The following is a 114,007-nucleotide window of genomic DNA, read 5'->3' as shown; positions in this document are numbered from 1 at the left end:
GCGGAGACCGAGCTGTGGCTGGCCGGCCGCGGCCCCCTCGACGCCGCCCGCGAACTCCTCGCGGCCGCCCGCGGCACGGACCCCGGCGCCCCCCTGCGCCGGCTCCGCTGCCAGCAGGCGCTGTCCCTGGTCGGCACCGAGGCGGAGCCCGCGCTGCGGGAGGTCCTCGACGACCCCGAGTTGGGCGGCCTCGCCCGGGTCTGGCTGACCGAGCACGGCGCGCGGGACGTGCCGGCGCCACCGCAGGAGATGGTCTTCTGGCTGACCATCGACACCGTGGCCGCGCAGCTCGCGGCGGAGGGCAACTCCGACGAACTGCGCGCACTGGTGGAGGGGCTGGCCCAGCAGCACAGCGGGTTCTTCGACACGGCCTGGCGGGTCGGCCACCCGGCCACGCCGGACGTCCTGGAGGCGATGGGGCGGCTGCACCCCGACAAGAAGGTCGCCAAGGAAGCGCGGAAGGCGGCGTTCAAGGCGCGGTCGCAGCACGGGGGCTGACGCCGGGCGACCGGGGCGGGTGGGTGAAGCCGCCCGGCGCCGGCGGGGTGCCCGCGCACTCCCGGCTTCTCCCGCACTCCCGGCTTCGCTCGCGCGGGAGGGACCCCATGAGCGGAGGCGGCGCCCGACCGTGCCCGCGGTTGTGCGGGCTGCCCAGCGGGCGCCGCGCACCGTTCAACTCCCGTTCAGGCGCGGGCGCCACCGTGACGCCGAACGAGGTCCGCCACCCTCCACGGCACGTCCACCGTCACAGGAGACACCATGTCGCTCACCCGCAGGGACTTCGCCGGCCGATCCGCGCTCACCGGCGCCGGGATCGCGCTGGCGGGCAGCGTCGGCGCCCTCGCCACCGCCCCGAACGCCCTCGCGTCCACGGACACCGAGAGCGCGGGGGAGGGGCACGGCAGAGGCCATGGACACGGACACGGACACGACCACGGCGGGGTCGGCTACGGCCCCCTGATCCCCGACCCGGACGGCATCCTCGCCCTGCCCGCCGGCTTCCGCTACGAGATCATTACCTACTGCGGCCGGACCAGGCTGGAGTCGGGCGAGTACACCCCGTCCAACCACGACGGCACCGCCGCCTTCGACGGCCCGCGCGGCACCACCCTCCTCGTCAACAACCACGAGATCGGCGGCCACCGCGACGACTCGCCGCACCCCGTCCCCCTCACCGAGGGCCTCGTCTACGACCCGGCCGCGGCCGGCGGCTGCACGGTCGTCGAGGTCCGCCGCGGCGGCCACGTCGCCGAGTGGGTCGGCATCGCCGGCACCGCCACCAACTGCGCGGGCGGCAGCACACCCTGGGGCACCTGGCTGACCTGCGAGGAGACCGAGGACAAGGCCGGCGAGGAGGGGATGACCAAGGACCACGGCTACGTCTTCGAGGTCGACCCCGAGGACCGCCGCGCCAACCGGGACCCCAAGCCGATCAAGGCGCTCGGCCGCTACGCCCACGAGGCCGTCGTCATCGACCCCAAGCGCGGTCACGCCTACCTCACCGAGGACGCCTCCGGCCCCAACGGCCTCCTCTACCGCTGGGCACCGCCGGAGGGCTTCCGGCACGGTCGCGGCCGGCTGCGCACCCTCGCCGACGACGCCGGGACCCTCCAGGCCGCCAAGTGCTTCGACTCCGGCGGCAAGTTCGTCGACGACCTCTCCCGCGCGACGAGGACCGGCACGGTCTACGGCGTCGACTGGGTCGACGTCCCCGACCGCGACGCCCGGGGCACCTCCGTGCGCAAGCAGTTCACCGACGGCCAGGTCACCCGGGCCCGCAAGCTGGAGGGCATGTGGTGGGCCGACGGCGGCGCCTACGTCGTCTCCTCCTTCGCCCGTGACGAGAGCCCCGGCCGCCCGCACGACGGCCAGGTCTGGTTCTACGACCCGGCTCGCCGCACCTTCACCCTCAAGGTCCTCCTCGGCGTCAACCCCGACCCGTCGGCGGACGGCGCCTTCGACGGCCCCGACAACATCACCGTCTCCCCGTACGGCGGCCTGGTCATCGCCGAGGACGGCGACGGCGTTCAGCACCTGTTCGGCGCCACCGACAGCGGGCGCACCTACCCCATCGCCCGCAACGAACTGAACGTCGGCAGCGAGGACGACCCGGAGTACAGCGAATTCACCGGAGTCACCTTCTCGCCCGACGGGAAGACCCTCTACGCCAACATCCAGGACCCCGGCATCATGCTCGCGATCACCGGGCCCTGGAAGCGGCAGAAGCGCCGGTGATTAATTCGCTCGCCCGAGCGACGGCCGCCCTTTTAGAGTGATGAACGTCCAGGTGCGAAGGCAGGACCTACTTCCACTCTCAATGGGGCGGCCACGGGTTCGAGTCCCGTCACCGGCACAACGCGCCGGTGTAGCTCAGGGGATAGAGCACCTTGTCGGTTCCGCCGACCTGAACTCTGGACACCTAGAACTTCACGCACCTCCCGGTGCGCGGGCTGCGGCTACTTCGTTGTGATCGAATCAGACGCCACGGCCGACTTGAACTCGGGAGGCGCGGCAACTGGTGGGTGCCCGGTGCGCAGGCAGCGGATACTTCCTTTGATCGGACGGTTGCGGGTTCGAATCCCGTCATCGACTTCGGGTCGGTGTAGCTCAAACGGCAGAGCATCCGAATGTTCCCGTCGCCGATCCCGACCTCGGGCACCCTCCTTCCGCCGCGCCCTCCCGCCGAGAGGAATTCGGGGGAATTCACCATGGCGCGTTTCAACACCAAGGCCGCGAAGGCGCAGCCCACCTCGCGCGTGACGTCGACGGGCCGCGTACTGCGCACCTTCGAGGGCGGCCGGGGCCACGAGCGCGACGCGCGCTCCGAGCTCTTCCTCCTCGCGGTCGCCAACTTCGTGTCCCAGCAGACCTTCTACGAGTCCGGTGCCGCCCGCGACGACCGGTTCGCCACGCTCGTGCGCGAACTCGCCGTCTCCGCCCCGGCCTGGACGGCCGGCCTGCTCGGCTGGCTGCGCGGCGAGGGCAACCTGCGCACCGCATCGATCGTCGGCGCCGCCGAGTACGTCAAGGCCCGCCTCGCCCACGGGGTCACCGACGGGCCGTCGAACCGGCAGGTCGTCGCCTCCGTCCTCCAGCGCCCCGACGAGCCCGGCGAGCTGCTCGCGTACTGGACGTCGACGTACGGACGTGCCGTGCCCAAGCCGGTCAAGCGGGGGATCGCCGACGCCGTACGGCGGCTCTACCACGGCAAGTCGCTGCTGAAGTACGACACCGCCTCCAAGGGCTACCGCTTCGGCGACATCCTCAACCTGGTGCACGCGGCGCCGGACCCGGACAAGCCGTGGCAGGGCGAGCTGTTCCAGTACGCGCTGGACCGCCGCCACAACCCGGACACCGCGGTGCCGCCCGCCTCGAACCGTGTCCTCACGGCGCACCGCGAGCTGATGGCGCTGCCCGTCGAGGAGCGGCGAGCGGTCGTCACGGCGCCCGACGGTGCCGAGCGGCTGAGGACGGCGGGCGTCACGTGGGAGATGCTGGCCGGTTGGCTCCAGGGGCCGATGGACAAGGCGGCCTGGGAGGCCGTGGTCCCGTCCATGGGTGTCATGGCGCTGCTGCGAAACCTCCGCAACTTCGACGAGGCCGGGGTCTCGGACGAGGTCGCGGCCCGGGTGGCGGCGCGCATCAGCGACCCGGCCGAGGTGGCGCGCTCGCGGCAGTTCCCCTTCCGCTACCTCGCCGCGTACCGGCACGCGCCGTCGCTGCGCTGGTCGTACCCGCTGGAGCAGGCGCTCGGGCACTCGCTGGCCAACGTTCCCGCACTGCCCGGCCGGACGCTCGTCCTCGTGGACCGCTCCGGCTCGATGTTCTACTCGCGGATGTCGGACCGCTCGGAACTCACCCGGGCCGACGCGGCGGCGGTCTTCGGTACGGCGTTCGCGCTGCGGGCGGCCGACGCGGACCTCGTCGAGTTCGGTACGTCGAGCAACCGCGTGAAGTACCACAAGGGCGAGTCGGTCCTGAAGGTCCTGGAGCGCTTCGGCGACCTCGGCGGCACCGACACGACCGACGCGGTCCGCCGGCACTACAAGGAGCACGACCGGGTGCTGATCGTCACCGACGAGCAGTACGCGTACAACCGGCACGGCGACCCGACCGAGCAGGTCCCGGCACACGTTCCGGTCTACACCTGGAACCTGGCCGGGTACCGGGCGGGCCACGGCCCGTCGGGCAAGGCCAACCGGCACACCTTCGGCGGCCTGTCGGACGCGGCGTTCCGGATGGTTCCGCTGCTCGAAGCCGCCCGGGACGCCGACTGGCCCTGGGCGGCCTGAGCCCGGCCGCACGGGTGCGCGGTAGGGTTCGGCGGAAGACCCCGGTGTACAGGGAGTAGTGGGATGGCGCAGGTCAGGGCCATGCGCGCGGATGCCCGCCGCAACCGTGAGCGGCTGCTGGAGGTCGCGGCGGCGGCCTTCGCCGAGCACGGTGAGGGCGCCTCCCTGGACGACATCGCCAAGCGCGCGGGGGTCGGCGTCGGCACCCTGTACCGGCACTTTCCGACTCGGCAGGCGTTGCTGGAGGCCGCTTACCTGGACCGGATCGAGGCGATCGCGGCGCGGGCGGACGTCGTCGCGGCCGAGCGGGCGCCGGGCGAGGCGCTGCGGGAGTGGCTGGACGAACTGGGCGTCGGAATGATCCAGGTCCGCGGAATGAGGGCGTTGCTCGGCACCGCCGTCACGGCCGGCGGCTCGACGGTGGACACGGCGTGCGGCGACTGCCTGCGCGGCGCGGCCGGCCGGCTGGTGCGGGCGGCGCAGGAGGCGGGGACGCTGCGGCGGGACGTGGAGCCGATCGAGGTGCTGCGGCTGGTGCACGGGGTGGCCACGGCGGCCGGGGCGGGCGACCGGGAGGGCGGGGAGCCGGCGTCCGTCCGCCGGTATCTGTCGCTGGTGTGGGACGGACTGCGGGCGTAGACCACGGGTGGGGCGCTCCGCGTGCGGAACGCCCCACTCCGGTTGCCTACAGCGCCTTCGCCGCCGGCTTCACCATGCCCCGGACCGTGCGGGACTTGACGAACTCGCCCATGGCGGTCATCTCCCACTCGCCGGAGTACTGGCGGATCAGCTTCGCCATCATCACGCCGGTCTGCGGCTCGGCGCTGGTGAGGTCGAAGCGGACCAGTTCCTCGCCGGACGCGGCGTCGATGAGGCGGCAGTAGGCCTTGGCGACCTCCGTGAACTTCTGCCCGGAGAAGGAGTTCACCGTGAAGACCAGGCCGCTGACCTCCTGCGGGAGCCGGCCCAGGTCGACGGTGATCACCTCGTCGTCGCCGCCGCCCTCGCCGGTGAGGTTGTCGCCGGAGTGCTTGATGGCGCCGCCCACGATGGACAGCTTGCCGAAGTAGCAGCTGTCGATGTGGTTGCGCTGCGGGCCGTAGGCGATGACCGACGCGTCGAGGTCGATGTCCTTGCCCCGGTACGCCGGCTCCCAGCCGAGGCCCATCTTGACCTGCGAGAGCACCGGGCGGCCGCCCTTGACCAGGGAGACGGTCTGGTTCTTCTGGAGGCTGACCCGGCCCTTGTCGAGGTTGATCTTGCCGGTGCCCGGCGCCGGGGCCGGCGGGGCGGCCGGTGCGGCGGGGGGAGCGGAGGGCATCGTCGGCGCGGCGGCGGGCGGGGGCGGGGACGTGGCCGCGTGCGAGCGCGCCGGGGGCGCCGGTTGTGCGGGCGCGGCGGGCTGGGCCGGGGCGGCCGGCTCCTCCACCGTGACGCCGAAGTCGGTGGCGATGCCGGCCAGCCCGTTCGCGTAGCCCTGGCCGACCGCGCGGGCCTTCCAGGCGCCGTTGCGCAGGTAGACCTCCACGATGACCAGGGCGGTCTCGGTGCCGAGCTGCGGGGGCGTGAAGGTGGCGAGGACGGAGTTGTCGTCCGCGTTGCGGATGGTGGCGGTGGGCTCGATGCCCTGGAAGGACTGGCCGGCGGCGTCCGGGCTGGCGGTCACGACGATCTTCTCGATGCCCGGCGGGACGGCGGCGGTGTCCACCACGATCGCGTCCGGGGCGGTGCCGCCGCCGGAGCGGTACGTGACGCCCTGGCCGGTGGGCTGGTTGTAGAAGATGAAGTCGTCGTCGGAGCGCACCTTGCCGTCGGCGGTGAGCAGCAGGCCCGATACGTCGAGCCGCACGGGCGCGGCGACGTCCACCGTCACGCGGGCGGCGGAGAGGGGGATGTTCGAGCCGGGGGTCATAGCTGTCATGCCGAGTGAACGAGCGAGGGCGTTTTACCGTTCCCTTACCCGAGGGCCAATCGGGTCAGCGGCGGGGCCGGGGGTTGTTCCGAGGGTTGTTGCGGGGGTGGTTGCGGGCCGTGCGTTCGTTTCCGTGTTTGTAGTTGCCCGTCCAGCGGGCCATGACCAGCTGGGGGTCGTCTGCCGTGACTTCCTGGAGGAAGCGGGCGGCTCGGGAGCCGTTGAGGGTGGTGGCGGGGTGGTTGTGGTGGGTGATGTGGACGGTGCCGGTCGATGTGGCGGTGTAGGCGAAGCCGTTCGGTTTGGGCATGCGGGGATCGTAGGAGGGGGGTGGGCGGGGCGCCCAGTGGTTTCCGCCCCCGCCGCCCCTTCCCGTTCCCGTCCCTGGGGGCTGCGCCCCCAGACCCCCGCTTTCGGCCTGGACGGCCTCGTCCTCAAGCGCCGGACGGGCTGGGAGTGCCGGCCGGGGTGGAAAGGTTCTACGGCACCACCACGATCTTCCTGCCCACCCCCGCCGCGAACTGCTCCAGCGCCTCCGGATAGCGGCTCAGCTCGATGCGGTCGCTGATGAAGACGTCCGGGTCCAGGACGCCGCCCGCGAACAGCTCCGCCGCGCGTTCGTAGCTGTGCAGGACCGCCATCGAACCGGTGATCGTGATCTCCTGGTTGTAGATCCGGTACGGGTCGATCTGCACCCGGGTCGCGTAGTCGGCGACGCCGAACTGGAGGAAGGTGCCGGCCTTGGCGACGCGGTCCAGGCCGTCCTGGATGGCCGCCGCGTTGCCGGTCGCGTCGATGACCAGGTCCCAGCCTTGCGGGCGGTCCAGCTCGTCGGGGGTCGCGGCGGAGGCCGAGACGCCGAGGCCGCGCGCGGTCTCCAGGCGGGCCGGGTTGAGGTCCACCACGTCCACGCTCGCCGCGCCGGTCCGCTTGGCCAGCTCCAGCATCATCAGGCCCATCGTGCCGGAGCCGTAGATCAGGACGTGGGCGCCGAGGCGGGACTGGAGGACGTCGTAGCCGCGGACGGCGCAGGAGAGCGGCTCGATCAGGGCGGCGTCCTGGGTGCGGACGTGCTCCGGGAGCTTCACGCAGTTCGCGACCGGTGCCACCGCGTACTGTGCCGCGCCGCCCGCCGTGGTGACGCCGATGGCCGCCCAGCGTTCGCAGAGGTTGTTGTGGCCGGTGCGGCAGTAGCGGCACTCGTAGCAGTAGAGGGAGGGGTCGACCGCGACCTGGTCGCCGACGGAGACCTCGGTGACCTGCGCGCCGACGCCGACCACCGCGCCGGCGAACTCGTGGCCCGGCACGATCGGGAGCTTGGGCGCGAACTCGCCCTGGAGGATGTGCAGGTCGGTGCCGCACAGGCCGCAGGCGGCGACCTCGACGACGACCTCGCGCGGCCCTGGCGTCGGGTCGGGGACCTCGGTGACGACGGCGCGGCCCACGGACTCGATGACGGCGGCCTTCATTTCACGGCTCCCAACGACAGGCCCTGGACCAGTTTGTCCTGGGCGGCGAACCCCGCGGCGAGCACCGGCAGGGAGATGACGAGCGACGCGGCGCACACCTTGGCCAGGAAGAGGCCCTGGCTGGTGATGAAGCCGGTCAGGAAGACGGGGGCGGTCTCGGCGACCACGCCCGTCAGTACCCGGGCGAAGAGCAGTTCGTTCCAGCTGAAGATGAAGCAGATGAGGGAGGTCGCGGCGATGCCGGGCAGGGCGATCGGGGCGACCACACGGGCCAGGATCGTCGGCAGTCTCGCGCCGTCCACGCGGGCCGCCTCGATGATCGCGACCGGGACCTCGGCCAGGAAGGACTGCATCATCCAGACCGCGATCGGCAGGTTCATCGAGGTGTAGAGGATGACCAGCAGCCAGATGTTGTCGAGCATGTCCGTGTTCTTGGCGAACAGGTAGATCGGCAGCAGGCCCGCCACCACCGGAAGCATCTTGGTGGAGAGGAAGAAGAAGAGGACGTCCGTCCACTTCTTGACCGGGCGGATGGAGAGCGCGTAAGCGGCGGGCAGGGCCAGGAGCAGGACCAGGAGGGTCGAGGCGACCGACGCGACCGCCGAGTTGATCAGCGCGGGCCAGGGGCTCGCGCCGCCGTCCGCGCCGAAGAACTCGCGGTAGCCGTCCAGGGTGAGGGCGGCCGCGAAGGACGGCGGGTTGGTGGCGGCGTCCTCCTCCGAGTGGAAGGAGGTCAGGGCCATCCAGGCGATGGGCAGGAAGAAGACGACGCCGGCCAGCCAGGCGACCAGGCCCAGGCCGGCGCCCGCCTTGCGGCGGGACCGTACGGGCTTGTCGGTGGTGGTGCCGGTGGCGGCGGGGCGTACGGCGGTGGTGGCGCTCATGCGCGGCCGACCTCCTCGCGGAACAGGGACGACACCACGCGCAGCGCGAAGGTGGCGATGATGATGGAGCCGATGACGACCAGGACGCCCGCGGCCGAGGCGAGGCCGTTCTCGTGGGCCTGGTAGAAGCTCTGGTAGACGGTGTAGGGCAGGTTGGCCGTGCCCAGACCGCCGGACGTGATGGTGAAGACCGCGTCGAAGTTCTGGACGATATAGATCGAGCCGAGCAGGGCGCCGAGTTCCAGGTAGCGGCGCAGGTGAGGGAGGGTGAGGTGGACGAAGATCTGCCAGTCGCTCGCGCCGTCGACCCGGGCGGCCTCGATCTGCTGCTGGTCCCGGCTCTGGAGGCCGGCGAGCAGGATGAGCATCATGAACGGCGTCCACTGCCACACCAGCGCGGCCTGCACCGCGAGCAGCGGGGTGTTGGAGATCCAGTCGGGCTGCGGGCCGCCCACGTAGTGCAGCAGGCCGTTGAGCAGGCCGTACTCCGGGTTGTAGAGGACGTGCTTCCAGAGCAGGGCCGCCGCGACCGGGACGATGAGGAACGGCGCGATCAGCAGGGTGCGGACCACGCCCCGGCCCTTGAATCTCCGGTCGAGCAGGAGGGCGAGGGCCAGGCCCAGGACCAGGCTGGCCAGGACCACCCCCACCGTCAGCAGGATCGTCGTCCACACCGACTTGCGCAGTGCCGGGTCGGACAGCACGTCGCCGTAGTTGCCGAAGCCGGTGAAGGAGCGGGCGTCGGGGTAGAGGGCGTTCCAGTCGAAGAAGGAGATCACCAGGGTCGCCACGAAGGGCAGCTGGGTGACCACGATCATGAAGATGAGGGCGGGGAGGAGAGGGGCCCGGGTGGCCCAGGCCTTGAGCCGGGGCGACGGCGGGCGGACGGGGGCGGGTACGCGGTCGGGTGCGGCGGAGGGGGCCGTTGTCGTGGCACTCATCGTCCCTCGTACTCCTCGGAGATCTGCTCGGCGAGCTGCTGGGACTTCTTCAGGGCCTCCTCGACGGACTGGCGTCCGGCGATGGCCGCGCTGATCTCCTGGGAGACCTTGGTACCGAGGTCGGTGAACTCGGGGATGCCGACGAACTGGATGCCGGGTGCCGGGCGCGGCTGGACGCCCGGGTCGTTCGGTTTGGCGCCCTCGATGGCCTCCCGGGTCATCTCCTGGAAGGCGGCGGCCTCCTTGACGTAGTCCGGGTTCTCGTACGTCGAGGCGCGCTTGCCGGCCGGGACGTTGGACCAGCCGATCTCGTCGCCGACCAGCTGCTCGTACTCCTTGCTGGACGCCCAGGAGACGAACTCCCAGGCCTTGTCGGTGTTGCGGGACGCCTTCTGGATGCCCCAGGCCCAGGTGTAGAGCCAGCCGGAGGAGTCGGTCTTCTCCACGGGGGCGGGCGCGTAGCCGATCTTGCCCTTGACGGGGGAGTTCGCCGACTCCAGGGAGCCGGCCGCGGAGGTGGCGTCGTACCACATGGCGACATTGCCCTGGGTCATGTTGTTCAGGCACTCGGCGAAGCCGGACTGGGCGGCGCCGGACTGGCCGTGCTCGCGGACCAGGTCGACGTAGAACTTCGTCGCCTTCTCCCACTCGGGGGAGTCGAGCCGGGCGTTCCAGTCCTCGTCGAACCAGGTGCCGCCGAAGGTGTTCACGACCGTCGTCAACGGCGCCATCAGCTCGCCCCAGCCGGGCAGGCCGCGCAGACAGATGCCCTTCATGTCCGGCTCGGCGCCGTCGAGTTCGGCGGCGAGGTCCGCCACCTGGGTCCAGGTGGGGTGCTCGGGCATGGTCAGGCCCTCCTGCTCGAACACGTCCTTGCGGTACATCAGGAAGGACGACTCGCCGTAGAAGGGCTGCCCGTAGAGCTTGCCGTCGTCGCCGGTGAGGGACTCGCGCATCGGCTTCAGGATGTCCTGCTGGTCGAACTCCGGGTCTTCGGCGACGTAGGAGTTCATCTCGTGCAGCCAGTCGTTGCGGGCGTAGATCGGTATCTCGTAGTTGGAGAGGGTGGCGACGTCGTACTGGCCGGCCTGGTTGGCGAAGTCCTGGCTGATCTTGTCGCGGACGTCGTTCTCCGGCAGGACGGTGAAGTTCACCTTGATGCCGGTGTCCTTCGTGAAGTGGTCGGCGGTGAGCTTCTGCAACTCGACCATCTGCGGGTTGTTGACCATCAGAACGTTGATGGAGTTGCCGCCGGACCCGGCGCCGCCCGCCCCGACCCAGCAGCCGGAGAGCAGCGGGGCGAGCAGCGTCCCTGCGGCGGCCATGGCGAGCGTGGCTCGCGGCAGCCTCCGTCGGCTCTGGGTTCGCATGGATCGCTCCTGAACATATGGGGAGGTATGGGGCAGCGGAGGGTGCGGGGGTGCCCTCCGGGGGCGTGAGTCGGTTCGTCGGACTTGTCAGACGCGGATGATCTGCGGGCCGAGCAGTGAGTAGCGGTGGGCCTCGGCCGTGGGCAGCAGGGTGCTGGTGACGATCGCCTCCAGGGCGCCGACCTCCGCGAACCGGCAGAAGCTGACCGCCCCGAACTTGGTGTGCGTGCCCGCGAAGACGGTGCGGCGGGCGGCCCGGACGGCCTGGGCCTTGACCTCGCTGACGGCCGGGTCGGGGGTGGTGAGGCCGTGCTCGCGGGAGATGCCGTTGGCGCCGATGTACGCGAGGTCGATGACGAAGCCGGCCAGCATCTTCGTCGTCCAGTGGTCGACGGTGGCCAGCGTGCCCGAGCGGACCCGGCCGCCGAGCAGCAGGACGGAGGTGTCCGAGGACTCGGCGAGCGCGCCGGCGACCGGCAGGGAGGCGGTTACCACGGTCAGCGGGCGGTCCCGGGGCAGCGCCTCGGCGATGAGCTGGGGGGTGAAGCCCTCGTCGACGAAGACCGTCTCGGCGTCGCCGAGCAGTTCGGCCGCCGCGGCGGCGACCCGGCGCTTCTCGGGCACGTGGCTGGTGGCGCGGAAGGCGAGCGTGGTCTCGAACCCGGCGCTCTCCACCGGGTAGGCGCCGCCGTGGGTGCGGCGGACCAGGCCGTGGTCCTCCAGGGCGCGCAGGTCCCGGCGGACGGTCTCCTTGGCGACGCCCAGGTCGGCGGCGAGCGCGGTGACGTCTACGGAGCCGGTGGCGCGGGCGATCCGCACGATCTCCCGCTGGCGTTCCTCCGCCGTCCTCGTGCCCATGCCGAACACCTGCCTCACCGCCTCGTCGCCGTGACCTTGCCCGTTCGGGCCCGTCGGACCCATGGGGGAAGTTGTACAGCGGCCGTGCGGCACTGACCAGGCCTGTCGCGGAGCCGATGCTGCCCGTTTGTGCCCGTTCCGGTCGTCGGGTGCCCGTCTCGGACCAGGAAGGCAGCGGTGCGGGGAGTGGGAACGGGCAGTGCGGGTGCCCGCATGCCGGGGCGGGCGGGCCCGTTCGGTGCCCGTCCGCCCCGATGGCCGACCGGTTCCGGTCAGTACGGCCAGATCGGGGGGTCGGTCACGAAGTGACCGCCCAGGCGCGCGTGCGCCGGATCGTCCGGGTCCAGCTCGCCCTGTTCGGCGATCAGCTTCGCGGCGTACGGCTCGGAGTCGTCGCGCGGTTCGTAGCCGAGCGCCCGCGCGGAGGTGAGGTCCCACCACAGGCGGGTGTTGGCGGAGGAGCCGTGGACGACGGTGTGCCCGACGTTCTCGGCGGTCAGGGCGGCGTCGAAGAGCCGGGCGCCGTCGGCGGGGCTCATCCACACCGAGAGCATGCGCACGCTGGTCGGCTCGGGGAAGCAGGAGCCGATGCGGACGGAGACCGTCTCCACACCGTGCTTGTCCCAGTAGAGCTGGGCGAGGTCCTCGCCGAAGCACTTGGACAGGCCGTAGAAGGTGTCGGGGCGGCGCGGCGTGTCGATCGGGATGAGCGGGTCGTCGCCCCGGGGGCGCGGGGTGTAGCCGACCGCGTGGTTGGAGGAGGCGAAGACGACGCGCTTGACGCCTTCCTCGCGGGCGGCCTCGTAGAGGTTGTACGTCCCCTCGATGTTGGCCTTCAGGATCTTCTCGAAGGGGGCTTCCAGGGAGATGCCCGCGAGGTGGATGATCGCGTCGACACCCCGGACCGCCTCGCGCACCGCCGCCCGGTCGGCCAGGTCGGCGACGACCGCCTCCGGCTCGCCCTCGATCGGGCGCAGGTCGAGCAGGCGCAACGCGTAGCCGTGGGCGGGCAGCAGCTCCCGCATCAGGGTGCCGAGGCCGCCGGCGGCGCCGGTGAGCAGGACGGTGCGGGGAGCGGGCATCCTTCGGGACTCCTGGGTTTCCTGAAGCGGCGACAGTTGTACGAATCCATGCCTGGAGTTCATATGCGTGGACACGGTAAGGAGCGGGTGGTCGCGCGTCAAGGGGGCGCCTGCTTGACGGTGTTCACGGGGCGGCTTAGCGTGGTCGCGTTCAGAAATATAGACACAGATCATGGATATGGAATCGGGAGCGCCCGTGACCTCAGCCCCTCTCGCCGCCCGGCTCACCGTCCCCAGCGGGCCGCTGTTCTTCCCCGTCACCGCTTACGGCCCCGACGGCGGACTCGACCTCGACGTCTACCGCACGCACGTGCGCCGCGGGGTGGACGCCGGCGCCGCCGCCGTCTTCGCCTGCTGCGGCACCGGCGAGTTCCACGCGCTGACGCCGGAGGAGTTCGAGGCCTGCGTACGGGCGGCCGTCGAGGAGGCCGCGGGACGTGTCCCCGTCCTCGCCGGCGCGGGCTACGGCACCGCCCTCGCCGTGCGCTACGCCCGCCTCGCCGAGGAGGCCGGTGCCGACGGCCTGCTCGCCATGCCGCCGTACCTGGTCGTCGCCGGGCAGGAAGGGCTGCTGCGGCACTACCGGGAGCTGGCCGCCGCGACCGCCCTGCCGGTCGTCGTCTACCAGCGCGACAACGCCGTGTTCACTCCGGAAACGGTGGTCCAACTGGCCCGCACGGACGGGATCGTCGGCCTCAAGGACGGCCTCGGCGACCTCGACCTCATGCAGCGGACCGTCAGCGCCGTGCGCACCGAGGCCCCGGACGACGACTTCCTCTACTTCAACGGGCTGCCGACCGCCGAGCAGACCCAGCTCGCCTACCGGGCGCTCGGCGTCACCCTCTACTCGTCCGCCGTGTTCTGCTTCGCCCCGGAGATCGCCCTCGCCTTCCACCGGGCGCTCCACGAGGACGACGACGCCACCGTGCACCGTCTGCTGGACGGCTTCTACCGGCCGTTCGTCGAACTGCGCGCCAAGGGCCGCGGGTACGCCGTCGCCCTGGTCAAGGCGGGCGTACGGCTGCGCGGCCTGGACGTGGGGGAGGTGCGGACGCCGTTGCAGGAGCCGGCCGAGGAGCACGTGAAGCAGCTCGCCCTGCTGATCGAGCGGGGCCAGGCGCTGCTGGACGCGGAGGGTGACAAGTGAGGGCGTCGGCGTTCGTCTACCCCTGGGACGTCAACGGGGACCCGGCGGCGGCGGAGTGCGTCGCGGACCTCGGCGTGGAGCAGGTGACGCTCGCCGCCGCCTACCACTCCACCCGTGCCCTGACCCCCCGCCACCCGCGCCACCGCGTCGTCACCGCCGAACACGCCGCCGTCCTCTACCCACCGGACACCGCCCGCTGGGAGGGCCGCGAGCTGCGCCCGTACGAGGCCGGCGACTGGGCGCCAGGCGACGCGTACGGCGAGGCCGCCGCCGCGCTCGCGGACGCGGGCCTGGAGGTGCACACCTGGGTCGTCCTCGCCCACAACTCCCGCCTCGGCGCGGAGCATCCGGACACCTCTGTGGTCAACGCCTACGGTGACCGCTACCCCTGGGCGCCCTGCATCGCGCAGCCCGCCACCCGCGCGTACCTCACCGACCTGGCCGCCGAGGCGGCGACGCGTCCCGGCGCACGCGGCACCGAACTGGAGTCGCTCGGCTGGTACGGGCTCGCCCACCTGCACGCCCACGACAAGACCGGCGGGGTCGGCCTCGGGGACGCCGGGCAGTACCTCATGTCCCTGTGCTTCTGCCCGCACTGCCGGGAGGGCTACGGCGTACAGGGCCTCGAACCCGACATCCTGGCCGCCGCCGTGCGCGCCGCGCTGGAGCCGGTGTGGCGGGGGGCGGCGCCGTCGGACGGGGGCTGGGCGGGTGTGGAGAAACTGCTCGGCGAGGGGTACGCGAACGCCACGCGCGCCTGGCGGGACGAGCGGGCCCGCACCCTCCAGGAGGCGGCGGTCGCGGCCGTGCGCGCCGCCGCGCCCGACGGCTTCCGGGTCCTGCTGCACGCCGACCCGGTGTCGTACCACTGCGGCGCCAACGCCGGTGTCGACCCCGCCCACATCCTCTCCGTCGCGGACGGCGTGGTCGTGCCCTGCACGGGTGGCGCGGGCCTGCTGACGCCGTTCGCCGAGCGGGGCCGCGACGGGGCCGTCCTCGCGGCCAACCTCACCGTCGTCTCCGGGATGGGCGGCCGCCCCGACACGCTTGCCGCGGACGCGGCACTGGCGGGGGAACTGGGCGCGACGGAGCTGCGGCTGTACCACGCGGGGCTGGCGTCGGACGGGGATCTGGAGGCGGTGCGGGAGGGGTTGCGGGTGGGGTGAGTGGGGGGCGCGGGTCGTGTTTCGGGTGCGGGTCGGTGGGGGCCGGTCGCGCAGTTCCCCGCGCCCCTTTCAGGGGCGCAGTGCCGTCGCCGTCGCTGCCAGGACCACGCCCAGGGCCGGCATCGTCAGACGCAGGTCGACCGTCTCGACCAGCACGGCGCCCACGGCCAGCCCGAGCACGTTCGGGGCGAAGACCAGGGAGCCCGCCGTCGCGGTCACCCTGCCCAGCAGCGCGCCCGGCGTCTCCTGCTGGACGGCGGTCAGGGACGCGATCAGCACCGCGGGCAGTCCCGCGCCGATCGCCGCGCTCGACGCCAGGGCCACGGCGTCGTACGGTGCCGCCCGCACCGCCACCGCCACCGCCAGCAGGGCGATCCCGGCCGCCGCGAACCGTCGACCGCCCAGCCGTCGCAGGGCCGGCCCCGCCAGCAGCCCGACCACCACCGACCCGGCGCCCTGGACGGCGTACAGCGCACCCGCGTACGCGGGGGAGTGCCCGAGGACGTCGACGACGGCGTAGGTCGCGGCGCCGTTCGCGCCCGCGCACAGCATCGTCACCCCGCCCGCGAGGACGAGCGGGCGCAGCCGAGGGTGCCGCCACAGGTACCGGGCGCCCTCGGCCGTCTGCCGCCGCCAGCTCACCGTGGGCCGTACCGGCTTCGCCTCCCGCCCGCGCAGAGCCGCGTACAGCCCCGCGGCCAGCACGAACGTCGCCGCGTCCAGCAACGCCACGCTCGCGCCGCCGTACGCCGCGTACAGGCCCGCCCCGGCTGCCGGCGCCACGAGCTTCATGCCCTCGTTCGCGGTCATGCGCAGCCCGTTGAAGTCGCCGAGCAGGCGGGTGTCGACGGCGGAGGCGACGAGCGCCGACTCGGCCGCGTCGTGCACGACGCCCGCCGCGCCGTACACGAACAGCACGGCGAACAGCAGCCACAGGGCGTCCGGCGAGTCGACCGCGAAGAGGGTGAGCAGGAGGGCGGCCATCAGCAGGCTCGTGCCGATCAGCAGAGGCGCCCGGCGCGTGCGGTCGGCGAGCGTGCCCAGCGCCGGGCCCATCAGCGCAGGCGCCCACATCGCGAGCATGGACAGCGCCGCGAGGCCGTCCGAGCCGGTGAGGTCCTTCACCCAGACGCCGGCCGCCAGCCACAGCGCCGAGGTGCCGAAACCGGACACCACCACCCCGGCGAGATACAGGCCCGCGTTGCGGTCGCGCAGGACCCGGGCCACCGGCCATGCCCTGCGCGTCGTCTTTCTCGTGTGCGTCTTCCGTGCCGTCATGCCTGGTCATCATCGGTCTGAGGGGCGGGCGGCGGCATCGGGCAGATGCCCTAGGCGCGGGCGTGGCCGCCGATGAGTTTCGCGGCCGTGATCGGTCTACCTCCTGACAGAGCCGACCGCCCGTTCCCGAGGAGCAGCCGATGACCGCCGACCCCACCACCCCCGACCTCGGACCGCAGGCGCGGACCCTGGCCCGCCTCGCCGAGGGCGTGAGCGACGCGCGGCTCGCCGACCCGACGCCCTGCCCGGACCTGGCCGTCCGCAACCTGCTCGGCCACCTCACCGGCCTGGCCGTCGCCTTCCGCGACGCCGCGCGCAAGGAGCTGGGCGCCACCACCGACACCAGCCCCGAGGCGGCCGTGCCCGACATCGGCCCCGGCTGGCGCGAGGAGCTGCCGAAGGTGCTCGGCGAACTCGCCGAGGCCTGGCGCGACCCGGCCGCCTGGACCGGCATGACCCGGGCCGGTGGCATCGACCTGCCCGGCGAGGTGGCCGGCGCCGTCGTCGCCGACGAGCTCGTGATCCACGGCTGGGACCTGGCCCGCGCCACCGGCCAGGAGTACGACCCCGATCCGGCAGCCCTCCAGGCGGCGTACGACCTCCTCGAGGCCTCCGCCGAGGAGGCCGACCGGGACGCCGGCATGTTCGGCCCCGTCGTCGCCGTCCCCGCCGACGCGCCGCTGCTCGACCGGGCGGTGGGCCTGAGCGGACGCGACCCGCGCTGGACGCCGCTCGCCCGGTAGCGGCACAGAACCTCCCGGTAACGGCACCAGAACCTCAACTTCCTTTGTCAGAAGCATTGACGCCGCCCCGCGCCCCTCTTACCTTCAACGCGTCGTACTCCGTACGTCATATATGAGACGCGATACGCGATATCCCGAGAGGCGCGCATGACCTCTGTGCCCACGCCGATCCCCTCCCGCACGCAGTACGTGCTGGAAGAGATCAAACGCCGCATCCTCACCGGCCGGCTCACCCCCGGCCAGGCCCTGGTCGAGACCGACCTCGCCGCACAGTTCGGGGTGTCCAAGACACCGGTGCGCGAGGCGCTCAAGACGCTGGCCGGTACCGGACTGGTGGTGATGAACCAGTACAAGGGCGTCACGGTGCGCATGGTGGACGCGGACATGGCGCGCGAGGTCTACGACGTGCGGCTGCTCCTGGAACCCGAGGCGCTCAAGCGCGCCGTGCGCCGCGGAGCCTCCCTGAATGCCGCCAGCGACGCGCTGACCCGGGCCGACCGGGCCACGGACACCGCCGAACGGTCGCTGGCCAACCGGGAGTTCCACCGCGCCCTGTACGTGCCGTGCGGCAACCCGCTGCTCGGCCGGATGCTCGACGAGGTCCGCGACCAGGCGGCCCTCGTCTCCGCCGTCGCCTGGGCCGCCGACCCCTCCTGGGAACGGGAGGCCGGCGAGCACCAGGAGATCCTGCGCCTAGCCCTCGCCGGTGACGCGGACGGCGCGGCACGCGCCCTGCACGCGCACATCGCGTCCTTCGTCGAGCGGGCCTTCCCCGAAGCGGAAGACCAGGCCCAGGAAGAGGACGGTCAGGCATGACAGCGACGTTCGAGACCCAGCGGGCGGCCCTGGCCGACGTGGTGGCGATCCCGGTGACCCCGTTCGCCGAGGACGGCTCCGTCTACCCCGCCACCTACCGGGCCCTGCTGCGTCGTCTTCTCGACGGTGGCATCACGACCCTCACCCCCAACGGCAACACCGGCGAGTTCTACGCCCTCTCCCCGGCCGAGCGCAGCCTCGTCACCGAGCTGACGGTCGAGGAGGCCGGCGACCGCGCGGCGATCCTCGTCGGCGTCGGCCACGACGTGCCGACCGCCGTCGCCTCCGCCCGGCACGCCCGCGACCTCGGCGCCGCCATGGTCATGGTCCACCAGCCCGTCCACCCCTACGTCTCCCAGGGCGGCTGGGTCGACTACCACCGCGCCATCGCCGAGGCCGTGCCCGAGCTGGGCGTCGTGCCCTACCTGCGCAACCCGCAGCTGCCCGGCGCCCGCCTCGCCCAGCTCGCCGACGCCTGCCCCAACGTCATCGGCGTCAAGTACGCCGTCCCGGACGCCGTCCGCTTCGCCGCCTTCGCCCGCGACGCCGGCCTCGACCGCTTCGTGTGGGTCGCCGGGCTGGCCGAGCCGTACGCGCCCTCGTACTTCTCCGCGGGCGCCACCGGCTTCACCTCGGGGCTGGTCAACGTCGCCCCGGCCGTCTCGCTGAACATGATCGAAGCGCTTCGAGCCGGCGACTACCCGGCCGCCATGAAGGTCTGGGAGCAGATCCGCCGCTTCGAGGAGCTGCGCGCCGCCAACGGCTCCGCCAACAACGTCACCGTGGTCAAGGAGGCCCTCGCCTCGCTGGACCTGTGCCGCCGGGAGGTCCGCCCGCCGAGCAAGCCGCTGCCCGAGGACGAGCGCGCCGAGGTCGCCGCCATCGCCGCGGGGTGGTCGATATGACAGCCCCGAACGGCCGGAAGTCTCCCGAGCAGCTCCGCAGCCACCAGTGGTACGGCAGCGGCGTCTCGTCGGGCCTGCGCTCCTTCAGCCACCGCGCCCGCACCCGCCAGCTCGGCTACCTGCCCGAGGAACACCTCGGCAAGCCCGTCATCGCCATCCTCAACACCTGGTCCGACATCAACCCCTGCCACGTCCATCTGCGCGACCGCGCGCAGGCCGTCAAGCGGGGCGTCTGGCAGGCGGGTGGCTTCCCTCTCGAATTCCCGGTCTCCACGCTCAGCGAGACCTTCCAGAAGCCGACCCCCATGCTCTACCGCAACCTCCTCGCCATGGAGACCGAGGAGCTGCTGCGCTCCTACCCGGTGGACGGCGCCGTGCTGATGGGCGGCTGCGACAAATCCACCCCCGCCCTGCTCATGGGCGCCGCCAGCGTCGACCTGCCCGCGGTCTTCGTGCCCGCCGGGCCCATGCTCCCCGGCCACTGGCGCGGCGAGACCCTCGGCTCCGGCACCGACATGTGGAAGTACTGGGACGACAAGCGGGCCGGCCTCATCGGCGACTGCGAGATGCAGGAGCTGGAGAGCGGCCTGGCCCGGTCGCCCGGCCACTGCATGACGATGGGCACCGCCTCCACACTGACCGCCGCCGCCGAGGCCCTCGGTGTCACCGTCCCGGGCGCCTCCAGCATCCCGGCCGTCGACTCCGGCCACGACCGGATGGCCGCCGCGGCCGGACTGCGCATCGTCGAACTGGTCCACCGGGACCGCAGGCTGAGCGACATCCTCACCGCCGACGCCTTCGAGGACGCCGTCACCACCGTGCTCGGCCTCGGCGGCTCCACCAACGCCGTGATCCACCTGATCGCCATGGCGGGCCGCGCGGGCGTCACCCTCACCCTCGACGACTTCGACCGCGTCGCCCGCACCGTCCCGGTCCTGGCCAACGTCCGCCCAGGCGGCCAGAAATACCTGATGGAGGACTTCCACTTCGCCGGCGGCCTGCCCGGCTTCCTCTCCCGCATCCCCGACCTGCTCCACCTGGACCGGCCCACCGTCGCGCACGACACGATGCGCGAGCAGCTCGCGGGCGCCCGGGTGCACCACGACGACGTCATCCGGCCCCGCGACAACCCGGTCGCGGCCGAGGGCGGGGTCGCCGTCCTGCGCGGCAACCTCTGCCCCGACGGCGCCGTCATCAAGCACATCGCCGCCGAGCCTCACCTGCTCAAGCACACCGGCCCCGCGGTCGTCTTCGACGACTACAAGACGATGCAGCGCACCATCAACGACCCGTCCCTCGGCATCACCGCCGACAGCGTGCTGGTGCTGCGGGGCTCCGGACCCAAGGGCGGACCGGGCATGCCCGAGTACGGCATGCTGCCCATCCCCGACCACCTGCTCAAGCAAGGCGTGCGCGACATGGTCCGGATCTCCGACGCCCGCATGAGCGGCACGAGTTACGGCGCGTGCGTGCTGCACGTGGCCCCCGAGTCGTACGTCGGCGGACCGCTCGCCCTCGTGCGCACCGGCGACTCGATCACCCTCGACGTCGAGGGCCGCTCCCTCCGGCTCGACGTGGACGACGAGGAGCTGGAACGCCGCAGGGCCGCCTGGACGCCGCCGCCCGCCCGCTACGAACGCGGCTACGGCGCCCTCTACAACGAACAGATCACCCAGGCCGACACCGGCTGCGACTTCGAGTTCCTGGCCCGCCCGGGCAAGGTGCAGGACCCGTACGCCGGCTGAACCCCGTACGACCCGAACACCTCCGCACACCCCTGCACGCGGAGAAAGCGCTTCCTGCACTTCCTCCACGACCCGAGAACGAGCGACCGCACGACCCACGCACGACGTACCAGAACGGAGAACTGTCATGGCCCAAGCCGCAGCCGTGGCGAAACCGCCCGCGCCACCCCGGCGGCGCCGTGCCTCCGCCACACCGCGCAGGCTCCCCTACCTGCTGATCGCACCGGCCGCCCTGCTGATGCTGGGCTTCATCGCCTACCCGGTCATCAGCGTCTTCTACTACAGCCTGCAGGAGTACAACCCCACCAAGCCGTGGCGGAACGGCTTCGCGGGCTTCGACAACTTCACCAGGATCTTCACCGAGGACCCGATCTTCTGGGACACCCTCGTCTTCAGTGCCAAGTGGGTCTTCGTCGAGGTCGGACTCCAACTGCTCTTCGGCCTGGCACTGGCGCTCATCGTCAACCAGACCTTCGTCGGCCGGGGCATCGGGCGCGCCCTGGTCTTCTCCCCCTGGGCCGTCTCCGGCGTGCTGACCTCCGCGATCTGGGTGCTGCTCTACAACTCCCAGACCGGCATCACCCGCTATCTCGCCGACCTGGGCATCGGCGACTACGGCACCAGCTGGCTGTCGGACACCTCGACCGTGTTCTCGGCCGCCGTCGTCGCCGACCTGTGGCGCGGCGTGCCCTTCTTCGCGATCCTCATCCTCGCCGACCTCCAGTCCGTCTCGAAGGACCTGTACGAGGCCGCCGAGGTCGACGGGGCGAGCCGGTTCAAGCAGTTCTGGCACATCACGCTGCCGCACCTCAAGGACGCCATCATCCTGTCCACGCTGCTGCGCGCCGTGTGGGAGTTCAACAACGTGGACCTGCTCTACACCCTGACCGGCGGCGGACCAGCGGGAGTCACCACGACCCTGCCCCTGTACATCGCCAACACCAGCGTCGACGCCCACGACTTCGGCTACGCGTCGGCCCTCACCACGGTCGCGTTCGTGATCCTGCTCTTCTGCTCGATCGTCTACCTGCGGCTGAGCAAGTTCGGAGGCGAGAACAAGTGATCACCAAGGAGGCCACCGCGCCCGCCCCCGCGCCCGCGCGGGCCGACCACGAGCCGCCGCGGCAGGCGAAGAAGCGCCGCCCGGCCTGGGACGAGGTCCCCCGCTGGCAGATCTACCTGCCGCTCGGCGTCTACCTCGTCTTCACCCTGATCCCGTTCTACTGGATCCTCCTCTTCGCGCTCCGCCCGGCAGGCTCCACCTCGCTCGTGCCCTGGCCGATGACCTTCGACCACTTCGAGAAGGTCTGGACTGACCGGTCCTTCGGCACCTTCTTCGAGAACAGCGTGTACGTCGGCCTCGCGACGCTGGTGATGACCACGCTGGTCGCCCTGGCCGGCGGCTACGCCCTCGCCCGGTTCGACTTCAAGGTCAAGCGGGTCTTCATGCTGGCCCTGCTCTGCTCCCAGTTCGTGCCCGGCGCGCTGCTGCTGGTGCCGCTGTTCGAGATCTTCGCCGAACTGCAGATGATCAACTCACTCGGCAGCGTCATCATCGCCGAGACGGTCTTCCAGCTGCCGCTGTCGATGATCCTGATCAGCAACTTCATCAAGAACGTGCCGTACTCCCTGGAAGAGGCCGCCTGGGTCGACGGCTGCGGGCGGATGCGGGCCTTCCTGGTCGTCGTCCTGCCGCTGCTGCGGCCGGGCCTGATCGCCGTCGGCTCCTTCGCCTTCGTGCACTCCTGGAACCACTTCCTGTTCGCCCTGATGTTCCTCAACAACCAGGACAAGCAGACCATCCCGGTCGGCCTCAACACCCTGATGAGCGCGGACAGCGTCGACCTCGGCGCCCTCGCCGCCGGCGGCATCATCGCCGCCGTGCCCGTCGTCCTCGTCTTCGCCTTCATCCAGAAGTGGCTGATCACCGGCTTCAGCGCGGGGGCGGTGAAGGGGTGAGCGCCGTTCCCGTAGTCCTCGCCGGCGCCCGCGGCCACGGCCGCTGGCACATCGCCAACATCCGCCGTCTGGAGCGGGCCGGACTGGTCCGGCTGGCCGGCGTCTGCGAACTGACCCCGCTGACCGAGGAGGAGGCCGGCGGGGAACTGCCCGAGCAGTCCGCCGACTTCGGCGCCCTGCTCGACTCCACCGCCGCCCGGATCGCCGTGATCTGCACGCCGATCCCCACCCACACCGACCTCGCGCTGACCGCCGCCCGCCGTGGCGTCCACCTGCTGCTGGAGAAGCCCCCGGCGCCGTCGTACGCCGACTTCCGCCGCATGGCCGACGGGGTCGCCGAGGCCGGTGTGGCCTGCCAGGTCGGGTTCCAGTCGCTGGGCTCGCACGCCGTGCCGGCGATCCGCGCGCTGATCGCCGAGGGTGCGATCGGGGAGGTCGTCGGCATCGGCGGGGCCGGCGCGTGGGTGCGCGACGAGGCCTACTTCCGCCGGGCGGCCTGGGCGGGCCGGCGGCGGCTGGACGGCGCCGACGTCATCGACGGCGTGCTGACCAACCCGCTCGCGCACGCCGTCGCCACCGCCCTCGCCCTCGGCGGCAGCACCCGCGCCGAGGACGTCACCGGCATCGAGACCGAGCTGAGCCACGCCAACGACATCGAGGCCGACGACACCTCCTGCGTACGGATCGGCACCACGGGCGGCCACCGCGTCACCGTCGCCGCGACCCTGTGCGCGGAGCGGGCGGACGAGCCGTACGTGCTGGTGCACGGCAGCAGCGGCCGCGTCACCTTCTGGTACAAGCAGGACCGCGTCCTGCTCCAGCGCGGCGGCCACGGCCCCGAGGAGTACGAGTACGGCCGCACCGACCTGCTGGAGAACCTCGTCGAACACCTGAAAACGGGTGCCGAACTGCTGGTGCCGCCCGAGGAGACCGGCGCCTTCATGCGGGTCGTCGAGGCGATCCGCCGGGCCCCCGACCCCGACCGGCTGCCCGACGCCGCCTGGCGCCGCGTCCCCGGCGAGGCCCGCCGCGTGGTCCCCGGCATCGACGGACTGGTGGCCGCCGCCGCCGACACCCTCTCCCTCTACTCCGAACTGGGCGCCCCCTGGGCGCCGTGCACCGAGCACCCACTGAGCGAGGTGAGCACCCGATGACCGGCCACGACTCCCTGGTCCTGCGCGTGGCGGGCCGCCCCGTCGGCCGCTACGTCACCCGGCCCGAACTGCCCGCCCGGCTCTCCCCGCGTCCCTACCTGCACCCCGTCACCACCCTGGCCGGCACGGCCGTGACCGAGTTCGGCCCCGCCGACCACCTCCATCACCTCGGCGTCGGTGTCGCCGTTCCCGACGTCGAGGGGCACAACTTCTGGGGCGGGCGCACCTACGTACGCGACCAGGGGCCGACCGAGCTGGACAACCACGGCGCCCAGCGGCACACCGCCTTCCAGCTCCGCGACCCCGACGGCTTCGTCGAGGAACTGCGCTGGGTCGCCGCCGGCACCGAGCTGCTGCGCGAGCGCCGCACCGTCGCCGCCACCGGACTCACCGCCACCGCCTGGGCGCTGGACTTCACCTTCTCCCTCACCAACCTCACCCCGGACACCCTCACCATCGGCAGCCCCGCCACCAACGGGCGCCCCGGCGCGGCCTACGGCGGCTTCTTCTGGCGCGCCCGCAAGGAGGCCACCGCTCCCCGGGTCTTCACCGCCGACCGCGAGGGCGAGCCGGAGGTCCACGGCAGCCGCGCCGACTGGCTCGCCCTGACCGGCGACACCTGGTCGCTGGTCTTCGCCGGGGCCACGGAGCGGACTCGCCGCGACCCGTGGTTCGTGCGCACCGAGGAGTACCCGGGCGTCGGCTCGTCCCTCGCGTACGACGAACGGCCGGCGATCGCTCCCGGCGACACCCTCGTCCGCCGGATCGTCACCGTCGTCGCCGACGGCCGCCTCGGCCCCGACGACGCCGCAGCCCTCGTACGGAAGGCGGTGAGCCCGTGAACCCCGAGACTCCCGTGCCGCCCAAGACCCCGGACACGTACACCAACCCCGTCCTGAACGCCGACTGGTCCGACCCGGACGTCGTCCGCGTCGGCGACGACTTCTACCTCACCGCCTCCAGCTTCGGCCGCGTCCCCGGCCTGCCCCTCCTGCACTCCAGGGACCTGGTCAACTGGACGCTGGTCGGGCACGCCCTGCCCCGCCTGGAACCGGCGGAGGCCTTCGCGACGCCCCGCCACGACTGCGGCGTCTGGGCCCCGTCCCTGCGCCACCACGCCGACCGCTTCTGGATCTTCTGGGGCGACCCCGACCACGGGATCTTCCAGGTCAACGCCCCCGAGATCCGCGGCCCGTGGACCGCGCCGCACCTGGTGAAGGCGGGCAGGGGCCTGATCGACCCGTGCCCGCTGTGGGACGACGAGACGGGTGAGGCGTACCTCGTGCACGCCTGGGCCCGCTCCCGCTCCGGGATCAAGAACCGTCTCACCGGCCACCGCATGCGCCCCGACGCCACCGGACTCCTCGACGAGGGCAAGGTGATCGTCGACGCGGACCGCATCCCCGGCTGGTTCACCCTGGAGGGCCCCAAGCTCTACAAGCACGACGGCCGGTTCTGGATCCTGGCGCCCGCCGGGGGAGTGGAGACCGGCTGGCAGGGCGCCTTCCGCTCCCGCGACTTCTTCGGCCCGTACGAGGAGAAGGTCGTCCTCGAACAGCGGGACACCGACGTCAACGGCCCCCACCAGGGCGGCTGGGTGCGCACCGGGGCCGGCGAGGACTGGTTCCTGCACTTCCAGCAGCGCGGGGCGTACGGCAGGGTGGTCCACCTCCAGCCGATGACCTGGGCGGAGGGGGGCTGGCCGGTGATGGGCGACGACGGCGCCCCGGTCACCGAGCACCCCCGGCCCGCCCTGCCCCCGCAGCCGCCGGCCGCGCCCGCGACCGACGACGACTTCCCCGGCGGACGGTTCGGCCGCCAGTGGTCCTGGACCGCCAACCCCCGCGACGGCTGGGCCACCCAGCACGCCGGGGACGGGCTGCGGCCGGCCTGCGTCCGCTCGGCCGACGCACACGACCTGCGCAGGCTGCCGAACGTGCTCACCCAGCGGCTGCCCGGCGTCCCCTCGGTCGTCGAGGTCGACCTGCGCCTGGACGCCGAGGAGCCGGGCGCGCGGGCCGGGCTGGCGGTGCTCGGCGACGCCTACCGCTGGATCGGGCTCCAGCGGGACGCGGACGGGACCGTGCACCTGGTGCACCGGTTCGCCGAGACGGTCGCGGAGGCCGAGCGGGACGCCGACCGTCCGCGCCCCGCCCCCGAGGGACGGGTCCGGCTGCGGATCGAGACCGTGCCCGGCGCCCGCTGCCGCTTCTCCTACGACCTGGGCGACGGCTACCGCCCCACCGGCCAGGAGTTCGCCGCCACCCCTTGGCGCTGGGTCGGCGCCCTGCTCGGCCTGTTCGCGCTCGCACCCGCCGGCGAGGGACACGCCGGCACCGCCACCTTCACCCGGTTCCGGATCGGACGCCGGTAACCACCGACCTCATCATCCGTACGCCTGTTGGGAGAGCCGCAATGACGCACCTCCGTAACAAGCGCTTGCCGGGCACGGGCACCGGCAGGGCGTTGGCCGCCGTACTCGGCCTGGTCGCCGCCCTGGCCCTGGGCACGGTCGGGGAGGCGCAGGCGGCCGCCCCGGGCCGGGAGACGGGGACCTCTCGTCACTCCGACCGGCCGCACGGCTTCGCCTCCCTCGCCGGCGGCACCACCGGTGGCGCGGGCGGCGAGGTCGTCACCGTCACCGACCAGGCCGCGCTGGCGAAGTACGCGGCGGCGAAGGAGCCGTACGTCATCCGGGTGGCGGGCTCGATCGCGGTCGCGCCCTTCGGCTCGGACATCGTGGTCGCCTCCGACAAGACGATCATCGGGGTCGGCGACACCGGCGAGATCGTCCACGGCGAACTCCACCTGAACCCGGGCACGCACAACGTCGTCATCCGCAACCTGACCATCCGCGACAGCTACGTCGAGGGCGACTGGGACGGCAAGACCACCGACTTCGACGCGATCCAGATGGACTCCGTCCACCACGTCTGGATCGACCACAACCGCCTCACACACATGGGCGACGGACTGCTCGACATCCGCAAGGACAGCGAGTACATCACCGTCTCCTACAACCGGTTCGAGAACCACAACAAGGCGCTCGGCATCGGCTGGACGGACAACGTCCGCACCCAGATCACCATCGACCACAACTGGTTCACCGGCACCAAGCAGCGCAACCCGTCCGCCGACAACTGCGCCTACGCGCACCTGTACAACAACTACCTCTCCGCCCAGGTGGCCGACGGCGACCCGCAGTGGACGTACGGGAACTGGGCGCGCGGCGCGACCCGGATGGTCATCGAGAACAGCTACTACGACGGCGTCCAGCACCCCTACCAGGCGGACGCCACCGCGGAACTGGTGCAGCGCGGATCGATCCTGAAGGACACGACCGGCCGGCACGACGCGTGGGGCGACGCCTTCGAACCCGGCGACTTCTACGCGTACCGGCTGGACCCGGCGGCCGCCGTCCCCGCGCTGGTCAAGCGCTTCTCCGGGCCGCAGAAGCACCTCGGCACCCACGCACACACCCACTGACCCCCCCCACGTGTCCAGCACGTCCGAAAGAAGAGAGCCGACCAATGAAGATCAGCAATCGCAGCAGCAGAGGCACACGCGCGGGCCGGACCTCCGCCGCCGTGGCCCTGGGGGCCGTACTCGCGCTGACCGCCACCGCCTGCGGTGACGACGGCAGCGGGGCGGGCGGCGACAAGGGCGCCGAGGGCAGCGGCACGGGGACGATCACCTTCTGGGACAACAACGGCGGTATCCGTACAGCCGTCTGGAAGGAGATCATCGCCGACTTCGAGAAGGCGAACCCGGACATCGACGTCGAGTACGTCGGGATCGCCGCCACCGAGTACCAGTCGAAGGTCGACACCGCCATCCAGGGCGGCGGTCTGCCGGACGTCGGCGGTGTCGGCGCGGCGATGCTCGCCGGCTTCTCCGCCCAGGGCGCCCTCGAACCGCTGGACGACCGGCTCGCCAAGTCCTCCCTGAGCGGCAAGCTCAACAAGGACATGGTCGAGTCCCTGAAGGCGGCCGGCGGCGGCGACGGCACGCTGTTCTCGGTGCCGACCTCCGCCAACAACGGCGTCCTCTACTACCGCACCGACCTGTTCGACAAGGCCGGGCTGGACGCGCCGACGACGTGGGACAAGTTCTACGAGGCCGCCGAGAAGCTGACCGACGAGGACAAGAACGAGTTCGGTTACACCATCCGCGGTGGTTCGGGATCGATCGCCCAGGCGCTCGACGCGATGTACGGGCAGTCCGGCATCACCTCGTTCTGGACCGAGGACAAGAAGACGACGACCGTCAACGACCCGAAGAACGTCGAGGCGCTGGAGAAGTACGCGGCCCTCTACAAGAAGGTCACGCCGGCCGCCGACGTCAACAACGACTTCGCCAAGATGACCGCCCAGTGGGACACCGGCACGATCGGCATGCTCAACCACAACCTGGGCTCCTACCAGGACCACGTGAAGGCACTCGGCGTCGAGAAGTTCCGCGGCATCCCGCAGCCGGTCGGCGCCTCCGGCAAGCGGGTCCAGGTCTCCAATCCGGTCGACGGGCTCGGCATCTTCAAGAGCTCCAAGAACAAGGAGGCCGCCTGGAAGTTCATCGAGTTCGCCACGTCGCACGAGCAGAACTCGCGGTTCAACGAGTCGGCGGGGCAGGTGCCGTCGAACACGGAGGCCGCGAAGGACGCGTGGATCCAGAAGGCGGAGCCGACGAAGCTGGCGGCTCAGGCGCTGAATGATGGGTCTACGACCATTGTTCAGCTGCCGTACTACCTGCCGGACTGGAACACGCTGTCCAAGTCGGAGAGTGAGCCGGGGTTCCAGAAGGTGCTGCTGGGTGAGATGAGTGCGAAGGACTTTTTGGACGACCTGGCCGAGAAGCTGAATGAGGCGCAGGCCGAGTGGACTGAGCAGATGGGTTAGTCGGTTGCGGGTTTCGCCGTGGGACGGCCCGTGGTTTGCGGGCCGCGGGCCGTCCGTGGCTGGTCGCGCAGTTCCCCGCGCCCCTGGGCCAATTTTTCCGCCCCTCCTTGAAAGGTGCACCGGTGTGTCTCTGAGCCGAAGACAAGTCACTTCTGCGGCGTTGGCCGCCATTCCCCTCACCCTTGCCGCCGCCGGCACCGCACAAGCCGGCGGGCACCGCCCCCGGACGCTCTACATCGCCGGTGATTCCACCGCCGCGCAGAAGTATGCCGACGCCGCGCCCGAGACCGGGTGGGGGATGGCGTTGCCCTTCTTCCTCCGCAAGGACCTCCGGGTCGCCAACCACGCCGTGAACGGGCGGAGTTCCAAGAGCTTCGTCGACGAGGGACGGCTCGACGCCGTGCTCGGCGCGATCCGCCCCGGCGACTTCCTGCTCGTCCAGTTCGCGCACAACGACGAGAAGGCGGCGGACCCCGCCCGCTACACCGAGCCCTGGACGACGTACCAGGACCATCTGCGGCTGTACGTCGAGGGGGCGCGGGCCCGTGGGGCGCGGCCGGTGCTGGCCACGCCCGTCGAGCGGCGGCGGTTCGACGCGCGGGGGAACGCCGTGCCCAGCCACGGGGAGTATCCGGCGGCGATGCGGGCGCTCGCCCGGGAGGAGGGCGTGGCGCTGCTCGACGTCCAGGCGCTGTCGCTCGCGCTGTGGCAGCGGCTCGGTGCCGAGGGGACCAAGGCGTACTTCAACTGGACCGCCGCCGAGCAGGACAACACCCACTTCAACCCGCCCGGCGCGATCGCGGTCGCCCGGCTCGTCGCGCGGGAACTGCTGCGCACGCGGGTGCTGGCGCACCGGGACGTGCGCCGGCTGGACGAGGAGATTCCCGAGTCCTGGATCGAGTGGCCCGCGCCGGCCACCGCGTAGTACCTCGACACTTCCGGAAAAGGAGAGCCGCACCATGAGCACATCGAGATGGCATGAGCATGCCACAAAGAGAACCGCCGCGCTCGTCGGCTGCACCGCCCTCGTCCTGAGCCTGACCGCCGCCACCGCGCAGGCCCGCCCCGGTCACCACCACCCCCGCGACACCGCCCGGCAGACCCTGCCCGCGAACGACGGCTGGGCCTCCCACGGCACCGGTACCACCGGCGGCGCGGACGCCGACCGGAACCGCGTCTTCACCGTCTCCACCTGGGACGAGTTCAAGGCCGCCCTCGCGGTGGAGGGCACCGCCCCGCGGATCGTCAAGGTGAAGGGCACGATCGACGCCGTGTCCGAGGGGTGCGAGGCCTTCGCCGCGCCGGGCTACGACTTCGACGCGTACCTGGAGAAGTACTCACCGGGGAGGTGGGGGCTGGAGACCGACCTGAGCGACGAGCCCGACGACAGCCCCGAGGGGCTGCGCCGTGCCTCCGCCGCACAGCAGGACCGGTCCATCAAGGCGAGCGTTCCCGCCAACACCACCATCGTCGGCGTCGGCCGCGACGCCGGACTCACGGGCGCCAGCCTCCAGATCAAGGGCGTGGACAACGTCATCGTCCGCAACCTGACCTTCGAGAGCCCCGTGGACTGCTTCCCGCAGTGGGACCCCACCGACGGGGACAAGGGCAACTGGAACTCCGAGTACGACAGCGCCGTCGTGTACGGCTCGACGCACGTCTGGCTGGACCACAACACCTTCACCGACGGCGAGCACCCCGACAGCGCGGCGCCCACCTACTTCGGCATGCTGTACCAGCAGCACGACGGCCAACTCGACATCGTGAAGGGCGCCGACTACGTCACCGCCTCCTGGAACGTCTTCACCGAGCACGACAAGACGATCCTGATCGGCAACAGCGACAGCGAGTCGACGGCCGCCCTCGACCGCGGTCACCTGAAGACGACCTTCCACCACAACCTGTTCAAGGACCTCGTGGAGCGCGCGCCCCGGGTGCGGTTCGGCCAGGTCGACGTCTACAACAACCACTTCGTGGCCGGCGAGGACTACTCCTACAGCTTCGGCGTCGGCAAGGAGTCCCAGCTCGTCGCCGAGCACAACGCCTTCACCCTGCCGGACGGCGTCAGCCCCGCGAAGGTCCTCAAGAAGTGGAGCGAGGCGCCGGTCACCGCCGCGCACAACCGGGTCAACGGCCGCTCCGTCGACCTGATCGCCGTGCACAACGCCCAGATCCCGGACGAGACCCTCCAGTCGGGCGCGGGCTGGACGCCCACCCTGCGCACCAAGGTCCTCCCGGCCTGGGCCGTCCCCTTCGTCGTCGGCCACGGCGCGGGCGCCGGCCGCCTGCGCTGACGCCCGTCCACGAACCGGGCCGGGGCGCCCGCACCGCCCCGGCCCTCCCCGCCCGCGTCCCGAAGGAGAGCACCCGCATGCACCGACCCGTCCCGTCCCGCCGAGGTTTCCTCCTGACGACCGCCGGCGCGGGCGCCGCCCTCGGCCTCGCGGCCGGTCCGGCCGTCGCCGGCGGCCCCCGTCGCCCGCACCTCTTCGGCCGGTACGGCTCCCCGGCCGACCGCCGCACCCCGAAGACCCTGTACGTCGACCCGCACGGCCGCGGCGACTTCACCTCCGTCCAGGCCGCCGTGACCGCGGCCGAGGGCGGCGGCTGGACGCTGGTCCTCGCCCCCGGCACCTACCGCGAGACGGTGTCCGTGGCCGCCGACCGCACCGACGCGACCTGGATCGGCGCCTCCCACGACCCCCGTGACGTCGTCATCGTCTACGACAACGCGGCCGGCACCCCGAAACCGGACGGCTCCGGCAACTACGGCACCAGCGGGTCGGCCACCACCACCGTGCGGGCCGACGGCTTCACCGCCCACCGGATCACCTTCGCCAACGACTGGCTGCGCGCCGACCACCCCGACTTCAGCGGCACCCAGGCCGTCGCCATCAAGGTCCAGGGCGACCGCAGCGCCTTCCACCACTGCCGCTTCCTCGGCCACCAGGACACCCTCTACGCCGACACCCGCGACCTCGGCCACTTCGCCCGCCAGTACTTCGCCCACTGCTACGTCGAAGGCGACGTCGACTTCGTCTTCGGCCGGGCCACGGCCGTGTACGAGGGCTGCCACTTCCGCACTCTGCTCCGCACCGACCTGTCCGGCGCCCCGTACGGCTTCGTCTTCGCGCCGTCCACCGCGGGCGCCAACCCGCGCGGCTACCTGGTGACGCGGGGCCGGATCACCAGCGAGGCCCCCGACGGCTACTACAAGCTGGCCCGCCCCTGGGTGCCCAGCTCCGACACCACCGCCCGCCCCATGCTCACCGTGCGCCAGACCCGCCTCGGCGCGGGCATCGACGCGGTGGCGCCGTACGCCGACATGCGGGACGCCCACCCCTGGCAGGAGCAGCGGTTCGCCGAGTACCGCAACACCGGGCCGGGCGCCGCGGTCACCGTGCCGGAGAACCGGCCCCAGCTCACCCGCGCCGAGGCCACCGCCCACACCCGCCAGGCGTACCTCGGCGACTGGCGGCCGTATGAGCGCCGGAGGTGATCCGCCCGGCGTGCTGCCCGGCTTCCACCCGGCGCTCAAGGACGAGCTGACCTTCCCGCTCGCCTGGGGCACCTCGCCGGTCCGGGACTTCGAGGCGTGGCGGCGCACCGCCCGCGCCACGGTGGAGGCGCACCTCCTCGTCGACCGGCAGGACGACATCCCGTACGCCCCCGAGTTCACCGACCGGGAGGACGGCGACGGGTACACGCGGGAGCTGGTCACCCTCTCCCTCACCCGGTACGGACGGGTCCGCGGCGCCCTGCTCACCCCGCACGGCCCCGGGCCCTTCCCGGCCGTCCTGTTCCTGCACGACCACGGCTCCCGGTTCGACATCGGCAAGGAGAAGGCCGTCCGGCCCTGGTACGACGACACCCGGCTCGCCGCCGCCGTCGACTGGGCCGACCGGCACTTCGACGGGCGCTTCCCCGGCGACGAACTGGCCCGGCGAGGCTACGCGGTGTTCTGCGCGGACGCTCTGGGCTGGGGAGACCGCGAACCGCTCGCTTACGAACGGCAGCAGGCCCTCGCCAGCAATCTCTTCCACCTCGGCAGTTCGCTGGCCGGGCTGCTGGCCCGCGAGGACCAGCGCGCCGCCGGCTTCCTGGCCGGCCTCGACCGGGTGGACGCCCGCCGGGTCGCGGCCGTCGGCTTCTCCATGGGCGGCTACCGCGCCTGGCAGGCCGCCGCCCTCAGCGACGACGTCGCCGCCGCGGTGAGCGTGTGCTGGATGACCGGCCTCAAGGGGATGCTGGTGCCCGGCAACAACACCCTGCGCGGACAGTCGGCGTTCCACATGCTGCACCCCGGGCTCGCCCGCCACCTCGACCTGCCCGACGTGGCGAGCATCGCCGCACCGAAGCCCATGCTGTTCCTCGGCGGTGGACAGGACCCGCTGTTCACCGCCGAGGGCGTCCGCACCGCCCACACCCGGCTGCGCGCCGTCTGGCACTCGCTCGGCGCCGCCGGCCGGCTGCGCACCGAGACCTGGCCGGGCACCGGGCACGCCTTCCCGGGGCGCATGCAGGACACGGCCTTCGCGTGGCTGGATTCGGTCACGGACGTCCGGTCCTGAAACGGGGAACGCCCCGCCGGTCGCTTTACGAACCGCTCTCACGAACCGTCGTCGCGGGCTGCGAAGTCACCCCGCACCGAGAGCCCGCCGGACCCGGCGGTCGCCGTCGCGGCGTAGCGGTCGGCCTGCGCGTTCCGGCCCCCGCGGTCGTGGTCGTACTGACCGGCGAACATCCACTCGCCCGCCGGGACTGTACGGCCCTCCTTCAGCGTCCACCGGTACACCAGGAAGCCGTCCCGCTCGCCGACGGCGAAGGCGAAGTCGTCCTCGGGCAGGGAACGCCAGGCGCCGGTCGAGGTGACCCCACCGGTCTGCGCCACCCTCAGTTCCACGGTGAGCGCGGTCAGGGGCTCGGCGGTCTTGAGGGTGACGTTGCTCTGCGCCCAGAACTCGTTGCTGTGCGGGTCCACCGCGCCGTCCGACCACAGCGGGCCGTCGGCCACGGCGGACGCGGGCGGACGGGAAGGGACGGGCGCGTGCGGGGCCTTCGACCCGGGTGCGGTGCTCGGGGTCGACGAGGCGGCGACCGAACGCCGCCCGGGCGCGTCGTCCTTCACCGCGGAGGCGACCGCGTAGCCGCCGACGGCGAGGACCCCCGCCACGGCGGCCGTCGCCCCGGCCACCCGCGCCCAGCCCGGCAGCGGCGGACGCGTCGTCCGGTGGTGGGCCGGGCGGTCCCCGCCCGCCATTCCGCGCTCCACCCGGGCCAGGATGCGCGCCCGGTCGGGCCGGTGCGCACCGGCCGCCTCGTGCAGCCGGGCCCGCAGCTCCTCGTCCACGTCCCGCCGCCCGGTCATCGGTTCCCTCCCGCGGCCCCACCACTGCGCGCGATCGCCGCGTGCACCTGCCCGACGGCCGCCCGCGTGCCCAGCAGCCGCTGCAGTTCGGCCATCCCCTTCGACGTCTGGCTCTTCACCGTACCCACCGAGACGCCCAGGGCGAGCGCCGTGTCCTTCTCCGAGAGGTCGAACGCGTGCCGCAGCACCACGCACGCCCGCTTGCGGAACGGCAGCCGGCGCAGCGCCTCCTGCACGTCCACCACACCGGCGACGTCCGGGTTCTCCGTCCTCTCCTCGCGCTGCGACCAGAACAGGGCGACCCGTCTGCGCTCGCGCACGGCGGTGCGGACACGGGTGCGCGCGAGGTTGGCGACGACGCCGCGCGCGTACGCCGCCGGACGGTCGGCGGCGCGAACCCGGTCCCAGCGGTGCCACAGTGCCAGCAGGGCGTCCGCCGCGAGGTCGTCGGCGGCGTCCGGCTCGCCGGTCAGCAGGTGGGCGAGGCGGGCGAGTTCCGCGTAGTGGCGCTCGAAGAAGGCGTGGAACTCCACGGAGGCGGCGTCGTCGACGAACGTCCCCACGGGCGGACCCTCCTCGCAGCGGCTTCCCGGCGTCGAACAGCCGTGTGCCGGGCCGGAGTCCGGAACTGTAGCAGCGTTCGGCGCACTGTCCGTGCGGTGCGCCGAACGCCGTGTGACAAGCCGAACAGTGGCTGCGGGGCTACTTCTTGAGCGCCGCCTCCATCATCGCCTTGGCCACCGGGGCGGCCAGGCCGTTGCCGCTGACCTCCGAGCGGGCCGCGTCGGACTGCTCGATGATGACCGCCACGGCCACCTCCCGGTCCGACGAGTCCGACTTGGCGTACGAGGTGAACCAGGCGTACGGGGTCTTGCTGTTGTTCTCGCCGTGCTGGGCGGTGCCCGTCTTGCCGCCCACGGTCGCGCCGGAGATCTGCGCGTTCGACCCGGTGCCCTCTTCGACGACGGTCTGCATCGCCGACTGCAGCTGCTCGGCCGTGTCGGAGGAAACGATCCGCTTCGAGTCCGGGTCGGTGTGGTCCTCCAGGACCTCGCCGCCGCTGTCGGTGATCTGCGACACCATGTGCGGCGAGACCAGCTCACCGCCGTTGGCCAGCGCCGCCGACACCATCGCCATCTGCAGCGGGGTCGCCGTCACGGAGAACTGCCCGATGCCCGTCAGCGCCGTCGACGACTTGTTCATGTCCTTCGGGTACACGCTCGTGTAAGCGCGCACCGGCACGTCCTGCGTCTCGTCGTTGAAGCCGAACTTCTCGGCCATCGCCCGCAGCTTGTCCTGGCCGAGGTCGACGGCCATCTTCGCGAAGACGTTGTTGCACGAGTACTGCAGCGCGGTGCGGATCGTGGCGTCCTCGCAGGGCGCGTTCGGGTTCTCGTTGGTCAGGTCCGTCACGGTGCCCGGCAGCGTGTACGGGTCCGGGCTGTCGGTCTTCTCGTCCACCGACCCGTACAGCCCCTCCTCCAGCGCGGCGGCCGCCACGACCAGCTTGAACGTCGAACCCGGCGGCAGCGGCTGGCGCAGCGCGCGGTTGGTCAGCGGCTTGTCCGGGTCACTGGTCAGCCTCTCCCAGGCCTCACCGGCGGTGTTGGCGTCGGTCAGCGACGTCGGGTCGTACGACGGGGTCGACACGACCGCCAGGATCTCGCCGGTCTTCGGGTCGATCGCGACGGCGGCGCCCTTGGTGTCGCCCAGCGCCTCGAATCCGGCCTTCTGGACGGCCGGGTCGATGGTCGTGACCACGTTGCCCGGCTCGGCGCGGGTGCCGGTGATCGTGTCCATCACCGTCTTCAGCCGCGGGTCGGTGCCGTTGAGCACGTCCTGGTAGATGCCCTCCAACTGCGTCGGCGCGTACGCCTGTGAGGCGTAGCCCGTCACCGCCGCGTACAGCTTGCCCTTGTCGTACGTGCGCTTGTAGGCGAGGTCACCCCCCTCCGTGGGTGCCGAACCGGTGATGGACCGGCCGGCCACGATGATGTTCCCCAGCGGCTCCGCGTACGTCTCGATCGCGTTGCGCCGGTTTTCCTTGTCGTCCGCGAGTGCCTCGGCCTTGTAGAACTGCACCCAGGTCGCCCTGATCAGCAGAGCGAACACCAGGAGCAGCGTGAAGACCGAGGCGCGCCTGATCGTCTTGTTCATCCCGCTTGCAGGACGAACGGGGCGGAGCGAATCGTTCCCGTGTGCCCGTTTTCTCATCGTCCGTTCATGAAGCCGGCCTCGTAGGCCCGGATGACCGCCTGGGTGCGGTCGCGGCTGCCGGTCTTCGCCAGCACCGACGCCACATGGGTCTTCACCGTGGCCGGCCCCACCCGCATGCGCCCGGCGATCTCGGCGTTGGTCAGCCCGGTCGCCATCAGGCGCAGCACCTCGGCCTCGCGCCCCGTGAGCCGCGCCGCCCACGCCGGCGGGGCGGGGTTGGCGCGCGCGTGCTCGGCCGCGAGCGCGCGTACCGCCGACGGGAACAGCAGCGTGTCGCTGTGCGCCACCAGCCGCACCGCCCGGACGAGCGTGTCGGCGTCGGCCCGCTTCAGCAGGAAACCGGCGGCCCCGGCGCGCAGGGCGTCGTAGACGTACGCGTCGTTCTCGAAGGTGGTGACGACCACGACGCGGGGCGGGTCGGCGAGCGTGGCGAGGATCTGCTCGGTGGCGCGGATGCCGTCGGTCCCGGGCATGCGGACGTCCATCAGGACCACGTCCGGCAGGGTCTCCCGTACGACGGAGACGGCCTCGGCCCCGGTGGCCGCCTCGCCCGCGACCTCCAGGTCCGGCTCGGCGGAGAGGATGGCGCGCAGGGCGGTGCGGACCATGCGCTCGTCGTCGGCGAGGACGATCCGGACGGGCGGGCGGGTCCCCCGGTCCGCTTCGGTCTCCTGCGATGCCGTCACACGGTCTCCTTCGGGCTCGTGGGGCGGATCACCGGGTGTTTCCCCGGTGCTGGGGTCGTTTCCCGGCCTCTCCGGGGCGGGGCGGTGGTCTCCGTCGGGCCGGACCGGGGCGGGTCGGGTCGGGCGGCGTCCTTTGGGCGGCTCACCGGACGGGCCGTGTGGGTCTGGGGTGTCTTGCCGGGGTGGGCCTGTGTGGGTCTGGGGTGTCTTGCCGGGGTGGGCCCGTGCGGATCTGGGCGGCTCGCGGGGCGGGCCGCGTGGATCCTGGACGGCTCGCGGGCGGGCCGTGTGGGTCCTGGGCGCTGCCTCGGCCCCGCGCGCCCCGGTTCTCGATGACGGGGCGCCCGGCCCGCGCCGGTACCCGGCGGTCGGTCACGTGGTGCTCGTCAGGGGCAGCCGGACGTGGAGGCGCCACGTGTGGCCGACGGGACCCGCTTCCGTCACGCCGCCCAGCAGGCGGGCCCGGTCGGCGATGCCGCGCAGGCCGTGGCCGCCGCCGGGGCGCGGGGTGCCGTCGGAGGAGTGGGCGGCCTCGCCCGCCGGGCCGACGGGGTTCTCGACGGTGATCCGCAGATGCCCGTCCCGTACCTCCACGCACAGGGCCACGGGGACCTGGCCGCCCGCGTGCCGCAGTGCGTTGCTCAGTCCCTCCTGCACGATGCGGTACGCCTCCCGGGACACCGGCGGCGGCAGCGTCCGCGGGTCGGCGGCGACGGTGGCCGTGACCCGCAGGCCGCCCGCGCGGGTGCGGTCCAGCAGGCCGTCGAGGTCGGCGGCGAGGGTGGGGGCGGGCGCGGTGCCGGGCGCGTCGCCGTCGCGCAGGATGCCCAGCACGGCGTCGAGCTCGCCGACCGTGCGCCGTGTGGTGTCCTCGATCGCGGCGAGCGCATCGCGGACGAAATCCGGGTCGGAGTCAAGAAGCCTGCGGGCCGCGCTCGCCTGGAGGGTGACCGCGCTCAGGGCGTGGCCCACGGAGTCGTGCAGTTCGCGTGCCAGCCGGTTGCGGACGGCTAGGTCGGCGGCGCGTGCCTCGGCCGCCGCCAGCCGGTCCTCGGGGGAGGGGCCGAGCAGGGCGGGCGCCCACCGGGCCAGCAGCGTGCCGCACCCGGCGGCGCACGCGGCGAGCGCGACCAGCATCGCGGCACCCGCGACCGGCGCGAGCGCGAGCGCCCACGCGTGGTCGAGGACGCCGGGCAGCCCCGCCGGATCGTCGCGCAGCGCCGGCACGAAGGGCAGCACGATCAGCGCCGCCGCGAACGGCGGCACCGCCAGCGACATCCCCGCGACGATCCCGCCGAGGCCGAGGTGCAGCGTGAACCAGGCCGCCGTGCGCCCCTTCTCGCCCTTCGTCCGGGCGGGCCCGTACGCCAGCCGGTCGGCCTCGACCCCGCACAGCCACCGCACCACGCCGGACTCCAGGGGTCGGGTGAGCGGGAACAGCGAGGTGAGCGCGGCGAGCGGCAGGCCGACTGCGAACGAGGCCAGCTGGAGGGCGAGCGACCCGAAGACGTTGTCGACGCCGGTGAACGGGCCGACGACGACCGAGCCGACGAGGACGTACGGCATGGCGAGCGCGCCGCCGAGGATCAGGTGGATCCACCGCAGCCGGGCCCGCCGGCCGAACAGGAAACGGACGAGAGCGGTCACGGCCGGACGCGGGCCCTGGCCGACCGCCGGGCGAGGAAGTGGGCGCCGACTGAGGCGAGGAGGAGACCGACGGTCATCTGACCAGCGTAGGTGAACGTCATCAGCGCTGTGGGGCGCTCTGCGGAATCGTCGGCCGGCAGCAGCGCGGCGAGCAGCACCCAGCCGCCCCAGCAGGCCGCGGCGCCGGACCCCACCCAGGCCGAGGCGAGCGGCACCGTGACGGGCAGGGCCCGCGCGCCTCGGAAGGCGAGCAGCAGCGTCCCGGCGACCGCCGCCGCCAGGAAGGCGACGTGCATGGCCTCCAGCACCCGGAAGCCGGCGGTGCGTTCCCCGTCCCCGAGCCCCGCGGTGCCGCCGCACGCCCAGTACAGCCGGACCGCGACCGGGAACGACGCGAGGACCGCACCGACGACGGCGAGCGCCTTGTACGGCGCCCCGACGAAGCCCACCGGCAGGTCCCACACCCGCCCGCGCCACAGGTGCCCCCAGCGGCCGCGTGCGTAAAGCACGAACAGTGCCCCCAGGGCCAGTCCCTGCACGATGAACCCGGTGTAGACGACCGCGAACACCCATGAGTGGAGGAAGGGTTCGCCACCCGCGCCGGACGCGGACACGCCGTCCCCGCCGAACGCCCGCGTCAGGAGCTGCAACGGAAACCCGGCCATGATCGGCGCCAGCAGACCCGTGGCGACCCACACCGGGAACGCCAGCGCCCACCCGGGCACCCGCAGCCCCCAGGGACGGGTCAGCACCAGGGTCAGCACGATCACACAGCTGTCCAGCAGCAGGGTCAGTCCGTTGCCCACCGCCATGGCCACCCGGTGCTCCAGCAGCACGCTGCCGTCCGGGATACCGACGTGACTCCCGGCGATCCAGGCGACCTTGAGCCCGAGATAGGGAAGGCAGGCGACGATGGCGGTGGCGCGCAGCAGCCGGCGTGTCCGGGCGGTGCGGCCGGGAGCCGGTGCGGAGGCGGGTGCGAGCGTCTGCGTCATGGCTCCACGCTCCCGCGCCCGCCCCCGCGGACGCGTCCTGCGCAGCGACGATCCGTCTCCGCCGCGCGGCGGAGAGCCGGTCAGCCCGCGAGGTGCAGCACGACCTCGTCGATCTCCTCGCCCCGGGCCCTGGCGAACCCGCGGGCCCGGGCGGTCGTCTCGAAGCCGCACTTCTCCAGCACCCGGCGCGATCCGGTGTTGTCCGCCGCCGCGCGTGCGTACAGCGGGCGGTCGCGCACCTCGGCGAGCAGGGCCCGCAGCGCCGCCGTGGCCACCCCGCGCCCCCAGTACGCCCGGTCGATCCAGTACGTCACCTCGCGCTCACCCGGCTCCCCGTACACCGCCGTGCTGCCGACGACGTCACCGTCGCCGAGGACGGTGCGTACGACGTCGCGCGACGCCCGGATCTTCTGCCAGTGCGTCGTGAACGCGTCCCAGTCGGCGGGATCCGGCGGAGTGAAGGCCGCCATGCGCAGGGCTTCCGGATCGTTCATCTGCCGGAAGAAGACGGGCAGGTCGCTGTCGTGTACCTCGCGCAGTGCGATGTCCATGGATCAGAGCCTACGCGTGGCCAGCGTCAGCCGGTCCCGCGCGTCGAACAACGCGTCCTTCACCATCTGCTCGTGCGCGGGCGTCAGCCGCGCCACCGGCACCGAGCAGCTGATCGCGTCCCGCGCGGGAGTGCGGTAGGGCACCGCCACGCCGAAGCAGCGCAGGCCCAGTGTGTTCTCCTCGCGGTCCACGGCGAAGCCCTGCTCCCGTACCTGGTGCAGCTCCTCGATGAGCTTCTCCCGGTCGGTGATGGTGTGCTCGGTCAGCGCGGGCAGCGTCTCGGGCAGCATCTTGCGCACCTGCTCGTCGCTGTAGGTGCTCAGCAGCGCCTTGCCCAGCGACGTCGAGTGCGCGGGCAGCCGGCGGCCGACCCGGGTGAACGGCCGCAGGTAGTGCTGCGACTGCCGGGTGGCGAGGTAGACGACGTTCGTGCCGTCCAGCCGCGCCAGGTGGATGGTCTCCGTGGTGTCGTCGGAGAGCCGGTCCAGCGTGGGCCGCGCCGCCGCGACCACCTCGTCGCCGTCGATGTACGACGTGCCGACCAGCAGCGCCCGCACACCGATGCCGTACCGGGTGCCGGTCGAGTCGGTCTCCACCCAGCCCAGCTCCACCAGCGTGCGCAGCAGCATGTAGAGGCTGGACTTGGGATAGCCCACGGCCTCCTGGACCGACGCGAGGGAGTGCATACCGGGGCGTCCGGCGAAGTACTCGAGCAGTTCCACCGTCCGCACGGCGGACTTGACCTGCGCTCCGCCCCCCGTCTCGCCAGCCGACATCGCCCTTGACCCCTTCGTTCGACGGGAAATAGTCTCCGACAGCATATTCATCAGTAGAGACAGCGTTCAGTATATCGAACGAGTTCCAGGTACAGCACGTGAAGGGACCCGCGGTGGCAGCAGCACCAGTCTGGAGTGTCGACCCCCGTACCGGGAAGCAGCGTGAACAGGTCGCGGTGGAAGCCGCGGCCCAGGAGGTGGACGCCGCCGTACGCGCCGCGCACGCCGCCCGGGACGCCCTCGCCGACCGCACCGTCCGCGCGGCCTTCCTGCGCACCGCCGCCGACGAGCTGAAGGCCGCCCAGGACACCCTGGTCGAGGCCGCCGACGCGGAGACCGCGCTCGGCCCGGTCCGGCTCACCGGTGAACTCGCCCGCACCTGCTACCAGCTGCGCGCCTTCGCCGGCATCGTCGACGAGGGCGAGTTCCTCGGCGTCGTCGTCAACCACCCCGACGACACCGCCACCCCGCCCATTCCGGACCTGCGCCGCTACAAGGTGCCGCTCGGCGTCGTCGCCGTCTACTCCGCCTCCAACTTCCCCTTCGCCTTCTCCGTCCCCGGTGGCGACACCGCCAGCGCCCTCGCGGCCGGCTGCCCGGTCGTGGTCAAGGCCCACCCGGACCACCCGGCCCTGTCCGAGCTGGTGGCGAAGGTGCTGCGCCGGGCCGCCGCGCGGCACGACATTCCCGAGGGCGTCATCGGACTGGTGCACGGCTTCGACGCGGGCATCGAGCTGATCAAGCACCCGCTGGTCGCGGCGGCCGGCTTCACCGGTTCGGTACGCGGGGGACGCGCGCTGTTCGACGCGGCGGCGGCGCGTCCGGTCCCGATCCCTTTCCACGGCGAGCTGGGCTCGCTGAACCCGGTCGTGGTCACTCAGGCGGCGGCCGCGGAGCGGGCGGAGGCGATCGGCGCCGGGCTGGCCGGTTCGATGACCCTGGGCGTCGGCCAGTTCTGCGTGAAGCCCGGCCTGGTCCTGGTCCCGGCGGGCGACGCCGGTGACGGCCTGGTCAAGTCCCTCACGGACGCGGTCGGCGCCACCGACGCCGGGGTGCTGCTCGACCACCGCATGCGGGACAACTTCGTCGCCGGGGCCGCCGAGCGCGCGGCGCTGCCCGACGTGGAGTCCCCGGTCACGCCGGGCTCGGGCGGCGAGCACACCGTCAGCGCGGGGTTCCTGACCGTGCCGGCCGCTCGGCTGGCGGCCGGGGGCGAGCACGACCTGCTGCTGGAGGAGTGCTTCGGACCGGTCACCGTGGTGGCCCGCTACGAGGACGAGGCCGAGGTGCGGGGGGTGCTGTCGCGGCTGCCGGGGAACCTGACGGCGACGGTGCAGATTTCCGCCGAGGAGGCGGCCGGGGAGGGGACCGGGGCGGCCCTCCTCGCCGAGGTGACGCCGCTGGCGGGGCGGGTGCTGGTCAACGGCTGGCCGACGGGGGTCGCGGTGGCGGCGGCCCAGCACCACGGGGGGCCGTACCCGGCGACGACGTCGACGTCCACGTCGGTGGGGGGTACGGCTGTTGAGCGGTGGCTGCGGCCGGTCGCTTATCAGGGGGTGCCGGAGGCGTTGTTGCCGGCTGAGCTGCGGGACGGGAATCCGCTGGGGGTTCCTCGGCGGTTCAACGGGGTGCTGGAGCGGTAGCGCTCCGCGGGTGCGCCGTAGGGGTGCGGGTTGTTCGGCGGGTGCCGCGCCGTAGTGGCTGGTCGCGCAGTTCCCCGCGCCCCTGGGCGGGATCCGGCGGCCTGAGAGGATCATGCAATGTCGCTTGAACTTCCCGAACTGCCCTTTACCCTCCGCCCGTACGGCCCCGACGGCGATTGGGCCTACGAGGACGGTGTCCTCACCGGAACCGCCGGGCCCCGGCAGGACCGCTTCGTGCCGCCCACCGGGGAAACGCTCGACCCCGCCTCCGACGCGCCCCGGCTGCTGGGTGCTCCCGAGGGTGACTTCCAGCTGATCGCCCGTGTCACCGTCGGCTTCCGGGCCGCCTTCGACGCCGGGGTGCTCTACGTCCACGTCGGTGAGCGGGCCTGGGCCAAGCTGTGTCTGGAGTACTCCCCGGACGTGGCCACCGTCTGCACGGTGGTCACCCGGGGGCACTCCGACGACTGCAACTCTTTCTGGAGTTCCGGTCGGGCTGGCCGGCGGATCTGCGGGACGGCAGCTGAGGGCGGGAATGGGACCGGCTGGTTGAAGGTTCACACAGGTAGCGGAGGGGGCCTCCGCACCGTACGACCTGGAGAAGAGCCGAGACATGCGCGTCGAGATCTGGAGCGACATCGCCTGCCCGTGGTGCTACGTCGGCAAGGCCCGCTTCGAGAAGGCGCTGGCGGCCTTCGAGCACCGGGACGGTGTCGAGGTGGTCCACCGGTCCTTCGAGCTGGACCCCGGGCGGGCCAAGGACGACGTCCAGCCCGTGCTGACCATGCTCACCGCCAAATACGGCATGAGCGAGGCGCAGGCGCGGGCCGGTGAGGACAACCTCGGCGCGCAGGCCGCCGCCGAGGGCCTGGACTACCGCACCCGGGACCGCGACCACGGCAGCACCTTCGACATGCACCGGCTGCTGCACCTCGCCAAGGACAAGGGCCGGCAGGAGGCGCTGCTGGACGCCCTGTACCGGGCCAACTTCGCCGAGGAGCGTTCCGTCTTCAATGACGACGAGCGCCTGGTCGGCCTGGCCGTCGCCGCCGGTCTGGACGCGGACGACGCCCGCGCGGTCCTCGCCGACCGCACCGCCTACGCCGACGAGGTCCGCGCCGACGAGCGCGAGGCCGCGCGGCTCGGGGCGACGGGTGTGCCGTTCTTCGTGCTCGACCGGAAGTACGGCGTCTCCGGCGCCCAGCCCGCCGAGGTCTTCGCGCAGGCGCTGACCCAGGCCTGGGGTGAGCGCACGCCCCTGAAGCTGATCGACGACGGGGGCGCCGAGGCGTGCGGTCCGGACGGGTGCGCGGTCCCCGGGCAGTGAAGCGGCAGGTCGGCGGGTTCGCATAAGCGTCCCTTGGAGGTACCGCGTAGAAATACGCGATGGACGAGGAGATCCCGGGGCCGCACAGTGGACCCATGGAGAGCTTCGAGAACCTCGTCCGTACCGAGTTCGCCCCGAAGACCACGTACCTGAACACCGCCAGCACCGGTCTGTTCCCCGCCCGGACCCTCGTCGCCATGCGGGACGCGGCGGCCTCGGCGGCGGCCGGGCTGCCGTCCGACATGTTCGCCGACGTCGAGGCGTCCCGGTCCGCCTACGCCCGGCTGACGGGGGTGCCCGCCACCCGGGTCGCGGCCGGCGCGTCGGTCGCCACGTACAGCGGGCTGGTCGCCGCCTCGCTGCCCGAGGGCGCCGAAGTGCTCACCGCCGAGGCCGACTTCAGTTCCCTGGTGAATCCGCTGTACTCGCGGGGCGACCTGAAGGTGCGCAGTGTGCCGCTGGAGCGGATCGCCGAGTCGGTGGGCCCGGACACCGCGCTCGTCGCGGTCAGCGCCGTCCAGTCCGCCGACGGGCGGATCGCGGACCTCGCGGCGGTGCGGGACGCCGCCCGGGCGCACGGGGCGCGGACGCTGGTGGACGCCTCGCAGTCGGGAGGGTGGCTGCCGCTGGCGGCGGACGACTTCGACTTCGTGGTCGCCGTCGCCTACAAGTGGGTGCTCTGCCCGCGCGGCGTCGCCTTCCTCGTCGTACCGGAGGATCTGGGAGAGGCAGCCGGGCTGACGCCGCTGTTCGCCGGGTGGGCGTCGGGGGAGCGTCCCTGGGACAGCTGCTACGGCCGCGTCGAGGAACTCGCGCACTCCGCGCGGCGCTTCGACGAGAGCCCCGCCCTGTTCTCCTACACGGGAGCCCGGCACTCCCTCGCCCTGATGGAGGAGCTGGGCGTGGACGCGGTGCACGCCCACGACACCGCCCTCGCCGACCGGTTCCGCGCGGGGCTCGCCTCCCTGGGGCACGAACCGGTGCCCGCGCCGGGCTCCGCGATCGTGTCCGTGCCCGGACTCGGCCACCGACAGGAGGAGTTGGGCCGGGCCGGGATCCAGGTCTCCGACCGGGCGGGCAACCTGCGGGCCGCCTTCCACGTGTACAACACGGCGGCGGACGTGGACCGGCTGCTGGACGTGCTGGCGGGCTGACACGGCAGGGCCGGGAAAAATATCGGGCAGGGGCCTCCCGTCCCACACGAAAAGGCCCCTGCCCGAGATCAGATGCGGGTCACTTCACCGGTGTGAAGTCCCGCGCGCCAATGAACTCCGGCCGCCGGATCGGTGCCGCGAACGGCTCGACCGCCGTGTTCTCCACGCTGTTGAACACGATGAACACGTTGCTGCGCGGGAACGGCGTGATGTTGTCGCCGGAACCGTGCATGCAGTTGCAGTCGAACCAGGTCGCCGAGCCGGCCTTGCCGGTGAACAGCTTGATGCCGTACTCCGAGGCCATCTTCGTCAGCGCCTCGTCGGACGGCGTCCCCGCGTCCTGCATCTGCAGGGACTTCTTGTAGTTGTCCTTCGGCGTGGCCCCCGCGCACCCGAGGAACGTCTTGTGCGACCCCGGCATGATCATGAGACCGCCGTTGGTGTCGTAGTTCTCGGTGAGCGCGATCGAGACCGAGATCGTGCGCATGTTGGGCAGGCCGTCCTCGGCGTGCCAGGTCTCGAAGTCCGAGTGCCAGTAGAAGCCGCTGGCGCCGAAGCCCGGCTTCACGTTGATCCGCGACTGGTGGACGTAGACGTCCGAGCCGAGGATCTGCCGGGCCCGCCCGACCACGCGCTCGTCGCGCACCAGCTTGGCGAAAACCTCGCTGATCTTGTGCACCTCGAAGACCGACCGGATCTCCTGGGACTGCGGCTCCACGATCGAGCGGTCGTCCGCGCGGATGGCCGGGTCGGTGGTGAGCCGCTCAAGCTCACGCGCGTAGACCTCGACCTCGTCCGGCCCGATGAGCTGGTCGATGGCGAGGAAGCCGTCGCGGTCCAGGGACTGCAGGTCAGCCGCCGGGACGGGACCGGGCGTGTCCGGGGAGCCCCAGACGACCGGGTCCTGCCGAGGGGTGGCCACCTCGGTGGCGCCGCGGGTGGGATAGAGATCGGTGACGTTCGTGGTCGTGGTGGTCACGGTGACTCACACCTCCTCGGTGAGCAGCGGGTAGACGCCGTTCTCGTCGTGATCCTCCCGTCCGGTGACGGGCGGGTTGAAGACACAGATGCAGTGGAAGTCCTCCTTGACCTTGAGCGTGTGCCGCTCGTGGCCGTTGAGGAGGTACATGGTGCCCGGCGTGATGTGGTACGTCTTCCCCGTCTCGCGGTCGGTCAACTCGGCGTCGCCCTTGGTGCAGACGACTGCCTCGATGTGGTTCGCGTACCACATCGACGTTTCCGTACCCGCGTACAGGATCGTCTCGTGGACGGAGAAGCCGACCTTCTCCTTCGCGAGGACGATGCGCTTGCTCTCCCAGGTGCCGGACGCCGATTTCACGTGCCGGTCGGTGCCTTCGATCTCCTTGAACGAACGGACGATCACGGTGTTGCGATGCCTCCTAGGTGAAGGGTGTGCAATGGTCCCCGGCGCCTTCGGCCGCACGGGCCGAAGGCGCCGGAAGCAGTGGTGGTGTCAGGCGGTCTCGCGCACGGCGCGGGCGAGGGTCTTCATGCCCTCGTCCAGCTCGTCGGGCGTGATGGTGAGCGCCGGCAGCAGCTTGACGACCTCGCTCTCGGGACCGGACGTCTCGATGAGCAGCCCGAGCTCGAAGGCGCGCTTGGCGACGCGGCCGGCACGCTCCTTGTCGTGGAACTCCAGACCCCAGACCAGGCCGCGGCCGCGGTACTCCTTGACGTCGGCGAGGTTCTCCTCGGTGATGGCGATCATGTGCTGCTCGACCTGCTCACCGCGGGCGCGGGTCTGCTTCTCCATCGCCGACCCGTCGGCCCAGTACGCCTCCAGCGTGGCGGTCGCCGTGACGAAGGCCGGGTTGTTGCCGCGGAAGGTGCCGTTGTGCTCGCCCGGCTCCCAGACGTCCAGCTCCGGCTTGAACAGGGTCAGCGCCATCGGCATGCCGTAGCCGCTGATCGACTTGGAGACGGTGACGATGTCCGGCGTGATGCCCGCCTCCTCGAAGGAGAAGAAGGCGCCGGTACGGCCGCAGCCCATCTGGATGTCGTCGACGATGAGCAGCATGTCCTGGCGCTCGCACAGGGCGGCCAGGGCGCGCAGCCACTCGGCGCGGGCGACGTTGATGCCGCCCTCGCCCTGCACCGTCTCGACGATCACGGCGGCCGGCTTGTTGAGGCCGGAGCCCTGGTCCTCCAGCAGCCGCTCGAACCAGATGAAGTCCTCGACGGTGCCGTCGAAGTAGTTGTCGAACGGCATGGGCGTGCCGTGCACCAGCGGGATGCCGGCGCCGGCCCGCTTGAACGCGTTGCCGGTCACCGCGAGCGAGCCCAGCGACATGCCGTGGAAGGCGTTGGTGAAGGACACGATCGACTCGCGCCCCTTCACCTTCCGCGCCAGCTTCAGCGCGGCCTCGACGGCGTTGGTGCCCGTCGGGCCCGGGAACATGACCTTGTACGGCAGGTCACGCTTGCGCAGGATGATGTTCTGGAACGTCTCCAGGAAGCGGCGCTTGGCGGTGGTCGACATGTCGAGCCCGTGCGTGACGCCGTCCCGCTCCAGGTAGTCGATCAGCGCGCGTTTCAGGACGGCGTTGTTGTGCCCGTAGTTGAGCGAGCCCGCTCCGGCGAAGAAGTCGAGGTACTCGTGGCCGTCCTCGTCGTACATGCGGCTGCCGACCGCACGGTCGAAGACGGTGGGCCAGCCGCGGCAGTAGCTGCGCACCTCGGACTCGACAGTCTCGAAGACACTGAGGTCGGGCTGGGTGATGGTCACGACGAATCGCTCCTCGTTGGGTGAGGGTGGGAGAGGAAGGTCGTACGGGTCCGGGGGACCGGTGCGGTCCCGGCCGGGAAGTCTGAGGGGCCGGACTGGCACGGGGTGCCGGGCTGTCCGGCGAACCGGTCGGTCAGCGGGCGGTGGCCCGCAGGGGGCCGATGCGGTACAGGACCTCGGGCTCGTGCGGCCCGTCGGGGAACAGGCCGGTGTCGAACAGCACCTCACGCTCCAGCCGGGCGCCGTGGCGCTCGGCGAACGAGGTGAACAGCCGCTGGGATGCGGTGTTGTCCGGCGAGATCGTGGTTTCCAGGGTGGTCAGTCCGCGCTCCGCGACGGTGCGGGCGGCCAGTCCGTCGAGCAGGGCGGCGGCGAGCCGGCGTCCGCGGTACGCCTCGTCCACCGCGACCTGCCACACCAGCAGGGTGTCCGGCCGGTCCGGCCGTACGTACCCGGTGACGAAGCCGACCGGCTCCCCGCGCTCGTCGCGGGCGACGGCCGACGTGGCGGCGAAGTCACGGCACCAGATCAGATAGCTGTAGGACGAGTTCAGGTCGAGGACCTTGGAATCCCTTGCTATCCGCCACAGGGCGGCCCCGTCGGCCACTCTCGGACGGTCGATTTGCAGGTCTGCTTGCGCGGCAGTCATGCAAATTGAATTTACCCAGCGAAATTCGAAATTGCATCGCCGTACGGGGTTACGTATGGGAGCGTCGTGTGTTATCACGCGGGCGCGTGCCGCCGCGCGAGAGGGCGGCGTTATGTGGCGGTTTCTGCCGGGCGTAAGCCGCAAAACGGGCAGCATGTGTATCGGGTCACAATCACGTAACTCGCACGAGACGTGTCCGAAATGTGCAGCTTGGGCTTCGCGGAATCTTTGTGTTTAGGTCCCGGAAAAGCGGGCAGAAGAATACGGGAAGCTGTGCTGAGCGTAATTCCTTAATTCTGTTTGTGTGAGCGTCGGGAATTACCCCGAATTCACGCGCCCGTGCCCGCTGCCGAATGGCCGGGAGCGGCCGGCCCCTCCCAGGCGCCCTCGACGGCCCGCCGGGCGGCCTCCAGATCGGCCTTCAGCCCCTTCTCGGCCAGCGCGGCACCCAGTGCCGCCAGGGAGCCCTGAACGGCCCCGACAGTGGCGTCCGGGCCGTAGTGGTTGACCCGGATCATCTCCTTGGCCAGCGCGCCCCCGCCCGCGGCCAGCGGCAGCGCCGGGTCGGACGCCAGGGCGCGGGCCACCAGCTCGGAGGCGTCCACGTCCGGCGGCGTCCGCAGCGTCGTCGCGACCGGCGCCGCGTGCTTCGCCTCGTGCACGTACGGCTCCAGACCGCCCAGCGCCCGTACACCGGCCCGGGCGGCCGCCGCGGCCGACGCGTGCCGCGCCATCACCGTCTCCAGGCCCTCCGCCTCGATGCGCTCCACGCACGCCTCCAGCGCGAGCATCTCCAGCTGCGCCGGAGCGTGCAGCAGCGCCTTGCGCCCGCCGTCGATCCAGCGCTCCTTCCAGTCGAGGAGGGACAGGTACGAGCGCCGCGGGGCGTTCGGGTTCGCCGCCATCCGCGCCCACGCCCGCTCGCTCACCGACACCGCCGACACTCCGGCCGGGCCGCCCATCGCCTTCTGCGCGCCGATGACGCACAGGTCCACGCCCCACGCGTCCGGCAGTACCGGCTCGGCGCCCACGGAGGCCACGGCGTCCAGGTAGAACAGCGCGCCGTGCGCCCGCACCACCTCGCCGATCTCCGCCACCGGGTTGGTGTTCCCGGTCGCCGCCTCCGCGTGCACCAGGGACACGAAGTCGATCTCCGGGTGCTCGGCGAGGGCACCGCGGATCTGCTCGGCCGACACCGCCGTGTGGAACGGCACCGCGAGGTCGTGCACGGTCGCGCCGCAGTCCCGCAGCCAGTCCCCGAACGTCTGCCCGTACGGCCCCGTGACCACGTTCAGGGCGACGGTGCCCGGCCCGGCGGCGGCGCGGATGGCGCCCTCCAGCGGCAGCAGCGCCTCACCCTGCATGATCACGACGTCCTGTCCGGTGCCGAGCAGGCGCGCGACCCGGTCCTCGATCGCGGCGAAACGGCCGGCGCTCAGCGGGGCGAGGTCCAGGAAGGGGTGGGTCACGGCGGTGCTCTCTTCAGTAACGGTCAGGTGTACGGCGCGTACGCAGTCGAGAGTAACCACCGCCCCCGCCGCCACTCGCGCCGGAGGGCTTCCGTTGCGACACCCCCACGCCCGGAATTGTGGCTTCCGCAACAGTCACGGTGATCGCCGGATGATGGACTCGGCCCGTGATTCTCCTGCTGCTGCTCGTCGTCGCGGTGGTGACGGCCGTCCTCGTCAGCCGTGGCGCCGGCACCTACCCCCGCCGCCCCCGCACGGAGGCGGCCCCCCGGGGCGTCCCCGCGCCGCGCAAACCGGGCGCGCCCTTCCGCGTCCTCGCCGGAGTCGCCGGCGGGGCCGCCGCCCTGCTGTACCTCTGGGGTCTGGTGTGCGTGGGCTTCGCCGTCATGGAGGCGGAGGACGGTGGCACCGGCTCCGCGCCGCTGCGGCCGTGCCGTGCCGACGCGCCTCCGGAGCTGGCCGGGCGGATCGTCGACTACTCGGTCTCCTACCTGCCCCTCGGCTTCCGCTGCGAGACCGCCGACGGCGACGGCTACGACTCCGCCGACATCCCCGGCTACGTCAACCCCGGCGTCGCCGTCCTCGCCCTGGCCGCCGTCGCCGGCGCCGTCGCGGCCGGGTACACGACCGAGCTGCGCGCCCGCGCGGCAGCGCGCGAGGGCGGCCGGTGACCGGGCCTTCGAACGGCCCCGGGGCCCGGTCTAAGGTGCGGGGCATGAGCGATCGCACGGTGCTGCACGTGAAGGGTCGGGTGCTCGTCGGGCCTCAGGAGGTCCGGGACGAGTTGTGGGTGGTCGACGGCAGGATCTCGTACGACCGCCCGGCCGGCGCCGCCGACATCCGCACCGTCCGCGGCTGGGCCCTGCCCGGCCTGGTCGACGCCCACTGCCACGTCGGGCTCGACCAGCACGGAGCCGTTCCCGAGGACGTCGCCGAGAAGCAGGCGTTGACCGACCGCGAGGCGGGCACCCTGCTCATCCGCGACGCCGGCTCGCCCTCCGACACCCGCTGGATCGACGACCGCGACGACCTCCCGAAGATCATCCGGGCCGGTCGCCACATCGCCCGCACCCGCCGCTACATCCGCAACTACGCCTGGGAGGTCGAGCCCGACGATCTCGTCGCGTACGTCGCCCAGGAGGCGCGGCGCGGCGACGGCTGGGTGAAGCTGGTCGGCGACTGGATCGACCGCGACCTCGGCGACCTGTCGGCCTGCTGGCCGCGCGGTGCCGTGGAGGCGGCGATCGCGGAGGCCCACCGCCTCGGTGCCCGCGTCACCGCCCACTGCTTCGCCGAGGACTCCCTGCGCGACCTCGTCGAGGCCGGCATCGACTGCGTCGAGCACGCCACGGGCCTCACCGACGACACCATCCCGCTCTTCGCCGAGCGAGGCGTCGCCATCGTGCCGACCCTGGTCAACATCGCCACCTTCCCCGCCCTCGCCGACGGCGGCGAATCCAGGTTCCCCCGCTGGTCCGCCCACATGCGCCGGCTCCACGAACGCCGCTACGACACCGTGCGCAGCGCCTACGACGCCGGAATCCCGGTCTTCGTCGGCACCGACGCGGGCGGCTCGCTGGCGCACGGTCTGGCGGCGGCGGAGGTCGGGGAACTGGTCACCGCCGGCATCCCGCCCGTCGAGGCGCTGGCCGCGACGACCTGGGCGGCCCGGCGCTGGCTGGGGCGCCCCGGCCTGGACGAGGGCGCGCCGGCCGACCTGGTGGTGTTCGACGAGGACCCGCGCGCGGACGTGCGCGTGCTCGGCGCTCCGCGCCGGGTGGTGCTGAACGGGCGGGTCGTCGGTTAGCCGACCGGAGTGACGGCGGGGAACACCCGTGCCGTGGGATTCGAAAAGATGGGCGGAAACCCCACGAAGGGGTGAAGTGCCCCGCTATCGCTGACGGTTCGTCGTGCGCGGGGACATTCTTTCCGGGTCCCAAGCATGTCGCTCATGCGTGTCCCGCACGCATGTCTCACTGGGGGTCCCACCACCTTGAACGGCAACACCTTCCGCATGCCCGCACGCCGCCTCATGACCGTCGCGGCGGCCACCGCCCTCGCCGCCGGTCCCGCGGCGCTGGCCGGCGCGGGCACCGCACAGGCGACCGGCGACACCGGCCGCGCGAGCGCCACCGTCCTGCGCACCGGGCTCGACGTGTCCCTGCTCAACAAGACCGTGAACGTCCCGCTCACGGTCACCCTCAACGAGGTGCGGGCACCCGAGAGCGCCGAGAAGACCGCGCTGACCGTCCAGCTCGACGGCGTCGACGGCGGAAAGCCCTTCAGCGTCCTGCGCGCCGACGTGGCCCAGGCCAAGGCGACGGCGACCGCGGCGAAGAGCGAGGGCCGCACCGAACTGGCCCACGCCAAGGTGCACGTCCCCGGCCTGCCCCTGCTGTCCCTGATCGAGGTCGAGAAGGTCACCTCCACGGCGACCTGCGAGGCCGGGAAGGCGCCGGTCGCCGACGCCAACCTGCTGGGCGCGGTGACCGTCCTCGGCAAGAAGGTCACGCTGACCACCGGCGGGCCGACGGAGGTGAAGGTGCCCGGCGTCGGCGAGGTGCGGCTCGACCTCTCCAAGACAGAGACCACCTCGCGCACGGCCGCCGCCACCGCGCTCGAACTCAAGGTGTCCGTCAACCCGCTCGACCTCAACGTCGCCGAGGTCGACGGCACCCTGACCCTGGCCGAGGCGACCTGCGAGTCCCCGGCCGCCCCGGAGTCCGAGGCCGCACAGCCCCCGGCGAAGGCCGAGGAGCCCCCCGCCGAGGGGAAGGCCGAACCGGCCGCCGACGTCCAGCCCCAGGGCGCCCGGGCCGAGGCGGACCTGGCCGAGACCGGCGGCAGCTCGGCCACCCCGTACATCGCCGCCGGAGCAGCCGCCCTGGTCCTGGCCGGCGGCGGCGCCCTGGTCCTGGCCCGGCGCGGACGCGGCTGACCGGCGGCGGGGCGGCGGCCGGGCGGTTCCGGTTCCGGGTCCGGTTCCGGGTCCGGTTCCGGTTTCGGTTTCGGTTCCGGGAGGGAGCAACACCGTGCGGGGTTGCAGGGGAGCACCGCGCGAAGCTCCGGGGGAAGCGCGGGAGCCCGGCGCGCGGGCCCGGAACGGCTCCCGGGGGCGTGGGGCCGGTCCGGCCGCCTCCTGCGCCCAGGCTCTGGGGGACCGCGCACGGGTCTCGGGGAGGTGCCGTCGGACGCGTGCGCTCCCGTCGGCCCGAGGGGGAAGGCCGCACGCCCGTCCCGGGCGGGGCCGCTCGGAGGGATCCTGGCCCTCGGGAGGTCGCCGGCCCCAGGGCCCGGCTGTGCGCAAGGCACGGGACGAAGGACCGTGGGGCCGGGAGGCCGCGGGCCGCGGCGTCTCACGGGGACTCCGCCACCGCCCGCCCCAGTGCCGCCAGGAAGCCGTCCGTCGTCGCCCGGTCCCGTACGGCCAGCCGCAGCCACTCCTCGCCCAGCCCCGGGAACGTGTCCCCGCGCCGCACCGCGTACCCCAGGTCGCGCAGCCGGTGGCGTACGGCGGCGGCGTGCGGGAGGCGGAGGAGGACGAAAGGACCCTCGGCGGGAGCCACGACCCGCAGGCCGGCGCCCGCGAGGTCCGCGAGCCCGGCGACCAGGTGGGCCCGGTCCGCGGCGATGCGGTGGGCCGCGTGGGCGGCCTCCGCCAGCGCCCGCGGCGCCACGCACGCCTCCGCCGCCGCCAGCGCGGGCGTGGACACGGGCCACAGAGGCTGGGCCCGTTCCAGGTCCGCGATCATGTCCGGGGCCGCGAGGACGTACCCGATGCGCAGCCCCGCCAGCCCCCACGTCTTGGTGAGGCTGCGCAGGACCACCAGCCCGGGGACGTCCGTCCGCCCGGCCAGCGCCTCCCGCTCACCCGGCACCGCGTCCATGAACGCCTCGTCCACGACCAGCGTCCGCCCGGGACGGGCGAGCCCGGCGAGCGCGTGGGCCGGGTGCAGCACCGACGTCGGGTTCGTCGGGTTGCCGACGACCACCAGGTCGGCGTCCTCGGGGACGGCGGCCGGGTCCAGCCGGAAACCGTCCGCCTCCCGCAGCAGCACCCGGTCGACCGTGTGCCCCGCGTCCCGCAGCGCCGCCTCCGGCTCCGTGAACTGCGGATGCACCACGACCGGCCGACGCACCTTCAGCGCCCGCGCCAGCAGCACGAACGCCTCCGCCGCGCCCGCCGTCAGCAGCACCCGCTCCACCGGCAGCCCGTGCCGAGCCGCCACCGCCGCCCGCGCGGCCCGCCCGTCCGGGTAGGCCGCCAGGGAGCCGAGCGAACCGGCGACGTGCTCGCGCAGCCAGGCCGGGGGAGTGTCCGCGCGGACGTTCACCGCGAGGTCCACCAGCGCCGAACCGTCGTCGCGCACCTCGGCGTCCCCGTGGTGCCGCAGATCAGGCCCCTGGGCCTCAGTGTGCGTGGGAGTGTGCGTGTCCATGCCCGTGATGGTGCCCGTGGTGGTGATCGCCGTCGTCGTCGGGGTGGAAGTGCGGCTGCTGCGGCAGCCCCACCTTGTCCTCGAACCCCGGCAGCGCGATCCGGTACACACAGGAGTCGCAGTTCATCCGCAGGTCGCCCTTCACGGCCTCCTCGTACCGCTCCCACACCAGGTCGAGCAGCTCCGGCTCCGGCCCGATCACGTCCGCCGACCGCACCTCGGTCTCCGGGTGCGCGGCGGCCCACTCCTCGGTCTGGTGCCGGACCCGGTCCGGGAGGATGCCCGTGAACAGGAAGTACGGCAGCACCACGACCCGTCGCGCCCCCAGCCGCACACACCGGTCCAGGCCGCCCGGCACGTCCGGCTTCGCCAGCGACACGAACGCCGTCTCCACGGCCCCGTACCCGCGCCCCTCCCACAGCAGCCGCGCCGCCTTGAAGACCTCGGCGTTGGCGTCCGGGTCCGTCGACCCGCGCCCGACCAGCAGCACGGTCACCTCGGACGGGTCCCAGGACGGGTCGACCGCCTGAGCCAGCCGCCGCTCCAGCACCCGCAGCAGCGCCGGGTGCGGGCCCAGCGGACGCCCGTACGTGTACGAGATGCCGGGGTGGCGCTCCTTCTCGCGGGACAGCGCCGCCGGGATGTCGCCCTTGGCGTGCCCGGCGGACACCAGCATCAGCGGCACCGCGGCGAACCGGCGTACCCCGCGCTCGACCAGCTCCGTGACGGCCTCGCCGAGCGGCGGCGGGGACAGTTCGATGAAGCCGCCCGCGACGGGCAGCTCGGGGTGGCGGCGGCCCAGCTCGCGCACGAAGTCGCGGAAGGCCTCGGCTCCGGCCTCGTCCCGGGTGCCGTGTCCGGCGACGAGCAGGGCGGGCGGCTGGGTGGTCACGATTTCTCCTCGGAATACTCGGAATACTCAGTGGGGTGGTACAGCAGGGCGTTGAGTGCGGCGGCGGCGACCGCCGAGCCGCCCTTCTCGGACACGTTGCTGACGGCGGGCAGCCCGCTGTCGCGCAACGCGGCCTTGGACTCGGCCGCGCCGACGAAGCCAACGGGCAGACCGATGACGAGCGCCGGGCCGGCGTCCAGGGTGAGCAGCTCCTCCAGGGCGGTCGGCGCGTTGCCGATCACCCACAGGGCACCGGGACCGACCTGCTCGTACGCGAGCCGGATCGCGTGCGCCGAACGGGTCAGACCCGGCCCGGCCACGGCGTCCTTCAGCCGGCAGACGGTCTCCCGCCGGGTGATACCGGCAGCGACCATCTCGACGTCCACCACGACGGGCGCCCCGGCGTGCAGCGCGGCGTACGCCTTCTCCAGCGCGGCCTCGTCGGTGACGAGGTCACAGGCGTACTCCAGGTCGGCGGCGGAGTGGACGACCCGCTCCACCACCGCCCGGGTCAGCGGCGGGAAGTGCGAGGTGTCCAGGCGGGCGCGCAGCCGCCGGTAGGACTCCTGCTCGATGGGATGGACGACGCGGTTCACTTCGGTTCCTCCTGCCACCGGTAGCCGCGCGGCGTCACCATGCGACCGGCGATCCGGCGGGTCGCGGTGTTGCCCACCGTCACGACCGTCATCATGTCGACCGTCGTCGGGTCGAGGCCGGCGAGCGTGGTGAGGCGGCTCGACTCGTCCGCGCGGGACGCGTTGCGCACGACACCCACGGGCGTCGCCGGCTCCCGGTGCTCCGCGAGGATCGCCAGCGCCTTGGGCAGCTGCCAGTCCCGGCCCCGGCTGCGCGGGTTGTAGAACGTCACGACGATGTCGGCCTCGGCCGCCGCCCGCACCCGCCGCTCGATGACCTCCCACGGCGTGTGCAGGTCGGACAGGCTGATCGACACGTGGTCGTGGCCGAGCGGCGCGCCCAGAATCGCCCCGGCCGCCAGCGCCGCCGTCACGCCCGGCACCCCGACCACGTCGATGTCGTCGGACGCCTCCGCCAGCGCGGGCGAGGCCATGGCGTACACCCCCGCGTCCCCGCTGCCGATCAGCGCCACCGCGTGGCCGCGCCGGGCCTCCTCGACCGCCGTCCGGGCCCGCTCCTCCTCGGCGCCGAGCCCCGACTCCAGGACGCGCGTGCCCGGCCGCAGCAGGTCGCGGATCTGGTCGACGTACTGGTCGAGCCCGACCAGCACCGACGCCCGCCGCAACTCGGCCTGCGCGCGCGGCGTCACCAGATCCCGGGCGCCCGGCCCGAGCCCGACCACCGCGAGCCGCCCGCGCCCCGGCCGCCGTACGACGGCACAGGTCGCCATCGCGGGCGCCGCCGCCGACTTGCGCTTGGGCACGAGGAGTTCGCCGCCGCCCACCAGCGCCGCCGCCTCCGCGACCGACGGCGTGCCCACGGCCGCCAGCGGGGCGTCGGACGGATTGGGCACCTCGACGCCCGCCAGTTCCTCGGCGGCGTACGTCACCAGCGGCACGCCCAGCCGCTCGGCGGCGCCCACGATCCCGGGCTCCTCCGCCTTGGCGTCCACGGTGGCCAACTCGGCGACCGACACGGCGGACAGCCCGGCGTCCCGCAGGGCCTCCTCCACCAGCCCCAGCACCTCGTCGACCGGCGCGCCCTTCGAGGCGCCGACGCCGACCACCAGGGACGGCGGACGCAGCACGACCTCGCGCTCGGCCGGCTCCACCAGACGGTCGGTCACCCGGACCGCGTACGCCCCCTCCCCGGCGGCGGGCAGCGGCGGCAACGGCCAGCTCACCTCCGCCCGCAGCGCCACCGGCTCACCGTCCAGCAGGGCCCGCGAGACCCCGGCGACGTCACCCTCCACGGGCAGCCCGAGCGTGTCCAGGCCGGGCAGGCCGACCGCGTCCGTCGCCGTCGTCACCACCGGCTCCGCGCCCAGCACCTCGCCGACCGCGCGGGCCAGTTCGTTGGCGCCGCCGTGGCCGCCGACCAGCGACACGGCGAACCGCCCGCCCTCGTCGACGCACACCACTCCCGGATCGGTCCGCTTGTCGTCCAGCAGCGGCGCCACCAGCCGGACCACGGCCCCCGTGGCCAGGAAGCACACGAGCTGCTCGCACTCGGCGAACGCGGTCCGTACGGCGTCCGCGACGGGACCCCCGTACACGTGCGTGCGGTCCGGCCACGCCGCGGCCAGCCGGTCCCGCGCCGCCGCTCCCGCCGCGGTGGCGGAAATGAGGCCGATCAAGGGGCAACTCCTTCGGTACGGCTGTGCGGCCTGACGCCCCACAGCAGGAACACGGGATTGGTGGCCGCGAGCCGGGTCACGTCACCCGGCAGCGGCGCCAGCCGGGACGACTGCAGCAGCACCCCGTCACACTCCAGCCCGGCGTCGAGCAGCGCCTCGCGGGCCGCCGGCACCCGGTCCAGCGCGGCCATGGCGACGACCACGGCCCGCCGGGCGCGCCGCGCGCACGCCGCGACGATCGACGGCAGTTCGCGCCCGCCGCCCCCGACGAACACGGCGTCCGGATCGTCCGGAGCATCCAGGCCGGACAGCACCGCGGGCGCCGCCCCGTGCACCACCCGTACGTCCACGCCGTGCGCGGCGGCGTTTACGCGGACCCGCTCCGCCCCGTCCGGCGTCTTCTCGACGGCGGTGACGGCGGCGCCGAGCCGCGCGCACTCCACGGCCACGGACCCCGAGCCCGCCCCGACGTCCCACACCAGGTCCCCGGGCCGGGGCCCGAGCCGGGCCAGCGCCAGCGCCCGCACCTCGAACTTGGTGATCATCGAGTCGCGGTGGGCGAACTCCGTCTCGTCCAGGGCCCATCCGCCGGGCCCCGGTCGCGGTCCGGCGACCGCGCGTACCGGCCCCAGCGCCCGCGCCTCGTCCAGGCACAGCACCACGCTCACCGCCGCCCCCCAGTCCCGACCAGCCGCCTCGGCGGGCGTCACCCGCTCCACCCGCTCCTCGCCGGAGCCCAGCGCGGAGGCGACGACCAGGACCCGGGCGTCGCCCCGCAGCGCGGCGCCCAGCTCCGCCGGACCGGCCCCCGGCCCGGTCAGCACGGCGACCTTCGGCTGCGCCCGGCACAGGTTCACCGCCGTCCGCAGGTCCCGCCCGTGCGCGCTCGCCACCACGGCGTCGTCCCACGGCAGCCCGACGCGCGCGAAGGCGGCGGCGACGGAGGACACCCCGGGCCGCACGTCCAGCCGCTCCGACCCGAACCGCTCGGCCAGCACCCGCACGATCCCGAAGAACCCCGGGTCACCGGAGGCCAGCACGACCACCGGCCGCTCCTTCGCGACGTACTCCGCGACCGTCTCCAGGGCGGGCGCCAGCGCCCCGAGCACGACCCGCTCGGCCCCCTCGGGCAGCCGTACGGCGTCCAGGTGCCGCCGCCCGCCGACGACCAACTCGGCCCCGGCGGTGACGTCCGCGCCGGGTGGCGCACCGGCCCCCATGCCCACCACGGTGATCACGTGCTCGCACCCCGCGCACGCAGCTCACGCCGCGCCTCGGGATCGGCCTTCCGGTAACCGTGGAAGTGCCCCGGGTGGTACAGGTGCGAGCGCGTGCCGTGCGCGTCGAGGGCCGGGCCGACCAGGAACAGGGTGTGCTTCCAGAGCTTGTGCTCCTTGACCGTCTCCTCCAGCGTGCCGACCGTGCACCGCACGACCAGCTCCTCCGGCCAGGTGACCTGGTACGCCACGACGACGGGCGTCTCGGTCGGGTAGCCGCCCTCCAGCAGCTCCCGCACCAGCTGCCCGCTGCGCGCCGCCGACAGGAACACCGCCATGGTCGTCCCGTGCTTCGCGAACTCGCGGACCTCCTCCCCGGGCGGCATCGGCGTCTTGCCGCCGCCGAGCCGGGTGAGGACGACGGACTGCGCCACCTCCGGAATCGTCAGCTCCCGCTGCGCCAGCGCGGCCACCGCGGAGAAGGCGGAGACGCCGGGCACGACCTCGGTCGCGATGCCGATCTCCGCGCACCGGTCCAGCTGCTCCTGCGTACCGCCCCACAGCGCCGGATCGCCGGAGTGGATACGGGCCACCCGCAGCCCCTCCGCCAGCGCCCGCCGGTAGACGGCCACGACGTCCTCCAGCGACATCGTCGCCGAGTCCAGCACTTCCGCACCCTCCCGCGCGTGCTGGAGCACCTCCGCCTGCACCAGGCTCGCCGCCCAGATCACGATGTCGGCCTCGGCGATGGCGCGCGCCGCGCGGAACGTCAGCAGATCGGCGGCGCCGGGACCGGCACCGACGAAGGTCACCTTGCCGGTACGGGCGGCGGCATCACGGGCCACGGAATCCATGGGACGGGGTCCTTTCCTACGCATATTTACTGCCGTTGCCGCTGTCGTGCGCACGGATTCGCGCTCCGATCGGATAGCAAGGGCCCATGGCGGTCTTCGTCGCGCTCGGCGCGTTCCTGATGACGCTGGCCGGCGGCTGGACGGCACAGCGGGTGACCGACCGGCGCCACCTGGTCCTCGGCCTGGCCGGCGGCCTGATGCTCGGCGTGGTCGGCCTCGACCTGCTGCCGGAAGCCCTGGAGGCGGCCGGCGACGAGGTGTTCGGCGTGCCGGAGGCACTGCTCCTCTTCGTCGCCGGCTTCCTGCTGGCGCACCTGGTGGAACGCCTGCTGGCCGCCCGCCGCGCCGCGCACGGCGCCGACGAGCACGGACACCGCTCGCCCGAGGTGGGCCTGACGGCCGCCGCCGCGATGGTCGGGCACAGCGCGATGGACGGCGTGGCGATCGGCGCGGCCTTCCAGGTCGGCGGCGGCATGGGAGCGGCGGTCGCGATGGCCGTCATCGCCCACGACTTCGCGGACGGCTTCAACACCTACATGCTCACCAGCCTGTACGGGAACGCCCGCCGCCGCGCCGTCGCGATGCTGTTCGCCGACGCGGTGGCCCCTGTGGCCGGTGCCGCGTCCACTCTCCTGTTCGAGATCCCCGAAGGCGTCCTCGGCGCGTATCTCGGCCTCTTCGGCGGCGCGCTGCTCTACCTCGCCGCCGCCGAGATCCTCCCCGAGGCCCACCACGAGCACCCGGCCCGCTCGACGCTGCTGTGCACGGTCGCGGGCGCGGCGTTCATCTGGCTGGTGGTGGGCGTGGCGGAGTGACGAGCCCCGGATCACAGCTTCCCGCCCCGCCCGCCCTCGCGCCGGGCGGGCGCGATGAGCGTCGAGAGGTAGGGCAGCGGCCCGCCGTCCAGCTCGGCAGCGGCCCGTACGGACTCCTCGGGCAGCCCCAGTGCCGACCCCCACACGGCGTCGTCCAGCCGCCCGGTCTCCCGCAGCGCCTCGGCCACCTCGGCGGCCTGCCGGCCGAACTTGTAGGCGACGACGGTCCCGGGCCCGTTCAGCGCGTCCTTGAGCACGGCCGCGCCCGCCGTCACCGGCACCAGCGTCAACGGCTCGGTGCCCTCGGTCAGTACGGCCCCCGACCGCGCCGCGAGGTCCTGCATCGCGGTGATCCCCGGCACGGTCTCCACGACGGTGCCCGGCACCAGTTCGCCGACGGTCTGCGCGAGATAGGTGAAGGTCGAGTACACGTTGGGGTCGCCGATGGTGGCGAAGGCGACGCTCCCGTACTCCCGCAGCAGCCCGGCGACCCGCTCCCCGGCCGCGTCCCAGGCCGCCTCGCGCCGCGCCCGGTCGGTGCGCTCGTTGAGCGCGAACACGACCCGTACGACCTTCTGGGCGGGGACGTAGTGCAGCACGGTCGCCTCTGCCCGCCCCTGCTCGCCCGTGTCCATGACGGGCACGACGACCACATCGGCGGCCCGCAGCGCGTTGACCCCCTTGACGGTCACCAGCTCCGGGTCCCCGGGCCCCACTCCGACCCCGACCAGTCTGCTGCTCATGACGTCCGGCACCTCTCCACGAACCGACGGGCGACACCGGGCTCGGACGCCCAGTGCGTGTGCAGATAGCTCGCGTGCACACCGCGCTCCACGAATCCCTCGACGCGCCGCTCGGGCGCCCGCATCCCCCACGCCGGCGCGGCCCCGGCCCCCGGCTCCACCACGGTCCGGTGGAACTCGTGCCCCCGCATCCGCGTCCCCGCCACGGCCAGCGCACTGTCGGTCACGGCGACGGCGTCCCGGTACCCCAGGGTCAACCGCTCCGACATCCGCGCCGAGGCGTCCAGCACCCCGCACATCGGCAGCCCGTCCAGCTCCCGGCACAGGTACAGCAGCCCCGCACACTCGGCCGCGACGGGAGCACCGCTCAGCGCCAGCTCGGCGACGGCCTTGCGCAACGGCTCGTTGGCGGACAGCTCGGCGGCGTACACCTCGGGGAACCCGCCCCCGACGACGAGCCCGGCGGTCCCCTCGGGCAGCTCCTCGTCCCGCAACGGATCGAAGGTGACGACCTCGGCCCCGGAGGCGGCAAGCAGCTCGGAGTGCTCGGCGTAGGAGAACGTGAAGGCCGCCCCGCCGGCGACGGCGACGCGCAGCGGTGACCTCTTGTCCGACCGAGTCGGGTGGTGGGTGGGCACAGGCCCGGGGGTCCAGGGGGCGGAGCCCCCTGGCAACGGTCCGGCAGCCCGCGCCAGCCCCACCAACGCCTCCAGATCACAACCGTCGGAGACCTGCGCGGCCATCGCCGCAACGGCGTCGACCGCCTCCGACCGCCGCTCGGCGACCGGCACCAACCCCAGATGCCGGGACGGCGTATCGACCTGCGGTGCCCGCCGCAACACCCCCAGCACCGGCACTCCGACGGAGTCCAGCGCCTCCCGCAACAGCCCCTCGTGCCGGTCCGACCCGACCTTGTTCAGGATCACGCCCCCGACCCGCACCTCCGGGTCCCACGACACGAACCCGTGCACCAGCGCCGCCACCGACCGCGACTGCGACGACGCGTCCACGACCAGCACCACCGGCGCCCCGAGCAGCTTCGCGACCTGCGCGGTGGACGCCAGCTCGCCTTCCCCGGCGGCCCCGTCGTACAGCCCCATCACGCCCTCGACCACGGCGATGTCGCACCCGCGCGCCCCGTGCAGGAACAGCGGAGCCACCAGCTCCGCCCCGCACAGGTAGGCGTCCAGGTTCCGCCCCACCCGCCCCGTGGCGAGCGAGTGGTACCCGGGATCGATGTAGTCGGGCCCGACCTTGTGCGGCGACACGGCGAGCCCGCGCCCGGCGAGCGCGGCCATCAGCCCCGTGGCGACGGTGGTCTTGCCGCTCCCCGAGGAGGGCGCGGCGACGACCAGCCGAGGCACGGACGAGGACGGAGACGAGGTCACCACTCGATGCCCCTCTGCCCCTTCTGCCCCGCGTCCATCGGGTGCTTGACCTTGGACATGTCGGTGACGAGGTCGGCGAACCCCACCAGCTTCTCCGGCGCGTTCCGCCCGGTGATCACGACGTGCTGGGTCCCGGGCCGCTCCCGCAGCACGGACACGACCTCGTCGGTGTCGACCCACCCCCAGTGCATCGGGTAGGCGAACTCGTCCAGCACGTACAGCTTGTACGTCTCGGCGGCCAGGTCCCGCTTGACCTGCTCCCAGCCCTCCCGGGCCTTCTCCTCGTTGTCCATCTGAGCGTCCCGCTGGACCCAGGACCAGCCCTCGCCCATCTTGTGCCAGTCGACGGACCCGCCCTCACCGCTGGCACCGAGCACCCGCAGCGCGTTCTCCTCGCCGACCTTCCACTTCGCCGACTTGACGAACTGGAACACCCCGATCGGCCACCCCTGGTTCCAGGCGCGCAGCGCCAGCCCGAAGGCGGCGGTGGACTTGCCCTTCCCGATGCCCGTGTGCACGACGACCAGTGGACGATTACGCCGCTGACGTGTCGTCAGCCCGTCGTCCGGCACGACACTCGGCTGCCCCTTCGGCACTACGCGGCCCTCCTGGTCCCCTGCACGTCCCTCACCAAGCCGGCGATGGAGTCCGCCCGCAGCTCGTCCAGCGTCACCGCCGTACCGCCCAGCTCACCCGCGAGCTGCCCGGCGAGCCCCAGCCGCACGGGTCCCGACTCGCAGTCCACGACCACGGACGCGGTCCCCTCGGCCGCGAACAGCCGCGCCGCCCGCCCCGCCAGCGCGACGGGCTCGGGACCACCCGTGGCCCGCCCGTCCGTCACCACCACGACCAGCGCCCGCCGCGCCGGGTCCCGCAGCCGCTCGACCCGCAACACCTCGTGCGCCCGCAGCAGCCCGGCGGCGAGCGGCGTACGCCCCCCGGTCGGCAGCGACTCCAGCCGCACCGCCGCCGCGTCCACCGACGAGGTCGGCGGCAGCGCGACGTCGGCCGCCGAACCCCGGAAGGTCACCAGTCCCACCTTGTCCCGCCGCTGGTAGGCGTCCAGCAGCAGCGACAGCACGGCACCCTTCACGGCGCTCATCCGCTGCCGCGCGGCCATCGAGCCGGAGGCGTCCACGACGAACAGCACGAGGTTGCCCTCACGTCCCTCACGGCTCGCCTGCCGCAGATCGTCCCGCCGGACCACCAGACCGGGCCCCGACCGTCCCCGCGCCCGCTGGTGCGGGGCGGCGGCCTGCACGGTGGCGGCCAGATGCAACTTGGTCAGCGCACCTTGCGGCCGCCGGGCGCCCGTGGTCCGCCCGTGCTCGGTCCGCGCCCGCGACCGCCGCCCGGCGGCACCCTCACCGAGCCCCGGCACGCTGAGCACCTTGGTCCGGAACGGCTCGGCGGCCCGCGCGGGCGACTGCTCACTGGCCCCGGACCCGGAAGGCTGCGGTTCCCCGCCCTCCCCGGCCTCGGGGCGCGCGGCGGCGTCACCGTGGCTCTGCGGGGTGTCGTCGGGCTCCGGCTGCCCACCCGGGCCACCGGGACCGTCGGGACCCGGGTCGGGATCGTCGTCCCCGCCACCGTCCCCGCCACCGTCTCCGTCCTGCCCGCCGAACTCCTCCAGCGTCTCGTCGAGCTTGTCCTCGTCGAGGCCCGGCGCGTCGAACGGATTGCGCCGCCGCCGGTGCGGCAGCGCCAGCAGCGCGGCCTGCCGCACGTCCTCCGCCAGTACGTCCGTGCGCCCGGCCCACGCCGCCAGCGCGGTCGCGGTCCGCGCCATGACGATGTCGGCGCGCATCCCGTCCACCTCGAAGGCGGCACAGGTCGCCGCGATCTGCCGCAGCGCCCCGTCGCCCAGCCGCACCGACGGCAGCAGTTCCCGCGCCGCCACGATCCGCGCCCGTACGGTGGCCTCCTCATCCGCCCAGCGCGCGGCGAAACCGGCCGGGTCGTCGTCGTAGGCGAGCCGCCGCCGCACGACCTCCACCCGCTGGTCGGGCTCGCGCGAGGCCGAGACCTCCACGGTCAGCCCGAACCGGTCGAGGAGCTGCGGCCGCAGCTCGCCCTCCTCGGGGTTCATCGTGCCGACGAGCAGGAACCGCGCCGCGTGCCGCACCGACACGCCCTCGCGCTCGACGTACGAGGCCCCCATCGCCGCCGCGTCCAGCAGCAGGTCCACGAGGTGGTCGTGGAGGAGGTTGACCTCGTCCACGTACAGGATGCCCCGGTGCGCGTCGGCCAGCAGACCCGGCTCGAAGGCCTTCACTCCCTCCGCCAGCGCCCGCTCGATGTCGAGGGCGCCCACCAACCGGTCCTCGGAGGCGCCGACGGGCAGCTCGACCATCCTGGCCGGCCGGGAACCCGAGGCCCCCGGCTCGTGCGGCCCGTCCGGGCAGGCGAGGTCGGGGGAGCCGGGGTCGCAGGAGAAGCGGCACCCGGAGACGACGTCCACCTCCGGCATCAGCGCCGACAGCGCACGCACGGCCGTCGACTTGGCGGTGCCCTTCTCGCCGCGCACCAGCACACCGCCGACGGCCGGCGAGACGGCGTTCAGCAGCAGCGCGAGCCGCAGGTCGTCCTGGCCGACGACGGCCGTGAACGGGAACGGGGTACTCACTTCTCGTCACCCTCCAAGTCGCCCTCGAGCTCCAGATACGTGGCGCGCAGCCGCTCCAGCGTCTCCGCGTCCGGTTCGGCCCACAGGCCACGGTCGGCCGCTTCCAGCAGCCGCTCGGTGATGCCCCGCAGCGCCCACGGGTTGGACTTCTTCATGAAGTCCCGGTTCTCCGGGTCGAAGACGTACTCGGCGCTGAGCTTCTCGTACATCCAGTCGTCCACGACCCCGGCCGTGGCGTCGTACCCGAAGAGGTAGTCCACGGTCGCCGCCATCTCGAAGGCGCCCTTGTAGCCATGCCTGCGCATCGCTGACATCCACCTGGGATTGACCACCCGCGCCCGGAAGACCCGGTGCGTCTCCTCGCCCAGCGTCCGCGTCTTGACCTGGTCGGGAGTGGCCGAGTCGCCGACGTACGCCTCCGGGCTCCGGCCCGTCAGGTGTCGCACCATCGCCACCATGCCGCCGTGGTACTGGAAGTAGTCGTCGGCGTCGACGAGGTCGTGCTCACGCGTGTCGACATTCTTCGCCGCCACCGCGATCCGCCGGAACGCCGTCTCCATGTCCCCCCGCGCCGCCCGCCCGTCGAGCCCGCGCCCGTAGGCGTAGCCGCCCCACACCGCGTACACCTCGGCGAGGTCCGCGTCGCTGCGCCAGTTGCGGGCGTCGATCAGCGGCAGCAGCCCGGCACCGTACGCGCCCGGCTTGGAACCGAAGATGCGCGCCGTGGCCCGCCGCCGGTCGCCGTGCTCGGCCGCGTCCTCCTCCACGTGCGCCCGTACGTAGTTGGACTCGGCGGGCTCGTCCAGCTCGGCCACCGCCCGCACCGCGTCGTCGATCAGCCCGACGACGTGCGGAAACGCGTCCCGGAAAAAGCCCGAGATGCGCACCGTGACATCGACGCGCGGCCGGCCCAGTTCCTCCACCGGCACCACCTCGAAGCCCGTCACCCGGCGCGACGCGTCGTCCCAGACCGGACGGCAGCCCAGCAGCGCCAGGATCTCCGCGATGTCGTCACCCTGGGTGCGCATCGCGGACGTGCCCCAGACGGTGAGCCCGACGGACCTCGGGTACTCACCCGTGTCGCTCAGGTACCGCTGGATCAGCGAGTCCGCCAGCGACTGCCCGACCTCCCAGCTCAGCCGGGACGGGATCGCCTTCGGGTCGACGGAGTAGAAGTTCCGGCCGGTCGGCAGGACATTGACCAGACCGCGCGTCGGCGAACCGGACGGTCCGGCCGGGACGTAACCGCCGTCCAGGGCTCGCAGGATGTGCCCGATCTCGTCCGTCGTCCGGGCCAGGCGCGGCACGACCTCCGTGCAGGCGAACTCCAGCACCGCGACCGCGTCGGGGAGTTCGGCGCCCAGCACCTCGCGCACCAGGCCAGGGGCCGCCGCCGTGTCCCAGGACCGCAGCTCCATGCCCTCCGCGATCCGCCGGCACAGCTGCTCCAGCAGGTCGATCGCGTCGGAGGCCGACCGCGCCGGGCCGTCCACCAGGTCCGTCAGCTCCACCGGCACCTTCACCGGCGCGCCCGGCTCGGCCAGCAGCTCCTTCTCCACCAGCCCGAAGTGCTCGGCGAGGGACGCCCGCAGGCCCGGCAGCGCGTTGGCCTGCCCGCCCCAGACCTGGGAGGCGCGCAGCACCGCCAGGACCAGGTTCACGCGCGGCTCGCCGACCGGGCCGCCGCCCAGGATGTGCAGGCCGTCGCGGATCTGCACGTCCTTGATCTCGCACAGGTAGCCGTCGATGTGCATGACGAACTCGTCGAACGCGTCGTCGTCCGGCTGGTCGTCCACGTGCAGGTCGTGGTGGAGCTCGGCCGCCTTGACCAGCGTCCAGATCTGCGCCCGGACGGCAGGCGCCTTCACCGGGTCCAGGTCGGAGACGAGCGCGTACTCGTCGAGCAGCTGCTCCAGCTTGGCCAGGTCCCCGTAGGTGTCCGCGCGGGCCATCGGCGGCACCAGGTGGTCGACGACCGTGGCGTGGCCGCGCCGCTTGGCCTGGGTGCCCTCGCCGGGGTCGTTGACGATGAACGGGTAGATCAGCGGCAGGTCGCCGAGGACCGCGTCCGGGGCACAGCCGGCGCTCAACCCCAGCCCCTTGCCCGGCAGCCACTCCATCGTGCCGTGCTTGCCCATGTGCACGATCGCGTCGGCGCCGAAACTGTTCTCCAGCCAGCGGTAGGCGGCCATGTAGTGGTGCGACGGCGGCATGTCCGGGTCGTGGTAGATCGCGATGGGGTTCTCGCCGAAGCCGCGCGGCGGCTGGATCATGACGACGACGTTCCCGAACTGGAGGGAGGCGAGGACGACGTCGTCCCCGTCCACGTACAGCGAACCCGGCGGCTCGCCCCACGCCTCCCGCATCGCGTCCCGCAGCTCCGGGTCCAGCTTCTCGAACCACGCCCGGTAGTCGGCCAGCGGAACCCGCGCGGGCGCCGCCGCGAGCTGGTCCTCCGTCAGCCACTCCACGTCGTGACCGCCCGCCTCGATGAGCCGGTGGATCAGCTCGTCGCCGCCGGCGGGGTACTCGGTGAGCGAGTACCCGGCGTCCTTGAGCGCGTCCAGGACCCGCACGGCGGAGGCAGGGGTGTCGAGGCCCACCGCGTTGCCGACGCGGGAGTGCTTGGTCGGATACGCCGTGAAGACGAGCGCGAGCTTCTTGTCGGCGTTCGGCTTGTGCTTGAGGGCCGCGTGCCGGACGGCGATCCCGGCGACCCGCCCGGCCCGCTCGGGGTCGGCGACGTACACCGGCACGTCGTCGGGGCCCTGCTCCTTGAAGGAGAACGGCACGGTGACCAGGCGCCCGTCGAACTCCGGGATGGCGACCTGCATCGCCGCGTCCATGGGGGAGAGGGCGGCGTCCGACTCGTCCCAGGCGGCCCGGGAGGAGGTGAGGCAGAGCCCTTGCAGCACGGGGACGTTCAGGTCGGCCAGCGCCCCGATGTCCCACGCCTCCTCGTCGCCGCCCGCCGACGCCTGCGAGGCGTGCGTGCCGCCGGCCGCGAGGACCGTGGCGACCAGGGCGTCGGTCCGGCCCAGCAGCTCGTACAGCCCGGCGTCCGCACCGCGCAGCGAACCGCAGTAGACGGGCAGGGCGTTGGCACCGTGCGCCTCGATCGCGTCGCACAGCGTGTCGACGAAGGCGGTGTTGCCGCTGAGCTGGTGGGCGCGGTAGAAGAGCACGCCGACCGTCGGACGGCCCTCGGCGAACGCCCGCTCGCCGTGGACGCCGTACTCCGGCATCTTGCGCGGCTCCTCGAAGCCCTCGCCGGTCAGCAGCACCGTGTCGGACAGGAACCGGGCGAGCTGGGTGAGGTTGGCGGGCCCGCCCTCGACCAGGTAGCGCAGCGCCTCCGCCACCACACCGGCCGGCACCGAGGACTCGGCCATCAGCTCGGCGTCCGGGACGCTCTCGCCGCCCAGCAGGACGGTCGGGACACCGGAGGCCTTGAGCGCGGCGAGCCCGTCCTCCCAGGCGCGCTTGCCGCCCAGCAGGCGCACGACGGCGATGTCCGCGCCCTCGACGAGGGACGGCAGCTCCTCCGTCACGTCGACCCGGGTCGGGTTGCCGATCCTGTAGGCGGCGTCCGACGCGCGGGCCGCCAGCAGGTCCGTGTCGGCGGTCGACAACAACAACACTGTGCTCATGCGGGCGCTCCCGGTGGAATGAAGGGCAGTCCTTGCGGCGCGCCGGACTCGATGAGCCGCCACAGCGCGTCCGTGTCCGCGTGGTGTTCGATCAGGTCGCCGAGCCGGTCGAGCTGCTCCTCGCGCAGCGCGGCGAACGAGGTGTCGGGGGCCGGCACGAAGCGGCGGCCCGCGGCGGCGGCCACCTCGCGCAGGAACGCCCGCCGGAAGCCGTCCGACTCCAGCGAGCCGTGCCAGTGCGTGCCCCAGGTCTGGCCGACCCGGCAGCCGTCCAAGAAGGGTGCGCCGCCCGTGACTTCGGCGACTCCGTGGTGGATCTCGTACCCCTCGACCCGCTCGCCGAGGGCCTCGCCCACCGGCCGGGTGAGGGTCTTCTCGCGGGCGAACCGCACCCGCACGGGCAGCAGTCCGAGCCCGTCCACGTGCCCCGCGCGGGACTCGACCTCGTCCTCGATGTGCTCGCCGAGCAGCTGGAAGCCGCCGCAGATCCCGAGGACGGGCCGCCGCTCGGCCACCCTGCGCGCGATGGCGTCCGCGAGCCCCCGCTCCCGCAGCCACTCCAGGGCCCGGACCGTCCCCCGCGTCCCGGGCACGATGACGAGGTCCGCGTCGGCCAGCTCCTCCGGCCGGTCCACGAACCGCACCACGACACCGGGTTCGGCGGCCAGTGCGTCCACGTCCGTGAAGTTGGACATGAGCGGGACCGCGCAGACGGCGACCCGTAGCACGTCCTCGCCGACCGGCGGCGCGACGACCGACTCGCGCACGGTCCCCCGCAGGGACACGCGCAGTCCGTCCTCCTCGTCGATGCCGAGTCCGTGCCGGAAGGGCAGGACGCCGTACGTGTGCCGCCCGGTGAGCCCGTGCAGCATCTCCAGACCCGGCTCCAGCAGCGAGACGTCACCCCGGAACTTGTTGACGAGGAACCCGGCGACCAGCGCCTGGTCCTCGGGCGCCAGCAACGCCACCGTCCCGAAGAACGAGGCGATGACCCCGCCCCGGTCGATGTCGCCCACCACCAGCACGGGCAGCCCGGCGCCCCGGGCGATCCCCATGTTCACGATGTCGGTCCGGCGCAGGTTGATCTCGGCCGGACTGCCCGCCCCCTCGCAGATCACCGCGTCATACGTGCCCCGCAGCTCGGCCAGACAGTCCAGCACGGTGCCGAGCAACTGCTGCTGCCGTCCGCCGTGGTAGCCGCGGGCGCTCATCTCGCCGACCGGCTTGCCGAGCAGCACGACCTGGCTGCTGCGCTCACCGCCAGGCTTCAGCAGCACCGGGTTCATCTGCGCGGTCGGCTCCACCCGGCACGCCTGGGCCTGCATGGCCTGCGCCCGCCCGATCTCGGCGCCCTCGCGGGTCACGAACGAATTGAGGGACATGTTCTGCGCCTTGAAGGGCGCCACCTTCACGCCCTGGCGCACCAGCCAGCGGCAGATCCCGGCGGTGACGACGCTCTTGCCGGCGTCGGAGGTGGTGCCGGCGACGAGGAGGCCACCGTTCATGACGTACGTCCCTTCCTGATGACCCCGCGGACGAGCAGCCGCGCGCCCGCGCACGCGCCGAGCGCCAGCCAGCCCACGCGCCGGGAGAGCCGCACGGCCCGTTCGATGTCGCCGGAACCTGCCCGTACGGGCCGTCCCGCCGCCCCGTTGAGGACGGGCCGGTGCTCGACCCGTCCGCCATAGGAGAGCGTCCCGCCGAGCCGCACGCCCAGGGCGCCCGCGAACGAGGCCTCCACAGGACCGGCGTTGGGGCTCGGGTGCCGCGCGGCGTCGGCGCGCCAGGCCCGTACGGCGCCCCGGGGATCACCGCCGGCCGCGGTGGCCAGGGCGGCGGTCAGGCGGGCGCCCGGCCAGCCCGCGAGGTCGTCGAGCCGGGCCGAGGCCCAGCCGTAGCGGCGGTACTTGGGCGACTTGTGGCCGACCATGGCGTCCAGGGTGTTCACGGCCCGGAAGCCGGCCAGTCCGGGCACCCCGCCCAACGCGCCCCACACCAGGGCGCCCACCACCGCGTCCGAGGTGTTCTCGGCGACGGACTCCACGACCGCCCGGGCGATCCCGTCGGCGTCCAGTGCCTGCGGGTCCCGGCCGCACAGGTGCGGCAGCCGCGCGCGGGCCGCCTCGACGTCGCCGGCCTCCAGGGCGCGGCCGACGGCGCTCGCCTCGCGGGCGAGCGAGGTGCCGCCGACGACCGCCCAGGTGGCGGCGGCGGTCAGCGCGACGGAGGCGGCGGGGGAGTGGCGTACGGCGCGGGTGGCGGCCAGCCCGAGGGCGGCGGCGCCACCGGCGCACACGGCGGTGTGCAGCGCGCCCCAGCCTCGGTGGTCGTGCCACAGCACCCGTTCCACGGCACCGGCGGCACGGCCGAACGCGGCGACCGGGTGTCCGCGGCGCGGGTCGCCGAGGAGGAGGTCACCGAGGAGGCCGGCGGCGGCGCCGTACGCGAAGACGCGTTCGGCGCGCACGGCTCAACCGACCGTGGGAAGGAGAAGACGAACGGTGTCGCTGGTGAGCCCGGAACGGCAGCCGCGCATGGCGATAGGTCCTCACTCAGGGTGTCCGCGCCCTGGTTAGAAGAGAACGGCGGTGGGAGTTCCTGGCTCCCGGGGATCGCTCCCCGGTCACAGTGGCGGGACCGCGCCGGATTCACACCGGGCTTCCTCTCCAGCCGCCGCATTGGCTCCGGCAGTCCACCACGCCCCGCGAACACCCGTCAACTTGCCGTTGACCTGCGAGGCCGGGTGTGCTGAGGCCCACACCGTCGATAGTTGGCCATGCCCGCGACATCGGCGCTTTCTGGGCTCTTCCCCGGCGGCCGGGCTGGGAAGACTGGAGAGGACGGCAGCGCGTGTACGCGGGCGGGTGGCAGCGGTCGGGCGGCGGGTGAGGGTGCCGGGGCCGCGTGACGGCCGGTGGGCCGGAGGAGGTTGGTGTGATCGGAAGTGAACTGTCGGAGCACACGTGGTTCAAGAGCAGCTATTCCGGCAATACGACTGAGTGCTTAGAGATGGCTGCCGGGGGTGGCCAAGTGCTGATACGTGACTCGAAGCAACGTCGACACGCTGTGCTCGCCTTTCGTCACGCGTCGTGGTGTGGTTTTCTGGCGGGGCTTGTGGACCCGGATTCGCGCGGCGCCTGACCGCCGCGCGGGGGGACGGGAGGTACACGCATGGCAGACCGAACCAAGGGGACCGCTTCCGCGCGTCCGGGGTGGCCCGGCACGCGTGGGCACCGGATGACCGGGGCGGTTCCGCTGGCACTCTTCTGCTCGGTGGTGGGGGTCCTCGCCGTCGGGCTGGGTGCATTGGCGGCGTTCCTGGCGCCGAGCGGTGCGGCGCGCGGCACGGTGTGGCTGGTGGTGACCGCCGCGGTGGCCGTGGGCGCGGGGCTGTGGTGGGGGCTCACTCCCGTCACGGACCGCCTCCGCGTTCTGAACCGCGCTCTGACGGCCGTGGAGCCTCGGCGGCGCCACCACTGACGGGCTGGGCGGGCGCCGACGCGGCTCGGCCGCGCAGCGCCCTGCCGAGTCCGGCGCCCAGGGCGGTGAGGAGGGCCGCGCCGAAGGCGCCGATGGCTGCGGTGGTGAGGGGGGACGCGGAGCCGTGCGGCAGGCTGGGCGCGACTCGTGTGGCCAGGGCGATGCTGAACAGCAGGACGCTGCCGCACGCCGTGCCCAGCAGGAGACGGGCGGAAATCAGCCGGATCTCCCCGGCCACCCGGGCGTTCTCCACGTCGATGAGGGCCTCGGCCCATTCGGGTCGCTGCATGGCGTACGCCTTGAGCGTGCAGTCGTCGAGCGGGGGAGGGCCCTGTTCCGCGTCGCCGGATCCCCCCGGCGGGTCGGCGGTGGGACCGGTGCCGGCCGGCGCGCGCCACCGCTGCCACCACGCTCGTACTCCGAAGACCGTCATGGGGCCTCCCCCGTCTCGTGCCGGGCCGTCCCGGCCCGGATTCAGCTGTCGGCCAGGCTCTCCCTGACCTCGTCGAGCAACTCGATCACCTGAGCGCCGGCGTACGCCTTTTCGCTGATGTCCTCGAAGCACTCCTGGTGGCGGGCGGTGAGTCCGAGGTCGTCACGGCTGGACAGGCCGCCGCCCGGGCCTTCGAGGTACAACAGGTCGTCGTCGTCCTTGAACTCGAGCAGGATGAAGGACGTGGAGACGCCGAAGTGAGCGCCTGCGGAGAAGGGCAGGACGCGGATGGTGAGCCTGGGGTGCGCCGTCAGGGACTTGAGGTGGTCCAGCTGCCGCCGCATCACCGCCGGGCCCCCGATCTGGCGCCGCAGGGCCGCCTCGTCGAGGACGATGTCGATCTCCGGGCCGTCGTCGCTGTCGAAGAAGCGCTCCTGGCGGGTGATGCGCAGCTCCACCTGCGGGCGCACCCGTGCTTCTTCGGTCAGCGTGGACATCAGCGCCGTGGCGTAGTCCTCCGTCTGCACCAGACCGGGCAACACCACCGGGTTGTACATGCGGATCGCGTCCGCAGAGCCCTCGTAGCCCAGGTAGAGGGCGTACGCGGGCGAGACAACCTCGCTGTACTGCACCCACCACGACACTCCCTTCGAGCCGCGGGCGGCCTCCTCCAGCTCCTCGACCCGAGCGGGGTCCGTGACCCCGTACAGCTGGAGCAGGGCCCTGAGGTCGGTGACGCTGAGGCTGACCGTGCCCTTCTCGATCCGGATCAGTTTGGAGAGTGACCATTCCAGCTGCTGCACGGCATCCCGTTGGGTCAGTCCGGCCTGATCGCGGGCTTTGCGCAGCTCGATTCGCAGCCTTCGTCGGTTGAGGCTCGGATCGATGTCCCTGGCCATGGTGCTCCCTGCCACATGTCGTCGTTGACCGGTCGGGTCGCCACCGTCGAAATAACAACTCTCGTTGAGGATAGGTTAGTTCGACACTGGCGACCAGAGGTGGTCAGTATGACATGTGTCTTTCCGGCAGGGTCGCCTCGCTAGCCCGAACGCTGACGAAGCCCCGCGAAATGACATCAAAGGGATGTGCCTTCTGAGGAGAAAGTTGCTCGTGTGGCAGGACCGGAGCAGTGGGTTCTCCGTCGGCTCCTGTAGGTCGGCGAAAATTCACAAGCGGAAGCCGTCACGCGCGGTTGACGGTGGGATTCCCTCCCAGGGGGTCACCGGAGCCGCAAGAGGCACCCGTCGCCGGTGTTGTCGGTGGAACGGGAACCGCCCTGCCCGGAGGCCGGTGGAGACCGGGTCCGGACAGGGCGGGTGAGTATGTGCGGGTGCGGCTCAGGCGACGATCAGGTAGATGCCGTACGCCACCGCCGCCGCGCAGGCCGCGAAGCACGCGTACGCGCCGGTGACCGCGAGGCCCGCGGAGCCTCCCTCGGCGGCGGCCCGCTCCTGGCGGGAGAGGCCGACGATGCCGAGGGTGAACAGGCCCACCAGGGCCACGGTGGCCACGAGGCTGACCCCGAAGACGGAGCCGAGAGCTGCCCAGTCGATGCTCATGGAGGTTCGTTTCCTTCGTGCCCGGGGCGCGGGCTCAGACGGTGGTGGTGGCCGAGGGGGCCTTGGATTCGGACGCGGAGGACGCGCCGGCGGCCGCCGGCTCCTCGGTCACGCCCGCCGGGGGCGGGGTCACGGCGGCCATCGCCTGGGTCACCACGCCGGACTGCTCGGGCTCGTCGGCGTCGATGACGTTGGTGTGGTCGACGACCTCACGCCGGGAGAGCTTCCAGATGGCGGCGCTGGAGCCGACCAGGAAGACCGCGACCAGGGCGGTGCCCCAGTCACCCAGTCCGCAGACCCACTCGGCGATCGCGGCGACCAGGGCCGCGGCCGGCAGGGTCAGGCCCCAGGCGACGAACATCCGGGTGGCCGTGGACCAGCGGACCACGCCGCCCTTGCGGCCGAGGCCCGCGCCCATCACCGCGCCGGAGACCGAGTGGGTGGTGGAGAGGGAGAAGCCGAGGTGCGAGGAGGCCAGGATGACCGTCGCGGCGCTGGTCTGGGCGGCGAAGCCCTGCTGCGGCTGGAGGTCGGTCAGGCCCTTGCCCATGGTGCGGATGATGCGCCAGCCGCCGAGGTAGGTGCCGAGCGCGATGGCGATGCCCGCGGACAGGATGACCCACATGGGCGGGTCGGAGTCGGGGGCGAGCGAGCCGCCGGCGACCAGGGCGAGGGTGATGATGCCCATCGTCTTCTGGGCGTCGTTGGTGCCGTGCGCCAGCGAGACGAGGCCGGCGGAGGCGATCTGCCCGGCGCGGTAGCCCTTCGCGGCGGCCTTGCCGTCGGCCTTGCGGCCGAGTTTGTACGTCAGGCGTGCGCCGAGCATCGCCGCGAGGCCCGCGACGAGCGGGGCGGCGATCGCGGGGATCAGCACCTTGGTGACGAGCGCGTCGCCGTTGACCGCGCCGACGCCCGCCGAAGCGACCGCGGCACCGATCAGACCGCCCATGAGGGCGTGGGAGGAGCTGGACGGGAGTCCGACCAGCCAGGTCAGCAGGTTCCAGAGGATCGCGCCGACCAGGGCGGCGAAGATGACCTCGGGACGGATGCCGGTCTCGTCCACGAGACCCTTGGAGATCGTGTTGGCGACCTCCACGGAGAGGAAGGCGCCGACAAGGTTGAGGACGGCGGACATCGCCACCGCCACCTTGGGCTTGAGCGCACCGGTCGAAATGGTCGTTGCCATCGCGTTGGCGGTGTCGTGGAAACCGTTCGTGAAATCGAACGCGAGAGCGGTCACCACCACAATCGCGAGGATCAGCGAGAAGCTTTCCATTTACCCAGGCAATCGTTCGAGGTCATTGGCTGGACGAACGTAGGTAACCATGGTGAACGGAAGATGAACTGAGCAGGGCGCCACGGTGACCGGAACCGGCGCCACCGCCTCCCTCCGCGTGTCCGCCCCGATGCTCTCCGGAGACGTGCCTGGCAGGATCGCCGCGACGCCGGTCGGGCGGCGGTCGAAACGGGCCCGGAGCGGGCGGGGAGGAGACGGTGACTGTGACGTATTCGCGGGCCGGACGGGCGGCCGGACAAGCGGAACCGGAAGAGGAACGGGACCGGAGGGCGGCCTGGGAGGCGCTCGTCGCCACGGCCCGGCGGACGGTGACGGACGGGCTGGTGGTCGGCACCTCGGGCAACGTCTCGGTACGCGTCGGCGACACGGTGCTGGTCACCCCTTCGGGTGTGCCGTACGACCGTCTGGCCCCCGGGGACGTCACCGGCGTCGACCTCGACGGCCGGCAGGTGCTCGGCACCCTCGTCCCCACCAGCGAGCTGCCCATGCACCTCGCCGTCTACCGCGCCACCGACGCCCGCGCCGTCGTCCACACCCACGCCGTGCACGCCACGGCCGTCTCACTCCTCGTCCCCGAACTCCCGCCGGTCCACTACATGACCGCGGCACTCGGCGGCCCCGTCCGCGTCGCCCCCTACGCGACCTACGGCACCGACGAACTGGCCCGCCACATGCTCGACGCCCTCACCGACCGCACCGGCTGCCTCCTCCAGAACCACGGCACCCTCACCTACGGCGCCTCCCTCGACCAGGCGTACGACCGCACCGCCCAGCTGGAGTGGATGTGCCGGCTGTGGCTGACGGCCTCCTCGGTGCCCGGCCGGTCGCCTTCCCTGCTGACCGAGGAGCAGCTGGCCGAGGTGGCGGACCGGCTGCGCGGGTACGGGCAGCGGACCTGACCCCCGGCACGGGCCCGTTGATCCGAACGGGCCCGCCCGCCCGCCGTCCCGGTGGCTTACTCCGCGGCCCCCCGGGAAACTGAAAGGCGTGCGCATCCTCCCCGCGACGGCCGCCGCCGTCACCGCAGCCCTGGCCGCAGGGGCGGCGAGCGTCGCCGCCGGACGGCTCGCCAGCGACGCCGCGCTCAAGGCGCCGCCCGGCCGGCCCCTGCCCACCGAACCGCGGCTCACCGTGCACGGCACCGCCGCCGGACAGATCACCCTCACCCGGGACCTGGCCGCGCTGCGCCCCGGCCGCTACGGCCTCGCCGGCGACGGCTCCCACGCGGTCGTCGGCCCGGTCCTCGGCACGGCCGACCACGACGCCGACACCGTCGTACGCCGCCTCGAACGCGTCACGCACGGCACCCTCACGACCGGCGACCGCGCCTGGTTCACGCCGAACCTGTACGTCGGCAACCCGGGCACCGCCCTCGACCTCGAGTTCGCCGACGTCGAGGTCCCCGGCGAACTCGGGCCGCTCCCGGCCTGGTTCCTGCCCGGGTCCCGGCCGACCTGGGTCATCGCCGTGCACGGCCTGGCCGCCACCCGCGAGCACGCCCTGAACCTCATCGCACCCCTGCAGCGCCGCAGCGTCCCGGTGCTCGCCCTCGCCTACCGCGGCGACGTCGGCGCCCCGTCCTCGCCGGACGGCCTGCACCACTTCGGCGAGACCGAGTGGCGCGACGTGGACGCGGCCGTCCGCTACGCCGTCGACCACGGCGCCCGCCAGGTCGTCCTGCTCGGCTGGTCCACCGGCGCCACCATGGCCCTGCGCACCGCCGCGCTGTCCGGCGTGCGTGAGCGCATCGCGGGGCTCGTACTCGACTCCCCGGTCCTCAGCTGGGAGACCACCCTGCGCGCCCTGGCCGCCGCCCGCCGCACCCCGGGCGCGCTCCTGCCGCTCGCCGTCCGCGCCGCCCAGGGCCGCGCCGGCCTGCACGCCGACCACGACGCGGGGACCGCCGGCCTCTACCGCCCGGCGGTCCCGACCCTGATCTTCCACGGCCCCGACGACGCGGTCTCCCCCTGGCGCCTCTCCCGCCGCCTCGCCGACACCCACCCCCGCCTGGTCGCCCTGCACCCCGTCAAGGGCGCCCCGCACGGCGCCATGTGGAACGCCGACCCCGACGACTACGAAGAGACACTGCGCCGCTTCATGACCCCACTGGTGTGACCCCGGCGTTCTCCGCACCGGTCGCCTCCGACGATCCGCACCGGACGTACTGGCGCGCGTCCGTGCCGGTATCTCCCTCCACCCCGTTCCATGTGCTTTCCCCGGCGGACCCGTGCGGCGCGCCTCCGATGGCCCTGCCGGCCCCGCCGCCGCCCCCCTGCCAGCCGCCCCCGGGCGGCCTCCGGCCGGGGGCTGCCGGTGGGGGCCCGCCCCTTGAGTGCCCGGCGGCGCGCGTGCCGTGTCCTGGCGGCCCCGTGCCCCCTGCTCCGTACCGGCTTGCTCCGGTACACGTCCCGGTCAGGAGCCTCCGTCGGGCCTGTGCCGTGGTCTCCGCCGGGCCAGTCGCGTACCGCCGGTGGCCCTCGTCATCCGCTCCGGATCCGCTCCGGGCGGTCCCCGGCCGGCGTCTCCGACGGACCCGCCCCGTGCCTACCCGGCGACGCGAGCCGTGTGGCCCGGCGGACCCCCGCCCACCCTGCTCCCTACCGGTTCCGTTTAATGCCGTACCGGTGGCTTGATCGTGCCCTGGATGGCGTTCCAGGCCGGTACGTCCCCGGCGTCGGACGGTGGTCGTCGCATTCCGTTTGGGTTTTCGGACGGTCAACCGGAAGACTGCACCCGTGACGTCCCGTATCCCGCGCGACTCCAGGCTCCGACTCGTCCGCCCGCGACCCCTGGCCGCCGCCCCTCAAGCGATGACCCAGCGGCGTCCGCGCCGCGCCGCGCCACGGCCCCCGGAGGGCACTCCCGCCCGGTCGGAGCTGGCCAGAATGGCGCGCTCCGGTCTGGCCGACGCGGCCCGCGTCGCCCGCTGGGCCGACACCGCACTCGGCCGCGGCAGCGCGACCGCCGACGGCAAGGCCACCCTCTCCGACGCGACCGCCGACCGCGCGGCCCGGGAGCTGGGCCTGACCCCGGCCGAGGTCCGCGCCGACTGGGACACCGCCCGTCTCGCCGGCCTGGTCGAGGTGCACGGCGACAGTGCTCGCCCCGGCTGGCGGCTGCGCGCCTGGAACCGTGACGACAGCGCCGTGCTGCGCGGCTGGGTCGCCCTCTTCGACGCCTGGTCGCTCGCCCACCCGGAGCCCGCCGGGCACGAGCCCGCCGCCGTGGCCGAGGTCATCTCCGCGATGCCGCAGGTGCTCTCCTTCCTCCAGCTGTCCGCCGGACCCGTTCCGGTGGCGCAGCTCCTGGACCTGCTGGAGCAGCGCGTCACCGAACTGCGCACCGAGCGCTGCGAGGTGCCCTACGGCCCCCGGCTCGAGCCGGGAACCCCGCAGCCCTCCGAGGCCGCCCCGGCCCCCGAAGCCGCCCCCGGCACTCCGCTCGCCCCCCTCCTCGACTGGGCCCTGCACGCCCTGGCCTCCGTCGGCGCCCTCACCTGCGGCGACGGTCACGCCACGCTCACCCCGCTCGGCAGCTGGGCGGTCTGGGTCAAACTGGAGCAGATCTGCGTCGCCGCGCAGAGCCCCGCCGGCAACATCGAGCAGCCGGCCGAGGACATGCTCCGCGGCTGCGGCCGGCTCCGCCCGAACGCCGCCCGAGCCGAGTACCGCGCCTGGCTCGCCGCCCGCCCCGTCGGCAGCGCCGTCGCCGAGCTGATCGGTGCCGCCCGCGGCGAGGACGCCCTGCTGCGCGGCCTCGCCTTCGACGCGCTCCGGGTCGTCGGTGCCCCCGCCGAGCCCGACGTCCGCGCCGTCGTCGACGAGCCGACGCTGCGGCCCTACGCCCTCCTGTGGCTGGCCGAGCACGACGGCGCCGACCCCGAGGACGCCCACCACGTCCTCACCCGCCGGGAGGCCACCTGGCTGTGGGTCGACACCGCCGCCGCCGTCGCCGACCACGGGGAGGCCCCGCTGCTCGTGCGCCACCTGGAGTCCGCGGTGCAGCCCACCGTCCCGGCCCTGCTCGACGAGGTACGAGCGGTCGGGCACCCGCGCACCGTGCAGGTCCTGGTCGCGCTCGCCGCCGCACACCCCGACCCCGCCCTGGCCAAGGCCGTGCGCCGGGCGGCGTTCCAGGTGCACACCGGAGGCGGCTGAGGGGCGGCCGGAGGGCGTCGGCCCGGGTTCAGGCGCGGATCTCCGGAGCGTAGGTACCGAAGCTCCAGATGTTCCCCTCCAGGTCCCGGGCCATGTAGTCCCGCGAGCCGTAGTCCTGGTCGGTCGGGGGCATCAGGATCTCCGCGCCGTGCTCCACCGCCCGGCGGTGGTGGGCGTCGACGTCGTCCACCACGACGTACACCCCCGTCGTCCCGGCGTTCTTCATCGCCTCGTCGAAGCGGCTGCCCGTGCCCTTCGAGCCGAGCATGACCGCGCCGTTGCCCTGGGCCAGCTCGGCGTGAGCCACCGAGCCGTCCTCGCCCTCGTACACGGCGAGTTCCGTGAAGCCGAAGGCCTGGGTGAGCTGGCGGACCGCCGCCTTGGCGTCCGCGTACAGCAGCGTCGGGTAGACGCTGGGACGGCCGCCGTCCATGCCTGCCATGCCGATCACTCCCTTGTGAGCCGGTGTCGGAGGCCGGACGCCGCGAAGACCCCGAGGCCCGGGGAACCCCGGGAAGCCTCAGGAGGCCTGTGAAGTCCCGGAATCCAGCCCTGTGGCCAGTCTGGCACCGCCCACTGACAACACCCCGGACCAGCGCATCCGAACAGCGGAGCCCCGAACAGGGGGCCGCTGACGGCCGGACCCGGGAAAAGTGCTTGCACGGCCCCGTTAGACTGGCCCCATGGCCATTCTCCTCGCGCATTAGACGGCGGGAACGTCCTCCAGCCGCCCGTCCCGCCACCCACCCGCCCAGGAGTCTGACCGTGATCTCCGCCTCCGGCATCGAGCTGCGCGCCGGTGCCCGCGTCCTCATCGAAAGCGCCACCTTCCGCGTCGCCAAGGGCGACCGCATCGGCCTGGTCGGCCGCAACGGCGCCGGCAAGACCACCCTCACCAAGGTCCTCGCCGGCGAGGGCCAGCCCGCCGGCGGCACCGTCACCCGCTCCGGCGAGGTCGGCTACCTCCCGCAGGACCCGCGCACCGGCGACCTCGACGTGCTCGCCCGCGACCGCATCCTCTCCGCCCGCGGCCTGGACGTACTGATCCGCAAGATGCGCGAGAACGAGCAGCGCATCGCCAACGGCCAGGGCGCCACCCGCGACAAGGCCCTGCGGCAGTACGAGCGCCAGGAGACCGAGTTCCTCACCAAGGGCGGGTACGCCGCCGAGGCCGAGGCCGCCACCATCGCCGCCGCGCTGAACCTGCCCGACCGGGTGCTCGGCCAGCCCCTGCACACGCTCTCCGGCGGTCAGCGCCGACGCATCGAGCTGGCCCGCATCCTGTTCTCGGACGCGGACACCCTGCTGCTCGACGAGCCGACCAACCACCTCGACGCCGACTCGATCATCTGGCTGCGCGACTACCTGAAGACCTACCGCGGCGGCTTCATCGTGATCTCCCACGACGTCGAGCTGGTCGAGACGGTCGTCAACAAGGTGTTCTACCTGGACGCCAACCGCTCGCAGATCGACGTCTACAACATGGGCTGGAAGCTTTACCAGCAGCAGCGCGAGGCCGACGAGAAGCGCCGCAAGCGCGAGCGCGCCAACGCCGAGAAGAAGGCCGCCGCCCTGCACTCGCAGGCCGACAAGATGCGCGCCAAGGCCACCAAGACGGTCGCCGCGCAGAACATGGCCCGCCGCGCGGACAAGCTGCTCTCCGGCCTGGAGGCGGTCCGCCAGTCCGACAAGGTCGCCAAGCTCCGCTTCCCCGAGCCCTCGCCCTGCGGCAAGACCCCGCTGACCGCCGAGGGCCTGTCCAAGTCGTACGGCTCCCTGGAGATCTTCACCGACGTCGACCTGGCCATCGACAAGGGCTCCCGGGTCGTCATCCTGGGCCTCAACGGCGCGGGCAAGACCACCCTGCTCCGCCTCCTCGGCGGCGTCGAGAAGCCCGACACCGGCCAGGTGGTCGAGGGCCACGGCCTCAAGCTCGGTTACTACGCGCAGGAGCACGAGACCCTCGACCCCGAGCGCACCGTCCTGGAGAACATGCGCTCGGCCAACCCTGACCTGGACCTGGTCGAGGTCCGCAAGACCCTGGGCTCGTTCCTGTTCTCCGGCGACGACGTCGACAAACCGGCCGGTGTCCTGTCCGGCGGCGAGAAGACCCGCCTGGCGCTCGCCACCCTGGTGGTGTCGTCGGCCAACGTGCTGCTGCTCGACGAGCCCACCAACAACCTCGACCCGGCCAGCCGCGAGGAGATCCTCGGCGCGCTGCGCACCTACAAGGGCGCGGTCGTCCTGGTCACCCACGACGAGGGCGCCGTCGAGGCGCTGCAGCCGGAGCGGATCATTCTGCTTCCGGACGGCGTCGAGGACCTCTGGGGCGCCGACTACGCGGATCTCGTCGCCCTGGCTTGATCGAATGGATGATCCACTGGGTATGGATCATTCAGTCGATCCGTGATCCACCATCTGTGTGAGATCTCCTCATCACGAGGTGTGTCCTACACGGATTTCGCGGCCGGACCCGCCATCGCGTGGGGTCCGGCCGCGACGCCTTTCTGACCTGGAACTTCGTGGAGAAACCCGTTCGGGTGTACGGACGCGATTCTCTGGAATCTCGCATTCCGTATGTGGGGACCCGCTCCTGTCGTCACAACCTTGTCTCATCGACCTTGCCGAATGGGTGGCCATCAGGGCCGGAAGGGGTGATCATGAGGAGACCAGAGCGCACTTCCCATGAGGAGGCACGGGTGGCCGAGACTCTGAAGAAGGGCAGCCGGGTGACCGGCGCCGCGCGCGACAAGCTCGCGGCAGACCTGAAGAAGAAGTACGACGCCGGTGCAAGCATCCGGGCGTTGGCCGAGGAAACCGGCCGCTCGTATGGCTTCGTGCACCGCATGCTCAGTGAGTCGGGCGTCACGCTCCGAGGGCGTGGCGGGGCTACCCGGGGCAAGAAGGCCACATCGGCCTGACGTTCCGGGCGACCCCTCGGCTTTCGAAAGTGAAGGTGGTCACCCGGTCGGTCGTCGGACCGTCCGGGTGGTTACTGTGCAGTCACTTAGCTCCCTCGTCGCACGGCGTGCAAGCCGGCGTACGACGGGGACGACGACCGCACCTTTCGGAGGCGCCCCATGGCTTCGCCCGCCCACGACCCCGGTCCCGCACTCGACAAGGACGGGGTGCGGCTCACCGTCGACGACGCGATCGCCACGGTGACACTGGCCAACCCGGCCAAGCGCAACGCGCAGAGCCCCGCTCTGTGGCGGGCGCTCACCGAGGCCGGCCGGCTGCTGCCGGGTTCCGTCCGGGTCGTGGTGCTGCGTGCCGAGGGCAAGTCCTTCTCGGCCGGGCTCGACCGGCAGGCGTTCACGCCCGAGGGCTTCGACGGCGAACCGTCGTTCATCGACCTCGCGCGGGGCGACGACGCCGAGCTGGACGCGACCATCACCGAGTACCAGGAGGCGTTCACCTGGTGGCGGCGCAGCGACATCCTGTCGATCGCCGCCGTGCAGGGGCACGCCATCGGGGCGGGCTTCCAGCTGGCCCTCGCCTGTGACCTGCGAGTCGTCGCTGACGACGTGCAGTTCGCCATGCGCGAGACCAGTCTCGGCCTGGTGCCGGACCTGACGGGCACGCACCCTCTGGTGTCCCTGGTCGGCTACGCCCGCGCGCTGGAGATCTGCGCGACGGGCCGCTTCGTCATGGCCGAGGAGGCCGTGAACACCGGGCTGGCCAACCTCGCCGTGCCCGCGGACCAGCTCGACGGTGCCGTCCACGACCTGGCCTCCGCCGTGCTCGCCGCGCCGCGCGACGCCATCATCGAGACCAAGGCGCTCCTCCAGGGCGCCCTCAGCCGCGACTACGAGGCCCAGCGCGCCGCCGAACGCGCCGCCCAGGGCCGCCGTCTGCGCGACCTGGCCGGGCTCGGGGAGTGACCGGGAACACCGGCGGGTCGGAGTAGGCGCTCGCTGGTCGGCCGGTTGGCCGGTTCGCAGGTCTGTCGGGCTGTCGGTTCGCTGGTCCGTTGGTCCGCCGGTCCGTCGCCGGTCCGCCGGTCCGGTCAGTCGACCGCCGTCACCAGTACCGCCACCGAGGGGCGGTCCGGCAGGGCCTCGGACACCGCCGTGCGCACCTGCCGGGCCACCTCCACCGCGTGGTGCCCGGCGTGCACGGCCAGTTCCACCCGGACGTGACGGCGCGGCAGGGCGGACTCCCGCGACAGCTCCGCGATGTCCACCGGACGGCCCAGCGTGGCCGTCAGCCGGGACACGCCCGGGACCGCCAGCGCCACGTCCGCCACGCGACCCGCCTCGCCCTCCCCCCGGCTGGCGGCGCCGCCCGGCCCCGGTTCGCGGCCCGGTGCCGGAGCCGGTTCCGCGACCGGCCCCGCAGCCGTCTCCAGCAGGGCCGTCGCCCGCAGATCCACGTCCGTCACCGTCAGGCCCAGCCCGCGCGCCGCCGCCGCCAGCGCGGCACGCAGCCGGGCGGCCGTCACCGGCAGCGGCTCCGCCGCCGTCGCCGCGAAGTCGGCCGTCACCCGCAGCGGCCCGGGCGGCAGGGCACTCGGCGGTGCCGGCACCACCGGTTCCCGCGCGTCACCCGGATCGGCGGCTGCCACGCGCAGACCGTCCGGGCGTACACCCGCCACGGCCCCGGCAGCGGCCAGCAGCACTTCGCGCACCGCCCGCTCGGCGATCCACGCGCCGTCCCGCGGCCCGCCCAGCGGCAGCAGCCTGCCGAGCCCCAACTGTTCCCGCACCGCCCGCGCCCACCGGTCCGCCGTCGTCATTGCTCCACCCTGCCGCATCCCCGGCGCGCGATCGCGCAACCTTGCTTACGGTGGTCGAAGAAGGACGGACCGGGAAAGGAACTGCGGCGATGAGTGACCTGACGGAGAAGGACACGCCCGAGACCGGGGCCCAGCGAGCACAAGGCGTCCGGCGCGGCGGGGGAGCCCCCGGCGAGCGGGGCCGCACCACCATCGCCGACGGCGTCGTGGAGAAGATCACCGGAATGGCGGCACGCGACGTCGCCGGTGTGCACGCCATGGGCAGCGGCATGTCGCGCACCTTCGGCGCCGTGCGCGACCGGGTGCCGGGCGGGACCAAGTCGGGGGTGACGCGCGGCGTCAAGGCCGAGGTCGGCGAGAAGCAGACCGCCCTCGATCTCGAGATCGTCGTCGAATACGGCGTGTCGATCTCGGATGTGGCCCGCGACGTGCGGGAGAACGTGGTGGCGGCGGTGGAGCGGATGACCGGCCTCGAGGTCGTCGAGGTGAACATCGCGGTCAGCGACGTGAAACTGCCCGACGAGGAGGACGAGGAGCCGGAGCCTCGGATCAAGTGACATCAAGCGACAGCACGTGACAGCAAATGACGCGGACGCGGACTGAGGGGAGCGCACCATGAGCATGGCCGTGGTCGGCCTGATCGCCGGCATGGCGCTGGGTTTCGCCGGGTACTTCGGCGGCTTCGGGGCCTTCGTGCTGGTGGCGGCCCTGGGAGCCGTCGGCTTCGTCGTGGGCCGCCTGCTGGAGGGGGACATGGACCTCGGTGACTTCTTCCGCTCCCGCGACGACCGGCGGCGGTGACCGGCGTGAGCGGTGGGGCCGGTGAGCTCCTCGAACCCCTGACCGGCGTGCCGCCGGGCGAGCGCGGTGCCACGCGGATCGCCGACCGGGTCGTCGCCAAGGTCGCCGCGCGGGCGGCGCGCGAGGCGGTCGGCCCGCTCCACCCGGACGCGGCACGCCCGTACGCCACCGTCGCGGTCCATCACGACACCGCCCGAGTCCGGGTCCACCTCGAACTGGACTACCCGTGCGACATCGGCGCCCGCTGCGGGCAGGTGCGTCACCAAGTCGTCCAGCGGGTACGCGCGTTGGTGGGCATGGCGGTGCCGGAGGTCGCCGTCCAGGTGGAGCGGCTGCACCTGGCGGCGGAGTACGGCGCGAAGCAGGGGAGGGCGCGATGAGCGAGCCCCAGGGCGCCGAGGGCACGGAGGGCAGCACCCGGCGGCTGTCCGTCATGGAGCCCGGCACGGAACAGGAGACACCCGGCGGCGGATCGCCACCGGCGCCCGGACCCGGCACCGCCGACGGACGGGCCGGCCGCTTCTGGTCGGTACGCCGCGTCCCCGCGGGCATCGTCGCGCTGCTGCTCCTGCTCGTCGCGGGAGCCTTCCTCTACGACATCGTCGCCGTACGCACCGGCCGCTCGGCCCTGGGCTGGCGCCGCGACCTGGCCCGGCAACTGGCCGAGCAGCCCCTCGACGACACGTGGGTCCTGGTCGGCGCGGGAGTCGCCGCGGCCCTCGGGCTCTGGCTGCTGCTCCTGGCCCTCACACCCGGCCTGCGCAAGGTGCTGCCGATGCGGCGCACCCTGCCGGACGTACGCGCCGGGCTCCACCGGGACGCCGCCGCGACGGTGCTGCGCGACCGGGCCATGGAGGTCGCCGGGGTGCAGGCGGCGCGCGTGCGGCTGCGCCGCCGCAAGGCACGCGTGCGCGCGCTGGCGCACTTCCGGGAACTGGACGACGTACGGACCGATCTGGACGGCGTGCTCGACGACGCGGTGCGCGGGCTGGGGCTGGCCCGGCCGCCCGCTGTGTCGGTCAGGGTGGCGCGCCCCGGGAAGAAGGGGTGAGGGCGGTGCTGAGAACCGTAGACCGGGTGCTCCTGGGGCTGGTGGGCCTCATCCTGCTCGCCCTCGGCGGCTCCGTGCTGGCCATCGGCTTCGGCGCCCCCGCGCCCTCCTGGTGGCTCCGCCAGGGGCCGCACGACGTGCTGCTCAGCACCGCCGAGCGGACCAGGTGGCGGGAGGCCGACTGGTGGTGGCCGGTCGTCATCGCCGCGCTCGCCGTTCTCCTGCTGCTCGCCCTGTGGTGGCTGGTGGCCGTGGTGCGCCGCCGCCGGCTCACCGAGGTGCTCGTCGACACTGGTGACGGCGAGGGCGCGGCACTGCGCGGCCGGGCCCTGGAGGCCGTCATCGCCCAGGAGGCCGACCGCGTGGACGGGGTCGAACGGGCCAGGGTCCGGCTCACCGGCCGCCGCGCCTCCCCGGCCGCCCGCGTCCGCCTCCTCCTCGCCCCCCACGTCGACCCCGGCACCGCCCTGGACGACCTCACCACCCGCGCCCTGACCCACGCCCGCACCTCGGCGAACCTCGCGGCCCTCCCGGCCGAGGTCCAGCTCCGGGGCGTCAAGCACGGGGCCGAGCGGGTCAGCTGACCGCCGCGAGCCCGGGGGCCGTGCCCCATGGTTCCGGGCTGCCCACCGCCATGAGGAACGTCCGCGGAGGGGCACTCGGCGGTACGTCCCGACCGCCGCCGTGGACCCCGCCCATCGGCGGCGGACCGGGGCAACGGCCGGAAGGAATTCCCGCCGAGGGTGCCCGGTCCCGTCGCGGCGGTACGCGCCGACTGCCGCCGCGTGGATTCCGCCCGTCGGCGGCGGACCGGGGCAACGGCCGGAAGGAATTCCCGCCGAGGGTGCCCGGTCCCGTCGCGGCGGTACGCGCCGACTGCCGCCGCGTGGATTCCGCCCGTCGGCGGCGGACCGGGGCGTCGACCGGAAGGGATTTCCGCCAAGGGTGCTCGGTCGTCTCGCGGCGGTACGTGTCGACCGGCGCCGCGCGGACTCCGCCCACCTGCGGCGGACCGGGGCAGCGGCCGGGCGGGCCCCGGCAGGCGCCGTCTAGAACCCGTGCCGCATCCCGCCGTCCACCGGCAGCATCACGCCCGTGACGTACGACGCCGCGGGGGACAGCAGGAAGGCCGCCGTGCGACCGAACTCCTCCGGGGCGCCGTAGCGGCGCAGCGGGACGCGGGACTCGGCCGCCGCCCTCGTCGCCTCGGGGTCGGCGGACATGCCGTCCAGCTCGCGCACCCGGTCGGTGTCGATGCGGCCCGGCAGCAGGCCGACGACACGGATGCCGCGCGGGCCCAGCTCGTCGGCGAGGGACTTGGCGAAGCCCGCCAGGCCGGGCCGCAGGCCGTTGGAGATGGTCAGGCCCGGGATCGGCTCGTGCACCGAGCCCGACAGCACGAAGCCGATGACGCCGCCGCCCTCCAGTTCGGCCGCCGCCGTCCGGGCCAGCCGCACCGCGCCGAGGAACACCGACTCGAACGCGGCCTGCCACTGCGCGTCCGTGTTGTCGGCGACGAACCCGGGCGGCGGCCCGCCCACGCTGATCAGTACGCCGTCGAAGCGGCCGAAGTGCTCACGGGCGGCCGCGATCAGCCGGCCGGCGGCCTCCGGGTGGGCGTTGTCGGCGGCCACCCCCACCGCGTTAGGCCCCAGCGCCGAGGCCGCCTCCGCGACGGTCTTCTCGTCCCGCCCCGTGACGACCACCTTCGCCCCGTCGGCGACCAGCTCGCGCGCGGCGGCGTTGCCCAGGCCCCGGGTGGCTCCGGTGACGACGTACACCCGGTCCTTCAGTCCAAGATCCATGGCCCTATCCTGCCCCCTCGTCCCCGAACAGGGCGAGGGCCGTGTTCACCAGGCCGACGTGGCTGAACGCCTGCGGGAAGTTGCCGAGCTGATGGCCGGCCACCGGGTCGTACTCCTCGGCCAGCAGCCCCACGTCGTTGGCGAGCCCCACCAGCCGCTCGAACAGCGCACGGGCCTCCTTGGTCCGGCCCGTCGCGTGCAGCGCGTCCGCGTACCAGAACGAGCACACCAGGAAGGTCCCCTCGCTGCCCGGCAGCCCGTCGACGGGGTCCCCTTCGGTGCTGTACCGGCGCACGAGCCCGTCCCGGGACAGCTCCGCGCCGATCGCGTCGACCGTCCCCACGACCCTGGGGTCGTCCGGCGGCAGGAACCCCACGCGCGGGATGAGCAGCAGCGAGGCGTCCAGCTCCCGCGAGCCGTAGGACTGGGTGAAGGTGTTGCGCTCGGGGTCGTAGCCCTTGTCGCACACCTCCCGGTGCACCTCGTCGCGCAGCGCCCGCCAGCCGTCCGGGTCGCCGCCGCTCAGCTCGGGATGGTTCTCCAGGGTGCGCACCGCGCGGTCCAGCGCCACCCACGTCATCACCTTCGAGTGCACGAACTGCCGGCGCCCGCCGCGCACCTCCCACAGCCCCTCGTCGGGCTCGCGCCACGCCGTGGCCAGGAAGCCCATCAGCGCGCACTGCAGCTCCCACATCTGCGGCTGCGGACGCATGCCGGCCAGCCGGGCCAGCGACAGGGAGTCCATGACCTCGCCGTACACGTCCAGCTGGAGCTGGTTCACCGCGTCGTTGCCGACCCGTACGGGCGTGGACTCGGCGAAGCCGGACAGCCACGGCAGCTCGAACTCCGGCAGCCTCCGCTCACCCGCCAGGCCGTACATGATCTGCAGGTCGGCCGGGTTGCCCGCGACCGCGCGCAGCAGCCAGTCGCGCCAGGCCTCGGCCTCCTCCAGGTACCCGGCCGACAGCAGGGCGCCCAGGGTGAGGGTGGAGTCGCGCAGCCAGCAGAAACGGTAGTCCCAGTTGCGCACGCCGCCCGGCTCCTCGGGCAGCGAGGTCGTCGGCGCCGCCACGATGCCGCCGGTGGGCTTGTAGGTGAGCGCCTTCAGGGTGATCAGCGAGCGGACGACGGCGTCCCGGTGCGGGCCGTCGTAGCGGCAGTGCGCGGCCCAGGCCCGCCAGTCCTCGACGCTGTGCTCCAGGGCGATGAACGGGTCGACCAGCGGAGGGCGGGGCTCGTGCGAGGGGTGCCAGGTGAGGACGAAGGCGACCTTCTCGCCCTCGGCGACCGTGAACTCCGCGTGCGTCCCGAAGTCCTGCCCCCAGCTGCGCACCTCCGGTTCGCTGCGCAGCCACACCGAGTCCGGCCCGGCGACCGCGACCCGGTGGCCGTCGGCCCGGCGCATCCAGGGCACGACCGAGCCGTAGTCGAAGCGCAGCCGCAGCACGCTGTGCACGGTGACCTCGCCGCGCAGGCCCTCCACGACGCGTACGAGGTCGGGGGCGCGGTCGCGCTGGGGCATGAAGTCGGTGACCCGTACCGCGCCGTCCGCGGTCTCCCACTCGGTGTCCAGGACCAGGGTGTCCGGCCGGTAGGCGCGCCGAGTGCAGCGCTCGGCGCCCTTGGGGGCGATGCGCCAGTGGCCGTTGTCCTCGTCGCCGAGCAGCTTGGCGAAGCAGGCGGCGGAGTCGAAGCGGGGCAGACAGAGCCAGTCCACGGAGCCGTCCGTGGAGACCAGGGCCGCGGTCTGCTCGTCGCCGATGAGCGCGTAGTCCTCGATTTCGGGGTGCACGGGATTCCGTCTTCCCGACGGGGCGCGGAGCAATCGGGTCCGTCCGCGTGCTTCGTCGGGGCGCGACCGGCGGGCGGCTACACCTTCGCGGGTTCCGCCTGTGCCGGTTCCACGTCCTCGGCGGTCTCACGTTCGCGCTTCTCGCGGCGGACCAGGAACCACCAGCCGACCGGTACGGCGGCGGCGAACAGCCACCACTGGATCGCGTACGCGAAGTTCAGCGCGGCGTCCGCGTTGCCGGGCCTGCCGATCCGCTCCGGGGTGTTGCCCTTCGGTTCCGGCTTGATCAGGGCGACGTACCCGCCGAGCACCGGGGCGTCCAGGCGCTCGGCCTGCTGCTCGCTGTTGATGAGCATGATCTGCCGGTCCGGGAGGCCCTCGAGGTCCTTGATGCCGCTCGCCTCGGTCGTCTCGTCGGGCATCAGCCGCCCGGTGACGGTGATCTCTCCGCGGGGCGGTGCGGGAACGTCGGGGAAAGCGGTCTGGCTCGGACCGTCCGCGGGGATCCAGCCCCGGTTGACCAGCAGGATTTTGCCGTCGTTCAGCACGAACGGGGTCAGCACGTGGTAGCCGATGTTGTCGTCGGAGTCGGTGCGACGGCGGACGACGACCTCGCGGTCCGTGTCGAAGCGGCCCTTCGCGGTGACGGTCCGGTACCGCTCACTCGTGGTGATCTTCTTGCCGGGAGCGGTCAGCGACTCGGCGGGCACCGGCGCGGCGTCGAGCGCCTGTGCGACCAGGTCGTTCCGGGCGGTGCGTTCCTCGTAGCGGTGCATCTGCCAGAAGCCCAGCCGGATCATCGTGGGGATGAGCAGCACGGCGACCAGGGTGAGGATCACCCACTGGCGGGACAGGAGGAAGCGGTACACCCCACGACGGTACAACTCGGTCGTGGGGTGTCATGCGGCGGGTACGCCTTCGGGGGACTAGACCTTGTCGACGATCCCCGCCCTCCCCTCCGCGCGGGCGCAGTGGGCGCCGCAGTACCAGTGGCCCTCGACCTCGACGCCCTGGCCGATGATCTGCACCCGGCAGTGCTCGCAGATGGGGGCCATCCGGTGGATCGCGCAGGAGAAGCAGTCGAAGACGTGCACCGCTCCCTGGGCGTGGATCTCGAAGGTCATTCCGTAGTTGTTGCCGCAGACTTCGCATGTCGCCATGCGCCACAGGGTGAGCCGTCGCCGCGACGCGGGCGAGCGGGCGCCGGGCGAGTCGCCCGGAATCACCCGTCCGTACGGCTCGTCCGCGCTCCCCGCGCGGCCCGGCTCACGGCTCGGAGTCCGCGGGCTCGACGTCCCCCAGGAGCTGGCCGAACGCCGCCTCGTCCACCACCGGCGTCCCGAACTGGCGCGCCTTGACCACCTTCGACGTGCCCGAGTCCGGGTCGTTGGTGACCAGCAGGCTGGTCAGCCGGGACAGGCTGGTGGCGACATGCAGCCCGGCCTCGGTGGCGCGGTCCTCCAGCAGGTCCCGCTCGATGGAGGTGTCACCCGAGAAGGCGACCCGCATGCCCTGCTTGAGTCTTTTGCCCTCTTCGTACCGGCCCGGGTTGGGATAGGGGCATGCGGGCCTTTTGCGGGACGGGCGCCAACTCGTCGGCCGGTAGCCGCCGTAGCCGGCCTGCTGTCCGATCCGGGGGGCGGGCGCGTCCGACCACTCGGTCAGCGGCCGGCACTCGTGCAGCGGCAGCCGCAGCCCTCCCGCCGCCGCGGCGAGCAGGCTCGGCCGGAACGCCTCCGCCAGTACCCGCGCGTCGTCCAGCGCGTGGTGCGCCCGCTGCTGTACGACGCCGAAGTGGGCGGCCAGCGACTCCAGCTTGTGGTTGGGCAGCGGCAGGGCCAGCGCCTTGGAGAGCGCGATGGTGCACAGCCGGTGCCGCACCGGAGCCTCACGCCTGGCGCGGGCGTACTCGCGGGCGATCATCTGCCAGTCGAAGACGGCGTTGTGCGCGACCAGGACCCGCCCGTCGAGACGGGCCGCGAATTCCTCGGCGACGTCCGGGAAGAGCGGCGCGTCCCGGAGCACCTCGCTCGTCAGACCGTGTATCCAGACCGGGCCCGGGTCCCGCTGAGGATTGACCAGGGTGTACCAGTGGTCCTCGACCTCGCCGCGGGCGTCCAGACGGTAGACGGCCGCGGAGATGATGCGGTCGTCGCGGGCCAGTCCGGTGGTCTCCACGTCGACGACCGCGTACCCCTGCGGATACGCGGCCGGCCACGCCGTGGCGGACGGCGCTGCGGTCGTGCGGTCTTCGAGCATGGTCCATGAGGATACGGGCCACGACCGACACTCGGGTGCGGCAGGTGCCCCACGAAGCCGAGGCGAAACGGTTCCTCCGTCAAGCGGCCCACCGGAAGCGGGCGTTGCGGAACTCACCACCGGATTACCACCGGATCGGAACCGGAAGGGCCGTCAGCAGTCCCGAGACCGCGACCACCACACCGAGGGCGGCGACCTCCGCGCGCGCGGGTGAGCAGGCGGCCAGCGGGTCGGCCGCGCGGCTCAGCCGGACCCTGGCCCACAGGGCGAGAGCCGCCACCGCGACCATGAGGATCACCTTGGCGAGCAGGACCCGCCCGTACGCCGTGTCCGTCAGCTGGTCCGCGATCGTGCCCGGCGGCATCCGGCGCAGCGAACTGCCCACCCCCGTCGCCGTGATGGCCGCCAGCAAGGCGGCCGCCACGCGCGCGTAGAGGCCCAGCAGCGCCGGGCCCGCCTCGGCGTCCCGCCAGGTGCGCAGGGTCCGCAGCACGTACAGCAGGCCGCCCACCCACAGCGAGGCGCAGGTCAGATGGACGAGGGTCAGTCCCGATCCGAGCAGCGGGCTGTACTCGGTCGTGGGGTGCGCGCGCAGCGCCTCCGCGACGATCACCGCGGCCAGCGGCCAGACCTGGAGGCCGGGGCGCCGGGAGGTGGCGCACAGGCCGGCCGCGAGGAAGCCGTTGACCTCCAGGAGCGCGAGTTTGCCGTCCCGGGACGAGTACAGCCCGCCGACGTCGATGTCGACGGCGCTGTCCGGCACCAGATTGCCGGTGGCCACGACCGACGCCAGGCCCAGCGCGGCGACGAAGCCGGCGGCGGCCGCGTACGGCGCCCAACTGCGGGGGCGTTGCGGGGGAGCGCCGGGGAGCGACTTGGCGAGCCGGTTCACGAAGAGTTCGCCGACCGGGACGCTCAGGGCGGCGAAGAGCACCGTGCGCAGCAGGGCTATGCCGCCGGTGCCGGGTGCCTCGGCCTCCCCGGTGCCGTGCAGGGCGGGGGACGGGCCGAGGACGGGTATCAGCGCGGCCAGCACCACCAGCACGAGCACGGCCGCGGCCCGGCCGGTGCCGGAGGGCCGCGCGTGCCGTCCGGTGCCGGTGGTCCGGGACGGGGGTCTTGTCAAGGTCACCTCGAGATCTTCACCAGCTCCCCCAGATCCGGGCAAGTTCCGGAAAAGAACTGGCGGTCCGGCATTCCGTACATGAGGACGTTTTCGGCCGCCGTACGGTTCGAGGGAGCCGGGAAGAGAGTGAGTGACGCGTCACACCCCGGTACGCACACGGCGGGCCGGGAGATCACTCCCGGCCCGCCGCACGTACGCGCGCGTGGTGACCGCCGTGGTCACCGAGTACCGGTTACCAGGTCACCGCGTCCAGCGCGTCGGTCATGCCCCATCCGTAGAAGCCGTTGCGGTTCTTGGAGCCCTCGCACACCGCGTCGACCTTGCCGTCGCCGTCGATGTCGTACGGCTTGGTGCACGCGGTGGCGTCGGCCTGGGCGTACAGCAGGGCCTTGACCATGGCCGGGGGAGCGTACGGGTGCGTCGACTTGATCAGGGCGGCGACGCCCGCGACGTGCGGGGACGCCATCGACGTACCGGCCATGTAGCCCCACTTGCCGCCGGGCAGCGTGCCCAGGATCAGTCCGCTGGTCGCGGGCGGCTCCGGCGTCTGGTAGGCCGTCGAGTCGCCGCCGGGCGCGGCGATGTCGATGACGCCCAGACCGTGGTTGGAGAAGGACGACTTGAGGCCCTTGGCGCCGGTCGAGGCGACCGTCACGACGCCGGGCAGCTGGGTCGGGATGTCCAGGCACTCGGACGGGTCGACGACCCGGTCGCCGGGCGTGGTGTCGTTCGGGGAGGACGGGTCGGTGATCTCGTCGGAGGAGAGGTCGTAGTTCTCGTTGCCGGCCGCGGCGACGTTGACCGCGCCCTTCCGCTCCGCGTACCGCGCGGCCCGGCTGACGGCCTCGAGGATGGCCTTCTGGTCCGGGTCGCTCTTGCAGTTGAAGTACCAGGGGTCGGTGTAGTAGCTGTTGTTGGTCACGTCCACGTCGTGCTCGGCCGCCCACACGAAGCCGCAGACCACGGCCTCGGCGTAGAAGAAGCCGTCGGGGTTGGACACCTTGATGCCGGAGACCTTCACCCCGGGCGCCACGCCGGTCATGCCGACGCCGTTCTTGGCGGCGGCGATCTCCCCGGCCACGTGGGTGCCGTGCGGGCTCTCCGCCGCGCTCGGCCGCCAGGCGCCGTCGGTGGTGTCCGGCTTGCCGGAGACGCAGTTGACGGAGGCGTCCCGGTCGAAGTTCGGGGCGATGTCCGGGTGGGTGTCGTCGACGCCGGTGTCGATGACCGCGACGGTGACGTCCTCGCTGCCCAGCGTCTTCTCGTGCGCCTTGTCCGCCTTGATGGCGGGCAGGTCCCACTGGAGGGACTGCAGCGGGTCCTGGCCCTCGGCGGCCTCGGCGGCGGCGATCTCCTCGCCGCTGAGCACCTTGGGCGCACCGGTGTCGGTGGTGGCGGCCGACGGCAGCGGCGCGGTGCGGGTGGCGCCGGCCGACTGCACGCCGCGCGCCTTGCGGACGGTCTTCGCGAAGTCCGCGTTCGAGGAGTGGACGACGACCACACCGATCCGGTCGTACGACGTCACGATCGTGCCCCCGGCCTTGGCTATCGCCCGCTTCACGTGCGCCGAGGGGCCGTGCCCGGGGCGGACGTTGACGACGTAGCTCATCGAGGCCGAGGACGACGAGTCCGCCGAAACGGTGGGAGCGGCCTCGGCGGCGGAGGCCGGGACGCCCGGCAGGAAGGCCAGCGACGCGGCCACGGCCAGACCGGCCGGGATCGCGAGGGCACGGCGGTGACGCGGGTGAGGAGCTGTCATGTGCGGTGTCTCCAGTTCGTTCGTGGAGTCGTTGCCGGAAGGGAGGGGAAAGTCTCGTGAGCGGTGGACCGGGCGGATCACTTCACCGCGCGGAGCGCGTCGACGATGCCGAAGCCGTAGAAGCCGTTGACCCGCTTGCCGCCCTCGCAGTCGGCGTCCTGTGTGCCGTCGCCGTCCTGGTCGTAGGAGGCCGGGCAGCCCGGGTTGTCGGCCTGGGCCTTCAGCAGCCACTGGAGCGTCGCCGGGGACGCCCAGGGGTGCTCCGACTTCAGCAGCGCGGCGACGCCCGCGGCGTGCGGGGAGGCCATCGAGGTGCCCTGGAGCCAGGCGTACTCGTTGTTCGGCATGGTCGACAGGATGCGGCCGTTCTTCGACGGCGTGTCCGGGGTCTGGTAGCGCCCGTCGCCGCCCGGCGCCGCGACGTCGACGACGCCCTTGCCGTACGAGGAGTAGTAGGACTTCTCCTTGTCGACGCCCGTGGCGCTGACGGTGACGATGCCGGGCAGCTGGGTCGGCACGTCGAAGCACTCGTGCGGGTCGATGGTCCGCGTCACCGGCGTGGAGTCGTCGGGGCTGGAGTCGTCGACGATGGCGTCGGAGTCCAGGTCGTGGTTGGAGTTGCCGGCGGAGGCCAGGTGCAGGGTGCCCTTGCGCTGGGCGTACAGCTGGGCCCGGTTGACCGCGTCGACGATGGCGCGCTGGTCCGGGTCGTCCATGCAGTTGTACAGCCAGGGGTCCACGTAGTAGCTGTTGTTGGTGATCTCCACGCCGTGGTCGGCGGCGAACATGAAGGCGCAGACGACGCTCTCGGGGTAGAAGAGCCCGTTGTCCGGGTCGCTCACCTTGATGCTGGAGACCTGCACGCCCGGTGCGACACCGGCGACGCCGATGCCGTTGCGGGCGGCGGCTATCTCACCGGCGACGTGGGTGCCGTGGTAGTCGTCGGCGGTGTACGGCCGCCAGGCGCCCTCGCTGGTGTCCGCCTTGCCGCCGACGCAGTTGGCGGACTGCGAGGCGGAGAAGTTCGGGGCGAGGTCGGGGTGGGTGTCGTCGACGCCGGTGTCTATGACGGCGACGGTGACCCGGGAGCTGCCCGGGTTGATCTTCGCGGCCTTGTCGGCGCCTATCGCGCGCAGGTCCCACTGGTCCGCTTCCAGCGGCTCGCTCGCCCCGGCGGCCTTCGACGCCTTCGCGGTCCGCGCGGCCTGTGCGGCGGTGAGCATCTCGGCGGCGCCCTGGTCGGTCGTCCCGGCGGCGGTCAGCGGCGCGGTGCGGGTCGCGCCCGCGGACTGCACCCCGCGGGCCTCGCGTATCTCCTCGCCGAAGTCCGGGTTGGCCGAGTGGACGACGATCACGCCGATCTTCCGGTAGGTGGCGACGACGCTGCCGTCGGCCTCGGCTATCGCCCGCTTCACCGACGCGATCGTGCGGTGGTCCGTCCGCGTGTTGACCACGTACGCGAGGTCGGGCGCGTCCGTGGTCCCGGCGTCCCGGGCGGACTCCTGCGCGGACTCCTTCGCGGTGCCCGCGCCCGGGGCGGCCGAGGCGGCGGCCGGCAGGAAACCGAGGGACGCGGTGAGCGACAGCACGACCGGTACGGCGAGAGCGAGCCGTCGTCTGGAACGCGGCGACCGCGACGAACGCGTCGAACGCAGATGATCCATGGGGTCTCCACATCATCCGGAAAAGGGACCGGCCCGAGACACGGGTGGTGACCGGGCAGGTACATGACGGAGTGGTGCAGGGTGAAGCTATCCCTCGTAGCCGCCGGCCAGCAATGACCCGCCACGGGTGACTTCGGAAAGTGCCACGCGGGTTGAACCGGTGCCGGTGGGGCGCCGTGTCGTTGGTCAGGGAGTCCGAGCACGATCAGGCCCCCGCGAGAAGACCGAGGTCCAAGCCGTCATGTCCGTCGTACGAGGAGACTCCGTGGCCACCGACGCACCGCCCCCCTCGAAAGAGGAACGCCATCTTCCGTCACCCGAGGAGTTCTCCGAAGTGCAGCAGAGCGCTGAGTTCGCCGAACTGCGCCGCTCCTTCCGCTCCTTCGCCTTCCCGCTGACGATCGCGTTCGTCGCCTGGTACCTGCTGTACGTGCTGCTGTCGAACTACGCCGGCGGCTTCATGGGCACCAAGCTCTTCGGCAACATCAACGTCGCCTTCGTCTTCGGCATCGCCCAGTTCGTCACCACGTTCCTCATCGCCTGGTGGTACTCGCGGCACGCCGCCGCGAAGCTCGACCCCAAGGCCGAGGCCATCAAGTCCCGGATGGAGGGCGGCGCATGAGCCCCGCACAGACCGTTCTCGCCGCCGAGCTCGCCGCCAACGAGGCCAGCGAGCACCGGCCGCTCATCATCACCCTCTTCGCGATCTTCGTCCTGGCCACGCTCGGCATCACGGTCTGGGCGGGCCGCCAGACCAAGGACGCCGCCGACTTCTACGCGGGCGGCCGGTCCTTCAGCGCCTTCCAGAACGGCCTCGCCGTCTCCGGCGACTACATGTCGGCCGCGTCCTTCCTCGGCATCGCCGGCGCCATCGCCCTCTTCGGCTACGACGGCTTCCTCTACTCCATCGGCTTCCTCGTCGCCTGGCTGGTCGCCCTGCTCCTGGTCGCCGAGCCGCTCAGGAACTCCGGCCGCTACACCATGGGCGACGTCCTCGCCTACCGCATGCGCCAGCGCCCCGTGCGCACCGCCGCCGGCACCTCCACCATCGTCGTCTCGATCTTCTACCTGCTGGCCCAGATGGCGGGCGCGGGCATCCTCGTCTCGCTGCTGCTGGGCATCACCTCCGACGCGGGCAAGATCCTCATCGTCGCCCTCGTCGGCATCCTGATGATCGTGTACGTCTCCATCGGCGGCATGAAGGGCACCACCTGGGTCCAGATGGTCAAGGCCGTCCTGCTGATCGGCGGCACCATCCTGATCACCTTCCTGGTGCTGCTGAAGTTCGACTTCAACATCTCCGACCTGCTGGGCACCGCCGCGGAGCGCAGCGGCGAGGGCGCCGCCTTCCTGGAGCCCGGACTGAAGTACGGCGCCACCGGCACCACCAAGCTGGACTTCATCTCCCTGGGCCTCGCCCTGGTGCTCGGCACCGCCGGCCTGCCGCACATCCTGATCCGCTTCTACACCGTGCCCAACGCCAAGGCCGCCCGTAAGTCCGTGAACTGGGCCATCGGCATCATCGGCGCCTTCTACCTGATGACCATCGCCCTCGGCTTCGGCGCCGCCGCCCTCATCGGCAAGGACGAGATCATCGCGTCCAACGCCTCCGGCAACACGGCCGCGCCGCTGCTCGCCCTGCACGTCGGCGGCGTCGACTCGGCCTGGGGCGCGATCCTGCTCGCCACCATCTCGGCGGTGGCCTTCGCGACCATCCTCGCCGTGGTCGCCGGCCTCACCCTCGCCTCGTCCTCGTCCTTCGCGCACGACATCTACGCCAACGTCATCCGCAAGGGCAGGGCCACCGAGAAGGAGGAGATGCGGGCGGCCCGCTGGGCGACCGTGTTCATCGGCATCGTCTCCATCGCGCTGGGCGCCCTCGCCCGCGACCTGAACGTGGCCGGCCTGGTCGCCCTGGCCTTCGCGGTCGCCGCGTCCGCCAACCTGCCGACGATCCTCTACAGCCTCTTCTGGAAGCGGTTCACCACCCAGGGCGCCCTGTGGTCGATCTACGGCGGCCTGATCGTCGCCGTCGGCCTGGTGCTGTTCTCGCCCGTGGTCTCCGGCGATCCGAAGGCGATGTTCCCCGACGTCGACTTCGCCTGGTTCCCGCTGCAGAACCCGGGTCTCATCTCCATCCCGTTCGGTTTCCTGATGGGCTGGCTCGGCACGGTCCTGTCGAAGGAGGAGCCCGACACGGCGAAGTACGCGGAGCTCGAGGTCCGGTCCCTGACCGGCACCGGAGCCCACTGATCCACCCCGCCGTACGTCGTAGGGATCGGCCCGCTGTCGATGTCGGACCCGTCACGTAGGCTCGCAGGTGTCGGAGGAGAGAAGTGCTCCGCCGATCCGCGTCGAGGGAGGGGGCCCACGTGCTCATCGACACCTACAACCGAGTGGCCACCGACCTGAGGGTCTCGCTCACCGACCGCTGCAACCTGCGCTGCACCTACTGCATGCCCGAAGAGGGCCTCCAGTGGCTGGCCAAGCCCGACCTGCTCACGGACGACGAGATCGTCCGCCTCATCGACATCGCGGTCACCTCCCTCGGTATCGAGGAGGTCCGCTTCACCGGCGGCGAGCCCCTGCTGCGCCCCGGCCTGGTCGGCATCGTGGAGCGCGTCGCCGCCCTCGAGCCGCGCCCCCAGATGTCGCTGACCACCAATGGCATCGGTCTGAAGCGCACGGCGCCCGCCCTGAAGGCGGCGGGCCTGGACCGGGTCAACGTCTCGCTGGACACCCTCCGTCCCGACGTCTTCAAGACCCTCACCCGCCGCGACCGCCACAAGGACGTCCTTCAGGGACTGGAAGCGGCCCGCGAGGCCGGCCTGACCCCGGTCAAGGTCAACTCCGTCCTGATGCCGGGGCTCAACGACGACGAGGCCCCCGACCTGCTCGCCTGGGCCGTGGAGCACGACTACGAACTGCGCTTCATCGAGCAGATGCCCCTGGACGCCCAGCACGGCTGGAAGCGCGAGGGGATGATCACCGCCGGTGACATCCTCACCTCCCTGCGCACCCGTTTCGAGCTGACCGCCGAGGGCTCCGAGGAACGCGGGTCTGCCCCCGCCGAGCGCTGGCTCGTGGACGGCGGCCCGCACCGGGTCGGCGTCATCGCCTCCGTCACCCGCCCGTTCTGCTCGGCCTGCGACCGCACCCGCCTGACCGCCGACGGCCAGGTGCGCACCTGCCTGTTCGCCACCGAGGAGACCGACCTGCGGGCCGCCCTGCGCTCCGACGCCCCGGACGAGGAGATCGCCCGGATCTGGCGGCTGGCCATGTGGGGCAAGAAGGCCGGCGCCGGCCTCGACGACCCGACCTTCGTCCAGCCCGACCGGCCGATGTCGGCGATCGGGGGATAGGACAGGGGGACAGGACAGCCCAATAGGGCGGCCCCTAGGAGCCCGCGGGGGCTTCCCACTCGTCCAGCGGGACGACGTCCTTCAGGAAGCCGCGCACCCCGAGGAACTGCGACAGGTGCTCCCGGTGCTCGTCGCACGCGATCCACGTCTTGCGCCGCTCCGGCGTGTGGATCTTCGGGTTGTTCCACGCCAGCACCCACACGGCGGCGGTACGGCAGCCCTTGGCGGAGCAGATCGGGGCGGTGGCCGGGGTGGTCTCCGGGGCGGTCTCGTCACTCACAGGTTCGTCTCACAGGTCCACACAACAAGGCGACGCCGAGCAGCCACGGGGGGAGCTGCCCGGCGTCGGTCCGTCGCTCCGACGGGGGATGCGGAGCGCGTACGAAGTATGTCACGGGTCACCCATCGCCCGGCACCGGAACCACATGATTCATCTGAGCATTTCTTCGGCCTGGCGAGGAATCGACGTGCGTTCCTCGGTCAGGCTCGTGCGCGGGGCTCACCAGCGGCGTCCGGAGCCCCTCCGGACGGGGCGTCCTCCGGGTCGGATTCCGCCGGACCGTCGTCGTCGCGCGGCGGCGTGATCATCGGGGCGGTCGGCATCGTCACGAACGTCGACGGCAACGATGGCGCGTTCTCGCGCCCGGCGTTCGCGAGCACCACGGCGACGTACGGCAGTACCGCGCCCAGGACCAGCGCCACGATCGCCACGTGCCGTTCCACGTTCCACAGGCAGGCCGCGAGCACCACCGACAGGGTACGGATCGACATCGAGATGATGTACCGGCGCTGCCGGCCGCGCACGTCTTCCTGGAGGCCCGCCCGGGCCCCGGTGATCCGGAACACCTCGGCCTTGCCGCCGGCACTCTGCTTCCGCATCTGGTTCCACCATCCGCCCGCATCGGACTCTCCCCGCCCCGCTCCCGTCCGCGGCCGCACGGGGACTCCGGTCCCGGACAACTCACCACGTTACGCCGCACCTGCGCCGTACACGAGACCGGGGCACCCACCGGCCCGCCCGCAGGACCTGCGCCGCACCGCGCAGCCCGGTACCCCATTCGGCCGTACCCGCCATGCGCCGTACGCGGTACGGCCGAAGACTGGCGGTAATGCTCGCGTGGAGCCGAATGAGGAGGCAGCCATGGGCTGGTTGTGGGCGATCATCGTCGGATTCGTGCTGGGTCTGATCGCCAAGGCGATCATTCCCGGGAAGCAGCACAGCCCCCTGTGGCTGACCACCATCTTCGGCATGCTCGGAGCCATCGCCGGAAACGCGATCGCCCGCGCCGTCGGCGTGGACGCGACCCGCGGCATCGACTGGTGGCGGCACCTGTTCCAGCTGGTGGCCGCGATCATCATCGTGGGCGTCGGCGACGCGCTCTACATGGCGGTGCGCGGCAACAAGCGGCGCGAACGGGCCTGAGCGTCCGCACGGTCCCGTACGGCGGTCTCGTACGACGGGTCCCGCACGGCGCAGGGGCGGCCTCCGGCAGCCGCATGGCACCGGAGACCGCCCCTGACGCGCGCGCTCAGCCGCCGGTGACCTCGACCGCGGCCAGGTTCTTCTTGCCGCGGCGCAGCACCAGCCAGCGCCCGTGCAGCAGGTCCTCCCGGGCGGGAACGGCGTCCTCGGCGGCGACCTTGGCGTTGTTCACGTAGGCGCCGCCCTCCTTCACCGTGCGACGGGCGGCGGACTTGCTGGCGACCAGGCCGACCTCTGCGAACAGGTCCACGACCGGGGCCGGCTCGGCGACCTGGACGTGCGGCAGCTCGGACAGGGCGGCGGCCAGCGTCCGCTCGTCCAGCTCCGCCAGGTCGCCCTGGCCGAAGAGGGCCTTGGACGCGGCGATCACGGCGGCCGTCTGGTCGGCGCCGTGCACCAGCGTCGTCAGCTCCTCGGCCAGCGCGCGCTGCGCGGCCCGTGCCTGCGGACGCTCCTCGGTCTGCTCCTCCAGCTCCTCCAGCTCCGTACGGGAGCGGAAGGACAGGATGCGCATGTAGCGCGAGATGTCCCGGTCGTCCACGTTCAGCCAGAACTGGTAGAACGCGTACGGCGTGGTCATCTCCGGGTCCAGCCAGACGGCGCCGCCCTCGGTCTTGCCGAACTTGGTGCCGTCCGCCTTGGTCATCAGCGGCGTCGCGTAGGCGTGCACGGACGCGTCCGGCTCCAGCCGGTGCAGCAGGTCGAGGCCGGCCGTCAGGTTGCCCCACTGGTCGCTGCCGCCCTGCTGCATCGTGCAGCCGTAGCGCCGGTAGAGCTGGAGGAAGTCCATCGCCTGGAGGAGCTGGTAGCTGAACTCCGTGTAGCTGATGCCCTCGGAGGACTCCAGGCGCCGGGCGACGGAGTCCTTGGTCAGCATCTTGTTGACCCGGAAGTGCTTGCCGATGTCCCGCAGGAACTCGATCGCGGACAGGCCCTCGGTCCAGTCGAGGTTGTTGACCATCAGGGCCGCGTTCTCGCCCTCGAAGGACAGGAACGGCTCGATCTGGCCGCGCAGCCGCTCGACCCAGCCCGCGACGGTCTCCGGCGAGTTCAGCGTGCGCTCCGCGGTCGGCCGCGGGTCGCCGATCTGGCCCGTCGCGCCGCCGACCAGCGCCAGCGGCCGGTGACCGGCCTGCTGGAGCCGGCGCACGGTGAGCACCTGCACCAGGTGCCCCACGTGCAGGGACGGCGCGGTCGGGTCGAAACCGCAATAGAACGTGACGGGACCGTCCGCGAGCGCCTTGCGCAAAGCATCCTCATCGGTGGACTGGGCGAACAGCCCACGCCACTTCAGCTCGTCGACGATGTCCGTCACGGTTCTCGTGTCTCCTACATGCTCATGATCTTCGGCGGCCAGGTGGCAGCCGACTACGAGGTTATACGCCCTGACTGACAGAGCTCATATTGAAGTCCGGCACCCTCAGGGCGGGCATCGCAGCCCTAGTGAACCAGTCACCCCACTCCCTGGGCAGCGTCTTTTCCGTCCGCCCGGCCTCGGTGGCCCGGCCCAGCAGACTCACCGGCGACTCGTTGAACCGGAAGTTGTTCACCTCGCCGACCACCTCGCCGTCCTCGACGAGGTAGACGCCGTCCCGGGTCAGCCCGGTCAGCAGCAGCGTCGCCGGGTCGACCTCGCGGATGTACCAGAGGCAGGTCAGCAGCAGCCCGCGCGAGGTGCCGGCGACCATCTCCTCCAGGGACCGGTCCGGGTCGCCGCCGTCCAGGACCAGGTTGCCGATGGCCGGCGCCACCGGCAGCCCGGTCAGCCCGGCGCTGTGCCGGGTGGTGGTCAGCCGGTGCAGCTCGCCCGCGCGGATCCAGTCGGTCGCCGCGACCGGCAGCCCGTTGTCGAACACCGACTGGTCGCCGCCCGACGAGTGCGCCACCACGAAGGGCGCGCACTCGAGCCCCGGCTCGTGCGGATCGCTGCGCAGCGTCAGCGGCAGCTCGCCCAGCCGCTCGCCCACGCGCGTGCCGCCGCCCGGCTTGGAGAACACCGTGCGCCCTTCGGTCGCGTCCCGTCCCGACGCCGACCAGAACTGGTAGATGAGCAGGTCGGCGACCGCGGTGGGCGGCAGCAGCGTCTCGTACCGCCCGGCGGGCAGCTCCACCCGCCGCTGGGCCCATCCCAGCCGTACGGCCAGCTCCGCGTCGAGCGCGGCCGGGTCGACGTCCTTGAAGTCCCGCGTGGCCCGCCCCGCCCACGCCGACCGGGTGCGGTCCGGAGACTTGGCGTTCAGCTCCAGCGTCCCGTTCGGCTGGTCGTGCCGCAGCCGCAGCCCCGTGGACGTACCCACGTACGTGGACGTCATCTCGTGGTTGGCGAAGCCGTACAGCTCCCGGCCGCCCGCACGCGCGCGTGCGAACGCCTCCCCGAGGGCCGGCGCGAAGTCGGCGAACACGGCCGACGAGGTCTCGGCGGGCGCGTCGGTGAAGTCCGGCGACGCGGGCACGTCCGCGACCAGCGGCCGCGCGTCCTCGGCCGGTCCGGCACCGCGCGCGGCGGCCTCGGCGGCGCGCACCAGGGGCTCCAGTTCGTCCACGGTCACCGCCGAGCGCGACACGACGCCGGACGCCGTGCCCTCCCGCCCGTCGACGGTGGCGACGACCGTGAGCGTGCGCCCGCGCGTGACACCGTTCGTGGTGAGCGCGTTGCCCGCCCAGCGCAGGTTGGCGGTGGACTCCTCGTCGGCGATCACGACGCAGCCGTCGGCCCGGGACAGCTCCAGTGCCCGCTCGACGATCTCGTGCGGCCTGCTCGTGCGCGCGCTCATCGTCCCGCCTCCTGGGTGGTGTTGAGGATGTTGACTCCCTTGAAGAGGGCGGACGGGCAGCCGTGCGAGACGGCCGCCACCTGCCCCGGCTGCGCCTTGCCGCAGTTGAAGGCGCCGCCCAGGACGTACGTCTGCGGGCCGCCGACGGCCGCCATGGAGCCCCAGAAGTCGGTGGTCGTCGCCTGGTAGGCCACGTCCCGCAGCTGACCGGCGAGCCGCCCGTTCTCGATCCGGAAGAACCGCTGACCGGTGAACTGGAAGTTGTAGCGCTGCATGTCGATGGACCAGGACCGGTCCCCGACGACGTAGATCCCGCGCTCCACGCCCCCGATCAGGTCCTCCGTGGACAGCCCGCCGGGATCCGGCCGCAGCGACACGTTGGCCATGCGCTGCACCGGCACATGGGCGGGGGAGTCGGCGTACGCGCACCCGTTGGACCGCTCGAACCCGGTGAGCCGCGCGATCCGCCGGTCCAGCTGGTAACCGACCAGCGTCCCGTCCTTCACCAGGTCCCAGGACTGGCCCGCCACGCCCTCGTCGTCGTACCCGATGGTCGCCAGCCCGTGCTCGGCGGTGCGGTCGCCGGTGACGTTCAGCAGCTCCGAGCCGTAGCGCAACTTGCCGAGCTGGTCGAAGGTGGCGAAGGAGGTGCCGGCGTAGGCGGCCTCGTAGCCGAGGGCGCGGTCCAGCTCGGTGGCGTGGCCGATGGACTCGTGGATGGTCAGCCACAGGTTCGACGGGTCGACGACCAGGTCGTACAGCCCCGCCTCGACGCTCGGCGCCCGCATCTTCTCGGCGAGCAGCTCCGGGATCTGGGCCAGCTCGCCGTCCCAGTCCCAGCCGGTGCCGGTCAGGTACTCCCAGCCGCGCCCGGCGGGCGGCGCCAGGGTGCGCATGGAGTCGAACTCGCCGCTGGAGTCGTCCACCGACACGGCGGTCAGTACCGGGTGCAGCCGCACCCGCTGCTGTGTCGTCACGGTCCCGGCGGTGTCGGCGTAGAACTTGTTCTCGTGCACGGTGAGCAGCGAGGCGTCCACGTGATCGACCCCGTCGGCCGCCAGCAGCCGCGCGCTCCAGTCGGCCAGCAGGGCCGACTTCTCGGCGTCGGGCACGGTGAACGGATCGATGTCGTACGCCGAGACCCACGTCCTGTCGGCGTGCACGGGCTCGTCGGCCAGCTCGACGCGCTCGTCGGAGCCGGCCGCCTTGATCACCTGCGCGGACAGCTTCGCCATGGCCACCGCCTGGGACGCCACCCTGGCGGCGGCGTCCATGGTCAGGTCCACCCCCGACGCGAAGCCCCAGGTACCGCCGTGCACCACGCGCACCGCGTACCCGAGGTCGGTGGTGTCCGAGGTCCCGGCGGGCTTGGCGTCCCTCAGGCGCCAGGAGGCGCCTCGCACCCGCTCCAGCCGGAAGTCGGCGTGCTCGGCGCCGAGGGCACGCGCGCGGGCCAGGGCGGCGTCGGCGAGGGCGCGCAGGGGGAGTGCTGTGAAGGCTTCGTCGATGCTGTGAGGCACCTGCGTCTCTTTCTGTCGACTGGACGAGGTCGGGGCGCACCGGGCCGGTGTGTCCGTGGTCGCTCCGATCATGTCGCCCATCCCGCCCCCGGACCAGAGGTTTCCGCCCGGTGCGCGCACGGTTCTGTAGGGATCCGACAGTCACTCCCGTAAGCCACTGTGGGTGCCCGAATGTCCCCGGCCGGTCCCCGACCGATAGGTTTTCGAGGAAGCCGCCTGCTCTCCACGGGTCCGGGCGGGTGTGCCAGACCGCTATCGAAAGGGTGATCCGTTGAGCCGCTCGGTTCTCGTCACCGGAGGAAACCGGGGCATCGGCCTCGCCATCGCCCGCGCATTCGCCGACGCCGGCGACAAGGTCGCGATCACGTACCGCTCGGGTGAGCCGCCGGCCGGCTTCCTGGCCGTCAAGTGCGACATCACCGACAGCGAGCAGGTGGAGCAGGCCTACAAGGAGATCGAGGAGACGCACGGTCCCGTCGAGGTCCTCGTCGCCAACGCCGGCGTCACCAAGGACCAGCTCCTGATGCGCATGTCGGAGGAGGACTTCACCTCCGTCGTCGACACCAACCTCACCGGCACCTTCCGCGTCGTCAAGCGCGCCAACCGCGGCATGCTGCGGGCCAAGAAGGGCCGCGTCGTGCTCATCTCGTCGGTGGTCGGGCTCCTCGGCTCCGCGGGGCAGGCGAACTACGCCGCCTCCAAGGCCGCCCTGGTCGGCTTCGCGCGCTCCCTCGCCCGTGAGCTGGGGTCGCGCAACATCACCTTCAACGTCGTGGCGCCCGGTTTCGTCGACACCGACATGACCCGGGAGCTCACCGAGGAGCAGCAGACGAAGATCCTCGCGCAGGTGCCGCTGGCGCGGTACGCGCGGCCCGAGGAGATCGCCGCGACGGTGCGGTTCCTGACCTCGGACGACGCTTCGTACATCACTGGAGCCGTCATCCCCGTTGACGGCGGACTGGGAATGGGTCACTGATCACCATGAGCGGAATTCTCGAGGGCAAGCGCGTCCTGATCACCGGTGTGCTGATGGAGTCCTCCATCGCCTTCCACGCCGCCAAGCTGGCCCAGGAGCAGGGCGCCGAGATCATCCTGACCGCGTTCCCGCGGCCCACGCTGACCGAGCGCATCGCCAAGAAGCTGCCCAAGCCCACCAAGGTCATCGAGCTCGACGTCACCAACGACGAGCACCTCGGGCGCCTGGCCGACGTCGTCGGCGAGGAGCTGGGCGGCCTCGACGGAGTCGTCCACTCCATCGGCTTCGCCCCGCAGGACGCCCTCGGCGGCAACTTCCTGAACACGCCGTTCGAGTCGGTCGCCACCGCCATGCACGTCTCGGCGTACTCCCTGAAGTCGCTGACCATGGCCTGCCTGCCGCTGATGCAGAACGGCGGCTCGGTCGTCGGCCTCACCTTCGACGCGCAGTACGCCTGGCCGCAGTACGACTGGATGGGCCCGGCCAAGGCCGCGCTGGAGGCCACCAGCCGCTACATGGCCCGTGACCTGGGCAAGCAGAACATCCGCTGCAACCTGGTCTCGGCCGGCCCGATCGGCTCCATGGCCGCCAAGTCCATCCCCGGCTTCGGGGAACTGGCCTCGGTGTGGGACAGCCGGGCCCCGCTGGAGTGGGACCTCAAGGACCCGGAGCCGGCCGGCCGCGGCATCGTCGCGCTGCTCAGCGACTGGTTCCCGAAGACCACGGGCGAGATCGTCCACGTGGACGGCGGTCTGCACGCCATCGGCGCCTGAGCCGACGCCCCCGAGGGCCCGCATCCACCCGGGTGCGGGCCCTTGGCGTGTCACCGTCGGCGTGTCACCCGTTTGGCTCAGTCGGCCGGGCGCCCGGACCAGCCGCCGCGCACCCTGAAGTACGAGTTCACCACGCGCTTTCCCTCCCCAGCCGGCCGAGGAGGTCCCTTGTGCGTCCACTCCACCGTCTGGCCCCGGCGGCCCTCGCCGTCGCCTGCGTGCTGATCCTGCCGTACGAAGCGGTGTCCCACGCGCGCGTGCCGGTCATGAAGGCCGGGAACGCCGAGCCGTTCGGGGCCGCGTGCCGGGTCCGCGTCGACGAGTCCGACGTGACCGCCCACTGCCACAACCCCTACCCGGAGCCCGACCACGTGCGCCTGCACATCGAGTGCGAGCGCTGGTGGGACCTCGACACCGACACCTCGCCGGTGGAGGCCGCTCCCGCGCAGACCGTGCGCCTGGACGGCCGGTGCTGGAAGGAGGTCCGGGCGGCCTGGGTCAGCCACGCGCGGGGGAGCTGATCAGCTGATCCGGCCCGCGCGGCACTGGAACGGGTAGCCCGCTGCCTCCGTGTGCGCCGTCTCGGCGTCCCCCGCGCGGATCGCGTCCACCAGCCTGGTGTGGTCCATGCGCGTCTCCGGGGTCAGCTCGCCGCCGACGTCCACGCGCAGCCAGTCCCGCATCACCTCGCCGAGGTCCGCGTACATCGCGGTCATCACGTCGTTGTGCGAGGCCGCCACGACGGCCAGGTGGAAGGTCGAGTCCGCCGTCACGTACGCCTCCGCGTCGCCCGTCTGCCAGGCGTCCTCCCGGCGCGCGAGGAGCGCGTCGAGCTGCTTGAGGTCCTTCTCCGTGCGCCGCTCGGCGGCCAGCCGGGCGGCGGCGGACTCCAGGGTGGAGCGCAACTCGGCGATGTGCCGCGGGTCGGCCTCGGCGAACCGGCGCTGCATCACGCCGGCCAGTTCGCTGGTCGCCACCACGTACGTGCCGGAGCCCTGGCGGATGTCCAGCAGACCGTTGTGGGCCAGCGCGCGGACCGCCTCGCGGACCGTGTTCCGGGCGACGCCGAGCTGGTCGACCAGCTCGGGCTCCGTCGGGATGCGGGAGCCGACCGGCCACTCGCCCGAGGCGATCTGCTGCCGCAGTGCCGCGATGACCTGCTCGGACAGGGCCGAGCGACGGGGATGGCTCAGGGGCATGGCTCACCTTCACGCGCGAGTCGACAAGCGAGTGGACAATCAATCATCCCATGATTCTATGATGGGTCTCATGGCTAGTGACGAAACCCGGACCGACACACGGACGGAGACGCGGACGGAGACGCGGACGAAGCGGCAGACGGAGACCACGCGGTCGGCGACCGGCACGCGCGCGTGGACGCCGTGGATGACCCGTCTGCTCGTCCTCGGCATCGTGCTGGCCGCGGTCAACCTGCGCCCCGCCATCACGAGCCTGGGCGCGCTCCTGGAAGAGGTCCGCGACGGACTCGGCATGAGCGGCAGCGTGGCCGGACTGCTCACTTCCGTGCCCCCGCTCTGCTTCGCCGTCTTCGGCGTCGCCGCCCCGCGGCTGGCCCGCCGCTTCGGCCCCGGCGCGGTGGTCTTCGGCGGCATGATCGCCATCACCGCCGGCCTGCTGATACGCCCGTACGCGGGCGGTACGGCGGGCTTCCTGGCCGCCACCGCCCTCGCCCTGATGGGCATCGCGCTCAGCAACGTGCTGATGCCGGTCATCGTCAAGCGCTTCTTCCCCGACCGGGTCGGCTCCATGACGGGCCTCTACTCGATGGCCCTCGCCTTCGGCACCTCGATCGCCGCCGCGGCGACCGTGCCCGTGACGAACGCGCTGGGTGGGCACTGGCAGCCCGGCCTCGCGGTGTGGGCCGTGCTGGGCGCGGCGGCCGCCCTGGCGTGGATCCCGTTCGTACGGGCCCGGAGGGCGTCGGCGTCCGCCGAGACCGCAGGGTCCGCCGGGTCCGACGATCGGCGTGCGGACGCCGACGGCCGCCAGGCCGAGCAGCCCCCGCTGCGCATCACCCGCAGCCGTACGGCCTGGGCGCTCGCCGTCTTCTTCGGCCTCCAGGCCACCGCCGCCTACATCACGATGGGCTGGATGGCGCAGATCTTCCGGGACGCGGGCGTCTCCGCCGGCACCGCCGGTCTGCTGCTCGCCGTCATCATGGTGATGGGCGTGCCGCTCGCCTTCGTCATCCCGCGCGTGGCCACCCGCCTGCCCCACCAGGGGCCGATCGTGGTCGTGCTGGGCGTGTGCGGACTGGCCGGATACGCCGGACTGTACTTCGCCCCGGCCGGCGGCGCCTGGGTCTGGGCCCTGCTCCTCGGCGTCTCCAACTGCGCCTTCCCGCTCGCGCTGACCATGGTCGGGATGCGGGCCAGGACCGGCGCGGGCGTCGCCCAGCTGTCCGCCTTCGCGCAGAGCACCGGCTACCTGATCTCCATCCCGGGGCCGCTGCTGGTGGGCGTGCTCTACCAGCACAGCGGGGGCTGGGGCCTGCCGATCGCGCTGATGAGCGCCCTGATGGTGCCGCAGATCCTGGTGGGCGTGCTCGCGGGGCGCGACCGCACGGTGGAGGACGAAGCCGTCCGCTGACCCCGGGCCCCTGTCCCGGGCGCGGGCGGCGGATGCGAGACTTGCCGTATGCCAGTCCTCGACCCGAACCCCCAGCACGGCCAGAAGAAGATGCTGATCGTCTTCGGCTCCTTCCTCGCGATCTTCGTGATCATCGGCATCGTGGCGACGATCGCCTCACCGTGACGCCGCCCGGGGGTGGGGTTAACCCCCCGTCCCCTAGGGGGTGAGGGTCAGGGTCAAGTGGGTGGACCTCCGGATGGGACGGGGCCCGCGGATTCCGTAGCTTCGAGATGTGCCCGCTTCAGGCGGGCCGCGCAGCACGGACCAGGGACGCCCGAAGACCCGCGGAGGCACTCATGTCGGCCCCTACCCACACCCGGCCTCCCCAGGCGACCAGGGGCGGTGTCGACATCCGGCTGCCCTGGTGGGCCCTCGCGCTGCCCGTGCTCGCCTTCGTGATCCTGCTCCTGCTGATACTCAACCCCGCCGACGCCCACGCCGCCGCGGGGGAACCCGGGATCGCGCACCTCGTGGAGTGGCTGCGGCAGCTGATCGCGCGCTGAGGACGGACCACGTCACCGGACGCGCGCCGGTGGGGGTGAATCCGCATGTCAACTCCCTGCGCCCCGTGGCCTGTTTCATGCGAAGCTGGATGCCATGAGCGTCGCAGAATCCCGCAGGATCGTCCTCTTCCGGCATGCGAAAGCCGACTGGCCACAGGTGACCGACCACGAGCGGCCGCTCGCCGAGCGGGGCCGTAAGGACGCCGCAGAGGCCGGACGCCGGCTCGCGGACACCGGAGTCCCCTTCGACCAGGCCCTGTGCTCCACCTCCACCCGGACCCGCGAGACCTGGAAGCTCGCCGTCGCGGAATTCCCGCATCGGCCGAAAACCGTCTACGAGGAGCGGATCTACGAGGCCTCGCCCGGCGAGCTGATCGCCGTGCTCAACGAGACCCCCGACGACCTGCGCAACGTCCTGGTGATCGGCCACAACCCGGGCATGGAAGGACTCGCCGAGATCCTGGCGGGCTCGGCCGAGGACGACGCCCGCGAGCGGATGGGCCGCCGCGGATTCCCGACCTCCGCCTTCGCCGTGCTGACCTTCACCGGCTCCTGGAAGGACGTGGAGCCGGGCATGGCCTCCCTCGTCGACTACTGGGCGCCGACCGACTGACCCGACCCCGCGCGACAGGGCCCGGCACCCGCCCCAGGTGTTCCGGGCCCTCGCCGCAGTGGGCTGCCCGCCCGTCAGCCGGTTGCGGCCAGGTGCCAGGGGAGAAGGCCGGTCAGATCCGGTCGAGGGGCTTGCCCAGGCTGTCGCCGAGGCCTTCTTCCAGCGTGTCCGCCGCCTCGACCTCCTCGCGTGTGATGCCCAGCAGGTACAGGACGGTGTCCAGGAAGGGCACGTTCACCGCGGTGTGCGCCGCCTCGCGGACCACCGGCTTGGCGTTGAAGGCGACGCCGAGCCCGGCCGCGTTCAGCATGTCCAGGTCGTTGGCCCCGTCACCGATCGCCACCGTCTGCGACAGCGGCACGCCCGCCTCGGCGGCGAACCGCCGCAGCAGCCGGGCCTTGCCCGCCCGGTCCACGATCTCCCCGGTGACCCGGCCGGTCAGCTTCCCGTCGACGATCTCCAGCGTGTTGGCCTGGGCGAAGTCCAGCCCCAGCTTCTCCCGCAGATCGTCGGTGACCTGGGTGAAGCCGCCGGAGACGACCCCCACCTGGTAACCGAGCCGCTTCAGCGTACGGATCAGCGTGCGGGCACCCGGCGTCAGCCGCACCTCGCTGCGCACCTTGTCCACCACGGAGGCGTCCAGCCCCGCCAGCAGCGCCACGCGCGCGTGCAGCGACTGCTCGAAGTCCAGCTCCCCGCGCATCGCGGCCGCCGTGACCTCGGCGACCTTGTCCTCACAGCCGGCGTGCGCGGCGAACAGCTCGATGACCTCGTCCTGGATCAGCGTGGAGTCCACGTCCATCACGACCAGGCGCTGCGCCCGCCGGTGCAGACCCGCCGACACGACCGCGACGTCCACACCCAGTGCCGCGGCCTCGGTGGCCAGCGCGGTGCGCAGCGGCTCGGTCTCCACACCGGACACCGCGAACTCGACGGCGGTCACGGGGTACTTGGCGAGCCGGAAAATACGGTCGATGTTGCTGCCGGACTCGGTGATCCGGGCCGCTATGGCGGCCGTCGCCTCGGCGGTGAGCGGGTGGCCCAGCACCGTGACCAGGGAGCGGCCGAGGCCACGCGGCCGGTTGTCACCGATGCCGGAGATGATCTCCGCCTGCAGCTTCAGCGACTCCGCCCAGCTGTGGACGGTCGCCCGCAGATCGCCCTCCAGTCCCCGGGGCGGCTCGGTCACGAGCGCGCACAGGACGATCCGGCCACGGGTGACGACCTGCTCGATGTCGACGACATCGACGGAGTAGGCGGCGAGGGTGTCGAACAGGCCGGCCGTGATGCCCGGTCGGTCCTTGCCGAAGATCTTGACGAGAAGCGTGGGAACGTCAGAGGTCTGCGAAGCGCTCATGGTGCTCCAACCGTATCCGGCACGCGGTGCCTTCCGCCCGTGAGGTCCGCCTGACGGACAGCACGGTCGTGGCGGGCCCGCGCACCAGCAGTACGACAGCGGTTGCCCTGCCGCCGCGGCGGCTCCCGCGGGCGCCTCCGCAGTCCGCCGCCGCCCGGTCATCCGCCCTTCGGCCGCCGAGGGGGCGCCGGAGGCGGGGGAGGAGGCGGTGGCGGGCCCTCGCCCCAGCGGGACGTCGGCCTGCCGGGCCGCTCCCCGGGGCGCGGAGGCCGCCGCGGCGTTCCCGACGGTGGTCCCAGCGGCCCGATGACGGTGGGAGCGCCGGACACGTCCTCGTCGCCGGGATCGTCCTTGCCGCTTCCGGACGGCCCGTCTCCACCGCCGGGCCACCGCTCCTCGCCGGGCGGCCCGTCTCCACCGCCGGGCCACCGCTCCTCGCCGGGCGGCCCGTCTCCACCGCCGGGCCACCGCTCCTCGCCGGGCGGCTCGTCTCCACCGCCGGGCCACCGCTCCTCGCCGGGCGGCTCGTCTCCACCGCCGGGCCACCGCTCCTCGCCGGGCGGCCCGTCTCCACCGCCGGGCCACCGCTCCTCGCCGGGCGGCCCGTCTCCACCGCCGGGCCACCGCTCCTCGCCGGGCGGCCCGTCTCCACCGCCGGGCCACCGCTCCTCGCCGGGCGGCCTGTTTCCGTCGCCGGGCCACCGGTCTTCACCGCCGGGCTGCTGGTCTGCGCCGTGCGGCGGCCACTCAGGGCTGCCGTGCGGCTGAACGCCGCGTGCGGGCGGCCCGCTCCCCGCGGCGCGGCCCGCACCGGACGGTGGCCAGATGCGCGCCCACTCCGGCCGTGCGTCCTCGGGTTCCCCCGCCCCCTCCGGTCGCAGGTACGGATTGGTGTCCGGGTTCGGCGGCCGGTGCGGGGGCTCCGGCCAGTACGGCCCCGGGGTCGGTCCTGCGTACGCCGCACCGCCGGGAGCCCTGCCACTGCCACGCCCACTATCGGCGTTGCCGCTTGCGTCCGGTGCCCCGTCTGCGGCCTCGGTGGCACCCGCGCTCCCGCGTGGGACACCGCTCCGCTGGCCACTGGCGTGGCCGCTCCCGTCCGGGACGCCGTCTCTGGCCCCGGCGATTCCGCTGCTCCCGCGCGGGGTACCGCCCCGCTGGCCACTGGCGTGGCCGCTCCCGTCCGGGACGCCGTCTCTGGCCCCGGCGATTCCGCTGCTCCCGCGCGGGGTACCGCCCCGCCCACCACCGGAGTAGCCGCCGCCCGGGACACCACCCCCGGCACCAGCGAAACCGCCACCCCCGCCGATACCCAAGCCACCCCAGCCCCTG

General features: G+C 72.7%; 106 protein-coding genes, 1 tRNA gene, 2 pseudogenes and 1 riboswitch (1 of these 110 cut by a window edge). Of the genes and pseudogenes, 53 read left to right on the top strand and 56 right to left on the bottom strand.

What is annotated here, in order from left to right; translation table 11 throughout:
* The 5 genes from KUM03_RS32925 to KUM03_RS32905 form a co-directional block, all read left to right on the top strand.
* Positions 1-498: the 3' portion of a hypothetical protein gene (locus KUM03_RS32925; protein ID WP_217254239.1), read on the top strand. 930 nt of this gene lie to the left of the window's left edge; the window shows 498 of its 1,428 coding nt (coding positions 931-1,428); the start codon falls outside the window, past its left edge; the stop codon is at positions 496-498.
* Positions 499-759: 261 nt separating this feature from the next.
* On the top strand, positions 760-2,235 hold the full coding sequence (locus KUM03_RS32920) for an alkaline phosphatase PhoX (protein WP_217254238.1): 1,476 nt from the start codon (positions 760-762) through the stop codon (positions 2,233-2,235).
* A tRNA-Glu gene (locus KUM03_RS32915) sits at positions 2,228-2,353 on the top strand. The genes KUM03_RS32920 and KUM03_RS32915 overlap by 8 nt, the downstream gene beginning before the upstream one ends.
* Positions 2,354-2,708: 355 nt before the next feature.
* Positions 2,709-4,292, top strand: coding sequence for a TROVE domain-containing protein (locus KUM03_RS32910; RefSeq protein ID WP_217254237.1), 1,584 nt, complete (start codon positions 2,709-2,711; stop codon positions 4,290-4,292).
* Positions 4,293-4,355: 63 nt separating this feature from the next.
* The gene (locus tag KUM03_RS32905; protein WP_217254236.1) at positions 4,356-4,931 is read left to right on the top strand and encodes a TetR/AcrR family transcriptional regulator; all 576 of its coding nucleotides are present in this window, start codon (positions 4,356-4,358) and stop codon (positions 4,929-4,931) included.
* 46 nt (positions 4,932-4,977) lie between these two features.
* Here KUM03_RS32905 and KUM03_RS32900 read toward each other — a convergent pair whose 3' ends face one another.
* The 8 genes from KUM03_RS32900 to KUM03_RS32865 form a co-directional block, all read right to left on the bottom strand.
* Positions 4,978-6,204 (bottom strand): TerD family protein, encoded by a 1,227-nt coding sequence (locus KUM03_RS32900; RefSeq protein WP_217254289.1) that lies wholly within the window; start codon positions 6,202-6,204, stop codon positions 4,978-4,980.
* Between the two features lie 64 nt (positions 6,205-6,268).
* Positions 6,269-6,514 carry a hypothetical protein gene (locus KUM03_RS32895; protein ID WP_217254235.1) on the bottom strand — a complete coding sequence of 82 codons (246 nt, stop codon included), beginning with the start codon at positions 6,512-6,514 and terminating at the stop codon, positions 6,269-6,271.
* 169 nt (positions 6,515-6,683) lie between these two features.
* Positions 6,684-7,673 (bottom strand): zinc-dependent alcohol dehydrogenase family protein, encoded by a 990-nt coding sequence (locus KUM03_RS32890; RefSeq protein WP_217254234.1) that lies wholly within the window; start codon positions 7,671-7,673, stop codon positions 6,684-6,686.
* Positions 7,670-8,557, bottom strand: a complete 888-nt coding sequence (locus KUM03_RS32885; protein WP_217254233.1) for a carbohydrate ABC transporter permease — start codon at positions 8,555-8,557, stop codon at positions 7,670-7,672. Before KUM03_RS32885 ends, KUM03_RS32890 begins: the two co-directional genes overlap by 4 nt.
* Positions 8,554-9,498, bottom strand: a complete 945-nt coding sequence (locus tag KUM03_RS32880) for a carbohydrate ABC transporter permease (protein WP_217254232.1) — start codon at positions 9,496-9,498, stop codon at positions 8,554-8,556. Before KUM03_RS32880 ends, KUM03_RS32885 begins: the two co-directional genes overlap by 4 nt.
* The gene (locus KUM03_RS32875) at positions 9,495-10,868 is read right to left on the bottom strand and encodes a sugar ABC transporter substrate-binding protein (protein WP_217254231.1); all 1,374 of its coding nucleotides are present in this window, start codon (positions 10,866-10,868) and stop codon (positions 9,495-9,497) included. Before KUM03_RS32875 ends, KUM03_RS32880 begins: the two co-directional genes overlap by 4 nt.
* A gap of 87 nt (positions 10,869-10,955) precedes the next feature.
* Complete coding sequence (locus tag KUM03_RS32870; protein ID WP_217254230.1) at positions 10,956-11,726, bottom strand: DeoR/GlpR family DNA-binding transcription regulator; 771 nt, start codon at positions 11,724-11,726, stop codon at positions 10,956-10,958.
* A gap of 272 nt (positions 11,727-11,998) precedes the next feature.
* A complete protein-coding gene (locus KUM03_RS32865) occupies positions 11,999-12,808 on the bottom strand; it encodes an NAD(P)-dependent oxidoreductase (protein ID WP_217254229.1) in 810 nt (269 codons plus the stop codon).
* 196 nt (positions 12,809-13,004) lie between these two features.
* Here KUM03_RS32865 and KUM03_RS32860 point away from each other — a divergent pair, with 196 nt between their 5' ends.
* Both KUM03_RS32860 and KUM03_RS32855 read left to right on the top strand, forming a co-directional pair.
* On the top strand, positions 13,005-13,955 hold the full coding sequence (locus KUM03_RS32860) for a 5-dehydro-4-deoxyglucarate dehydratase (protein WP_217254228.1): 951 nt from the start codon (positions 13,005-13,007) through the stop codon (positions 13,953-13,955).
* Positions 13,952-15,121, top strand: coding sequence for a hypothetical protein (locus KUM03_RS32855; protein WP_217254227.1), 1,170 nt, complete (start codon positions 13,952-13,954; stop codon positions 15,119-15,121). The genes KUM03_RS32860 and KUM03_RS32855 overlap by 4 nt, the downstream gene beginning before the upstream one ends.
* 69 nt (positions 15,122-15,190) lie before the next feature.
* Here KUM03_RS32855 and KUM03_RS32850 read toward each other — a convergent pair whose 3' ends face one another.
* The gene (locus KUM03_RS32850; protein WP_217254226.1) at positions 15,191-16,399 is read right to left on the bottom strand and encodes an MFS transporter; all 1,209 of its coding nucleotides are present in this window, start codon (positions 16,397-16,399) and stop codon (positions 15,191-15,193) included.
* 140 nt (positions 16,400-16,539) lie between these two features.
* Between KUM03_RS32850 and KUM03_RS32845 the strand changes: the two genes are divergently transcribed.
* The 15 genes and pseudogenes from KUM03_RS32845 to KUM03_RS32775 all read left to right on the top strand — a co-directional run bounded on the left by KUM03_RS32845 (position 16,540) and on the right by KUM03_RS32775 (position 33,187).
* A complete protein-coding gene (locus KUM03_RS32845; protein ID WP_217254225.1) occupies positions 16,540-17,142 on the top strand; it encodes a TIGR03086 family metal-binding protein in 603 nt (200 codons plus the stop codon).
* A 147-nt stretch (positions 17,143-17,289) separates the two neighbouring features.
* Positions 17,290-17,958 carry a GntR family transcriptional regulator gene (locus KUM03_RS32840; RefSeq protein WP_217254224.1) on the top strand — a complete coding sequence of 223 codons (669 nt, stop codon included), beginning with the start codon at positions 17,290-17,292 and terminating at the stop codon, positions 17,956-17,958.
* The gene (locus tag KUM03_RS32835) at positions 17,955-18,863 is read left to right on the top strand and encodes a dihydrodipicolinate synthase family protein (RefSeq protein ID WP_217254223.1); all 909 of its coding nucleotides are present in this window, start codon (positions 17,955-17,957) and stop codon (positions 18,861-18,863) included. Before KUM03_RS32840 ends, KUM03_RS32835 begins: the two co-directional genes overlap by 4 nt.
* Complete coding sequence (gene araD, locus KUM03_RS32830; RefSeq protein WP_217254222.1) at positions 18,860-20,608, top strand: L-arabinonate dehydratase; 1,749 nt, start codon at positions 18,860-18,862, stop codon at positions 20,606-20,608. Before KUM03_RS32835 ends, araD begins: the two co-directional genes overlap by 4 nt.
* Before the next feature lie 127 nt (positions 20,609-20,735).
* On the top strand, positions 20,736-21,671 hold the full coding sequence (locus KUM03_RS32825; RefSeq protein WP_217254221.1) for a carbohydrate ABC transporter permease: 936 nt from the start codon (positions 20,736-20,738) through the stop codon (positions 21,669-21,671).
* Complete coding sequence (locus KUM03_RS39115; protein ID WP_217254220.1) at positions 21,668-22,567, top strand: carbohydrate ABC transporter permease; 900 nt, start codon at positions 21,668-21,670, stop codon at positions 22,565-22,567. The genes KUM03_RS32825 and KUM03_RS39115 overlap by 4 nt, the downstream gene beginning before the upstream one ends.
* Entirely contained in the window at positions 22,564-23,721 is a 1,158-nt protein-coding gene (locus tag KUM03_RS32815; RefSeq protein WP_217254219.1) for a Gfo/Idh/MocA family protein, read from the top strand. Before KUM03_RS39115 ends, KUM03_RS32815 begins: the two co-directional genes overlap by 4 nt.
* Complete coding sequence (locus tag KUM03_RS32810; RefSeq protein WP_217254218.1) at positions 23,718-24,563, top strand: PmoA family protein; 846 nt, start codon at positions 23,718-23,720, stop codon at positions 24,561-24,563. Before KUM03_RS32815 ends, KUM03_RS32810 begins: the two co-directional genes overlap by 4 nt.
* Positions 24,560-26,095, top strand: coding sequence for a glycoside hydrolase 43 family protein (locus tag KUM03_RS32805; protein ID WP_217254217.1), 1,536 nt, complete (start codon positions 24,560-24,562; stop codon positions 26,093-26,095). Before KUM03_RS32810 ends, KUM03_RS32805 begins: the two co-directional genes overlap by 4 nt.
* A gap of 41 nt (positions 26,096-26,136) precedes the next feature.
* A pseudogene (locus tag KUM03_RS32800) lies at positions 26,137-27,189 on the top strand (polysaccharide lyase family 1 protein); the annotation flags it as partial.
* Between the two features lie 62 nt (positions 27,190-27,251).
* Positions 27,252-28,616: a sugar ABC transporter substrate-binding protein gene (locus KUM03_RS32795; protein ID WP_217254215.1), complete on the top strand. Its 1,365-nt coding sequence runs from the start codon at positions 27,252-27,254 to the stop codon at positions 28,614-28,616.
* A 124-nt stretch (positions 28,617-28,740) separates the two neighbouring features.
* Positions 28,741-29,541, top strand: coding sequence for a rhamnogalacturonan acetylesterase (locus KUM03_RS32790; protein WP_217254214.1), 801 nt, complete (start codon positions 28,741-28,743; stop codon positions 29,539-29,541).
* A 34-nt stretch (positions 29,542-29,575) separates the two neighbouring features.
* Positions 29,576-30,910: a polysaccharide lyase family 1 protein gene (locus KUM03_RS32785; RefSeq protein ID WP_217254213.1), complete on the top strand. Its 1,335-nt coding sequence runs from the start codon at positions 29,576-29,578 to the stop codon at positions 30,908-30,910.
* A gap of 77 nt (positions 30,911-30,987) precedes the next feature.
* Positions 30,988-32,115 carry a pectinesterase family protein gene (locus KUM03_RS32780; RefSeq protein ID WP_217254212.1) on the top strand — a complete coding sequence of 376 codons (1,128 nt, stop codon included), beginning with the start codon at positions 30,988-30,990 and terminating at the stop codon, positions 32,113-32,115.
* Positions 32,099-33,187 carry a dienelactone hydrolase family protein gene (locus tag KUM03_RS32775; protein ID WP_217254211.1) on the top strand — a complete coding sequence of 363 codons (1,089 nt, stop codon included), beginning with the start codon at positions 32,099-32,101 and terminating at the stop codon, positions 33,185-33,187. Before KUM03_RS32780 ends, KUM03_RS32775 begins: the two co-directional genes overlap by 17 nt.
* A gap of 38 nt (positions 33,188-33,225) precedes the next feature.
* Here the strand turns inward: KUM03_RS32775 and KUM03_RS32770 are convergent, their stop codons facing one another.
* From KUM03_RS32770 to KUM03_RS32735, 8 genes are all read right to left on the bottom strand, one after another.
* On the bottom strand, positions 33,226-33,984 hold the full coding sequence (locus KUM03_RS32770; protein WP_217254210.1) for a hypothetical protein: 759 nt from the start codon (positions 33,982-33,984) through the stop codon (positions 33,226-33,228).
* Positions 33,981-34,547, bottom strand: a complete 567-nt coding sequence (locus KUM03_RS32765; protein WP_217254209.1) for a SigE family RNA polymerase sigma factor — start codon at positions 34,545-34,547, stop codon at positions 33,981-33,983. The genes KUM03_RS32770 and KUM03_RS32765 overlap by 4 nt, the downstream gene beginning before the upstream one ends.
* Before the next feature lie 139 nt (positions 34,548-34,686).
* The gene (locus KUM03_RS32760; RefSeq protein WP_217254208.1) at positions 34,687-36,141 is read right to left on the bottom strand and encodes a penicillin-binding protein 2; all 1,455 of its coding nucleotides are present in this window, start codon (positions 36,139-36,141) and stop codon (positions 34,687-34,689) included.
* Between the two features lie 53 nt (positions 36,142-36,194).
* The gene (locus KUM03_RS32755; RefSeq protein ID WP_217254207.1) at positions 36,195-36,887 is read right to left on the bottom strand and encodes a response regulator transcription factor; all 693 of its coding nucleotides are present in this window, start codon (positions 36,885-36,887) and stop codon (positions 36,195-36,197) included.
* Positions 36,888-37,259: 372 nt separating this feature from the next.
* Entirely contained in the window at positions 37,260-38,534 is a 1,275-nt protein-coding gene (locus KUM03_RS32750) for a histidine kinase (RefSeq protein ID WP_217254206.1), read from the bottom strand.
* Positions 38,531-39,529, bottom strand: a complete 999-nt coding sequence (locus KUM03_RS32745; protein WP_217254205.1) for a hypothetical protein — start codon at positions 39,527-39,529, stop codon at positions 38,531-38,533. The genes KUM03_RS32750 and KUM03_RS32745 overlap by 4 nt, the downstream gene beginning before the upstream one ends.
* Before the next feature lie 80 nt (positions 39,530-39,609).
* Complete coding sequence (locus KUM03_RS32740; protein WP_217254204.1) at positions 39,610-40,080, bottom strand: GNAT family N-acetyltransferase; 471 nt, start codon at positions 40,078-40,080, stop codon at positions 39,610-39,612.
* Between the two features lie 3 nt (positions 40,081-40,083).
* The gene (locus KUM03_RS32735) at positions 40,084-40,857 is read right to left on the bottom strand and encodes an IclR family transcriptional regulator (RefSeq protein ID WP_217254203.1); all 774 of its coding nucleotides are present in this window, start codon (positions 40,855-40,857) and stop codon (positions 40,084-40,086) included.
* Between the two features lie 113 nt (positions 40,858-40,970).
* Between KUM03_RS32735 and KUM03_RS32730 the strand changes: the two genes are divergently transcribed.
* From KUM03_RS32730 to KUM03_RS32715, 4 genes and pseudogenes are all read left to right on the top strand, one after another.
* The gene (locus KUM03_RS32730; protein WP_217254202.1) at positions 40,971-42,500 is read left to right on the top strand and encodes an aldehyde dehydrogenase (NADP(+)); all 1,530 of its coding nucleotides are present in this window, start codon (positions 40,971-40,973) and stop codon (positions 42,498-42,500) included.
* 117 nt (positions 42,501-42,617) lie between these two features.
* A pseudogene (locus KUM03_RS32725) lies at positions 42,618-42,980 on the top strand (DUF1349 domain-containing protein); the annotation flags it as partial.
* Between the two features lie 133 nt (positions 42,981-43,113).
* Complete coding sequence (locus KUM03_RS32720; RefSeq protein ID WP_217254201.1) at positions 43,114-43,827, top strand: DsbA family oxidoreductase; 714 nt, start codon at positions 43,114-43,116, stop codon at positions 43,825-43,827.
* Positions 43,828-43,886: 59 nt separating this feature from the next.
* Positions 43,887-44,981, top strand: coding sequence for an aminotransferase class V-fold PLP-dependent enzyme (locus tag KUM03_RS32715; RefSeq protein WP_217254200.1), 1,095 nt, complete (start codon positions 43,887-43,889; stop codon positions 44,979-44,981).
* A gap of 79 nt (positions 44,982-45,060) precedes the next feature.
* On the opposite strand, the gene thpD is transcribed toward KUM03_RS32715, so the two are convergent.
* The 5 genes from thpD to KUM03_RS32690 form a co-directional block, all read right to left on the bottom strand.
* Positions 45,061-45,960, bottom strand: a complete 900-nt coding sequence (gene thpD, locus KUM03_RS32710) for an ectoine hydroxylase (protein WP_217254199.1) — start codon at positions 45,958-45,960, stop codon at positions 45,061-45,063.
* A gap of 6 nt (positions 45,961-45,966) precedes the next feature.
* A complete protein-coding gene (locus KUM03_RS32705) occupies positions 45,967-46,365 on the bottom strand; it encodes an ectoine synthase (protein ID WP_043374438.1) in 399 nt (132 codons plus the stop codon).
* Between the two features lie 90 nt (positions 46,366-46,455).
* Positions 46,456-47,727 carry a diaminobutyrate--2-oxoglutarate transaminase gene (ectB, locus tag KUM03_RS32700; protein ID WP_217254198.1) on the bottom strand — a complete coding sequence of 424 codons (1,272 nt, stop codon included), beginning with the start codon at positions 47,725-47,727 and terminating at the stop codon, positions 46,456-46,458.
* 133 nt (positions 47,728-47,860) lie between these two features.
* Positions 47,861-48,376 (bottom strand): diaminobutyrate acetyltransferase, encoded by a 516-nt coding sequence (gene ectA / locus KUM03_RS32695; RefSeq protein ID WP_217254197.1) that lies wholly within the window; start codon positions 48,374-48,376, stop codon positions 47,861-47,863.
* A gap of 329 nt (positions 48,377-48,705) precedes the next feature.
* Positions 48,706-49,845, bottom strand: coding sequence for an aminotransferase class V-fold PLP-dependent enzyme (locus tag KUM03_RS32690; protein WP_308406469.1), 1,140 nt, complete (start codon positions 49,843-49,845; stop codon positions 48,706-48,708).
* A 167-nt stretch (positions 49,846-50,012) separates the two neighbouring features.
* On the opposite strand from KUM03_RS32690, the gene KUM03_RS32685 reads away from it, so the two are divergent.
* The 3 genes from KUM03_RS32685 (at position 50,013) to KUM03_RS32675 (ending at position 52,783) form a co-directional block, all read left to right on the top strand.
* Complete coding sequence (locus tag KUM03_RS32685) at positions 50,013-50,516, top strand: hypothetical protein (protein WP_217254196.1); 504 nt, start codon at positions 50,013-50,015, stop codon at positions 50,514-50,516.
* A 44-nt stretch (positions 50,517-50,560) separates the two neighbouring features.
* On the top strand, positions 50,561-51,652 hold the full coding sequence (locus KUM03_RS32680; RefSeq protein ID WP_217254195.1) for an amidohydrolase family protein: 1,092 nt from the start codon (positions 50,561-50,563) through the stop codon (positions 51,650-51,652).
* Between the two features lie 186 nt (positions 51,653-51,838).
* The gene (locus KUM03_RS32675; RefSeq protein WP_217254194.1) at positions 51,839-52,783 is read left to right on the top strand and encodes an SCO1860 family LAETG-anchored protein; all 945 of its coding nucleotides are present in this window, start codon (positions 51,839-51,841) and stop codon (positions 52,781-52,783) included.
* 418 nt (positions 52,784-53,201) lie between these two features.
* Here KUM03_RS32675 and cobC read toward each other — a convergent pair whose 3' ends face one another.
* The 6 genes from cobC to cobM are packed head-to-tail and all read right to left on the bottom strand — an operon-like array spanning position 53,202 to position 59,519.
* Positions 53,202-54,284, bottom strand: a complete 1,083-nt coding sequence (gene cobC, locus KUM03_RS32670; protein ID WP_217254193.1) for an Rv2231c family pyridoxal phosphate-dependent protein CobC — start codon at positions 54,282-54,284, stop codon at positions 53,202-53,204.
* Positions 54,256-55,176 carry a sirohydrochlorin chelatase gene (locus tag KUM03_RS32665; RefSeq protein ID WP_217254192.1) on the bottom strand — a complete coding sequence of 307 codons (921 nt, stop codon included), beginning with the start codon at positions 55,174-55,176 and terminating at the stop codon, positions 54,256-54,258. Before KUM03_RS32665 ends, cobC begins: the two co-directional genes overlap by 29 nt.
* The gene (locus KUM03_RS32660) at positions 55,173-55,772 is read right to left on the bottom strand and encodes a precorrin-8X methylmutase (protein ID WP_217254191.1); all 600 of its coding nucleotides are present in this window, start codon (positions 55,770-55,772) and stop codon (positions 55,173-55,175) included. The genes KUM03_RS32665 and KUM03_RS32660 overlap by 4 nt, the downstream gene beginning before the upstream one ends.
* The gene (cobJ, locus tag KUM03_RS32655; RefSeq protein WP_217254190.1) at positions 55,769-57,448 is read right to left on the bottom strand and encodes a precorrin-3B C(17)-methyltransferase; all 1,680 of its coding nucleotides are present in this window, start codon (positions 57,446-57,448) and stop codon (positions 55,769-55,771) included. Before cobJ ends, KUM03_RS32660 begins: the two co-directional genes overlap by 4 nt.
* The gene (gene cbiE, locus KUM03_RS32650; protein ID WP_217254189.1) at positions 57,445-58,686 is read right to left on the bottom strand and encodes a precorrin-6y C5,15-methyltransferase (decarboxylating) subunit CbiE; all 1,242 of its coding nucleotides are present in this window, start codon (positions 58,684-58,686) and stop codon (positions 57,445-57,447) included. Before cbiE ends, cobJ begins: the two co-directional genes overlap by 4 nt.
* Entirely contained in the window at positions 58,683-59,519 is an 837-nt protein-coding gene (cobM, locus tag KUM03_RS32645) for a precorrin-4 C(11)-methyltransferase (RefSeq protein ID WP_217254188.1), read from the bottom strand. Before cobM ends, cbiE begins: the two co-directional genes overlap by 4 nt.
* 86 nt (positions 59,520-59,605) lie before the next feature.
* On the opposite strand from cobM, the gene KUM03_RS32640 reads away from it, so the two are divergent.
* The gene (locus KUM03_RS32640) at positions 59,606-60,334 is read left to right on the top strand and encodes a ZIP family metal transporter (protein ID WP_217254187.1); all 729 of its coding nucleotides are present in this window, start codon (positions 59,606-59,608) and stop codon (positions 60,332-60,334) included.
* An 11-nt stretch (positions 60,335-60,345) separates the two neighbouring features.
* On the opposite strand, the gene cobI is transcribed toward KUM03_RS32640, so the two are convergent.
* From cobI to KUM03_RS32605, 7 genes are read right to left on the bottom strand one after another with little or no spacing between them, the layout of a single operon-like run.
* Entirely contained in the window at positions 60,346-61,077 is a 732-nt protein-coding gene (cobI, locus tag KUM03_RS32635; protein ID WP_217254186.1) for a precorrin-2 C(20)-methyltransferase, read from the bottom strand.
* Positions 61,074-62,465 carry a cobyrinate a,c-diamide synthase gene (locus KUM03_RS32630; protein ID WP_217254185.1) on the bottom strand — a complete coding sequence of 464 codons (1,392 nt, stop codon included), beginning with the start codon at positions 62,463-62,465 and terminating at the stop codon, positions 61,074-61,076. The genes cobI and KUM03_RS32630 overlap by 4 nt, the downstream gene beginning before the upstream one ends.
* Entirely contained in the window at positions 62,462-63,061 is a 600-nt protein-coding gene (cobO, locus tag KUM03_RS32625; RefSeq protein ID WP_217254184.1) for a cob(I)yrinic acid a,c-diamide adenosyltransferase, read from the bottom strand. The genes KUM03_RS32630 and cobO overlap by 4 nt, the downstream gene beginning before the upstream one ends.
* A complete protein-coding gene (locus tag KUM03_RS32620) occupies positions 63,061-65,091 on the bottom strand; it encodes a putative cobaltochelatase (protein ID WP_217254183.1) in 2,031 nt (676 codons plus the stop codon). Before KUM03_RS32620 ends, cobO begins: the two co-directional genes overlap by 1 nt.
* Complete coding sequence (gene cobN / locus KUM03_RS32615) at positions 65,088-68,741, bottom strand: cobaltochelatase subunit CobN (protein WP_217254182.1); 3,654 nt, start codon at positions 68,739-68,741, stop codon at positions 65,088-65,090. Before cobN ends, KUM03_RS32620 begins: the two co-directional genes overlap by 4 nt.
* On the bottom strand, positions 68,738-70,246 hold the full coding sequence (locus KUM03_RS32610) for a cobyric acid synthase (protein WP_217254181.1): 1,509 nt from the start codon (positions 70,244-70,246) through the stop codon (positions 68,738-68,740). Before KUM03_RS32610 ends, cobN begins: the two co-directional genes overlap by 4 nt.
* Complete coding sequence (locus KUM03_RS32605) at positions 70,243-71,208, bottom strand: cobalamin biosynthesis protein (RefSeq protein ID WP_217254180.1); 966 nt, start codon at positions 71,206-71,208, stop codon at positions 70,243-70,245. The genes KUM03_RS32610 and KUM03_RS32605 overlap by 4 nt, the downstream gene beginning before the upstream one ends.
* A gap of 105 nt (positions 71,209-71,313) precedes the next feature.
* Positions 71,314-71,453: riboswitch (cobalamin riboswitch) on the bottom strand.
* Between the two features lie 192 nt (positions 71,454-71,645).
* On the opposite strand from KUM03_RS32605, the gene KUM03_RS38725 reads away from it, so the two are divergent.
* Positions 71,646-71,882: a DUF397 domain-containing protein gene (locus KUM03_RS38725; protein WP_308406468.1), complete on the top strand. Its 237-nt coding sequence runs from the start codon at positions 71,646-71,648 to the stop codon at positions 71,880-71,882.
* A gap of 271 nt (positions 71,883-72,153) precedes the next feature.
* On the opposite strand, the gene KUM03_RS32595 is transcribed toward KUM03_RS38725, so the two are convergent.
* The 4 genes from KUM03_RS32595 to KUM03_RS32580 all read right to left on the bottom strand — a co-directional run bounded on the left by KUM03_RS32595 (position 72,154) and on the right by KUM03_RS32580 (position 75,489).
* On the bottom strand, positions 72,154-72,654 hold the full coding sequence (locus KUM03_RS32595; protein ID WP_217254178.1) for a hypothetical protein: 501 nt from the start codon (positions 72,652-72,654) through the stop codon (positions 72,154-72,156).
* A gap of 41 nt (positions 72,655-72,695) precedes the next feature.
* A complete protein-coding gene (locus KUM03_RS32590; RefSeq protein WP_217254177.1) occupies positions 72,696-73,553 on the bottom strand; it encodes a helix-turn-helix transcriptional regulator in 858 nt (285 codons plus the stop codon).
* Positions 73,554-73,991: 438 nt separating this feature from the next.
* On the bottom strand, positions 73,992-74,213 hold the full coding sequence (locus KUM03_RS32585; protein WP_217254176.1) for a hypothetical protein: 222 nt from the start codon (positions 74,211-74,213) through the stop codon (positions 73,992-73,994).
* A 34-nt stretch (positions 74,214-74,247) separates the two neighbouring features.
* The gene (locus tag KUM03_RS32580; protein ID WP_217254175.1) at positions 74,248-75,489 is read right to left on the bottom strand and encodes an inorganic phosphate transporter; all 1,242 of its coding nucleotides are present in this window, start codon (positions 75,487-75,489) and stop codon (positions 74,248-74,250) included.
* A 224-nt stretch (positions 75,490-75,713) separates the two neighbouring features.
* On the opposite strand from KUM03_RS32580, the gene KUM03_RS32575 reads away from it, so the two are divergent.
* From KUM03_RS32575 to KUM03_RS32565, 3 genes are all read left to right on the top strand, one after another.
* Positions 75,714-76,409 (top strand): class II aldolase/adducin family protein, encoded by a 696-nt coding sequence (locus KUM03_RS32575; protein ID WP_217254174.1) that lies wholly within the window; start codon positions 75,714-75,716, stop codon positions 76,407-76,409.
* Between the two features lie 88 nt (positions 76,410-76,497).
* A complete protein-coding gene (locus KUM03_RS32570) occupies positions 76,498-77,625 on the top strand; it encodes an alpha/beta fold hydrolase (protein WP_217254173.1) in 1,128 nt (375 codons plus the stop codon).
* Between the two features lie 620 nt (positions 77,626-78,245).
* A complete protein-coding gene (locus tag KUM03_RS32565; protein WP_217254172.1) occupies positions 78,246-79,667 on the top strand; it encodes a hypothetical protein in 1,422 nt (473 codons plus the stop codon).
* A gap of 28 nt (positions 79,668-79,695) precedes the next feature.
* Here KUM03_RS32565 and KUM03_RS32560 read toward each other — a convergent pair whose 3' ends face one another.
* Positions 79,696-80,100 carry a VOC family protein gene (locus KUM03_RS32560; RefSeq protein WP_217254287.1) on the bottom strand — a complete coding sequence of 135 codons (405 nt, stop codon included), beginning with the start codon at positions 80,098-80,100 and terminating at the stop codon, positions 79,696-79,698.
* A 332-nt stretch (positions 80,101-80,432) separates the two neighbouring features.
* On the opposite strand from KUM03_RS32560, the gene KUM03_RS32555 reads away from it, so the two are divergent.
* The 3 genes from KUM03_RS32555 (at position 80,433) to KUM03_RS32545 (ending at position 83,551) form a co-directional block, all read left to right on the top strand.
* Positions 80,433-82,031: an ABC-F family ATP-binding cassette domain-containing protein gene (locus KUM03_RS32555; RefSeq protein ID WP_217254171.1), complete on the top strand. Its 1,599-nt coding sequence runs from the start codon at positions 80,433-80,435 to the stop codon at positions 82,029-82,031.
* Between the two features lie 335 nt (positions 82,032-82,366).
* Positions 82,367-82,588: a helix-turn-helix domain-containing protein gene (locus KUM03_RS32550; protein ID WP_003976983.1), complete on the top strand. Its 222-nt coding sequence runs from the start codon at positions 82,367-82,369 to the stop codon at positions 82,586-82,588.
* Between the two features lie 159 nt (positions 82,589-82,747).
* Positions 82,748-83,551, top strand: a complete 804-nt coding sequence (locus KUM03_RS32545) for an enoyl-CoA hydratase/isomerase family protein (protein ID WP_217254170.1) — start codon at positions 82,748-82,750, stop codon at positions 83,549-83,551.
* A gap of 125 nt (positions 83,552-83,676) precedes the next feature.
* On the opposite strand, the gene KUM03_RS32540 is transcribed toward KUM03_RS32545, so the two are convergent.
* Entirely contained in the window at positions 83,677-84,405 is a 729-nt protein-coding gene (locus KUM03_RS32540; RefSeq protein ID WP_217254169.1) for a nucleopolyhedrovirus P10 family protein, read from the bottom strand.
* A gap of 89 nt (positions 84,406-84,494) precedes the next feature.
* Here KUM03_RS32540 and KUM03_RS32535 point away from each other — a divergent pair, with 89 nt between their 5' ends.
* Genes KUM03_RS32535 through amaP form a run of 5 tightly spaced genes read left to right on the top strand, consistent with a single transcriptional unit; the run spans position 84,495 to position 86,841 of the window.
* Positions 84,495-84,962 carry an Asp23/Gls24 family envelope stress response protein gene (locus tag KUM03_RS32535; protein WP_217254168.1) on the top strand — a complete coding sequence of 156 codons (468 nt, stop codon included), beginning with the start codon at positions 84,495-84,497 and terminating at the stop codon, positions 84,960-84,962.
* Between the two features lie 58 nt (positions 84,963-85,020).
* Positions 85,021-85,206 carry a hypothetical protein gene (locus tag KUM03_RS32530; protein WP_073721406.1) on the top strand — a complete coding sequence of 62 codons (186 nt, stop codon included), beginning with the start codon at positions 85,021-85,023 and terminating at the stop codon, positions 85,204-85,206.
* On the top strand, positions 85,203-85,586 hold the full coding sequence (locus KUM03_RS32525; protein WP_217254167.1) for a hypothetical protein: 384 nt from the start codon (positions 85,203-85,205) through the stop codon (positions 85,584-85,586). Before KUM03_RS32530 ends, KUM03_RS32525 begins: the two co-directional genes overlap by 4 nt.
* Positions 85,583-86,257 (top strand): DUF6286 domain-containing protein, encoded by a 675-nt coding sequence (locus KUM03_RS32520; protein WP_217254166.1) that lies wholly within the window; start codon positions 85,583-85,585, stop codon positions 86,255-86,257. The genes KUM03_RS32525 and KUM03_RS32520 overlap by 4 nt, the downstream gene beginning before the upstream one ends.
* The gene (gene amaP / locus KUM03_RS32515) at positions 86,254-86,841 is read left to right on the top strand and encodes an alkaline shock response membrane anchor protein AmaP (protein ID WP_217254165.1); all 588 of its coding nucleotides are present in this window, start codon (positions 86,254-86,256) and stop codon (positions 86,839-86,841) included. The genes KUM03_RS32520 and amaP overlap by 4 nt, the downstream gene beginning before the upstream one ends.
* Before the next feature lie 465 nt (positions 86,842-87,306).
* Here the strand turns inward: amaP and KUM03_RS32510 are convergent, their stop codons facing one another.
* The 8 genes from KUM03_RS32510 to KUM03_RS32475 form a co-directional block, all read right to left on the bottom strand.
* Positions 87,307-88,062: an SDR family oxidoreductase gene (locus KUM03_RS32510; RefSeq protein WP_217254164.1), complete on the bottom strand. Its 756-nt coding sequence runs from the start codon at positions 88,060-88,062 to the stop codon at positions 87,307-87,309.
* 4 nt (positions 88,063-88,066) lie between these two features.
* Entirely contained in the window at positions 88,067-89,854 is a 1,788-nt protein-coding gene (locus KUM03_RS32505) for a glycoside hydrolase family 15 protein (protein ID WP_217254163.1), read from the bottom strand.
* 77 nt (positions 89,855-89,931) lie between these two features.
* Positions 89,932-90,723, bottom strand: coding sequence for an SURF1 family protein (locus tag KUM03_RS32500; RefSeq protein ID WP_217254162.1), 792 nt, complete (start codon positions 90,721-90,723; stop codon positions 89,932-89,934).
* Between the two features lie 57 nt (positions 90,724-90,780).
* Positions 90,781-91,014, bottom strand: coding sequence for a hypothetical protein (locus tag KUM03_RS32495; RefSeq protein ID WP_079160512.1), 234 nt, complete (start codon positions 91,012-91,014; stop codon positions 90,781-90,783).
* A gap of 106 nt (positions 91,015-91,120) precedes the next feature.
* Positions 91,121-92,113 carry a DEDDh family exonuclease gene (locus KUM03_RS32490; RefSeq protein ID WP_217254161.1) on the bottom strand — a complete coding sequence of 331 codons (993 nt, stop codon included), beginning with the start codon at positions 92,111-92,113 and terminating at the stop codon, positions 91,121-91,123.
* 124 nt (positions 92,114-92,237) lie between these two features.
* Positions 92,238-93,245 carry a CopD family protein gene (locus KUM03_RS32485; RefSeq protein WP_217254160.1) on the bottom strand — a complete coding sequence of 336 codons (1,008 nt, stop codon included), beginning with the start codon at positions 93,243-93,245 and terminating at the stop codon, positions 92,238-92,240.
* Between the two features lie 226 nt (positions 93,246-93,471).
* Positions 93,472-94,998 carry a S8 family serine peptidase gene (locus tag KUM03_RS32480; protein WP_217254159.1) on the bottom strand — a complete coding sequence of 509 codons (1,527 nt, stop codon included), beginning with the start codon at positions 94,996-94,998 and terminating at the stop codon, positions 93,472-93,474.
* A gap of 77 nt (positions 94,999-95,075) precedes the next feature.
* Complete coding sequence (locus KUM03_RS32475; RefSeq protein ID WP_217254158.1) at positions 95,076-96,662, bottom strand: S8 family serine peptidase; 1,587 nt, start codon at positions 96,660-96,662, stop codon at positions 95,076-95,078.
* 265 nt (positions 96,663-96,927) lie between these two features.
* Here KUM03_RS32475 and KUM03_RS32470 point away from each other — a divergent pair, with 265 nt between their 5' ends.
* The 3 genes from KUM03_RS32470 to moaA all read left to right on the top strand — a co-directional run bounded on the left by KUM03_RS32470 (position 96,928) and on the right by moaA (position 100,024).
* Complete coding sequence (locus tag KUM03_RS32470; protein ID WP_217254157.1) at positions 96,928-97,284, top strand: DUF485 domain-containing protein; 357 nt, start codon at positions 96,928-96,930, stop codon at positions 97,282-97,284.
* Positions 97,281-98,915 (top strand): cation acetate symporter, encoded by a 1,635-nt coding sequence (locus KUM03_RS32465; protein ID WP_217254156.1) that lies wholly within the window; start codon positions 97,281-97,283, stop codon positions 98,913-98,915. Before KUM03_RS32470 ends, KUM03_RS32465 begins: the two co-directional genes overlap by 4 nt.
* A gap of 119 nt (positions 98,916-99,034) precedes the next feature.
* Positions 99,035-100,024, top strand: a complete 990-nt coding sequence (moaA, locus tag KUM03_RS32460) for a GTP 3',8-cyclase MoaA (protein WP_217254155.1) — start codon at positions 99,035-99,037, stop codon at positions 100,022-100,024.
* A gap of 34 nt (positions 100,025-100,058) precedes the next feature.
* On the opposite strand, the gene KUM03_RS32455 is transcribed toward moaA, so the two are convergent.
* Positions 100,059-100,304, bottom strand: a complete 246-nt coding sequence (locus KUM03_RS32455) for a hypothetical protein (RefSeq protein WP_217254154.1) — start codon at positions 100,302-100,304, stop codon at positions 100,059-100,061.
* A 200-nt stretch (positions 100,305-100,504) separates the two neighbouring features.
* Positions 100,505-100,903 carry a DUF3099 domain-containing protein gene (locus tag KUM03_RS32450; RefSeq protein WP_217254153.1) on the bottom strand — a complete coding sequence of 133 codons (399 nt, stop codon included), beginning with the start codon at positions 100,901-100,903 and terminating at the stop codon, positions 100,505-100,507.
* Positions 100,904-101,165: 262 nt separating this feature from the next.
* Between KUM03_RS32450 and KUM03_RS32445 the strand changes: the two genes are divergently transcribed.
* Complete coding sequence (locus KUM03_RS32445; protein WP_217254152.1) at positions 101,166-101,447, top strand: GlsB/YeaQ/YmgE family stress response membrane protein; 282 nt, start codon at positions 101,166-101,168, stop codon at positions 101,445-101,447.
* A gap of 106 nt (positions 101,448-101,553) precedes the next feature.
* On the opposite strand, the gene tyrS is transcribed toward KUM03_RS32445, so the two are convergent.
* The 3 genes from tyrS to KUM03_RS32430 form a co-directional block, all read right to left on the bottom strand.
* Positions 101,554-102,822 (bottom strand): tyrosine--tRNA ligase, encoded by a 1,269-nt coding sequence (gene tyrS / locus KUM03_RS32440; protein ID WP_217254151.1) that lies wholly within the window; start codon positions 102,820-102,822, stop codon positions 101,554-101,556.
* A gap of 61 nt (positions 102,823-102,883) precedes the next feature.
* Positions 102,884-104,281, bottom strand: a complete 1,398-nt coding sequence (locus KUM03_RS32435) for a metallopeptidase TldD-related protein (RefSeq protein ID WP_217254150.1) — start codon at positions 104,279-104,281, stop codon at positions 102,884-102,886.
* The gene (locus KUM03_RS32430; RefSeq protein WP_217254149.1) at positions 104,278-105,801 is read right to left on the bottom strand and encodes a TldD/PmbA family protein; all 1,524 of its coding nucleotides are present in this window, start codon (positions 105,799-105,801) and stop codon (positions 104,278-104,280) included. The genes KUM03_RS32435 and KUM03_RS32430 overlap by 4 nt, the downstream gene beginning before the upstream one ends.
* A 271-nt stretch (positions 105,802-106,072) precedes the next feature.
* On the opposite strand from KUM03_RS32430, the gene fabG reads away from it, so the two are divergent.
* The 3 genes from fabG to KUM03_RS32415 all read left to right on the top strand — a co-directional run bounded on the left by fabG (position 106,073) and on the right by KUM03_RS32415 (position 108,071).
* A complete protein-coding gene (gene fabG / locus KUM03_RS32425) occupies positions 106,073-106,777 on the top strand; it encodes a 3-oxoacyl-[acyl-carrier-protein] reductase (RefSeq protein ID WP_019329369.1) in 705 nt (234 codons plus the stop codon).
* A gap of 5 nt (positions 106,778-106,782) precedes the next feature.
* Positions 106,783-107,550, top strand: coding sequence for an enoyl-ACP reductase FabI (fabI, locus tag KUM03_RS32420; RefSeq protein ID WP_217254148.1), 768 nt, complete (start codon positions 106,783-106,785; stop codon positions 107,548-107,550).
* 170 nt (positions 107,551-107,720) lie between these two features.
* Positions 107,721-108,071, top strand: a complete 351-nt coding sequence (locus tag KUM03_RS32415) for a hypothetical protein (RefSeq protein WP_217254147.1) — start codon at positions 107,721-107,723, stop codon at positions 108,069-108,071.
* Here the strand turns inward: KUM03_RS32415 and KUM03_RS32410 are convergent, their stop codons facing one another.
* On the bottom strand, positions 108,072-108,749 hold the full coding sequence (locus KUM03_RS32410) for a FadR/GntR family transcriptional regulator (protein WP_217254146.1): 678 nt from the start codon (positions 108,747-108,749) through the stop codon (positions 108,072-108,074).
* Positions 108,750-108,807: 58 nt separating this feature from the next.
* Here KUM03_RS32410 and KUM03_RS32405 point away from each other — a divergent pair, with 58 nt between their 5' ends.
* The 4 genes from KUM03_RS32405 to KUM03_RS32395 all read left to right on the top strand — a co-directional run bounded on the left by KUM03_RS32405 (position 108,808) and on the right by KUM03_RS32395 (position 111,318).
* Positions 108,808-110,160, top strand: coding sequence for a CynX/NimT family MFS transporter (locus KUM03_RS32405; RefSeq protein WP_217254145.1), 1,353 nt, complete (start codon positions 108,808-108,810; stop codon positions 110,158-110,160).
* Positions 110,161-110,208: 48 nt separating this feature from the next.
* Positions 110,209-110,325 carry an SGM_5486 family transporter-associated protein gene (locus KUM03_RS38720; RefSeq protein ID WP_019329374.1) on the top strand — a complete coding sequence of 39 codons (117 nt, stop codon included), beginning with the start codon at positions 110,209-110,211 and terminating at the stop codon, positions 110,323-110,325.
* 173 nt (positions 110,326-110,498) lie between these two features.
* Complete coding sequence (locus KUM03_RS32400) at positions 110,499-110,705, top strand: hypothetical protein (protein WP_217254144.1); 207 nt, start codon at positions 110,499-110,501, stop codon at positions 110,703-110,705.
* Positions 110,706-110,799: 94 nt separating this feature from the next.
* A complete protein-coding gene (locus tag KUM03_RS32395; protein WP_217254143.1) occupies positions 110,800-111,318 on the top strand; it encodes a histidine phosphatase family protein in 519 nt (172 codons plus the stop codon).
* A gap of 112 nt (positions 111,319-111,430) precedes the next feature.
* Here the strand turns inward: KUM03_RS32395 and serB are convergent, their stop codons facing one another.
* Positions 111,431-112,675, bottom strand: coding sequence for a phosphoserine phosphatase SerB (serB, locus tag KUM03_RS32390; RefSeq protein WP_217254142.1), 1,245 nt, complete (start codon positions 112,673-112,675; stop codon positions 111,431-111,433).
* Between the last annotated feature and the right edge of the window lie 1,332 nt (positions 112,676-114,007).

The organism is Streptomyces sp. AC602_WCS936 (assembly GCF_019049125.1).
Taxonomy (GTDB): domain Bacteria; phylum Actinomycetota; class Actinomycetes; order Streptomycetales; family Streptomycetaceae; genus Streptomyces.
The sequence above is the reverse complement of the archived record's forward strand: the minus strand, read 5'-3'. Positions and strand labels throughout refer to the sequence as shown.

Coding starts and splice junctions, on each gene's coding strand:
- KUM03_RS32775 (WP_217254211.1), top strand. CDS start 32,099: ATGAGCGCCGGAGGTGATCCGCCCGGCGTGCTGCCCGGCTTCCACCCG.
- KUM03_RS32835 (WP_217254223.1), top strand. CDS start 17,955: ATGACAGCGACGTTCGAGACCCAGCGGGCGGCCCTGGCCGACGTGGTG.
- KUM03_RS32880 (WP_217254232.1), bottom strand. CDS start 9,498: ATGAGTGCCACGACAACGGCCCCCTCCGCCGCACCCGACCGCGTACCC.
- KUM03_RS32680 (WP_217254195.1), top strand. CDS start 50,561: ATGAGCGATCGCACGGTGCTGCACGTGAAGGGTCGGGTGCTCGTCGGG.
- KUM03_RS32405 (WP_217254145.1), top strand. CDS start 108,808: ATGATGGGTCTCATGGCTAGTGACGAAACCCGGACCGACACACGGACG.
- KUM03_RS32715 (WP_217254200.1), top strand. CDS start 43,887: ATGGACGAGGAGATCCCGGGGCCGCACAGTGGACCCATGGAGAGCTTC.
- KUM03_RS32895 (WP_217254235.1), bottom strand. CDS start 6,514: ATGCCCAAACCGAACGGCTTCGCCTACACCGCCACATCGACCGGCACC.
- KUM03_RS32910 (WP_217254237.1), top strand. CDS start 2,709: ATGGCGCGTTTCAACACCAAGGCCGCGAAGGCGCAGCCCACCTCGCGC.
- KUM03_RS32900 (WP_217254289.1), bottom strand. CDS start 6,204: ATGACCCCCGGCTCGAACATCCCCCTCTCCGCCGCCCGCGTGACGGTG.
- KUM03_RS32850 (WP_217254226.1), bottom strand. CDS start 16,399: ATGACGGCACGGAAGACGCACACGAGAAAGACGACGCGCAGGGCATGG.
- KUM03_RS32735 (WP_217254203.1), bottom strand. CDS start 40,857: ATGTCGGCTGGCGAGACGGGGGGCGGAGCGCAGGTCAAGTCCGCCGTG.
- KUM03_RS32410 (WP_217254146.1), bottom strand. CDS start 108,749: ATGCCCCTGAGCCATCCCCGTCGCTCGGCCCTGTCCGAGCAGGTCATC.
- KUM03_RS32640 (WP_217254187.1), top strand. CDS start 59,606: ATGGCGGTCTTCGTCGCGCTCGGCGCGTTCCTGATGACGCTGGCCGGC.
- KUM03_RS32535 (WP_217254168.1), top strand. CDS start 84,495: ATGAGTGACCTGACGGAGAAGGACACGCCCGAGACCGGGGCCCAGCGA.
- KUM03_RS32595 (WP_217254178.1), bottom strand. CDS start 72,654: ATGACGGTCTTCGGAGTACGAGCGTGGTGGCAGCGGTGGCGCGCGCCG.
- cobI (WP_217254186.1), bottom strand. CDS start 61,077: ATGAGCAGCAGACTGGTCGGGGTCGGAGTGGGGCCCGGGGACCCGGAG.
- KUM03_RS32840 (WP_217254224.1), top strand. CDS start 17,290: ATGACCTCTGTGCCCACGCCGATCCCCTCCCGCACGCAGTACGTGCTG.
- KUM03_RS32865 (WP_217254229.1), bottom strand. CDS start 12,808: ATGCCCGCTCCCCGCACCGTCCTGCTCACCGGCGCCGCCGGCGGCCTC.
- KUM03_RS32400 (WP_217254144.1), top strand. CDS start 110,499: ATGTCGGCCCCTACCCACACCCGGCCTCCCCAGGCGACCAGGGGCGGT.
- KUM03_RS32875 (WP_217254231.1), bottom strand. CDS start 10,868: ATGCGAACCCAGAGCCGACGGAGGCTGCCGCGAGCCACGCTCGCCATG.
- KUM03_RS32480 (WP_217254159.1), bottom strand. CDS start 94,998: ATGACAGCTCCTCACCCGCGTCACCGCCGTGCCCTCGCGATCCCGGCC.
- KUM03_RS32450 (WP_217254153.1), bottom strand. CDS start 100,903: ATGCGGAAGCAGAGTGCCGGCGGCAAGGCCGAGGTGTTCCGGATCACC.
- KUM03_RS32495 (WP_079160512.1), bottom strand. CDS start 91,014: ATGGCGACATGCGAAGTCTGCGGCAACAACTACGGAATGACCTTCGAG.
- KUM03_RS32490 (WP_217254161.1), bottom strand. CDS start 92,113: ATGCTCGAAGACCGCACGACCGCAGCGCCGTCCGCCACGGCGTGGCCG.
- araD (WP_217254222.1), top strand. CDS start 18,860: ATGACAGCCCCGAACGGCCGGAAGTCTCCCGAGCAGCTCCGCAGCCAC.
- KUM03_RS32870 (WP_217254230.1), bottom strand. CDS start 11,726: ATGGGCACGAGGACGGCGGAGGAACGCCAGCGGGAGATCGTGCGGATC.
- cobC (WP_217254193.1), bottom strand. CDS start 54,284: ATGGACACGCACACTCCCACGCACACTGAGGCCCAGGGGCCTGATCTG.
- cobM (WP_217254188.1), bottom strand. CDS start 59,519: ATGGATTCCGTGGCCCGTGATGCCGCCGCCCGTACCGGCAAGGTGACC.
- KUM03_RS32720 (WP_217254201.1), top strand. CDS start 43,114: ATGCGCGTCGAGATCTGGAGCGACATCGCCTGCCCGTGGTGCTACGTC.
- ectA (WP_217254197.1), bottom strand. CDS start 48,376: ATGACTGCCGCGCAAGCAGACCTGCAAATCGACCGTCCGAGAGTGGCC.
- KUM03_RS32770 (WP_217254210.1), bottom strand. CDS start 33,984: ATGACCGGGCGGCGGGACGTGGACGAGGAGCTGCGGGCCCGGCTGCAC.
- KUM03_RS32580 (WP_217254175.1), bottom strand. CDS start 75,489: ATGGAAAGCTTCTCGCTGATCCTCGCGATTGTGGTGGTGACCGCTCTC.
- KUM03_RS32760 (WP_217254208.1), bottom strand. CDS start 36,141: ATGAACAAGACGATCAGGCGCGCCTCGGTCTTCACGCTGCTCCTGGTG.
- KUM03_RS32825 (WP_217254221.1), top strand. CDS start 20,736: ATGGCCCAAGCCGCAGCCGTGGCGAAACCGCCCGCGCCACCCCGGCGG.
- KUM03_RS32610 (WP_217254181.1), bottom strand. CDS start 70,246: ATGAACGGTGGCCTCCTCGTCGCCGGCACCACCTCCGACGCCGGCAAG.
- KUM03_RS32590 (WP_217254177.1), bottom strand. CDS start 73,553: ATGGCCAGGGACATCGATCCGAGCCTCAACCGACGAAGGCTGCGAATC.
- cobN (WP_217254182.1), bottom strand. CDS start 68,741: ATGAGCACAGTGTTGTTGTTGTCGACCGCCGACACGGACCTGCTGGCG.
- KUM03_RS32785 (WP_217254213.1), top strand. CDS start 29,576: ATGAGCACATCGAGATGGCATGAGCATGCCACAAAGAGAACCGCCGCG.
- KUM03_RS32745 (WP_217254205.1), bottom strand. CDS start 39,529: ATGACGCAGACGCTCGCACCCGCCTCCGCACCGGCTCCCGGCCGCACC.
- KUM03_RS32530 (WP_073721406.1), top strand. CDS start 85,021: ATGAGCATGGCCGTGGTCGGCCTGATCGCCGGCATGGCGCTGGGTTTC.
- fabI (WP_217254148.1), top strand. CDS start 106,783: ATGAGCGGAATTCTCGAGGGCAAGCGCGTCCTGATCACCGGTGTGCTG.
- KUM03_RS32395 (WP_217254143.1), top strand. CDS start 110,800: ATGAGCGTCGCAGAATCCCGCAGGATCGTCCTCTTCCGGCATGCGAAA.
- KUM03_RS32890 (WP_217254234.1), bottom strand. CDS start 7,673: ATGAAGGCCGCCGTCATCGAGTCCGTGGGCCGCGCCGTCGTCACCGAG.
- KUM03_RS32585 (WP_217254176.1), bottom strand. CDS start 74,213: ATGAGCATCGACTGGGCAGCTCTCGGCTCCGTCTTCGGGGTCAGCCTC.
- KUM03_RS32435 (WP_217254150.1), bottom strand. CDS start 104,281: ATGAGCGCGCGCACGAGCAGGCCGCACGAGATCGTCGAGCGGGCACTG.
- KUM03_RS32780 (WP_217254212.1), top strand. CDS start 30,988: ATGCACCGACCCGTCCCGTCCCGCCGAGGTTTCCTCCTGACGACCGCC.
- KUM03_RS32845 (WP_217254225.1), top strand. CDS start 16,540: ATGACCGCCGACCCCACCACCCCCGACCTCGGACCGCAGGCGCGGACC.
- KUM03_RS32465 (WP_217254156.1), top strand. CDS start 97,281: ATGAGCCCCGCACAGACCGTTCTCGCCGCCGAGCTCGCCGCCAACGAG.
- serB (WP_217254142.1), bottom strand. CDS start 112,675: ATGAGCGCTTCGCAGACCTCTGACGTTCCCACGCTTCTCGTCAAGATC.
- KUM03_RS32545 (WP_217254170.1), top strand. CDS start 82,748: ATGGCTTCGCCCGCCCACGACCCCGGTCCCGCACTCGACAAGGACGGG.
- KUM03_RS32795 (WP_217254215.1), top strand. CDS start 27,252: ATGAAGATCAGCAATCGCAGCAGCAGAGGCACACGCGCGGGCCGGACC.
- KUM03_RS32740 (WP_217254204.1), bottom strand. CDS start 40,080: ATGGACATCGCACTGCGCGAGGTACACGACAGCGACCTGCCCGTCTTC.
- KUM03_RS32445 (WP_217254152.1), top strand. CDS start 101,166: ATGGGCTGGTTGTGGGCGATCATCGTCGGATTCGTGCTGGGTCTGATC.
- KUM03_RS32520 (WP_217254166.1), top strand. CDS start 85,583: ATGAGCGAGCCCCAGGGCGCCGAGGGCACGGAGGGCAGCACCCGGCGG.
- KUM03_RS32920 (WP_217254238.1), top strand. CDS start 760: ATGTCGCTCACCCGCAGGGACTTCGCCGGCCGATCCGCGCTCACCGGC.
- KUM03_RS32810 (WP_217254218.1), top strand. CDS start 23,718: ATGACCGGCCACGACTCCCTGGTCCTGCGCGTGGCGGGCCGCCCCGTC.
- KUM03_RS38720 (WP_019329374.1), top strand. CDS start 110,209: ATGCCAGTCCTCGACCCGAACCCCCAGCACGGCCAGAAGAAGATGCTG.
- KUM03_RS32905 (WP_217254236.1), top strand. CDS start 4,356: ATGGCGCAGGTCAGGGCCATGCGCGCGGATGCCCGCCGCAACCGTGAG.
- KUM03_RS32540 (WP_217254169.1), bottom strand. CDS start 84,405: ATGACGACGGCGGACCGGTGGGCGCGGGCGGTGCGGGAACAGTTGGGG.
- KUM03_RS32475 (WP_217254158.1), bottom strand. CDS start 96,662: ATGGATCATCTGCGTTCGACGCGTTCGTCGCGGTCGCCGCGTTCCAGA.
- KUM03_RS32885 (WP_217254233.1), bottom strand. CDS start 8,557: ATGAGCGCCACCACCGCCGTACGCCCCGCCGCCACCGGCACCACCACC.
- KUM03_RS32560 (WP_217254287.1), bottom strand. CDS start 80,100: ATGGACGGCGGCCGTCCCAGCGTCTACCCGACGCTGCTGTACGCGGAC.
- KUM03_RS32510 (WP_217254164.1), bottom strand. CDS start 88,062: ATGGATCTTGGACTGAAGGACCGGGTGTACGTCGTCACCGGAGCCACC.